A 105170-nucleotide genomic window follows, 5' to 3' on the forward strand; every position below is an offset into this window, starting at 1 on the left:
TAAGGCCCACTGCGCCGATGGTACTGCACTCGTGAGGGTGTGGGAGAGTAGGTCACCGCCGGACTTAACTTGAGTAGATGGTTTGAGGCCCTGGTACCGTTTGGTGCCGGGGCCTCACCTGTTTAACGAGAAGGGAGGGGGAATTGGGCAGCTGGTGCTGCCTGGTTCCTCCTCCCTCCTGCTTTAACCTCGATAGCTGCTGAGCGACTAAGGCAACCACAAACACTTGACTTAGGCATCATTGTTCAAGGGGCCACTCGAAATGGGCATAGTGTGGGTTATGAGCGAGGCTGCGACTGACTCATCGACGGTGACTCGACTCGTCTTCCAATTGCGAAAGAGGGAAACCGAACGTGAGAACTTATGTCGTTACTGGCGCTGCTTCCGGTATTGGCGCGGCCACTGCAGAATTGATTCGAGAACGTGGGCACAAGGTCATTGGAGTTGATCTACGCGATGCTGAGGTCACTGCTGACCTATCGACGCAGGCGGGCCGGCTAAGCGCCATCAGCCAGACCCTAGAGCATTCCGAAGGCAAGATTGACGCGGTCATCGCGGCCGCAGGCATCTCGGCTCCTAATGCGATTACCGTCTCGGTAAACTACTTCGGCGTAACCAGGTATCTGGAAGGCCTGCTGCCTGCATTGGGACTCTCGCAGTCACCACGCGTGGCCGTGGTTTCCTCGATGGCCTCGATCCAGCAGAATTCCGCTGAACTCGTTGATGCGTTGCTTGCAGGCGACGAGGAAGCAGCCCTGGCCATTGGTGCAGCCTTGGAAGCCGCTGGCCCGCGATCCGGTTACCTGAATTACCCGTCCTCCAAGCGTGCGCTGAGCCGCTGGGTTCGCCGCGAGTGCATCTCGGAGAAGTGGGCCGGCGCAGGGATCCCATTGAACGCTGTGGCTCCTGGCACCGTGATCACCAACATGACCCGGGACCTATTGGCGACAGAAGAAGGCAAATCGATGGTTGACCAGAATGTGCCGATGCCATTGAACTACCATTCTGAAGCCGTGGTAATTGCCAAGCTACTGCTGTGGCTAACGAGTGCAGAAAATACTCACGTCACCGGGCAAACGATTTACTGCGATGGCGGTGCCGAGGCTACGCTCCGCGGGGATGATATCTGGAGCTAGCCCAGTTAGCCGGGTATGGCGAAGGACACTATTGGTAACGCGTTCTGAAGTGGCGCATCCACTGCGTGCTTGATATAGTTATGGAGTTGTCGCAATCGCGAATGACACCGTAGTTTTCCCATGGCTAGCCATGAGGTATAGAGTTGCGGCGATCATAGCGTGGGGGAAACGCCCAGATCCATACCGAACCTGGAAGCTAAGACCCACAGCGCCGATGGTACTGCACTCGGGAGGGTGTGGGAGAGTAGGTCATCGCCGGGCATAATTTGCCGAAGGCCCCGAACTTTTGTTCGGGGCCTTCGATGTTTAACCAGACTCTCGCGCAGCGGACTTAAAGCCAATGGCGGCTTGGAGTTCAATTTCCAAGCCGCCATTGGCGCTAGCCAGTATTAGGCGTTGTCCAAGCGCAGACCGCTTTCCGTATCAAACAGGTGCGCGTGCTGCAGATTTGGTGCAATATTGATGCGCTGTCCACGTGCGGGCGGCGTACGGCCGTCAACGCGAACCACGACTATCTGAGTTTCGCCGCCTAGCTCTGCCGAACCGTAGATGTAGGCATCTGCGCCGAGCTCTTCAACAACGTCGACAACAATCTCCACGCCTTCGCCGGCACCGACAATCTCGATGTCCTCTGGACGGAAGCCCAAGGTGACTCCACCCTGTGCTCCAGGCGCATCGATAACAGCTGAACCGAAAGCAACCTGTCCATTGGCAGACTGCAACTGCACCAGGTTCATGGCAGGGGACCCGATGAAGCCTGCGACGAAGACATTGCGTGGGCGATCGTAGAGCTCACGAGGAGTGCCTACCTGCTGCAACTCGCCGTCCTTGAGTACGGCAACGCGGTCACCCATAGTCAAGGCTTCCACCTGGTCGTGGGTCACGTACACGGTCGTGACACCGAGTCGGCGGGTCAGCGACGCAATCTGGGTACGGGTCTGCACGCGCAGCTTTGCATCGAGGTTGGACAGCGGTTCGTCCATCAAGAACACCTGGGGCGAACGAACGATGGCGCGACCCATGGCCACACGCTGACGCTGGCCGCCAGACAAGGCCTTGGGCTTGCGGTCCAAGTACTTCTCCAGATCGAGAAGCTTGGCTGCTTCCAGCACGCGCTTCTTGCGTTCCTCCTTGTCGACGCCGGCGATCTTCAAGGCAAAGCCCATATTCTCGGCAACGGTCATGTGGGGGTACAGCGCGTAGTTCTGGAAGACCATGGCGATGTCGCGGTCCTTAGGCGGAACGTTGGTCACATCCTTATCGCCAATGAGAATACGACCGGAGTTTACTTCTTCCAAACCCGCGAGCATGCGCAGGGTGGTGGACTTGCCGCAACCCGAGGGGCCGACCAGGACAAGGAATTCTCCATCTTGGATTTCCAAGTCGATAGCGTCGACGGAAGGCACAAGTGCGCCCGGGTAAATGCGGGTGGCCTTTTCAAAGGTCACAGTTGCCATGATGACAATCCTTTCACGGGCAGGTACGTGCCCGACGATCCGTAGTGAAAGTGAGTTGGGACACTTCAGTGTCGCATGGAAATCAGACTTTTCAAAAGGTGTGGTAATTCACTTGGCGAAAGGATATTATGCGCGGCCGCAGTTGGTCCAGATCCCACCTTGATGCCCAGATCCGCTGCGCCAAGCACCTTGAATCCGTTCTCGTCGGTCACGTCATCACCGACAAAAAGGACCGCTTGGACGTCGAGGACTTCACGCAACCACTGCAGGCTCTGGCCCTTATCGCCGTGATGCACGGTGGCCTCTAGCACCGCTTTGCCTTCAAGCAGTTTGATGCCGTCCAAATCACCTAGCGCCTGCCGCGCCTGTGCCAGGGCCTTGGCGGCAACATCAGGTGTTGCCTGGCGGACGTGCAGGACCGTGGCCGACGGTTTGTACTCCACGCCGGCGTTCGCGTGCATCGCAGCAACTCGTTCCAGGCGCTGGGTAATTTGCCCGAGCAGCTCGGACTGCCTAGCGGTCAGCGGCTCATCGTGCCAGATCGCGCCCAGCTGTGGCGGAACCAAGCGCTCGGCACCGTGCGAACCAATGCGAATCTCTGGACGAGGCTCAGGATAGACCTCGCTCAAGGACTGCAGGTTACGCCCCGACACCACCGCGGTGTATACCCCGGGACTGGAAGCCAGCTGCTCGAAGGCAGCAGCAGACTCTTCCAGCGGCCGGGCCTCTTGCGGCCGGTCAACCAGCGGGGACATCGTTCCATCAAAGTCCAAAGCAACTAGTACCCGCTGATGGGCAGCAAATTCAGCCAGCGCGGCCTGCAGGGCAGGGTCAAGGTCAGGCAATGGTATTCCTCATCGGAGATCAGGATTCCCGTCGGAATCTTCTAGCGAACGATTTCGTGCACGGAGGTGGCCGCGTTGATCTCGGCCAGCTCGGCCAGGAAGTCCTCGGACCACTTCGAGACGTCGTTGAGCGCCAAGTGGCGGTTCATGCGTTTCATCCGGCGTTCCTGCTCTGCCTCATTCATCTGAACCGCTTCAACGATCTTGGCCTTCATTCCGTCGATGTCGTGCGGGTTGACCAGGACCGCCTGGGTCAGCTGATCTGCAGCGCCGGTGTACTCCGAGAGCACCAGTACGCCGCGACCATCCTGGTGCGCAGCGACGAACTCCTTGGCCACCAGATTCATCCCATCGCGCAGGGCCGTGACCAGCAGGACATCGGCTGCCAGATACATGGCGATCATTTCGCGTAGCGGATAGGACTGGTGAAGGTAGCGCAGGGTGGTGTGGCTCAGGGTGTCATGCTGGCCGGTGATCTGCCCGACCATGAGCTCGACCTGGTCACGCAGCTCGATGTAGCTGTCCACGTTTTCCCGGCTGGGGCTGGCTACCTGGATCAGGCAGACATCACCGGCGCGCAGAGTCTGGTCGGAGAGCAGCTCGCCATAGGCCTTCAGGCGGTGGCGAATGCCCTTGGTGTAGTCCAAGCGGTCCACGCCCAGCATGATGGTTTTCGGATTGCCCAGCTCATGGCGGATCTGGGCGGCACGGGCAATGATTTGCGGATCGCGTGCGAGCTTGGCGATTTGCTCGGTATCGATGGAAATCGGATGCGCATTGGCACGGCAGAGATTCTGCATGTCGTTACCGGCTGGGGGCGAAGCCACATCGCCCTTGGTGGAGTAGTCGGTGAACCGGCGCAAGCAGCGCAGGAAATTGCTCGCATCGGTTTCGCGCTGGAACCCGACCAAGTCCGCGCCGACCAGTCCCTGCAAGATCTGGGTGCGCCAGGGCAGCTGCGAAAACAGGCTGGCCGCCGGGAACGGTATGTGCAGGAAGAAGCCGATTTTCAGATCGGGTCGCGCCAGCCGCAGCATCTGCGGAACCAGCTGCAGCTGGTAGTCGTGGACCCACACGGTAGCGTTCGGGGCCGCGATTTCCAGTACGGCATCGGCGAATCGCTGGTTGATCCGCTTGTAGCGGTCCCACCAGGTGCGGTGGTACTCCGGTGGCACGATGACGTCGTGGTAGAGCGGCCAAAGCGTCGAGTTGGAGAAGCCCTCGTAGTAGAGGGTCAGGTCATCCTCATCCAGGGGGACCGGAACCAGATGGATGTCATCCTTGTCGAAGCTCTCCAGCTTCTCGCCAATACCGCCATGCCAGCCTACCCAGGCACCTTCGGACGCAGCCATGACCGGTTCCAAGGCGGTAACCAAACCACCGGGCGAACGCTGGAATCCTTGCGATCCGTCAGGGTTGGTGATGCGGTCCACCGGAAGGCGGTTGGCTACAACCACAAAATCGTAGGAATTTTCGGTCTTTGTACTCGGCGCTGGGGTACCCACTGCAAACCTCCTGGTTTGTTCAATCTGGTTCACCGGCGTGGTGCAGATTCGTCGGTTCTGAGTGAATGACTTCTCGTCAAATTTCCTCGCTCTTGCTATTTAGCCTAGTGAAAACTGACTGCTAAGGGAACGAAGGGGCGGATTTCTCCGTCATATGGGCTACTTCTGCGCATGTGCCGCGTGGTCAGCAAAGAACCGGCAGCAAAGAAACGATATCCGCCGATGACTTGGTTTAACGCTCAACTTAAGGTTTTCGAAGCACTTTGGGTGCTGTATGCGAAAGATATGTGAGTCCTGTGAAGGTGGGGAATCTTGAGTTTTCAAGGATATTGGCGCTCGGAGTTGGCTAAGCTTGACTCCAGATGATAGTTGTCCGCTGACCAAGGAACCGCCAAATTTATGTCTACAAATAATCCGCGCCCATCGAAGGCAGAGCGAACCGCGAGTGCCCGAGAGAAGGCGGCGCAGATGCGTGCCGCTCAAGATGCCGCTCAGAAGCGCAAGTCGCTTTTCGTGAAGCTGGGCGTATTGGCCGCAGTCATTGTGGTCATCGCACTGGTAGTTACCTTGATCGTGCAGAACAACAACGCAAAGGTGGCAGACTCCGGCGCCGTGCCGCAGGGCGCTACCGCAGCCGGTGGCATCATGGTCACCTCGCCGGACACTGTCGCAGAGAAGTCCATCGAGAATGTGGATATCAAGACGCTCGAAGCACCTGCCGAGGCGCCATCGCCTGCTACCCCACGCGACCTGACGGTGGCTGAAAAGGGCGAACCGATCAACATCGCCATGTACGTTGACGCCAACTGCGTTCACTGTGCAGACTTCGAGGCTACCTACGGGGACCAGATCGAGGAATGGCTGGCCAACGGCGACGTCACCGTTGAATACCGCAACGTCGGCTACCTTGACCGTGGTTCAGCAACCAACTTCTCCTCGCGCGGCGCCAACGCATTGGCTTGCGTCGCCGACGAAAGCCCAGAAGCCTACATGGGCTTCGTCAAGGCGCTGTGGGGCCACTACCCAGAGGGCGAGATGAAGAACGCCGAGCTGGCCGATCTGGCGATCCAGAATGGCGCTGCGCAGTCCGTTGAAAGCTGCATCGCAGATGACAAGTTCCGTCCATTCGTCCAGTACACCACTACTGCCGGCCAGTACGATGGCGTGGCTGGCACCCCATCGATCTTCGTCCAGGGCGAGGTAGTCGATCTGGCAAAGGAAGACTTCCCAACCGCAGTGAAGGAAGCAATCGCTGCCAACAAGTAAGTCGAACCGGTAGCCTCTGGACAATTGTTCGGGATCCGGTAGTATCCTTATTGATCTCGCACCCCGACCGATGGGAAGGAAGCCAATGCTGGCTTCCTTCCCATCGGCATTTAACTCGGAGCATCGCCAATTCGCAGTGCCGCAGGGTTTTCGGATATTCTTATTCGGTACGCCCCCTTAGCTCAGCTGGCCAGAGCGTCTGTCTTGTAAACTGAAGGTCACCGGTTCGAATCCGGTAGGGGGCTCTGACCTGGTCCTGGACCAGCAACGGGAACCGTGTCCATGAATCTTCATGGCGCGGTTTCTTTTTTTTAGCCCCAGATCATGCCCGAGCCAGCGTCGCGCCTATGGCAGGCTCAAAGATCCCGCCGGTAGAATTTTGCGCAGAACCTATATTTGAGGAGCCGACCATGGCCGGAGGCCTTGCAGCACTATTGGACGACGTGGCGGCGCTGGTGAAAGTCACCGCGGCATCCCTTGACGACATCGCGCTGGGCGCTGGCAAGGCCAGCACCAAATCGCTAGGCGTCGTCATCGACGATGCGGCAGTCACCCCGCAGTACGTGGCCGGGCTCTCGCCCAAGCGCGAGCTTCCAATCATCTGGAAGATCGCCGTTGGGTCTATCCGGAACAAGATGCTGTTCATCCTTCCGGTGGCGCTGGTCCTATCGCAGTTCGCTCCATGGGCGCTGACCCCGATCCTGATGATTGGTGGCGCCTATCTGGTTTTCGAAGGCGCCGAGAAGCTGCTTGAGGCGATGGGCGCGATCAAGCACCACACTCCGGGCGGCAAGGAGGGAGTGCGCGACGAGAAAGCGATTATCGGATCGGCAGTGCGCACAGACCTCGTGCTTTCCGCGGAGATCATGGTCATCTCGCTGAACGAGGTGTCCCACGAGCCGTTCTTGAATCGCGCACTGATCCTGATTGTGATCGCCATCCTGATGACCGTCGTGGTCTATGGCGCCGTGGGCTTGATCGTCAAAATGGACGACATCGGCCTGCACATGGCCGCCAAGCCGCGCCAGCTCACGCAGAAGATCGGGCGCGGCCTGGTCAAGGCGATGCCCATCGTGATGTCCATCCTGAGCAAGGTCGGCGTGATCGCGATGCTCTGGGTCGGCGGGCACCTGCTGCTGGTCGGCATGGATGAACTGGGCTGGCACGCACCGTACGGCTTCGTGCACCACGTGGAACTGCTGGTCCACGACGCGACCGGCCAGGCTGGCGCCGTGCTGGGCTGGCTGGTGAACACCGCCTTCTCCTGCCTTGCCGGTTTCATCATGGGTACCGTGATTACCGTCATCATCCGGGGCATCCAGAAGCTGCGCCACAAGGGCAAAGCCGAAGCAGCCCACTAGGAACAGGAACCAGCCAGATGCCCGCGCACGTAGAATAGAGAAGTTGCCGCCCGGACTCGGTCTACCGGTCCAGCCGAACTGTCTGGCCTACGTGGAAAGATCGATGCGTGTTGAGTAGAGAATTGACAGATCAGGCCACCGCCCGCCATGCGCGCGGAGCCTACTTCACCCCGGAACCCGTTGCCAGCTTCATGGCGCAGTGGGCGCTGGGAAAGCAAGGATCCAAGGTCCTGGAACCCTCCTGCGGTGAAGCGCAATTCCTTGCCGCTGCCCATCCGGTGCTTGCAGATGGCCGAGAGCGGGTCGAGCTGGTGGGCCTGGAACTGCACGAACCATCGGTTCAGGCCGCCCGCGAGCGGATGAGCGCCGCCGGGATCGACGCGCGCATCGAGCACGCCAACTTCTTCGAGGTCACCGGCAACGCCGAGTACGACGCTGTCATCGGCAACCCTCCCTACGTGCGCTACCAGCTGCACCGCGGAGCTGACCGGCAGCTCTCGCGCGCCGCGGCCAAAGCCTCGGGCGTGGAACTGAATGAACTTGCCAGCATCTGGGCCGCTTTCGTCGTGCACGCCACCAGCTTCCTTGCCGTCGGCGGGCGCCTGGCCCTGGTGCTTCCGGCAGAGCTGATGTTCGTGAACTATGCCGGACCTGTCCGCCAGATGCTGCTTGAGCGCTTCGCCAGCGTGCACCTGGCCGTCTTCGAAGAGCGCTTGTTCGCCGACGCGCAGGAAGAAGTGGTGCTGCTGCTGGCCGAGGGCTACCGCGAAGGGGCTAGCGGTTCCTTCAACCTGCACCAATTCCGCAATGCCCTGGATCTGCAAGCCCTGGGCGAAGGCACCCGCCACACCCCGGTGCGCATGAACGAGCGCTGGACCGGTTCCCTGGTCGGCCTTGAAGCCCAGGGGATCTTGTCGGCGGCACTGGCCGCCGGCCGGATGGCGCCGCTGCAGTCCTGGGGCGAAACCTCGCTGGGCGCGGTCACCGGCAATAATAAGTGGTTCACCCTCTCGGCCCAGCAGATCCAGGACCTGGGGCTGGCCCGCGAGGACCTGATCCGGATCTCGCCTCCGGGCTCGCGCCACCTGCGCGGGCTGGAATTGAGCGAGGACGGCTGGGAAAAGCTCGCCGAGCACGGGGCAGCTGCCTACATGTTCCGCCCCGGCGCGGAACCCAGCGGCGCCGGTGCGCGCTTCGTGGCCAGCGGTGAACTGCAGAACGTCGACCAGGCCTACAAGTGCAAGGTGCGCTCCCCGTGGTGGCGGGTGCCGGTGCTCTCGGTGCCGGACCTGTTCATGACCTACATGAACGCCGACACCCCGCGGTTGACCGCCAACGAGGCCGCGGTGCACCACATCAACTCGATCCATGGGGTGTACCTCGGCGCCGATGCGCGCGAGCTGGGCCGCGAGCTGCTCCCGGTGGCATCGCTCAATACCCTGACCATGCTCGGAGCCGAAATGGTGGGCCGCTCCTACGGCGGCGGCATCCTGAAGCTGGAACCGCGTGAAGCCGACCAGCTGCCGGTCCCGGCGATCGGCATGGTGCAGCGCTATGCCCGGCAATTGCGTGCCATCAAGCCGGCGGTGCGTGAACTGCTGGTGCAGGGGCGCAAGCAAGAGGCCACCGACCTGGTGGACGGCGTGGTGCTCGAGCAGCTGCTCGGCTTGGAGCCGGATGCGCTGGAGGCGGTCCGCACTGCACGAATGAATATGCTCGAACGCCGCAAGGCCAGAAGCAAAGCCGTGAGGGGATGAACGTGGCCAATCCTGCGATCGAAAAGACCTTGGCCTTTGCCGAATTCGATACCACCTTGATGTCAGCGGCGAAGGATTCGCCCTGGCTGGGCAAAGGCGCGGTAACCGAGGAATTCAACCCGTCCTTCCCGGTGCTCGAACGCCTGCTGAGCATCCCGGTCCGCAACAAGGCGGTCACCCGATCGGGCCGCTTTGCCCAGGGCGTGGACGCATGGCTGGCCCATGAATTGCGCCGTGCCGGATTCGATGCGGATCTGGTGTGGCCGCGTCCCGAGGCGCCCCGGGTCCTGTCCAGCGACATCCTGGAACTGCTGCGCAAGCTGCCGGAGCGGCTGGCCGACGAGGTGCACGAGTCCATCATGGCGGGCAAGGCGGGCAGCATCGACGCTCGCATCCTGGGCCGCGCCTACATGAAGCAAACCGACGTGGTGATGACCCATTGGTCCACCGGTCCCGAACTGCTGCTCAGCACCAAGGCGATGACCTCATCCTTCGGCAAGAACCTGGCCAACCGCTATGAAGAGGCCTATGGAGATGCGGCTAACCTGCGGGCCCGCTACCCGCTGGCAGCCGTCGGGTTCTTCTTCGTGCAGCGTGCCACGATCCTGGAATCCGAGCCGGCCGCCTTCCGCCGCACCGTGGATATGATCCGCAAGCTGCGCGACTTCGGCGACGGCTTCGGGTACACCGCTACCGGCCTGCTGCTGGTGGATTGGGATGAGAGCGCAGAGGATCCCGAAGTGAAATGCGTCCACGCTCCGGTGCCAGCGGATATTGCCGCGCCGCAGTTCCTCAACGCCATGGTCGATGCGGTCCTGAAGGTCACCCCGATTGACCTGCACGAGGCCGCTCGCGCTCGCCGGGCCGGAGAAGTTGCCCCGCTGCCGGGCCACGGCTCCGTGGACGAACAGCAGGACGCCCTGTTCTAGGCGGTCACATCACCGGCACGGCGGAGGCCGAATCATCGGATCCGAACTGCGCGGCGAATCCCTGGACCGGGGCCGGGCCGGCCATGAGGCTCGGGGCTGGCATCGCAATTTCGGGAAGGTGGATGGCCACGTGGTCCTCGGAGGCCTGCGGCAATTGCGCGGCCCACTGCCATGCGGCCACGGTGGCCCGGTAGATGAACTTCAGCTGCCCATCGTGCTCGAAGCTGCGCTCGCGCTGCCACAGTTCCGAGCGCTCGTAGAAGGCCCAGGATGCCGGGTTCTGCGAATCGATGACGCTGATCGGGGTTTTGCCCGAACGCAGCGCGTGGGCAAGGCGCAGCGACGTCGCATGCTGGCGGATGCCCAGGCGGCGGTAGTCCGGGCGCACGGCCATGCAACCGAGCTCCACGGCGTTCATCGAAGAAGTCGGGGCAATGATGGAATCATGCACGAGGCCTGCGGCAACCAAGGTGCCCTGGTCGCGCACGGTCACAAGCAGCGAGAGCCGGTCGAACTTCTGGTTCCAACGCTGGTCGACCAGGGGGTAAAGGGTCGCTAATTCGGCGCGCTGGGCCGGCTGAACGCATAGGGATGACAAGGAAAAGTTCAGGTTTTCAAACACTGGGTACGGTCCTAAATTCTAAGAACGAACGAAAGATGAGGCTTTTGCGCGGTGGAAAAATCCACTGCGCGGTTTCGTTGGCCTTGAGGGGACCGATGCCGGCGGCTTCCGGCAACTTCCTTGTAGGGTCCAGTTTGAGCTCGATGAGCTAGAAAAATTATGGAGTCTAAAGTCCCTTTTTGACAAGTGGAAATGGGTACTTTTAGGTGAATCGCAAATAAACTATTCGGCGCTGTTTTTCTGCTCTACTCATTGCCTGAACCGCGACTGTTCGAACCTGCGCTGGAAGCGGCATTTCGGCGTGTTCCGGGGACGGATTCCGGGCGCTGGAACCGGTGGCCGATTTGGAGTGAGGTCCACGGCCCGGTAGGATTGTTTATGCGCTTGGCTTGCAAGTCAGGGCGCAGATGGATCTTTAGCTCAGTTGGTTAGAGCGTTCGCCTCACACGCGAAAGGTCGCTGGTTCGAGTCCAGTAAGATCCACCAAGAACGAAAGCCACCGCAATGCGGTGGCTTTCGCTGTTTCCGGGACAGCCAGGATCCTAGGCGCCAAGCAGCTGGTGCACCATGGGCTTGACCTCTTCTCCGAGCAACTTGATGCTGTTCATCATCGCCTCGTGCGGCAAGGAACCGGCAGAGTACTTGATGTCAACGCGGGACAAGCCCAGCTGCTGGGCCACCTTGGCCATCTTCCGTGCCACAGTTTCCGGGCTGCCGGCCATCATGGCTCCCTCGGGCCCCATGGAAGCCTGCAAGCGCATCTTGCTGGCCGGCGGCCAGCCTCGTTCGGCGCCCAGCCGATTCATGGTGCGCTGGTAATGCGGCCAGAGGGTTTCCAGGGCCTCCTGGTCGGTGGAAGCCACCAAGCCATGGAAGTGCGCCGAGACCGGCAATTCTCCATGGCCGAACTCCTTCAGCGCACGGCGGTAGAGGGTTGCCAAGCCTTCGAAGGCCGAGGGCTGGCCGCCGATAATGGCCAAGCACAACGGCAAGCCATGCCGGGCCGCGCGGGTGACCGACTGCGGGCTGCCACCCACACCCACCCAGGTGGTCAAGGGCTGGTCTTCCAGCAGCGGGTAGATCTGCTGGTTGCGCAAGGCGGCGCGGTGCTTGCCCTGCCAGGAAACCGGCGTGCCGTGGCGGAGCTTGGCCAGCAGATGCAGCTTCTCTTCGAACAGGTCCTCGTAGTCTTCAAGATCCAGGCCGAAGAGCGGGAAGGATTCGATGAAGGAGCCGCGGCCTGCGATGATCTCCACTCGCCCGTTGGAGATCGCGTCCAAGGTGGCAAAGCGTTCGTAGACGCGCACCGGGTCGTCGCTGGAGAGCACGGTCACCGCGGTGCCGAGCTTGATGCGCTGGGTAGTGCTGGCCAGGGCGGCCAGAACCATTTCGGGGGAGGAGATGGCATAGTCATCGCGGTGGTGCTCGCCGACACCGAAGAAATCAAGACCCGAGGCTTCGGCCTGCTGCCCCTCGGCGATGACATTGCGGATCACCTGGGCATGGCTCAGCGGGTTGCCCTGGGCATCCTCGGTGATGTCGCCGAAGGTCTCGGCTCCGATTTCTGGCAATGGGAACTGCGTATTCATTGGATCCTCCGGATTATATGCAAACACATCTAACTTCTGCATGGTGCAACCAACTGCCGAGCGCCGGTATTCCAGTGGCCGAAAATACCCTTAAATGTGTTCGGCGATACCTCCCGAATTCGCCACGTTCCCGACAACTTTTCATGCACGGGTTGTATGGTGAATCCCATGGGAAAAACTTTGGATGAGGGGGCTTGATTCGTGGCGCATCGATCTAGCGAGGAACAGGCCGCCTCGTCGAATGCCGTAGGCGAGGATCCGGCTCCGCTAGCTGGCGTCTTGCCCCGCATTGCCACTAGTGAGATCAACATGGGCTTCCATCCGGCAGAGCCCGCCGAAGAGCCGGCAACGGCATCTGAACTACCGCTCAATACGGCGGTCAGCGCCAACGTGGCGGCTGCCGATGTCTCGGATATCGAGTGGCGCACCGGCCAGGTCCACACCACCGATGAGGGCATTACCCTCATGCCTACCCGCGCCAACCCGGTGGCCCGTCGGCTGCTGGCGAAAATGTGGATCTCGGATACCCCTCCCACCGAGGCGCTGAACATCGTTGAGCGCCTGCAGGGCACCCCCTACGCCAACCCCAAGGTCAATGTGGACCAGGACGCGTCCAACCGGCGCACCATGGAGTTCGCGCTGGATTTGGGCGAGACCTTGATCCGCTACGGCGCAGGCGCCTTGGAAGTGGAAACCAGCGTGATCGCGGTGACCGCGGCACTGGGCTTGAGCCACTTGGATGTGGACATCACCAACCAGTCCCTGCATTTGAACTACAGCCCGCCGGACGCCGAAAGCTACTCGGTGCTGCGTGTGGTCCGCTCCTACACCTCGAACTACGCCGGCATGGTGCTGGTGCACGAACTCGTCTCGGATATCATTGCCGGCGGCGTATCGCGATCCGTTTCAGCGAAGCGGCTGAAGGACATCACGCGGCAGCCCAAGCCGTTCCCGCGCTGGATCGTCGCCTGCGGCCGGGCCGTGTTCGCGGCCGCGTTCGTGCTCTTCATTGGCGGCTCGTGGGCTGGTGCGCTGGTGGCGATGCTGTCCTCGAGCCTCGTGACGCAGATCGGCCGATACGGCTCGCGCTGGAGAGTGCCCGAGTTCTTCACTATCGCGGCCTCGACATTGGTGGTCACCGGCATTGCCTTGCTGGGGCATCAATTCCACGCTCCGCTGGATCCGGCGCTGGTGGTCTCTGGCGGCATCTTGCTGCTGCTTCCGTCGGGCAGATTCGTTTCGGCATTGCAGGATGCCATCAACGGCTTCCCGGTGACAGCGGTAGGCCGGTTGTTCTCGGCCAGCCTGATCTACGGGGCGATCCTCTGCGGAATTGCTACGGCTCTGGTGATCTCTGATCTGCTCGGGGGAGAGAAGGTCGACGTTCACCAGATCGTCCAAACCGACTATCCGGCCTGGCTGCTGGTGGTCTTGGTGGGCGTGGCCATTGTCGCCGGTGCGGTCACCGAGCAGAGCGCGCTGCGCCTGCTGCTGCCTACCGCCGGCATTGCGGTCGGCGGCTACCTGGTGCAGCTGCTGGCCGAAAGCATAGGACTCGGAGACCGGGCTACCCCGGCGCTGGTCGCCACGGTGATCGGTTTCGCCGCGCGGCTGGCGGCCGACAAACTCGGCTCCCCGCAGCTGGTGCTAGCGGCTCCTGCGGTCATGTTCCTGCTTCCGGGCCTGATGATCTTCCGCGCGATGTACGGCATCGTCATCAACGTCAATGACACCGCCACGGGACTGGTGGAGATGTTCAACGCCATGGCGATCATGCTCTCCATCGCTGGCGGCGTCGTCTTCGGCGATACGCTGTGCCGTCCATTGACCTCCAGCGCCCGGCGTGAGCGCCGGCGGATCCGCCGGCGCTAAGCTTTCGGCAACGACCAGTCAATCGGCTTCTGTCCGCGGTCGGACAGGAGCCGATTGATGCTTGAGAAGGGCTTGGAGCCGAAGAACCCGCGCGAGGCTGAGAGCGGCGAGGGATGGGCGCTTTGCAGCTGCACGGCGTTGGACAGGGACTCGGAGAGTTTCTGCGCATGCTTGCCCCAGAGCAAAGCCGCCGGAGGCCGCGGACGGTCATTGAGCGCAGTGAGGATGGCATGCAGAATTGGCGCCCAACCCAGCTTCTGATGCGAGCCGGCATTTCCAGCGGCTACGGAGAGCACCTGGTTCAACAGCAAGACGCCTTCTGAGAGCCATGGACTGAGATCCGGATGCGCAACCGGCTCCAGCCCCAGATCGGACTGCAATTCCTTGTAGATATTGGCCAAGGAGCGCGGCAGCGGACGCACCTGCTTGTTGGCCGCGAAGGCCAAACCATTTGCGTGGCCGGGTGTCGGATATGGGTCTTGGCCAATAATTAGGACCTTGACTTCGGACAATGGCAGGCTCAGTGCGCGGAACATCACCTCCGGTGCCGGCAGGATCTGTTCACCTGCCGCCGAACGGGCCGCCAAATCGGTGGCCAGGGAACGCAGCAACGAGTCCTGCTCGCTAAGTGCCGGTACCCAGTCTCCAGCGATAAACCCGTGGTCGGCCATGGATTGGGCGCCATGGTAAAACGGGAAATCCGCCGCTTCGTACACTGGTGTCCGAGCTGGCTGGGGTGCATCGAAAAGTGCTGGCTGCAAATCGTCCATAGGGGTAATTGTGCCGTTTTTCTGGCGTGCCTGTGCTCGGCCACACGGTGTTAGGCAAGCAGATTGGTTAGAATATCGGTGGTATGTCTACCGATGGTGGATTACATGCATAACCGAAACCCGAGAAAACTGGTCCAAGGACAGAGGTGAGAACGTATGGCTGAGAATGAATTGCTGGTGGATTTCGTCATGAACCCGGATTCGGAATTGGACGAGCGTTCGCAACAGATCCTCAACCTGGAAAAGTTGTGGTGGAAGTATGCCGGGGCCAAGGAACAAGCCATTACCAAGCAGTTTTCGATGTCGCCGACGAATTACTACCAGCTGCTGAACCAGCTGATTGAAACCGACGCGGCACTGGCCTACGACCCGATGTTGGTCAAGCGCCTGCGCAGAGCACGTTCCACAAAACGTCGCGTGGGCGGTAAGGTCGGCACGGGACGATAACCCTGCCTGCCGTGACCAATCAGACCTCGAGCAAGGACAAGAATGACCAACTACCCGCGTGACGAATTTGATCGCGTTCCGGAGTTCAGCACCCGTGTGGGTTCGCACCACGCCCACGGATGGGCGCAGTCCGCCGCGTCGAAGTCAACCGGTGGGAAATTGCGCTGGGTAGTGCTGACCGCTGTACTCGTGCTGGTGATCGGTGCCTTGTCCTTCATCTTCGGCCCTCAGCTCAAGGAGACCCTCGCGACTTCCACGGGAAGCGACACCTCGCAAACCCAGGAAGTCACCGCTGAGCCTTCCGTGGAACCCACACCTAGTGAATCCGCATCGCCAACGAGCACCATCGATGACGAAGACGTGCTCTACGGCCAGCTGATTGGCGTGTACAACGCGGCAAGTGTTGCCGGTCTGGCTAATGAAGGCGAAGACGCCATGGCCGAAGCCGGGTTCACCAGCATTGTGGCCGACAACTGGACCAGGCCCGCAGAAGTCTCCACGGTTTATTACATGTCCGAGTCCTACCGGACTACCGCTGAAAAAGCTGCAGAAATCCTGAATATCGACGAAGTTCTGCAGACCAGCAACATTCCGAACCGGGTCACCGTGGTTCTGGGCTCCGATGACACCCTGGGGCTAAACGAATAATTCGTTCATAATTCCATTCGCTCAGAGCCGATCGGCTTGCACTCGCCATGCGAGAGTGCCAATATTTGTATTAGCACTCATGCGTTGCGACTGCTAACGCCGGTCGGCTTTTGCGTTCTCCAAGAACTTCATGAAGCACCGGACAGCGGACGCAGGGCGTGGGCGTGGAAAATACCTCAGATAGCGAGAGCTGAAACGGTTGCTGGCCCGATGCCGCACCGGTCCACTCGTCCGTCGCGGGCGCTGTCTGTCGGTTGCATTTTCGCAAAATCGTCCCGAAAGGACCGTACGCCACAATGGCTAAGATGATTGCATTTGACGAGGAAGCACGCCGCGGACTTGAGCGCGGCCTGAACACCCTTGCTGACGCGGTGAAGGTCACCCTGGGCCCACGCGGCCGCAACGTTGTTCTGGAAAAGAAGTGGGGCGCTCCTACTATCACCAACGACGGCGTGTCCATCGCTAAGGAAATCGACCTCGAAGAGCCTTACGAGAAGATCGGCGCAGAGCTGGTCAAGGAAGTTGCCAAGAAGACCGACGACGTCGCTGGCGACGGTACCACCACCGCAACCGTGCTGGCACAGGCACTGGTCAAGGAAGGCCTGCGCAACGTTGCAGCAGGTGCTGACCCAATCGCACTGCGCCGCGGTATCGACAAGGCCGTAGAAGCTGTTACCGCTGAACTGTTCGCCGCTGCGAAGAAGGTCGAATCCAAGGAGCAGATCGCTGCTACCGCTTCGATCTCTGCTGGCGATCCGGAAATCGGCGCACTGATCGCTGAAGCTCTCGACAAGGTCGGCGAGCAGGGCGTTATCACCGTTGAAGAATCCAACACCTTCGGCCTGGAGCTGGAGCTGGCAGAGGGCATGCGCTTCGATAAGGGCTACATCTCCGCTTACTTCGTCACCGACGCTGAGCGCCAGGAAACCGTTCTCGAGGACCCTTACGTCCTCATCGTGAACTCGAAGATCTCCTCGGTCAAGGACATGGTGACCTTGCTGGAGAAGGTCATGCAGTCGAACAAGTCGCTGCTGATCATCGCCGAAGATGTCGAGGGTGAAGCCCTGGCTACCCTGATCCTGAACAAGATCCGCGGCCTGTTCAAGTCCGTTGCTGTCAAGGCTCCGGGCTTCGGCGACCGTCGCAAGGCCATGCTGACCGACATCGCTATCCTCACCGGCGGCCAGGTTGTTTCCGAGGAAATCGGCCTGTCCCTGGATAACGTAGGCCTGGAAGTCCTCGGTACCGCCCGCAAGGTCGTTATCACCAAGGACGAGACCACCATCGTTGAAGGTGGCGGCGAAGCCGACGCCATCGAGGGACGCAAGGCGCAGATCGCTGCCGAGATCAAGAACACCGACTCGGACTACGACCGCGAGAAGCTGCAGGAGCGCCACGCAAAGCTCTCCGGCGGTGTCGCTGTGCTGAAGGCCGGCGCTGCTACCGAGGTAGAGCTCAAGGAGCGCAAGCACCGCATCGAAGATGCCGTGCGCAACGCCAAGGCAGCTGTTGAAGAAGGCATCGTCGCCGGTGGTGGCGTTGCACTGATCCAGGCTGGCGCTGCAGCATTCGAGAAGCTGGTTCTGGAAGGCGACGAAGCTACCGGTGCGAACATCGTTCGCGTTGGCATCGAAGCCCCGCTGAAGCAGATTGCCCTGAACGCTGGCATGGAGCCAGGCGTTGTCGCTGACAAGGTCAAGGGCCTGCCAGCAGGCCACGGCCTGAACGCAGCAACCGGCGAATACGTGAACCTGCTTGAAGCTGGTGTCAACGACCCAGTGAAGGTGACCCGTTCGGCACTGCAGAACGCGGCATCGATCGCTGGCCTGTTCCTGACCACCGAAGCTGTTGTCGCAGATAAGCCAGCTCCTGCTGGCGCTGCCCCAGCCGGTGGCGATGACATGGGTGGCATGGGCGGAATGGGCGGCTTCTAAGCTTCCCGCACGCACTAAGCACGCAGTAATCGCGCCGATGGCCCGGATCCTTTCGAGGGATCCGGGCCATCGGCCGTTTAACTTAGGACAAGCGTTGCACTATAGCCAGCTGTGCAACAGCTCCAGCTCGGTGCCCAAATTGTTCCGCGCGCGCTGCTCCCAGCGCCGGGATCCGGCTTGGGTGCCGTAGATCAGTTCTTTCTCCAACAAGCCGCTGAGGATCTTGCTGCGCCCGGAAGCAAGCACATGGCGGGGAAGATGCCCGTACTCCTTGTAGATGGCCTCGGCGTAGCGCTGGTATGCCGGAGCGGGGCGGGCCAGGACCTCCAGATCGGCATCGCAGAGGATATGGCCCAGGCGATCGGTCTCTGCCGGGGCATGCTTGGCGGTGAGCATGACCAACCCGCTGACCTTCGAGACGGCACCAGGGGAGAGGACTCCCCGCAGCCGTTCACGGGCCAAGGTGGCCGATTTGAACTCGTCCTCGCTGGTTCCAGCGTAGACGGCGTCGTGGAACCACGCAGCGAGTTGGAGCAGCATGAGCTCTTCGGGATCGGCCTGGCCTTCAGCCAGCCAGTCGATGGCTTCGAGCACCGAGAGCAGATGCACCCGGTCGTGGTAGTGGCGATGGCTCTCGGACCAATAGCCCAATAGCTCGGTTCCGAGCTGAGGCTCGGTGGGCAAGGTGCGGGACCAACGCCGGGTAAGGACGGTTCCCAGCTTCTCCGGACGGTATTTGGCTGGTATCCGAATCCCGGACTTGACCAGTGCGCGGACCAGCTCGGATCCGGAGACTTCAAGGGCGCCAGCTGCCACGAGCCGATCGTAGCGTTCGCGAGGCACATCGTAGTGATCCCGGTCGAAAGCTCGGCGGGAGATTTCTTGCTGCCCGGCGAACTCATGGAGTTCAGCCAATGAAGTATCCGACACCAAGTGGGCAAAGAGCGTGCCGTGGGCAGGCCAGCGCGGCGGGTCGATCAGAATGCTCATAAGGCTAAGCCTACTGATCAACCGGCCGTCGCGCCTGCGCTTTTCAGTAACGGAACAGCGAGGTGTTGACCTGCTCGACCTCTTCGTACTGCATGGAGGCATGGTTCAGGGCCGTGGCAATGCTGCTCAGCGCCTCTTCGATCTGCACATGGGTTGACCGCCACTCGGCCACGATCGACTGGAAGGAGGCCGCGGCGGAACCCTGCCAGGTGCTTTGCAACTGGTCCAGGTTCATCTGCATGGTCGAGACCTCATTGCGTAGCCGGTCAATGGTGTTCATGACGGCCTGGGATTTAACCTGCATCTCGCCGGTGTTGGTGGAGAACGTACTCACTGGAATCGTCCTTTCTGGAATGAGCGGTTTGATCACTGATGCACTCACCTTAGAAACACCACACCCCGTGCCGGTCAAAACCGGCACGGGGTGTGGAGAAAGCCAATGGCGCTAGTCTTCCGTATCGTCGACTTCCGGTGCTTTCGGTTCGCGCAGCGGCACGTAGGGCATGGAGATGGACATCGTGGCGCCGCCGCCAGGGGTATCTGCCAACGCCACCGAACCTCCGTGCTGCTGGACGATGGCCGCAACAATGGCCAAGCCCAGGCCGGAACCGCCGGTCTCGCGTTGGCGCGAGCTATCGGAGCGGTAGAAGCGTTCAAAAATGCGCTTGGAATCCTCGGCCGGGATGCCCGGGCCGTGGTCGCGGATTTCAACGACCGCGTCCAGCGTTCCAGCTACCAATGAGCGCACGCCGACAGCAATTTCCAAGGGGGAACCTTCCGGGGTATAGCGCAGCGCGTTGGTGAGCAGGTTGGCGATGATCTGCCGGATGCGGGCATCATCACCGACGGTGCTCGCTGGGCTGGGGCGTTCGGACACGAGCCCCACAAGTTTGACGGTACGGTCCGGTGCACGGACCTTGGTGTCTTCCACCGCGTCCTGGCCCAGGACCAGCAAATCCACTGGCTGCTTTTCCATGGGGCGCTGCTCGTCCAGGCGGGCGAGCATCAAGAGGTCCTCAACCAGACGGGCCATGCGCTTGGATTCGCTTTCGATGCGGCCCATCGCCGAGTCCATGGCCTCCGGATCCGCCAGCCCGCCGTAGCGGTAGAACTCCGAATAGCCCTGGATGGTGACCAGCGGGGTACGCAGCTCATGCGAGGCGTCCTGGATAAAGCGGCGCATCTTCTGCTCGGAAGCCTCGCGGTCGTTGAACGCCTTTTCAATTTGGGCCAGCATGGCGTTGAGCGAGCGCGAGAGCCTGCCCACTTCGGTCTCCGCGGGATAGTCCTTCACGCGCTGGGACAGATCGCCATCGGCGATCATCGACGCGGTGCGCTCCACATTGATCAGCGGCTTGAGCGAACGCCCAGTGAGCCCGTAGGCGATCATCGACATCAGCAGGGCCGCAAGCGTGCCGGTGGAGAGCACCAGCACCGCAGTTTGGTTGACGGTACGGTTCACATTATCCAGCGGCATGGACAGGAACAGGTTCAGCTCGCTGCTCTTCAACGGGATCATCACCGTACGCCAACCAGCGGAAGTGGGGAAGGCACCGGGGACCGTGGCAGGGGAGTTCGGGTGGGCTGCCAGCTGCTGGATCTGCTCCATATTAAGCAGCGGCAGGTCCGTGCCGTTGGAAGGGCCGACCCGCGAACGCGGCATCACGTAGACGATCTCGCCGTCCTGGTCGCGAATGTCAGCGTAGGCGCTGCTGAGCCCGAGCAGCGTGGCATCGACATCCAAGGCGTCATGGCTGCCGTTGTCCTCGTTCAAGGAGTAGAGGTAGGCCTTGTTCAGCCCGTAGGCCATCGTCGACTTGGACACGTTCAGCTGCTTGTCGATCTGGCTGGTCATCGCGATCCTCAGCGTATGCGCCGAACCGATAGCGGTAGCGAAGATCGCGACGATCATCAGTCCAAACATGACCGCGACCAGTTTGGTCCGCAACGAGGTGCGACGCCACTGGGCTCGAAATGACTTCATATGCTGACTTTACAAGGCCTTCAATTATTGGCGCGGACCGTTACGTGTGCCGTTAGCGGCGGTCTGGGGTGCGCATCAGGTAGCCCACGCCGCGCTTGGTCTGGATCAGTGCAGGCCATTCCGGGCGGTCCACCTTGCGACGCAGGTAGGAAATGTAGGATTCCACGATCGAGGCATCGCCGTTGAAGTCGTATTCCCAGACATGGTCCAAGATCTGCGACTTGGACAGTACGCGGTTCGGGTTCATCATCAGGTAGCGCAGCAGCTTGAACTCGGTGGGGGACAGGTCAATGATCTCCCCGGCACGGCGCACCTCGTGGGCATCGTCGTCCAGCTCAAGGTCGGCCACGATGATGGTCGCGTTCTCGTCCTCGCCATTGGCGGTACGACGCAGGACGGCGCGGATGCGGGCTACGACTTCATCCAGGCTGAATGGCTTGGTGACATAGTCGTCGCCGCCGACGGTCAAGCCGGTGACCTTGTCGCTGGTGTCGTCGCGCGCGGTCAGGAACAGCACCGGGAAGTGGCGGCCAGCGGCGCGCAATTTCCGGGTAATGGTGAAACCGTCCATGTCCGGAAGCATGACGTCCAGGACGGCCAGGTCCGGCTCTTCGGCTTCAACGGCTGCGAGGGCTTCGCGTCCGTTGGCAGCAGCGACAACTTCGAAGCCTGCAAAGCGCAGGGAAGTGGAGAGCAGTTCGCGGATATTCGGCTCGTCATCGACAACGAGAAGTTTTGCCTCAGCAGTTTTTGGACTCATGAATTACAGTGTGCCGAAGAAGTCTGGGAGTCCGCTGAGTGAATGCTGAAGCGAGTGGCTAGCTTTTTCGGCGCCTGGCGACGTTTCCGAAGACCACGATGGCGGCCAGGATGAATGCCGTTGGCAAGCCCAAGCGCGCAAAGAGCATCAGCAGCGGCGGGATGGCGATCTCCTGGAAGTAGAAGACGAGGGTTCCGACCAGCGCCAAGGCGGAAAGGATGGCGATGATGATCGCCAATCGGGAAAGTGCAGTCATGGTTTTGGATGAATCGCTCACGATACCAAGTTTAGCCCCGGAGCCATGGGCGACAGGCGGAATGCGAAGATTGCCGGGCAAAGATGAATTCACCGCACGAGAGATGACATAATCTTAGATAAAGGACTTGAAGCGATCCAGCAGATTGAGCACCCGGCAAGAAGCAGAGAAGAATTCCGGCAGTGGCTCCGCTGGATCGCACATATGAATATGCATGGCGCTGAGCAGGCCTCGGCCATGCAGCTTAGCTACAAGAACGAACGAGGTAAATGATCATGCCTAGCGGCAAGGTTAAGTGGTACGAAAAGGCCAAGGGCTTCGGCTTCATCACCGCCGAAGATGGCAAAGAGATCTACGTCAATGCCGCGGCATTGCCCGAAGGCGTGCATGACCTGCGCCCCGGAACCCGCCTGGAATTCGGCGTTGCCGAAGGCCGCCGCGGTCCACAGGCACTGAGCCTGCGCTTGCTCGAAGCCGCCCCATCGGTCGCACGTGCCAAGCGCAAGAAGCCCGAAGACGAGGCAGTGCTGATCGAAGATCTTATTAAGCTGCTCGACAACGTTTCCAATAGCTTGCGCAATGGGCGTTATCCTGAACAGGCATATGGCAAGAAGGTTGCTACCGTACTTCGTGCGGTAGCCGACGATCTGGACGCATAAATAATGGCCCGTAAACCCAAGTTGGACACCATCCTCGCCGAGGCAGTGGATACTGCTCGCGACGCGCTCGCAGAAATTGCCGGTGCGTCAGAAGTCGGCGAACACCTAGGCGTCACGGCGGAAGGTGAGCGACTTGTCACCCATCGTTTTGTCTCCCATAAGTCGGGATATCAAGGATGGACCTGGTTCGCCACGCTTGCGCGGGTCTCACGGGCAAAATCCAAGGACCTGACGGTTTGCGAAGTAGGCATTATTGCAGGGGAGCAGTCATTGCTCGCTCCGGCATGGGTGCCATGGGCCGACCGCCTGGCAAAGGAAGAGATTGAAGCGGCCAAGGCCGCCGAAGCAGCAGAGGACTTGGCCGGAACCGGCGGGGAAGCCGACGGTCCTGAAGCCACGGAGCCAGCGAAGGAGCCGGATCCATCGGATCCAGGCGCCGAGGCCCAGGATCAGCAGACCGAAGCCGAAGCGGACGGCGCCGAAAATGACGATGACGCTGTGCAGCAGCATAAGTCGCCGGCACGTCGCCAGGTACGCCGCCGTCGCACGGCGCAGCGCACCGCAGCCCGTCGCCGGGCAGCGCAGCGTAATCGCACGCGCAAGGAAAACTAGGCAATAGCGGCAAAGACCTTCGCACAACGATTCTGAATCGTCGTGCGAAGGTCTTTGGCTTTAATCGTGGGTTCTTAGAGCTGCTCGATCACGTAGTCGATGCACTTGAGCAGTGCTTCGACGTCGCTTGGCTCGATCGCAACGAAGGTGGCGATCCGCAGCTGGTTGCGGCCCAGCTTGCGGTATGGTTCCACGTCGACAACGCCGTTAGCGCGCAGTGCCTTGGCAATTGCCGAGGCATCGACCGAGTCATCGAAGTCAATGGTGGAGATGACGTTCGAGCGGTGCGCTGGGTCGGCCACATAAGGGGAAGCGATTTCGGAAGCCTCGGCCCAAGCCCGGATCATCCCAGCGGACTGTGCCGTGCGCGCTGCCGCCCACTTCAGGCCGCCGTTGGCATTGATCCACTTGATCTGCGCATCCAGGCCCACAAGAGTGGTCAGCGATGGCGTGTTGTAGGTCTGGTTCTTCAAGGAGTTATCCAGCGCGGTCGCCAGGTTCAAGAAGTCGGGGATCCAGCGGTCGGTTGCTGCGATTTCCTCGATGCGGGCAATCGCGGCGGGAGAAACGAAAGCCAGCCACAGGCCGCCGTCGGAAGCGAAGTTCTTCTGCGGAGCGAAGTAGTACACGTCGGTCTCGGACAGATCAACGTCCAGGCCTCCGGCGGCGCTGGTGGCGTCAATGACTACCAGTGCATCGTCGTTGGCGCCAGCAACGCGCTTGATCGGCGCCGCGGCACCGGTTGAGGTCTCATTGTGCGGCCACGCGTAGAGGTCTACGTCGGCTTCGGCTACGGGTTCAGGTACGGTGCCCGGCTCGCCGACAATGATGGAGGAAGGTTCCAGGAATGGAGCCTTGTCGGTGGCTTTGGCGAACTTCGAGCCGAATTCGCCGAAGGACAGGTGCTGCGCCTTGGAACGGACCAGGCTGAATGCAGCGGCATCCCAAAACGCGGTGGATCCACCCACGCCGAGAAGAACTTCGTAGCCCTCTGGCGCGCTGAACATTTCCTTCAGGCCGTCCTGAACCGAAGCTACGAGGTTCTTGACCGGAGCCTGGCGGTGGGAGGTGCCCAGCAGTTCGGCGCCGGCATCGACGATGGCTTGGATCTGTTCTGCGCGAACCTTGGAAGGTCCTGCACCGAATCGACCATCGGCGGGCAGAAGGTTTTCTGGAATGTTGATATCCGTGCTCATCGCGCTCCTCTTGTAGCGATAGATTGAAGTGCCATAACGGCCACCATTACCCATGGTTTGGAATATTGACAGATAGCCTTGGCGTTTCAATAGATATCTTCGCAAATAGCGGGGTGTCGTGAGAAAAGCGCGTCGGTCGGTTACGCCGAGGGCTTGGCGGGTTACAGGGCTTTCTGCAGCTCCGACCAAGTAGAGTGGGATATCGACGCCACGTAAATTTCGAGCGAACTTAATTGTTGTGACTTCCAGGAGCGACTGCCGTGTCTGATCTTATCGATACAACCGAGATGTATCTGCGTACCATTCTTGAGCTTCAAGAAGAGGAAATCGTGGCACTGCGCGCCCGAATTGCAGAGCGTCTTGGCCACTCGGGCCCAACCGTGTCGCAGACGGTTGCTCGCATGGAACGAGACGGCCTGGTTATCGTATCGACCGATCGCCACCTTGCTTTGACCGAGAAAGGTCACGAGCTGGCTACGGGCGTGATGCGCAAGCACCGCTTGGCGGAGCGCCTGTTGTCGGACATCATCGGGTTGGACTGGGAGTACGTGCACGATGAAGCGTGCCGCTGGGAACACGTGATGAGCGAACGCGTCGAGCGTCGGCTCTTTGATCTTCTGGGCAAGCCAACAGTGTCGCCCTACGGCAACCCAATTCCGGGCCTGGAAGTCCTCGGTGGCCCCAATGTGGGCGAAATCTCACATGAAGTAGAGAACTTGGATGATGCCCTGCTGTCCGGAAACATCGGCCCAGTGGCAATTGAGCGCCTGGCCGAACCGATCCAAACGGACCCAATCCTGCTCGGACAACTGAACGAAGGTGGAATCCGCCCAGGTGCGATTGTCACCTTGGAGCGCGCCGACGACTACGTTGTAGTGCGCGTGGACGGCATCGAAGGCGCCCTGGAGCTGCCGGTCGAGGTCAGCGCACACGTATTTGTAAAGTCTCAGAAAAGATAACGAAATTGTAACTTTCGGCGTTGACAGGTAGCGTTAAGCCTTGGAGCTAGCGATCTAGTTAGCTCTATCCATTTTTGGTGCGACCGCCTAGTGTTGCCCTGCGCCAGAAACGGTCACCAAATCTTGAGGGCAATAACGGGGGACCCACTTTCCGGCGTGCAAACGCCTTGGGGTGAAGTTCTGCGACAAGCAGGCCGGCTGATTCTCAATAGCCGAACCCGACAGCTAACTTCGTAGGCGCAACAGTGAGAGGAATGTTTTGGTAGAAACCAAGACTGCGGGACGTCGCCGCGCTGCCGGCGTCGAAGTAGATGTGATTGCAGAAGTCACCGCTTCGACTGCTGAGCGTAACGGCGGGCGCCGAGCAGCACGTGCTGCTGCCACCGTCCCGATGATTGCACCGGTCAAGCCGGTACATGAAGATTTCGTTGGTCGACGATTCGACTCCATGCAGCGCTACGGTGTTGCTCCTAACCAGACCCTGCTGGCCGGCAAGGATACCGCGAGCAACGTCGTTGCATTGCCAGGAGCTGTTCAAGCCCCTGCCAGCAAGCCTGCCCCGATCGAAGCAGCAGGCAATGTCGAGTTCATTTCGAGCCTCAAGTCCAAGGTTCAGAAATCCACCCACCGTGGATTCGCCCACAAGGTGGCAGCCGTAGCCGCCGTTTCGGGTTTGGCGCTTGCCGCCGTAACTCCACAGCTCTCCGGCAGCGCGGAGGAGAACAAGGCCGTTGAGGTCGCAGCTCAGCGCACCGCCACTTCCGCAGTTGTAGATGTAACTGCACCAACCGGCAATGCGGAACTGTCCGTGGAGCGCGCAGCTTTGACCTCCGAGCTGAACACCGAAGTTGCCAAGGAAGAGAAGTTCGCCGAGATCATGACCGCTTCGGGCGGTAGCGTCACGGCCATCAAGGACACCTCGGGATTGCTCGGCGCCCCGGTCACCACGAAGCGCATCACTTCCACGTTCGGGCACCGCAAGAATCCAACCGGTCCAGGCTTCATGATCCACAGCGGCACCGACTACGGTGTGCCAAGCGGTACCAAGGTCTACGCGGCAGCTGACGGTGTTGTGACTGTCTCGGGTTGGGCTGGGCACTCCGGCAACCGCATCACCCTTGACCACGGCAACGGCCTGGAGACCGGTTACAGCCACAACAGCCAGCTGGTTGTGAAGGTTGGCCAAAAAGTTAAGCGCGGTGACGTTGTTGCGTTGGCCGGCAGTACTGGCAACTCAACCGGTCCTCACGTGCACTTCGAAGTGATCGTTGACGGTCAGTTCAAAGACCCAGCAGGTTGGTTATAACGACGTTCGTCACCATTCCGTGATCAAAACGTGACATTTCAAAAAACTTCCTATAGTCTTATATGCGTGCCATGGGGATCCCTGGGCATCATTGCGTGAGAACCGAGCACTGCCAACACGCAATGAGTAGTTATACACAACTCGTACGGCAGTGGCGGGGGAACCAATATCGGGTCGTTAGTTTTGGCTAACAACCCTAGGGGTGAAGTGGATAGAGAAGGCAACTTCGAATCCACCGAGGTAACTCCACTTCGAACCCGACAGCTTACCTCGTAGGTATCAAGGAGAGGCAATATTTTGACCAAGAGTCATGCACGCGGACGTCGCCGCGCCGACGTTCCACGCACCAACTCGCTACAGGCGATTTCACAGGCCGTAGCATCCAACGCTGGCTCGGTAGGCCGCCAGGCCGCCGTTGTCGCTGCAGCATCCGGCTTGATCGTCACTTTGGGCGTGCCTGGCCAGGCAACTGCACCACGTGACGTTTCTGCATCGCCTGTTGACACCATCAATCCAGAGCGTGTTGCAGTCAAGGCAGTAAAGGTAGCTGCTGACAAGAAGGCTGATGTCGCAATCGAGCGCGCCAGCTTCACCGCTGAAGAGAAGCCAGAGCCTGTTGTCATTGCAGTTTCGAATGACATCACCCCAACTACCCGCAGCAGCAACTCGGGTAACTCTGATTCGATGGCCCCGATGACTCGTCAGAGCCGTTCGGGTGGACAGGAATCGGCTCCGCAGCAGAAGGCTCAGCCAAAGGCTGAAACTCCTGTTCAGACCTCCAACCTTTCCGGCATCGCAGGCACCGCTGCCAAGTACGTGGGCGTTCCATACGTATGGGGTGGCAACGGTCCAAGCGGCTGGGATTGCTCCGGCTTCGTCAAGTACGTCTACGCGCAGCACGGCATCAACATTGCTCGCGGCACCTCGGCCATCCTCGGATCCGGCCAGTTCGTCCGCACCAGCAACCCTAAGCCAGGCGACTTGGTATTCCAGAACGGTGGCGGCCACGTCGGCATCTACCTGGGCGGCGGCCAGATGATCGGCGCGCAGAACCCAACCGTGGACACCATGATCCACTCGGTTTCGCGCAACCCGCTGTACGGCTACTACACCCTAGCTGGCTAAGCTTCAAAGCTTTTCATAGGCCATCGGATGAGAAAGACATCCGATGGCCTATGTTCGTTTAACCAGTTGAACTCTGGGCATCAGAACGATGAAAAGAAGACAATTTCTTGGTTAGGTACCCACCAATAATCCGAAGCATCGCATAGGCTAGCGCTTAGAGACACTCCGAGCAGAACGCGAGCTCCATCAATGCCAGATGGTGGCCATCGGTTCATGAAGGTAGTACGAGCAATGCGAACTTTGGTATTAAACGCAGGATACGAACCACTAGCAGTTGTGACGTTCCGTCGAGCACTAGTGCTAGTCATGACCGAAAAAGCGAGCATCGTTCTCCAAGATGATCTCGCCCCCATCCGCAGTTCTCATGGAGATCTACCTCGGCCAACTGTCATCGTTCTGAAACGCTATGTACGACGCCCCTACAGGGACATGCAACATGTCACCCGTAGGGGCGTTCTGCGTAGAGACGCCTTTACCTGCGCGTATTGCGGCAAAGCTGCCAATACGATTGACCACGTCATTCCCCGCAGCAGGGGAGGCCAGAACACCTGGGAGAACCTCGTGGCCGCTTGCCTGCTTTGCAATAGCCGCAAAGCGGACAAGATGCTCTCGCAACTGGGCTGGCAACTGCGTATTACACCCCATCGTCCACGCGTTGCTGGCCATCTGGTTTCGGGACTGCAGCACGTTGATGCGGCATGGGACGAATACTTGCACGCAAGCTAGCCGCTGGCGCGGTGCTGCTGAGATGGACCCAGCGGCGCTTATTTCTTGCTGCGTTCAATGGCTAGCGGCAGGACGCGGTCGCGAAGCAACGGAGCTAGATCGTCGCGTTCCAGGGCCACCTGCGGGTCGATCCACAGCAGTTCCTCCAATTCCGCTAACGGGGCGAGTTCGCCATCGAAGGCTGCGCTGTATAAAGAGGCTCGGATCATCGTGTCCGCCTCGTTGGCAGCCGGTCCGATCCATTCGCCGTCGTATTGCAGCTCGTCAGCGGTGAAGCTGAGGCCCAATTCTTCACGAATTTCTCGAATGATAGTTTGTAACGCTGTTTCCCCGGCTTCGGGTTTGCCGCCAGGTTGCATGAACTTCGTCGTTCCACGCTTGCGAACCAGGAGGATTTCTCCTTGGTTGTTGATTAAACACGCCGCTGAGATCGTCAAATTTTTCTTCACTAAAACACAATATCGCGTGTTTATAGGAGTTAGAGATGGTAACGTGCTTAATTGGATCTCCAACGGTTTTAGTTCTAGTTCATCATGGTTACTTTACTCGCAGTATCTAACCGAAGTATTGATGACTACCGAAAACGTTGGAATTGAAAGATCGATCCATCAACTTTACAGATCTATGGAGCAATAAATGCGACGGGGTACAAATCTAGGACGCTTGGGAGACTTCAACCAAGCCGTAATTCTTGAGTCAATTCGACGGGCACCAGAAGGAATTAGCCGCGTTGAACTGGCCGGTTCGACTGGTCTGTCGCCACAGACCATTTCCAATGTTGTCCGCCGTTTGCTGGATGACGGAATCGTTCGAGAAGACCGCACGATCGTCTCCGGACCAGGCAAGCCTCGCACCGTTCTGGAGCTCGAAGGCAACCGACTTGTTTCCATTGGCATCCACCTAGACCCCAGCGTGCTGACCTTCGTCGCAATGAACCTGCGCGGCGAGGTTCTGCGCGAACGCCGCATCGAAGTTCCCAACCTCGAAGTAGCTACCGAAACTGTCCAGCTCATGGCAACTACGGTCAAGGAACTCATTGCCGAGATCCGCGTGCCGAAGAAGCACATCGTGGGTGTCGGCATTGCTGTTCCGGGTCCAGTAAACGTCGAAGAAGGAGTGGTGCTGAATCCGCCACTGCTCGATGGCTGGGCAGACGTTGAACTGGTGAACCCACTGCGCAAGCTCTTGCGCCTGCAGGTCATCATCGAAAAGGACACCATCGCTTCAGCAGTTGGCGAACTGTGGCAGTCCAAGGAAGAGAAGAACAACGACTTCGTCTTCATTTACTGCGGTCACGGCTTCGGCGCTGGTCTGGTATTCAACGGCGATGTCCACCACGGTGCAAGCAACAACGCTGGCGAAATCGGCCACTACTCAACCGGTTACAAATCTGTGGGCTGCGAACAATGCGGTGCGGAGGATTGCCTCGCTTCCGGCACCTCCTACGAATTCATCGCTGCGCAGGCCAAGGAACGCGGGCTGGAACTGCCAAGCTACGAAATCGTTGGCCCGGAACAGCGGGCTGCCGGAATGAACCGCCTCTACGAGCTGGCTCACGAAGGAAACAAGGTCGCCAAGGAACTGGTCACCGAAGCCATGATCAAGGTTGGCGAAGTTGCCGGCCAGCTTGCCAACTCGCTGGACGTTCGCGAAGTCGTCTTCGGCGGTCCACAGTGGGAAAAGGTATCCGAACTGGTCGACGACCAAGTCCGAGACGCCATTGGCCGCCGCTTCGCCCTGCGCGGAGTGCATGAAATCGAAACCCGCACCTCCGAGCTCGGCTCCAACGTCGGCGCCATCGGTGGCGCTTGCGTGGTCATGGACGCTTCGCTGTCGCCAAAGGCGACCGCATTGCTGCTGCGTTAAGCCAGACTCATGCTAAGCACTGCGGGTACGTTCCGGATGGAACGTACCCGCAGTGCTTAACGCCGTAGTAACGACAAGAGCCTTGTTTCCCGTCCGAGGACTGGAAACAAGGCTCTAGTTGTGCCCCTGGCCGGAATCGAACCGACGGCCTACCCTTTAGGAGAGGGTCGCTCTATCCTACTGAGCTACAGGGGCATGGGCGTGAAAACACCAACAACACTATCTTACTAGGATGTCCCGGGTGTAATTCCCACGCACTGGCTTAGGCCGTACCCTCGCGAATTGCGAGCATCTTTGCCTTGAGCGCACGATTGGCACGGATAGCGCCAAGACCCACAACAAGACCCGCAGTGATGATCAGCAGTGCCCAGCGGATGGTCGTGAGGATCGATGCCAAAACGACAGCTCCTTCACTGAGGTCTCCAGTGAACAGGGCATCAATTGCGAAGTTCTCCCAAATATCGATTGCTGCGAAGCCCAGAGGGGCAACCCAAGCCAGCCAACGCGTCTGGCGGTGAGGAATCCAGCGGATGAACAACAGCATGGAGAAGACCGCCGTAAACATCGGGAAGAGGAAACCAGCGGTCTTGTGCAAGTAGTTGAGCTGGCCAACAGCATCTTCATCCATGGCGCCACGCAATGCTTCTATGTCGCTTACGGTGTAGCCGAAAATACGCTGATCGGGCATCGCCAGGGAATCGCTGAGGTCCTGCATCTGCACCATCGTGAGCAGATGGTAGTACGCGAATAGCGCAGCGCATATGATCAAGCCCACCGAGATCAGCAGCATCGGGTTCGAACTGTTCTCGTGGGAGGTGCTTTGCACCTTGCCTGGCCCCATGTTCATGCCACGCGGCGCGTTCGGCGCCTGGGCGAACTGCTGGGGCTTGCGGTATTCCTTGGTTTTCCTGACCTTCTTTGCCATATCTCCTATTATGCCCGGCCAATAGCGTGGGCTTTCCCGCTCACACTGAAAGTGTCCGGCGCTCCACGTAGACTGGCTACATCATGGATTTCCTTTTTGACGATTTCGCCCCGGATACCGCACAGCAGGTCATGCCCACTGCTGAGGAGCTTTTGGTCGGCATGAACCCGCAGCAGGAAGAAGCAGTTCGTTATGCTGGGGGCCCGTTGCTGATCGTGGCCGGCGCTGGTTCAGGAAAGACCCGTGTGCTCACGCACCGCATTGCCTACCTCCTGGCGACCGGACGTGCTCGGCCGCACGAAATCCTGGCGATCACCTTCACCAACAAGGCCGCTGCCGAAATGCGTGAACGAGCCGCTGAGCTTATTGGCGACGAGCAAGCGAAGAAGATGTGGATCTCTACTTTCCACTCCTCATGCGTGCGTATTTTGCGTCGCGAGGCGGCCACCATTGGAATGAAATCCAACTTCTCAATCTATGACTCCACGGATTCCTTGCGCCTGATCACCTTAGTCGCCAAGTCTTTGGAGATCGACCCGAAGCGTTTCACGCCCAAGGCGATTGCCCACAAGATCTCCTCGTTGAAAAATGAGCTGATAGATGATGATGACTACGCGGCGACGATCAATACCAATGATCCGTTCTCGCGAGCCGTTTCCGAGGTCTACCGCGGTTACACCCGCCGCCTGCGCGCTGCCAACGCCATGGACTTCGACGACCTGATTGGACAGGTCGTCTACATGTTCCGTGCGTTCCCGCGAGTGGCCGATAACTACCGCCGCCGGTTCCGCCATGTGCTCATTGACGAATACCAGGATACTAACCACGCCCAGTACTCGCTGGTGCGTGAACTCACCGGTGCCGAAGGTGATACCGTCCCCGGCGAACTGACCGTTGTCGGCGACTCAGACCAGTCGATTTACGCTTTCCGCGGTGCCGATATCCGCAATATCGTCGACTTCGAAAAGGACTATCCGAACGCGGCAACCATCAAGCTGGAACAGAACTATCGTTCCACCCAGACGATTCTGTCCGCGGCCAACGAGGTCATCAAGCGAAACCCCGACCGCAATGACAAGAAGCTGTGGACTGCCAGCGGCGACGGCGAGAAGATCACCGGTTATGTTGGTGAATCAGAATCCGACGAAGCACGCTGGATTGCCGAAGAAATACTGCGCTTGAACGATGACGAGGATGTCCGCCCGGGCGACGTGGCGATCTTCTACCGCACTAACGCCCAGTCGCGTGCACTGGAAGAACAGCTGATGCGCGTGGACCTGAAATACCGCGTAGTCGGCGGCACCCGGTTCTACGACCGCAAGGAAATCAAGGACGCACTGGCCTACCTGCGTGCCTTGGTAAACCCGGATGATGACATCAACGTCCGCCGTATCCTCAACGAGCCCAAGCGCGGCATCGGCGACCGTGCCGAAGGCGCCGTGGCAGCGTTGGCTGAACGGGATCGCGTTTCCTTCATGGACGCATTGCGCCGTTCGGATGAAGCACCAGGCTTGGGAACCCGCGGAATCAAGATGACTGCTGCGTTTGTCTCCATGATGGATGACTTGAAGACCGTGGCGGAAGGCTCAGGGCCGGCAGAGGCCCTTGAAGCAGTGCTGGAGCAGACCGGATACCTGGAGACCCTTCGGCTCTCCTCGGATCCGCAGGATGAGTCGCGGGTGGAGAACCTCGCCGAATTGGTCGCCGTGGTCCGGGACTACGTGAACGAAGAACCGGGAGGCGGTCTCGAAGGGTTCCTGGAGCGCGTGGCGCTCGTAGCCGATGCCGACCAGATTCCAGAGGCTCCCAGCGATGATGAGGGCGCAGCAATGGCCGTGCAGGAAGGTGTGGTCACCTTGATGACCCTGCATACTGCCAAGGGCTTGGAATTCCCGGTGGTCTTCCTGACGGGCATGGAGCACGGTGTCTTCCCGCACCAGCGTTCCATGACCGACGAGAAGGAACTCGCCGAAGAACGTCGCCTGGCCTATGTCGGACTGACCCGTGCCCGTGAACGCCTGTACCTGACCCGTGCCGAACAGCGCAGCCTCTGGGGGCAGGCCCAGTACAACCCTGCGAGCCAGTTCCTGGAAGAGGTTCCGGGCGAGCTGATCGACTGGAAGAGCGAGGGCTCTGGCGGTGGAATGGGCTTCGGTTTCGGTAACGCAGCGGTGAATTTCGCCACGAGCAGATATGAACGTGGCAGCCACTGGGGTGCAGGTTCGGCATCGGCGCAACCGGTGCGAGGGCACAACGCCGCCCCTATTTCCAAGACGCGAGTTGTGCAGAATAAGGACATTACAATCCCTGAAGTCGGGCAGAATGTTAAGCATTCTTCGTTTGGCTTGGGCACTGTTATTGCTTTAGAAGGCGCAGGCGACAAGACGGTGGCCAAGGTGCAGTTCCCGGACTCCGAGAAGAGGCTATTGCTGCGCTATGCACCGCTAGAAATCGTGGAGTAGCCGACCGACCCTCCGTGTTTCCTGCGTCACATTCGGCTGCTTTGCTGCAGGACCCGCGAGTTTCTCTACGTGTTGTAAAAGTGGGAAGTTTGCGAAAGTCGGGATAGTCTGAGAGGTGCGCACGGGCTACGGCGCCTAACGACGTCCCGGTAGTTGCGGTGCGCTCTCTTTGGCATGGCATGGATTTCGGTCTGTGGCCGTGCCGCGAGTCAGCATGAACTTCGAACGAAGGACACAAACCCGTGGACCTGTATGAGTACCAGGCGCGCGATCTATTCGAGGCACACGGCGTTCCCGTGCTTGCCGGTATCGTCGCTTACACCCCGGAAGAAGCAAAAGCCGCAGCTGAGAAGATCGGCGGCGTTGTTGTAGTAAAGGCACAGGTCAAGGTTGGTGGCCGTGGCAAGGCTGGCGGCGTCAAGGTCGCTAAGACCGCCGACGAAGCTTTCGAGCACGCTTCCAACATCCTCGGTATGGACATCAAGGGCCACACCGTAAACAAGGTCATGATCGCTCAGGGCGCCGACATTGCTGAGGAATTCTACTTCTCCGTACTGCTGGACCGTGCAAACCGCAACTACCTGGCCATGTGCTCGGTAGAAGGTGGCATGGAGATCGAGGTGCTCGCAGTTGAGCGCCCGGATGCTCTGGCGAAGGTTGCCGTTGACCCAATCGTCGGCATTGATGCCGCGAAGGCCGCTGAAATCGTTGAGGCAGCTAACTTCCCTGAAGAGCTGCGCGCAAAGGTTGCAGACACCATCCAGAAGCTCTGGGTTGTATTCAAGGAAGAAGACGCCACCCTCGTAGAGGTAAACCCACTGGTGAAGACCGGTGCCGGTGACATCGTTGCACTGGATGGCAAGGTTTCCCTGGACGACAACGCATCTGAGGTTCGCCACCCGGCTCACGAAGAGCTCGAGGACAAGGGCGCAGCCGATCCGCTGGAAGCCAAGGCAAAGGCCGCTGGCCTGAACTACGTCAAGCTGGACGGCGAAGTAGGCATCATCGGCAACGGTGCTGGCCTGGTCATGTCGACCCTGGACGTTGTTGCCTACGCTGGCGAGAACCACGGTTCGGTCAAGCCTGCTAACTTCCTTGACATTGGCGGTGGCGCATCGGCTGAGGTCATGGCTAACGGCCTTGACGTCATCCTGAATGACCCACAGGTCAAGTCGGTCTTCGTCAACGTCTTCGGTGGCATCACCGCATGTGACGCTGTCGCAAACGGCATCGTTGGCGCGCTGAACACCCTGGGTGACGCAGCGAACAAGCCACTGGTTGTCCGCCTGGACGGCAACAACGTTGAAGAGGGTCGCGCCATCTTGGCCGAGGCCAACCACCCGTTGGTCACCCTGGCAGCAACCATGGATGAGGGCGCCGACAAGGCTGCCGAGCTCGCCAACGCAGCGAAGTAAGAGGGATAAGCGAACAATGAGCATTTACCTGAACAAGGACTCCAAGGTCATCGTCCAGGGCATCACCGGCGGCGAAGGCACCAAGCACACCGCCCTGATGCTCAAGGCTGGCACCAACATTGTTGGCGGCGTTAACGCCCGCAAGGCCGGCACCACCGTGACCCACGGTGACCAGGACATCAAGGTGTACGGCACCGTGGCTGAGGCCAAGGCCGAGACCGGCGCAGACGTATCGATCGTCTTCGTCCCACCTAAGTTCACCAAGGACGCAGTCGTTGAGGCTATCGAGGCCGAAGTTGGCCTCGTTGTAGTCATCACCGAAGGTGTTCCAGTACAGGACTCCGCTGAGTTCTGGGCTCTGGCACAGTCGAAGGTTGACGCCGACGGCAACCAGATCACCCGCATCATCGGCCCTAACTGCCCAGGCATCATCACCCCAGGTGAAGCACTGGTTGGCATCACCCCGAACAACATCACCGGCAAGGGCCCAATCGGCTTGGTTTCCAAGTCAGGTACCCTGACCTACCAGATGATGTACGAACTGCGCGACTTGGGCTTCTCGACCGCAATCGGCATCGGCGGCGACCCAGTCATCGGCACCACCCACATCGATGCCCTGGCTGCTTTCGAAGCTGATCCAGAGACCAAGGCCATCGTCATGATCGGTGAAATCGGTGGCGACGCTGAAGAGCGCGCTGCTGATTACATCAAGGCCAACGTCACCAAGCCAGTTGTTGGCTACGTGGCTGGCTTCACCGCTCCTGAGGGCAAGACCATGGGCCACGCAGGCGCCATCGTTTCCGGTTCGGCTGGCACCGCCCAGGCGAAGAAGGAAGCACTGGAAGCTGCAGGCGTCAAGGTCGGCAAGACTCCTTCGGAGACTGCTGTGCTGCTGCGCGAAGTTTACGCAGCTCTCTAAGCTGACGCTGAACCAGGGCTGACGCCCTGGAGCATACGCCGGAAACGAACGGTCGCCGCTTCTCCTGAATCTTCAGGAGAAGCGGCGACCGTTTCGCATTTAATTGAAATCTTCTAGTCAAACCGCTGATGCACTCATAAGCTGATTAGAATATATGGTTCCAGGGTCTTAAAAAGGATTGCCGATGATGCGGAGAAGCTACTGGGCAACACTAGCGTGCTTATCCCTGGCATTGGCATCATGCACGAGCCCGGAGGCCGGCGAAAGTGCGGGGCCGTTGCCTTTGAGCCCCGAAACGGCAAGTTCCTGCGATCGACCGTACATTGCCAGCGGCGGTCAGTTGCGTGGTGTAGCGCAGCTGATCCGGGTCGACCGGTTCCATGATCAGCAGATGCGCCAAACTCTGATCGACGCACCTATCGGCTCGACTATCAGCTTCAGCCCTCGTCCCCAGTGGGACAACGTCAATGAAGTGCTCATGGCAGCCAGCGCCGTCTCCGAAACCACTGTCGCCGAAGAGCCCTACGATGCCAGTGACGGGCTGGAATCGTTGATCAGAAGCTCCGACCAGTCTGCGGGGCTTCTGGGCTACTGGGCAGCGCGTCCCGTGACCTACACGTATAGCGTTCAATGCCTCAACGAGCAGCAGAGCCGCTACACGCTGGTCTTCGATACCTGGTCCGACTCCGAATTCGGAATCCTTGACTGCAAGCTGAGGCTGGATGCGATGGCTCAATGGGCTGCGCAAGCAGCCTATGAATCCTACTGCCAATCCTCCTAGCCGTTGAGCCGGATACAACAATGGCGGGGCTAGTTCCGCTTGGAACCGGCTCCGCCATCGCTTAACGCTATTGCGAGGCTATCTAGCCTGGGACTGCTCCGCCTCGGCGTCTGCAATCTCCTGCTGGTAGTTCATTTCCAATTCAGGAACCTGCTCGAAGAGCGCTTCGACATCGAGGTCAGGGTTCTCGTCCTGGGTTTCAACTAGCTCAATGGCTTCCGCTTCCGACGCGACCGAAGGCAGCGAGCCGGGCAATGGCTTGCGAGCGGATTCGCGCAGGTAGCAGACCGCAATGAAACCCGCGACCGAGGTGCCCATAACCCAGAAGGCCGGAGCCAGGGAGGATTTGGTCAGGGTCACCAAGGCCTGCATGATGAACGGCGCGAAGCCACCAAAGATGGCTACGGCGAAGTTGTACGAGATGCCCATGCCACCGTAACGCGAGGCGGTGGGGAACAGCGCTGGCAACGACGAAGCCAGATTGGCAACGTAGAAGACTACCGGGACAGCCAGCAGCGCAAGGCCAAGCAGGGTGGACCAGATCTGGCCATGCATCATGAACAGGAAGGCAGGGATAGCCAGGACGATGGCCGAAACCGAACCAATGAACAGGACCTTGCGACGGCCCACGCTATCGGAAAGCTTGCCCGCCAACGGGATGCACAAGGACATGCCCACCAGGATCGGCAGGGTCAGCAGATTGCCGTGCACCGGATCGTATTCCAGCGTCTCGGTGAGGTACGTAGGCATGTAGCTGGTCAGTGCGTAACCGGCGGTGTTGGCAGCCGATACCAGTACGAAGCCGGTGAGCAATTCGCGCCAGTAGGCCTTCACCAGGTCGATGACGCCCTTCGGGGCATCGGCAGCGCTCCGTGCGTCCTCGCTCGCGCGGTTAGCGGCTTCCTGGGCTTCCTTGAAGGCTGGAGTGTCTTCGATCTTGGCGCGGAACCACAGTGCGATAACACCCAGTGGAAGGGCCACCAGGAATGGAATGCGCCATGCGAAGCCTTCCATGACATCGTCGCTCAGGGTCAGCTGGAGGATGGAGACGAAGGCGGCACCCAGGGCGAAGCCCATGTAGGAACCTAGATCCAGCAGCGAGGCGAAGAATCCACGCCGCTTGTCCGGGGCGTATTCGGTAATGAACGTAGTAGCACCGGCGTACTCGCCGCCAGTGGAGAAGCCCTGGGCAAGCTTCAACACGACCAGGAGAATTGGTGCTGCTACACCCCATACCGAGTAATCCGGGAGGATTCCGATGCCAAACGTGGCCGCTGCCATCATGAGCAGGGTGAAGACCAGAATCTTCTGGCGTCCTACTCGGTCACCCAGCTGGCCCAAAATCACGCCACCAAGCGGGCGCGCGACGAAGGTGACAGCGAATACGCCTAGGCTGAACAGGGTTTGGATTGCAGGCTCGACGGTGTCGGGCATGAAGAGCTTGCCGATAATTACTGCAAGATAGCCGTAGACACCTACGTCGTACCATTCCATCAAATTGCCAACGACGGTACCGCCGATGGCTTTCTTGAGCATCGAATTATCGACGACGTTGACGTCTTCTACCTTCAGGCGGCGTTTCCTCAGGAATCGCTGCTTCCGTATGTTTTTTGCTTCCATAGTTTCACTCCTCATATCTTTCTTGATCTTGTCCCGGTGCCGGCGACCATATTCATCCACAAGAATGAGGAGCGAAATAGCTGCTCCTTGAGCTGGTTGCGGTCGCCGTGTGACTCGTCGAAATCGATAGATTTCTACTCAAAAATCCGGCGAAAAACCGGCATTGAGCGATGAAACGCTTAAGCGGACAATCATTAAGTTTACCAAAAATTGGATTAATTCCCTGATCGAGGGGCTCTCCAGGGGCGTATGCGCGCCCATGGGAGCAGTCGAATCCTGCGTGGACCTACCGCCGAATACCCACGGAAGCATGGGGCAAACGAGCCATTGGCCAAGTTGTGGATCGAGGTGCGCAAAAAGCTGAAATTGTGTCGAAGGACTCGGAGCGCCAGGGGTTGGGAAACAGCGAAGCAACGCGAAAATGGTGCCCTTGAAGGTCCTGGATCCGGTGGCAAATGAGGGCCCCCGACGGTAAAAAACGCACGCTGTTCAGCAGCGGGTGGCGCTCAGTCCACAGGGCACAAAAATGCCCCAAGATTGCTGGTGGGCAGCTTGGGGCATGTAGTCGAAGCAGGCTAGCCGCGGAGGCCGGCAGCAGCTTCAGTATCAACTCTCAGGAATGAAGAGCCGATGGCGGCGAACGCGCCCGGAATCAGGAGCATTCGGTGCTTCGGGTTATAGAAAATCTCTTCGAGCGGAGACGCCAGAACTCTGCGAATCTTTTCCAGGAGCCGGTCGTTTTCCAGGGACAGGCGTTCCTGTTCGGTTTCAATCACCACACGATCGTTGTTGATACTCACCGATGCACTCATCCAGTCATCATCGGGGGTACTGAGAGTCTCCGATTTAATCAGGGACACGGTTATTACCGCCTTTGTCGTTCGTATCGCCCGGACGAGGATCCGTCTGGGCACTTGCCCGATGAACGCACTATGTGTGGCGTAGCGCACATCATCGGTCACTTCGAATATACAGGGTTTTACTGAGCGCCGCCTGCTAATACGGCGGATTTAATCAACCTGTTACTCAAGCAGTCCTCGGATATCTTGAGCGGTCAGGGCCTTGGAGAATCCATCGGCTTCATCCATCACTGTCGAGATCAGCTTGCGTTTGCTTTCCTGCAGCGCCACAACCTTCTCTTCGATGGTGCCTTGCGAAATCATTCGGTACACCATCACCTGTCGCGTCTGGCCGATGCGGTGCGTACGGTCGATAGCCTGGGCTTCCACGGCTGGGTTCCACCATGGATCCAGCAAGAAGCAGTAGTCCGCTTCGGTCAGGTTCAGGCCGAATCCGCCGGCCTTCAAGGAGATCAAGAACAGCGGAGCTTCGCCTTCCTTGAACTGCTCGATGACCTTGGCGCGGTTGCGGGTATTGCCGTCCAGGTAAACGAACTTCACGCCACGTTCGGTCAGCTTGTCGGCAAGCACCTTCAGATACGAGGTGAACTGGCTGAAGATCAGCGCACGGTGGCCTTCGCCCACCACATCATCGAGCTGGTCGAAGAGTGCTTCCAGCTTTGAACCGGGTACGTCCGACAGCGCTGGATCCACTAGTGAAGGCTCCAGGGCCAGCATGCGCAGATGGGTCAGCGACTGGAAAATGGTGAAGCGGTTGCGATCCAGATCTTCAACCAGGTGCAAGATTTTCTGACGTTCGCGGTTCAGGTGGGTGTCGTAGACATGCTGGTGTTCTTCGGAAAGGCGCACCAGAAGCTGTTGCTCCTGCTTGGCCGGAAGATCCAGCACCACGGATTCCTTGGTGCGGCGCAGCATGAATGGCTTGATGCGACGCTGCAGCAATGCAAGGGTGTCCTTGTCGCCCAGCACTTCGATGGGGCGGGCGAATTGGCGATTAAAGCGTGTTGTGTTCAGGAACAATGCCGGAGCAACCAGCGACAGCAAAGCACCGAGCTCGGAAAGGTTGTTTTCCATCGGGGTACCAGTGACGGCCAATTTGAAATTGGTCTGCAGGTTCACCGCGGTGCGGTGGGCCTTGGTGGATTTGTTCTTCACGAACTGCGCCTCATCGAGGATCAAGCCGGCAAAGCGCTGCGCCTCGTATATCTCGTCGTTCAGACGCAACAGGGTATAGGTCGTGAGAATGACATCGTAATTCTCGGACAGTTCCTTCAGCTGCCGTGGCGAAGGCAAGGTGCCCTCGACGCTGACTACCCGCAAGGATGGGGCGAACTTGTTGATTTCCATTTCCCAGTTGGAAACCACCGAGCTCGGGGCGACGACCAAGAACGGCAGACGGGTGCGCTGGGTTGCGGGCAGCTGAGCACATGCCTGCGGATCGGCCCAGAGCTTGTGGGCATGGAGAATCAGGGCAATCGTTTGCAAGGTCTTGCCCAAGCCCATGTCATCGGCGAGGATTCCGCCGAATCCGCCTTCGTACAGGCGAGAGAGCCAGTGGAACCCTTCAACCTGGTAAGGGCGCAATTGGGCGTTCAGCGTGTTCGGCACCTGCGCGTGGTGAGCTTCAGCGACCTTGAGCAGTGAACGCATGCGTGCGATAAACAAGTCCGCGCCGTCAATGCCTTCAGCCATCTCATCAAGTTCCTCGAACAATGAGATTTGGAAGACCGTAAGCTTCAGGTCTCCCTCCTTCGGCTTGTCATTCATTGCCTGCGCCTCGTCAACGAGCGCCTTGAGCTTGGCGAACATGGGGTGGTTCAACGAGAACCACGTGTTATCCGGCAGGCGCAGCTTCATCTGGCCATTGCTCATGGCCTCGACGATCTGCGAGAAAGGAACCTCGTGGTTGCCCACGGTGATGAGCAAGCCAAGGTCCAGCCAGTCGGTCCGTTCATGATTCACGGCATTGATCTTCAGCTGAGGAAGTTCACGCAGCTGACGGAATTTCGGCCGGGTACCCTTCTCAACCAGCTTGACTTCAGGAATGCGTTCCAGCGCGGGGAGGATCTCGGTGACGAAATCGATGGTGTCATCGCGGGCGTAGAACTTCGGCGACAAGTTGGGATTGCCGCTTTCTTCATGAACCAGGAAAACTTCATGCACTGCGGCCTGAAGCAGTTCCTCAGCCTCAAGGTCATACACTTCCTGGTCGCCAGGGATCCCCGGGTAGAGGATCTGGAAGTCCAGCGCGGCGGTGTCGTTCGGTTCGTTATTCTCGTTGAATTCGCGCTTGTAGACCACGGTCGCCTGCACATAGGGCGGTTTCAAAGCAGGCAATTCCAGCTCGTCGCTAACGCTACGCAGCTCGAAACGGCGGGCCAAGCGCGGGTAGGAGGATTCAAAGAAATCGTTGATCTCCGGCCGAGGCACGGTGACCGGACGGCGGTCAACATACCAGCGGCGGTGCGCGTCAGGAATCGGCTCAACACTTGGCGCGAGCCAAATCTCATCAGGCTGAGCCAACTGGGCATAGAAACCATGCTCGGCGATGACACCGCTTGGTGCCTCCGGATCGAGAATGAGATCCTGGTTTGCAATGTGCAGGACACCGTCCAATTGCAGCCGTTGCTCATCCAGGGAGGCCTGCATGCTGAAGCTTGCTGGAGCAACGATGCGCACGCGCTGCTCGGATCGGGTCGTGATCAGCGGAATTCCCAGCTCATCAGCTTGGTCAAGCAGCGGCCAGAGCAGCTCGGAAGCGTACTCGTCCAGGAACAGCCAGTCTTCATCCACCTTGAACTGCAGCTGGCTGTCGCTGCGCGCCATGGAGGCAAAGCGGGTAAACCAGTGGTGCTGCGCGCGCAGCAGGTTCCAGCCGTAGGTCTTGAAGCCCAGGGTGGTCCAGCGAAGCTGGCCACGAACCCAACGGCCTTCGGTGTTGCGAACCATTGGGCGCACTCCCAAGCGGAAGCGCTTATTGCGGGTCGGGTGCGGGATGGTTCCGGTCGGCATCCACTGTTGCTGCTGGGTAGCGTCCTTCGAATCGAAGAGCAGGAACTGAAGCGCCATCGGCACTACCGGATCGTGCTGCGAACCAAGCAGGCCATCGGCCGGGCCCGGTTCGGACTCTTCAAACCATGAATCGATTTGCTGCGACCAAACTGTGTTCGGCTTCTCTTCCCGGGCAGGCACGGCGCGCGGCTGGGAAGCGATCTTGTTGGAGACAATAGCCAGTGCCGCGATGTGCGAGCAGATGCCCGGTGCGTCGCAGGTGCACTCGCACGATTCGATCTTCCACTCTCCACCGTCCATGAGGACCTGGATCATCGGAGAATATTCTTCGCCAGAATCGGTGACGGTGCCTTCGATCTGGTGGGTGCTCTCGTCGAATTCCACGTCAACCACGGAATTTGCTTCTGCAGCCAGGTTCTTTCCATAGAAGAAAGGAACGTTGCCCAGAAAAGCCAATAAGTGGCGGGCATCAATGGTTGGTGGAACAGATTCAATCATCCTCTCATCGTTTCACGTTCCGGGCCTTCGCGAAAGTTGAAGGGCCTTTCTGTGAATAATCACTATCTATGACGTAGCGTTGACGCATGTCCCAAGTGTGGCCCTACCTTCCAGCACGCGCAGTGAACATAACGACGCTCGTTGAATTCGACCGTCTCGCAGCTGAAGCGCTGGCTTCCCACCGCGCACGCGGAAAAGGCTGGCGAGTGCACCGTGTTGATCTGCGCGAACGGGATACCGTGCTGGAATCCTTGGATCTTTCCGAAGCGCTATTCATCGATTGCCAGTATTCCGCGCAAGGAGCGCAGATCGTGCAAGCCACTGGCGGGCTGTGCATGAGCTCGGGGGAGGAGCTTCCCTTCGAGACGGTGGCTCGCGGCTTGTATTCGCCGCATGAGTTGTACTCGGGGATCCGGACGCAGACCTACGAGCATGTGCCTGATGCGAAGATCTACGCGTACTCCCAGCAGCATGCAGCGGTGAATTCCGACAGCGATAGCAATGCGCTGGCAAAAACCCTGCATGATCACCACATTGGCCAGGCGCTGGTCTCGGCGGTGTACGAGGGCACGTTCAAGGAAACCCCGATTATCGGGGTGATGGGCGGGCATGCGATGAGCCGGGGCACTGCGCAGTATGCGCAAGCCTTGGAGCTTGGGCGCATGATTACCCGGGCCGGCTACGCGGTTGCCACCGGTGGAGGCCCCGGCGCAATGGAAGCCGCCAACGCCGGTGCGTGGCTGGCCGATTACGGGCCAGAAGATGTCGCTACGGCATTGCAGATGCTGGCCGAAGCGCCAGATGCGATCCATCAGCGCACCGGCTGGGCGAGAACTGCGCTGATGGTCAAGGAGCGTTTCCCGAGCCAGCGGCAGTCCCTGGGCGTGCCAACCTGGTTCTACGGCCACGAGCCGCCGAATCTGTTTGCCACCCAGATTGCCAAGTTCTTCACCAATTCCATTCGTGAAGCGATTCTGCTGGAGCAGTCCAACGGCGGGCTGGTAGTTCTGCCCGGGGCCGCTGGCACGGTGCAGGAAATCTTCCAGGATGCCTGCGAAAACTACTACGCTACCGGTGCTCGCGTGGTGCCGATGGTGCTGATCGGCAAGGACTATTGGACGAGGGATCTGCCTGCTTGGCCGCTGCTTCAGGCCCTGGCCAAGGAACGTGTCATGGAACAGAAGATTGCTCTGGTGGAAACCGCCGAAGAAGCGATGGAGTTCATCCAGAGCATGCAAACCCTGCGCCGGCGTACCCGGCGGCCGGAGAACAGCTAGGGCACGGCATGGAAAATGCCGGTACAGCCAAAGCTGTACCGGCATTCGATTCGCAGCAGGCTGCTATCCGATGCTGACGTCGAAGATCAGGCCCAAGCAGTAGGTGATGGCCGCTGCGCCCCAGCCGATGGCTAGCTGGCGCAGGCCGCGCTTGAGCGGGGAGGCCCCGGAAAGCAGTCCCACGATCCCTCCGGTGATCATCAGGGCCACGCCCACCAGGACTACCGAGACGAGGATCGCGGTCATGCCGGAGAGCCCAAGGATATAAGGCAGGATCGGCACGACCGCGCCGGAAGCGAAAAGGATGAACGAGGTGGCCGCCGCGCCGGTGGCCGACCCCAGTTCCTGGTGCTCCTTCTCAAGTTCTTCGCCGCGGCCTTCCGGGTTCAGCGAGAAGTCGGGGTTGCAATCGCAGGTGAACAGGCCCATGCGTTCTGCGGCCCGGTGCGCTGCATCTTCATCGCTCATGCCGCGGGCCTTGTAGATCAGCACCAGCTCGTTGGCGTCCAGATCGAGGTTCGGGGCGGCGGTCAGCGTGACCTGGGTTGGTCGCGAGGCGGTCAGCAGCTCGCGCTGGGAACGCACCGAGACGTATTCGCCAGCGGCCATGGACAGTGCGCCGGCCAGCAAACCGGCAACACCGGAGAACAGCACGAAGGTCGCTGAAACACCGGTCGCACCGATACCCATGATCAACGCCAGGTTGGAAACCAGCCCGTCGTTGGCGCCGAAGACCGCAGCGCGGAAGTTGCCCGAAAGACGCGCACGGCCTGCTGTAGCCAGCGCCCGGACGACCTCTTCGTGGACCTGTTCGTCGGCCGCCATCTGCGCGGTGGCGTCCTTGTCGTCGCGGTAGGGCGAACTGCTTTCGGAGCGCTGGGCCATGGCCAGCACGAAGACCGAACCGAAATGCAATGCCAGGAAACGCAGCATGGTGCGTCGCAGCGACGGGCGGACTTCCTTGAAATGCTCGCCGAGCAGGACGCGCCAGTGGGATTCGTGGCGGGCTTCCGCCTCTGCAAGGCCCAGCAGGATTTGCCGTTCCTGCCCGGTTTTCTTTTCCGCGAGGGCCCTGTAGATGGAGCCTTCGGCGACTTCATCAGCGAGATACTTGCGCCATCGCTGGATCTGCGCTTTGGTAGGTTCGGTTTCTGGGTGCTGTGGCATCGCGACGATGACTCTCCTGGAACATGGATTTTCCAATGAAACCCGTGGATCGGATCAACCACCCAGTTTAGTCAGGGCTCCTGCACTTGGGAATTTGGCAAGGCTAAAAGCAATTCGCTTGCCCGCTGGATCTCCGGCTACCGGCAGCACCAGCTGCAATTCAGAAGTGGCCGGATCATAGGTCGGCCTGCGGGCGCAACGGGCAATGAGCCGTTCAAGCCTGAGCGGATCTGCAACGTAGCGGGTGCGCCAGCGCCCTTCGGCCTTGAACTGCACTTGGCCGGTCTGGCGGTCGATGACGGGCAGAATCGGATATGCCATGGAGGTCAACTCTCTTGCGAGCTCTTGCCCGTGCACCTGTTGATGCGCGGACCGCTTCCTCATCCGAACCACCCATGAACTTGGGGTTGGTGCGCGGCCAGTCGGAGCTTGGCGCCGCGTCTCGTGAAGCAACATTTCTGATGGTACCGCCGGCGGCAGGGCCCGGTGAAGTCCGAATGCGTAATATGACTGCGGCTCAGCTGTCCGGGGCAAAGGCATTGGCCAGTTGCTGCAGCTTCTCGCGTTGTTCGGCCCATTGCCCGGCGGTGTAGCCGGGCAGCAGATCCAGTTGCGCGGTCCAGCCAGCACGGCCATCGAGCTGCTCGCGAATGATATCCAGATGCCCTGCATGCCGGGAGGTCTCGGCGAGCGCATGGATGAGCAGGTGATCCAAGGTGGTTTTGCCAGCTGGCCCCCACCACGGTACCTCTACGGGGCAGTCCAGGGGCAGGTCGCTGATGGCTTCATCGGCGAAGGCGATGGCTTTCCGATACAGGCCGATCAGCTGTTGCGCATCCATATCTGCTGGCGGAAGGAAATCCGCGTCGGGATCATGCGGTGCAATGAATTCGCGAACGTAGCGGTCATCGGCCCTGCGCTTGAGGCAGGTGCCGAAATATTCGTATTCATTGATCGCCAAATGGTGCAGTACTCCCAGGATATGGGTGCCCGTGGGGGTGAGCGGAGTGCGTGCCAGGTGCTCGGCGAGGCCTTCTGCCTTGTAGATCGCATTCTCGCGCGCGTCGTTCAGGTACCCGCAGAGCTTGTCCTTGGTGCTGTCCATGGACAGAGTCTAGTGAGCGCTGCAGCCTCGCGGTAGAGGGCGCCGTGTGTTTACCATTGGTAAACTTGCCCCGCAGGCCTTGAAGCCAAAGTGGTTGCGGTTGTTGCTGCAGAAAACGTCGAGGAGCCAAACGATGAAAACCTTGCCAGTTGAACCAACCGGTGCTGCGATCAATATCGGTGCGAGGCTGCGCGGGGTGCGCCAGACCCAGCGTATGACCATTGACCAGGTCGCCGAGCTATCCGGACTGACCAAGGGTTTCCTCTCGCGTGTGGAGCGCGACCTGACCAGCCCTTCGGTTTCGACTCTTTTGCGGTTGTGCGAAGTGCTGGGCATGGAGGTCGGTGCCCTCTTCGAGGTTCCTGAAACGAAACTGGTCCGTCTGGAGCAGGCGCCCCGTGTTTCCCTGGGCGGTGACGGCATCACGGAGCAGCTGGTCACGCCGCGCAGCGAGAAGCGGGTGCAGATGATTCGAGCCGAGATTGCGCCCAAGGGCACCGGTGAAGCGGAACTGTATTCGGTGGATTGCGAGCTGGAAGTGCTGCACGTGATCGCTGGAAAATTCATCCTGGTATTGCCTGATCAGCGCGTAGAACTCGAAGCAGGCGATACGATCACCTTCCCCGGGCGTGAACCGCATAGCTGGGAAAACGATTCTGATGAGGTTGCCGTGGTTACCTGGACGCTGATCCTCTCATGACGCCAAGCCACGGCACTTGCTGCCATGGCACGGCATGCGCAGTGCGGCTGCGCGTTCGTCTGCGGGGAGACGAACCGCGTATTCTAGGAACGATGCGTTGTTCCGGGCGCTCGGGACAATCAGTGATGGGAGAGGCGTGAGGACAGGCGAACCAACCGCTGCGCAAGATCAACTGCGCAGTATCAGCTGGTGGGCTTCGATACTTTTCGGCGTTCTTATTGGCACCACCTTGACCTGGATCCGCACCCAACGCAATTTCTTCTTCATTGGCGCCGCGATTCTGGCCGTCGTCATTGTCACCATTGGCGTGCGGACAATTCGCCGACGGGCACGCTTCCCGGTGATGGCGCAGGCGCGCACCTCGTGGGCGTATGTGCTGTGGACCGGTGTCCTGCTGGTCCTGGCCGGACCGATCCAGCTGGTGTACGTAGCCGATGACCTTTCCGAACTGACTATCAAATCGCTGGTCATGTCCGCAGGCTTCTGCCTGGGCATTCATGAGGTCGACCGCGCGCTGGTGAAAGCCAGCAAGAAGCGCTCCGGCGAGGCCTAGCGTCCCAATTTGGGCAAAATAGCCTGAAATGTAGTCAAAACATCCGGGGACAAGCACTTCCTGGTCCCGTGTGATGAGGTGGCGCGGGAACTTCGGTGGATGCCCAATTCCCCAGAGGCATCTTCCCAATGGCCGCAATGGCGAAGGTAGGAAGTGACCGCCGAGAGCAGATCGGCGCGCGTACGCTGCGAGAGCCTTGACCCAAGTTTCTGCGCTGTCATCGAAGCCCGGGGTGCCGCAGTCATGGTCCCGAACGGGACAGTGTCCAGCGCTTGGCGCAGGGCAGGCGGGGGAATCGAATCGCTCGCACCCCATCGGGCTCGTTGCGGCTGCAGCCTGCGGTGCCGATGCCTCGTCATTGTCGCAACGGTCCTCGGGTTCGCGAAGAATCGACTTATGTTCGGCGCCGTCCTCGTAGTGAAGCTGGGACTCGCGTACCGCTGCCACGACGTCGGCGCTGCTGCGCGATGCATTAGAGGTGCTTGCCCAGCAGATTCGCAGCTTCGCCAGCTGAGCGCCCTGCTGCAGTTTCGGCCCATGCCGCAGCCCGTTCGCGGGTTGTGGCATGGGCTATTTCTGCCTGGATTCCCGGGCTGTGCGATAACTGAATCTTGACGTGACCCAGCAGACAAAATAGCATAATGGGAAACTGAAGTTTCATATTAGACAACTTGAACTTTCGTTCTTGGATGTCTGGGGGAGGAAGTTGCGATGAAGGAAATCCGCATCGAGGAAAACGGGCATCTGGGACCCATTAATGCCGCGGTGATTCCACGCTATGCAGGTGGCGGCACCTATGCCCGGCTGCCGCGACTGGATCAGGTGGAGAAGGCCGACATCAAGATCGTTGGCGTGCCTTTCGACACCGGTGTTTCCTACCGGCCCGGCGCGCGCTTTGGCGCCAACCACGTGCGCGAATCCTCGCGCTTGATCCGCCCCTACAACCCCGCCACCGACACCTCGCCGTTTGCGCAGAGCCAGGTGGCTGACGCGGGGGACATGGCGGTCAACCCGTTCAACATCAACGAGGCTATCGAGACCATCGAGCACAACGCACTGGAGCTGACCAGCGACGGCTCCACCCTGGTTACCGTGGGCGGAGACCATACCATCGCGCTGCCATTGCTGCGTGCCGCTTCGCAACGAGCCGGTGCTCCGGTAGCGATGCTGCACTTCGACGCGCACCTGGACACCTGGGACACCTACTTCGGTGCTGAATACACCCACGGCACCCCGTTCCGCCGTGCGGTCGAGGAGGGAATCCTGGATACCGAGGCGATCTGCCACGTCGGCACCCGCGGTCCGCTCTATGGCAAGAAGGACCTGGAAGACGACCAGCGCTTCGGCTTCGGCATCGTCACCAGCTCGGATGTCTACTACCAGGGCGTCCGCGAAATCGTGCACAAGCTGCGCGACCGCATCGGCAACCGCCCGCTGTACATCTCGGTGGACATCGACGTGCTGGACCCAGCCCACGCCCCGGGTACCGGAACCCCGGAGGCCGGGGGCATCACCAGCCGTGAACTGCTTGAAATCCTGCGCGGTTTGCGCGAGTTGAACATCATCGGCGCGGATATCGTCGAAGTCGCCCCCGCCTACGACCATGCGGAGCTGACCGGCGTGGCCGCCTCGCATGTCACCTATGATTTGATCAGCCTGATCAGCGACTTCCGCGCCAGCAAGGGGATGAATAGCTAATGAACGAGCAACCGCAACGCAATGGCGGCGATCTGGTCATCGAGACCCTCACCGCGCTCGGTGCCAAGACCGTGTTCGGGATCCCCGGGCAGCACGCCCTGGGACTCTTCGACGCGCTCTCGCGCTCGAGCTTGGAGTTCATCTCCTCACGCGTGGAGAACAATTCCGCCTTCGCCGCCGATGGCTACTCCCGCGCTACCGGGGAAGTGGGCGTGCTGTTCCTCTCCACCGGCCCGGGCGCGCTGACCTCGCTAGCGGGTCTGCAGGAGGCCTACGCCACCGGCGTGCCCATGGTTGTGGTGGCCAGCCAGATTCCGCTGGACGGCCTGGGAGCCCGCCGCAAGGGCATGCTGCATCAGCTCGATGACCAGAAGGCCTCGGCCGCCAACGTCACCAAGTTCCAGCAGACCGTGCATCATGCATCGGGCATCCCCTCGGCGATCCAGGATGCGTGGGCCCGGGCCATTACCGTGCCCATGGGGCCGGTGTGGGTTGAGGTGCCGCAGGATGTCCTGCTCGCCCCGGTGATGGTGCCACCGGTACAGGATGCCCTGGCCGAAGCCTACGAGCATCCCCCGCGCGAAGAGCTGATACGCGAAGCCATGCGCTGGCTGGCCGAAGCCAAGCGCCCGGCCATCATCGCCGGCGGCGGTGTGCGCCGGGCCGTAGCGCAGGCTGAATTGCTGGCCGTGGCCGAAAAACTGCAGGCCCCGGTGCTGTGCAGCCCCGGCGGCAACGGAGCCTTTGGCTGGAACCATGAGCTGTCCTTGCAGTCGTGGGCGGAAGACCGCTATGTCTCGGACGTCATGGAAGATGCCGACGTGCTGGTGGTGATCGGTTCGGCCCTGGGCGAGGTCACCAGTAACTACTTCACGCTCGAACCCCGCGGCAAGATGATCCAGATTGATGCCGAGCCGCGCGTGCTCGAGTCCAACACCCCGGCCCTGGGTATCCGCGCCGATGCTCGTGAAGCCTTGAAATTCCTGGACGAAGAAATGCGCGAGACAGGCTTCAAGGCCCAGGCATCATGGCACGGAAGCACCCCGCAACAGGTGGTGGCCCTGACCCTGGCAAAGGTGCAGGCGCGCCTGGATGCCCAGGACCTTGGCAAGGAACGGAAGTTCATGGCGGATATCCGCGCCGCCGTCCCGGCAGGCATGCAGACCTTCTGGGATATGACCATCGCTGCCTACTGGGGCTGGAGCTGCTGGGACGCCAAGGATGGCGAATTCCATTCCGCGCAGGGTGCAGGCGGCCTCGGCTTCGGCTTCCCCGCCGCGATCGGTGGCGCCATCGGCTCCAAGCAGCGCGTGCTGGCAGTCAGCGGCGACGGTTCATCGATGTACTCCATTGCCGAACTGGCCACCGCCAAGCAGCACCATGCACCGGTCACCTGGTTGATCGTCGACGACGGGGGATATGGCATCCTGCGCGAGTACATGGAGGGAGCCTTCGGAAAAGCCACCGCCACCGAACTGGCCCGGCCGGACTTCGTGGCCCTGGCGCATTCCTTTGGCATCCCCGCCCAAGCGGTCGATCCGGAAGGCATCGGTTCGGCGCTCGCCGACGCCTTGGAAGCAGATGGCCCCAATGTCATTGTGGTCCGCACCCTGCTGAAGATGTTCGCGCCTACCCACCTGTAAAGCACCCGAACGCACGGACGGCCTCGGACCTGTTGCTCCCACGAGCGATGGATCCGGGGCCGTTGCGATTAATGGATGAGGAAAAGTGCGGGTCAGTGGGTGAAATGGAACACCACACCGAAAAGCACTGTCGAGATGCCCAGGCTAATGCCGATGAGCAGTGGCTCCCAATCCAGGGATTGAGCTGCCAACATCACTGCGAAGGAAGCGAAAAGCAGAATTGCTCCGATTCCTCCCAGGATCACACCTCCGCCTCCATGGTGCCGCGCGGCGGAGTGCGCGGTCCGTTGAAATCGTGGTTCCATGCCGCCATGGTACGTCCGAAAGCGGCCAAAGCCGAGGGGCAGGGCCAACTACTTCGATATTGTCAGATTTGTTGGCTCAGCGGCCCGTACGCAGCTGATGGATCCGCTCGGCAGCGGTTGCCAAGGAAGGATAATCGGCGCCGGGCCCCTGCGCGATGAAGCCGGGGCAGTAGTGGTCGGCGAGTCCTGCCTGTCCGTAGGACAAGCCGCGGAACGTGCCCTGGGCCATGCGCACCAGATGCGCTCCGGCAGCCACATCCCACACCTTGGTATCGAACCCGATGGTGGCGTCGCACCAGCCTGCGGCAACATGGGCCAAGGCCAGCGCCGCGCAGACCTTGCGGCGTACCGTGGCGAAGTCCTGGATCCACTGGCCAAAGAGTTCCAAGGACAGATCCCCGTCCTTGAGCATGGATTCTGCTCCCGGGTAATCCGTCATCAGGTTGGCGCGGGACTGCTCGGGACGGGCACCGGGCTCAAGGACCTGCCCGTTGAGGAACGCGGCAGTCGAATTGGCGCTGAATTCATCACCAGAAACCGGATCGAGGATTGCGGCGGCCACCAGTTCTCCATCGATGGCTGCGGCAATCGAGATGCAGAAGAATGCCACGCCATGGACGAAGTTGCTGGTGCCGTCAATTGGATCGACAATCCACTGCACCTTCCCGGCGGCCTGCCGTCCTTGATCGCCGGAGACCTGCTCTTCGCCGAGAACCCAGGAATCCGGGTGGGCCGATAGCAGCGAGGCAGTGATGAGCCGCTGGCTCTGCCGGTCGATGTCGGTGACCAGGTCATGGGTGTTGGTTTTATGCTCGGCTACCACGTTGCCGCGGAAGGAAGCGCGCAGCAGCTCGGCGGATTGGCGAGCTGCCTTCAGCGCGGAAAGTCGTAATTCTTCGGCGTATTGCGTGCTGGCTTGGACTCGCTGATCATTCACAAAACCAGCTTACCGCCGTGGCAACAGGCAAAAACGTTGACTGGAGCAACGAATCGAACTTACTGTGGGGGAAACACAATAGATAGGCAGCCGATAGATCGTGGACAAGTCTCCAGATAGCCCTTCGGATTCTGAACTCAAAATCCTGCTCGACGAGTTGGCCCGCAGTTACAGGATCCTTCGCGTGTTTTCGCATATGGATCAGACTGACCCCGAGGTATCCAACGCCTCCCATCACGTGCTCAAGACGTTGAAAACCCGTGAACCCACGCATGCTGCCGACCTTGCGCAGTCCTTGGGGATCGGCACCGCGGCGATGAGCCGGCATTTGGCGGAACTGGAGCAAATGGGCCTGGTAGCCAGGCAGCCCAGCAGGATCGACGCCCGCCGCCACGTGATCTGGGTGACCGAGGCGGGTTCCGAGCGGCTTGAATTCCGCGACCGCTTGCGCCTGGAGCGAATGCGGGATGTCCTCCCGGACTGGGATGCCGAGCGCTTGGCCAGCGTCGCGCACGCGCTGAGCGAATTGAACGCGACGATGATCCGCGGCATCCAAACCCAACGGACCGAGCAGTTCGGCAATGCGGAGAATTCTGACCTTGGATAAGAGCATGCCGGAAAAGGAACGTCCCACTGACCTCACCGAGGCAGCGGCAGACCAGCCGCAGATGAATCAACGCGAGGTGCTCAAATCCATCGCTGGCGTCCTGGCATCCTTCTTCGCTGCCATGCTGGCGGCGACCATTGTGTCTATTGCGCTGCCGACCATCATGGATGTCCTGGGCGGCTCGCAAACCGACTTCAACTGGGTTCTGAGCACCACGCTGCTGGCTAATGCCGCCACCACTCCCATCTGGGGGAAAATGGCGGATCTCTTCGACAAGAAGAAGCTGCTGCAAGCCGGAATTCTGGTGTTCGTGCTCGGCTCGTTGCTGGCCGGGCTCGCCTGGTCCATACCCGTGCTGCTGTTCGCCCGGGTCATCCAGGGCATCGGCATGGGCGGGCTGACCGCCATGGGCATGGCAGTCATCGGCACGGTCATCCCGCCACGGGAACGTGGACGCTATTCGGGATATTTCGGTGCCGTCATGGCTGTATCTACCGCAGCAGGACCGCTGCTCGGCGGATTCATCGTGGACTCGCCCCTGGGCTGGCGCTGGTGCTTCTTCTTCGGCATCCCGATCAGCTTGCTCTCCATGCTCTTGATCCACCGGACCCTGCACCTGAAGCACCTCAAGCGTCCGGTGCATATCGATTGGGTCGGCGCGGTCCTGTTGACCACCGCCGTCTCGATCCTGCTGATCTGGGTCTCCTATGTAGGCAAAGCCGACTATTTCGGCTGGAATTCGTGGCAGACCTACACGATGGTCTCGATGTTCCTTTTGCTGGTTGCCGCGTTGCTGCTTGTTGAATCACGGGTTCGTGAACCGATCATTCCGCTGAAGATCATTTGCACCCGAACAACGTCGCTGGCGATTCTCGCCTCGATCTCGATTGGCGTGGGGATGTTCGGCACCGGCGCATTCATCGGCCAGTACTTCCAGATCGCCCGCGAAGCGACACCGACCATGGCCGGCCTCATGACCTTGCCAATGATCGCGGGCAACTACTTCGGGTCGGTTTTCTCGGGACAGATGATTACCCGCTTCGGCCGTTGGAAGATCTACCTGCTCATCGGTTCGGTCCTGAATATCGCTGGCCTCGGCCTGCTTGGGCTGATGCGCCAGGATACCGAATACTGGCTCTTGGCCTGCGGCATGTTCCTCAACGGCGTGGGCATGGGATTCATGCTGCAGAACTTGGTGCTCTCGGTGCAGAACACGGTGAAAGTCACCGATATCGGGGCGGCAAGTTCTTCGGTGGCGTTTTTCCGATCCGTAGGCGGCTCAGCAGGTGTGGCGGTGCTCGGCGCGTTGCTTTCGCGCAATGTGGCAGATCTTATTACCGAATCGTTGGCGGCCAAGGGGCAGCTGTCCTCGGCCCCGGCCACCGGGGATTCCTTGAATCTTTCCGGGATGCCAGATGCGCTACGGCAGGTGGTGGAATCGGCGTATGGCGAGGCGACAGGGATCGTCTTCATCGTTTCGGCGGCCGTAGCCGTAGTTGCCTTCTTCTGCGTATTGCTCATCAAGGAAGTGCCATTGCGCAAGACGATCTAGTACCTGGCCTTGCCGCCGGGTCGAATCAGGATAAGCTTCAGACCATGAGTAGCATGCAACCGATTAAGCCGAAGGTATCTCTTACCGAGCAGGTGACCACGATGATCCGTGCCGCCATCGTTGCCGGAGAGATGGCTCCGGGGGAGCACTACTCGGCCATTGGCATCTCGGAAAAGCTCGGCGTCTCGCGAACTCCGGTGCGCGAGGCCTTGCAGCTGCTGGAAAAAGAGGGAATCGTTACCGTGGCGAAAAACCGCGGGGTGCGCGTCAACCAGATTTCATTGGAAGACATTGTCGAAGTCTTCCAGCTGCGTTTGGCTATCGAGCCGCCAGCTGCCGCACGTGGCGTGCGGAACGCGACCCAGGCCGATATCAACCAGCTGACGTCGTTGCACCAGCGAATGCTCGCAATCGGCGAAACCGGTGATGGCCGGGCGACGCTGGAAGCGGACAAGGAATTCCACCTGTGCCTTCTGGGGCTGGCCGGAAATGCGAAACTCGACAGCGTGGTGGGGGAGCTGCGCAACCTCGTCCTGGCCCACGGGCAGACCACCGTGCCCTTCGCCCGCTCCAGCCAGGATCTGGCCGGGGATCGCGAGGAGATCATGGAGGCGATTCTGGCTAAAGACCCCGACGCCGCCGCGCTGGCCGTTCGGGGCCACGTCATGCGCACCGCGCAGATGCTGATCCGTTCGGTGTGTTCGCGGACCCCGGGACTGGACGCAGAACCGTTCCTGGAGCGGCTGGACGCCTTGATTTCCTAGGGCGTTCCGCGCCCCCTGCAGACCCGAGCAGCGAAACATCCTGAAAATCCTTGCCAAGGGTGATCCGGGCAACATAGAGTTGCATGCAACATGTAACTAAGCAATTCTGTGCGGATTGAAGGTGTGGAAGCAAATGAGCCAACCGCTTGAAGGGGTCAAGGTCATCGACCTCTCGCGCATCTTGGCCGGGCCGCTGTGCTCCATGACCCTGGCCGACTTCGGAGCCGAAGTTCTCAAGGTGGAGAACGCTGCTGGAGATGAGACCCGCAGCTGGAAGCCTCCGTTCAATGCCCAAGGCATCAGCACCTACTACTGGTCGGTGAACCGCAACAAGCAGGCAGTAGTCGCCGACTTCGCGGACGCGACCCAGTTGCAGGCCCTGCGCGGATTGATCCGCGACGCTGACGTGCTGGTGGAGAATTTCCGCCCCGGCGTCCTGGCCAAATTCGGGCTGGACTACGAGAGCCTGCGCGAGCTGAACCCGGCACTGGTCTATTGCTCCATCTCGGGCTTCGGCGAAAAGCAGGGTGCAACCTTGCCCGGCTTCGACCTGCTGGTGCAGGCAGTGGGCGGGCTGATGAGCATCACTGGAGAACCAGACGGGCCTCCGAGCAAGGCCGGTGTTGCCCTGGTGGACGTATTGGCGGCGCAGAATGCGGTTGCCGGCATCCTGCTGGCCATGCGCGAACGCGATGCCAGCGGTATCGGCCAGCGGGTGACCGTCAACTTGCTCGGCTCGCTGCTGGCCGGACTGACCAACCAGTCCAGCAGCACGCTGGCTACCGGAAATTCCCCGGAACGCATGGGCAACGCGCACCCGAGCATTGCCCCCTATGAAACCTTCGCGGCCAACGGCGGCGTCGTGGCCATCGCCGTGGGCAATGACCGCCAGTTCGCTGCCTTGGCCAAGCACCTTGGCCAGCCGGACCTAGCCCAGGATCCGCGCTTCAGCAGCAATAGCGCACGGGTGGCCCACCGCGAAGAACTCAAGGCAATCATCGAAGCGGCCACCGCCTCGGCCACTGCCGCGCACTGGGCGAATGCGCTGATGTCCGCGGGAGTGCCCGCCGGAAAGGTCAACTCCATTGCCGAGGCCATCGACTTCGCCAAGGAACTTGGCCTGGATCCCGTCGCGCTGATCACCGATCCGGACACCGGGGAAGCGACCGAGCAGATCGCCAGCCCCATCGGGCTCTCGCGCACCGGCGCCCAATACCGCACCATCCCGCCGGCCCACGGGGAGCACCAAGCGCTTCTGGGCACCCTGGCAAATAGCTAATCGAAAGAACTTTCAAGGAGACTTAATATGAGCACCGCAGAACGCCTTCTGGATCCGGCCGACCTGATCAATTTCGATTCGCTGCTCTCGGCGGAGGAACTGGCCCTGCGCGATACCGTGCGCGGTTTCGTCAACGAGAACATCAAGCCGAATATCGCCAAGTGGTACAACGACGCAGTCTTCCCGCTGGAGATCGTTCCGGAGATGGCCAAGCTGGGCCTGCTGGGCATGCACCTGGAAGGCTACGGCTGCGCCGGCCGCTCGGCAGTGGAATACGGCATCGCCGGCGCCGAGCTGGAAGCCGGCGATTCGGGGCTGCGCACCTTCGTTTCGGTCCAGGGATCGTTGGCCATGAGCGCCATCTACAAGCACGGCTCCGAGGAGCAGAAGCAGCAATGGCTGCCCAAGATGGCCGCCGGCGAAGCCATTGGCTGCTTTGGCCTGACCGAACCAACGGCAGGTTCCGACCCGTCGAGCATGAAGACCTTCGCCCGCCGCGACGGCGATGACTGGGTGATCAACGGTTCCAAGCGCTGGATCGGGCTGGCCAATGTGGCGCAAGTGGCGGTGATCTGGGCACAGACCGATGAGGGCATCCGCGGCTTCGTCGTGCCAACCAGCACCCCGGGCTTCACCGCCACCCCGATCGAGCAGAAGCTGTCCATGCGCGCCTCCATCCAGTGCGAAATCGATCTGGTCGATGTGCGCCTGCCTGGTTCGGCGGTATTGCCGAATGCCAAGGGCCTGAAGGGGCCGTTCTCCTGCCTGAACGAAGCCCGCTACGGCATCTTGTGGGGGTCCATGGGGGCCGCCCGCGATTCATTCGAGGTGGCATTGGCCTACTCGCAGGAACGCCTGCAGTTCGACAAGCCGCTGGCCGGATACCAGATGACCCAGCAGAAGCTGGTGGACATGGCCCTGGAAATCAACAAGGGCTTCCTGCTGGCCCTGCACATCGGCCGGTTGAAGGATGCCGGGAATTTGGACCTGCATATGATCTCGGTAGGGAAGCTGAACAACTGCCGTGAAGCCATCGCGATCTGCCGCGAAGCACGCACCATCCTGGGAGGCAACGGCATCACGCTGGATTACTCGCCATTGCGCCACGCCAACAACCTGGAATCGGTGCGCACCTACGAGGGCACCGACGAGGTGCACACGCTGATCCTGGGCAACAAGCTCACCGGCGTGCCGGCCTTCCGCTAAGCCGCGAAGCCAAGGAAGACGGGAGAACCAAGCAAATGAACCTTTCCACAACACTTGCCACCCTGGAGCACTGCATCAATGGCGCATGGGTGCCTGGCGAAGGCCGCCGCATCGATTCGAAGGCGGCCGCCGACGAATCCATCGTGCTCGCGGAGGGCACCGCGGCCAGCGTGGACCAGGTGGACGCCGCTTTCGGCGCCGCCCACCGGGCCAAGAAATCCTGGGCGTCCACTCCGATGGCCGCCCGCGGGGCGATTCTGGCCAAGGCCGCCGGATACCTGAAGGAGCATGCGGAGGACTTCGGAGCGGAACTGGCCGCCGAAGAGGGCAAGACCAGAGCCGAGGGAATCGGCGAGGTGCTGCGGGCCGCACAGATCCTGGTCTACTATTCCGGCGAAGCGGAGCGCGCTGCCGGCACCGTTTTCCAATCCCCGCGTGCCGGGGAACAGATTCTGGTTACCCACAAGCCGCTGGGGGTGATCGGGGTGATCACCCCGTTCAACTTCCCGATCGGGATTCCGGCTTGGAAGATCGCCCCGGCGCTGGTTTTCGGCAATACGGTGGTGTTCAAGCCGGCCAGCCTGGTGCCGTTGCTGGCCATGCGCTTTGTGCAGGCCCTGGAGCACGGAGGGCTGCCCGCTGGTGTACTGAACCTGGTCATCGGCCCGGGCGCGTTGGGTGATGCCTTCATCGCCAATGAGCATTTGGACGGGCTGACTTTCACCGGTTCCACCGGAGTCGGGCGCAAACTCTGCGCGGCAGGTGCGGCCCGGGGGATTCCGGTGCAGGCGGAAATGGGCGGCAAGAATGCTTCGGTAGTGCTGGCCGACGCAGACCTGGACCTGGCCAGCGAGCAGGTGCTTTTCGGGGCCTTCCGCTCCACCGGCCAGAAGTGCACGGCCACCAGCCGGCTGATCCTCGATGAGTCCATCGCCGACGCATTCTTGGCCAAGCTCACCGAAAGGCTGGAGCAGTGGGTGACCGGGGACCCGCTGGACCCGTCAGTGCATATGGGACCGCTGGTGGATGCCAAAGCGGCGAACTCGGCGGCACAGGGGATCGACCGGTCGCTGGCACAGGGCGCAACACTGCGCTATCGCGGGCTGGCCCCGGGAACCGGCAGCTTCCTGGCACCAACCATTCTGGAACTTCCGGAGGGGGAAGCAGGGCGAGCCAACTGCGCCTGGCAGGAAGAATTCTTCGCGCCCATCGTGTCCGTCCGCCGAGTCAACGGGTGGAAGGAAGCCTTCGAGGCTGCAGAAGACTCGGAATACGGTTTGAGCCTGGCCTTGTTCACTTCGAATCTTGCGCTGGCCCTGGAGGCGCAACAAACTCTCGCCGTGGGTATTCTGCATGTAAATTCGGAGTCAGCCGGAGCTGACCCGCACGTGCCTTTTGGCGGTGCGAAAGCTTCGGGCTACGGACCGAAGGAACAGGGGGCAGCAGCTCGCGAGTTCTACACGCACACCACGACGACCTACCTGCGCGGCTAAAAGGCGCAGGCCAGGACTGCAAAGAAAGAATGGTCAATGAGGATTGAACGTATTTTGGTGATCGGTGCCGGCACCATGGGCCGGCAGATCGCGATGAGCTGCGCGCTGGGCGGCTACGCCACCGTGCTGCAGGATATCTCTGCCGACGCGTTGGGCGCAGCACGCACCGAGCTGGAGTCCTGGGCTGCCGGCCGCGTGGCCAAAGGCAAACTCGACCAGCCCACGGCAGCTGCGGCGCTGGGGCGCTTGAGCCAGAACACCGACTTGAACCAGGCTGCTTCCGCAGCCGACTTGGTGATCGAGGCTGCTGTGGAGCGCCTGGACATCAAGGAGCAGATCTTCGCCCAACTGGGCGAGCATGCACCGGCCCACGCCATCTTGGCGACGAATTCCTCGACGCTGCCCTCCTCGAAGCTGGCCCAGGCCAGCGGCCGTCCAGCGCAGGTGTGCAATATGCACTTCTTCAACCCCGCATTGGTCATGAAGTGCGTTGAAATAGTCCGCCATGGGCAGACCAACGATGCCACGATCCAGGCTGTCACCGAGGTAGCCAACCAGCTGGGGAAGAACCCGGTGCTGGTGAACAAGGAGATTCCGGGTTTCATTGCCAACCGCATGATGGGTGCGATCAACGCCGAGGCGCTGAACCTGGCTCACCAGGGAATCGCCAGCATCGAGGATATCGATACCACCGCGAAGACCGCTTTGGGCCACCCCATGGGTCCGTTCGAGCTTATGGACATGGTGGGCCTTGATGTGATCGATTTCATCGCCCAGGCGACCTACGCCGAGACCGGTGACGAGGCCGATCAGCCGCACCCGATGATCACCGAAAAGGTGGCTGCGGGCAAGCTCGGACGCAAGAGCGGAGAAGGGTTCTACCCTTATTCCCAGGCATCGGCTTAAAGCTGGAAACGCCGCTGCCAGCCCGATGGCCATTGGGCGGGAGGCGGCGTTTGCCGTGCAGATCGGAGAGAACTATTCAGCGACCTCTGGTTGCTCGCCGAGCTCGAAGTGGCGCCCGGAGATCGAATCAATGTTGACCCGAATCCAGAAATCCTTCTGGGTGGGGATCCAGGGAGTGACGCCGCTTTCGCGGGCCTCCTTGATATCGGCCTCATGCTCCAATACTTCGGCGCTGCCGTGCACGACAACGGACCAAGCTTCATCGGAAAGGATGCCGTCGACCTCGAAAGCGATCTTTTCATTGATCGCCATGGCCGCAAGCTTATTACCGGGCGAGGTGCGCAAGAACAGCTTCCCGTTGTGCACCGCGTAGTTCACCGGAACAATATCGATCAACCCTGCAACCGAAGTTGCTACGCGTCCGTGGGAACTGTGCGAGAGCAGCTGCCACGATTGGTCCTCATCCAATACCAGGACCGGACTATTGAGCTCGTGTTCGAATTTCATAGCACCAGCTTTCTACTCTTTGTAGAAAAAGGCAAGGGCTCAAGACACAAGTTGTCGTTTTCCCGTGCTTGGCGGTCGACATGAAAGACTGGGGCTATGAGTCATATTTCGGCTGATGGCGATGCCCGGCATGTAGCTTCGCGAATGGAAGACGGAGTGCATCGTTGGCGTGCACGGCGCGCCCTGGCCAACGGCCACCAAGCGGTAATCCTTCCCTATGTGGGATATGGCTCTACCGGACCGAGCGGCGGCTGGATTCGCGTCTTCGCCCGCGTTGTGCTGGCCAAGCCCGGCGCCTTTGAAGACGGGCAGCACCAAGCCCAGGTCATTGCCGATGGCATTCGCGGTTTCCGCAATTTCATTTCCCCGATCCTTCCCGGCGGCAAGGTCAGCATTGACGTTGGCGACCAGCGCTTCGAGGTCCAGGCTGACCGTGGCGGCGTGATTGATGTGAAGCTGGTAGTCGACCTGCCCGCGGGCTGGAATGAGATCCGGCTTCATGCCCACAACGGCGATGCCGCGCAGGCGAAGATTCTCGTTATCGACCAGGCGCAGAAGTTCGGGGTGATCAGCGACGTGGATGACACCGTCGTGGTCACCGCACTGCCGCGCCCCATGCTGGCGGCGTGGAACTCCTTTGTGCTCTCCGAGCATGCCCGCGTGGCGACCCCAGGGATGGCGGTGATGCTCCAGAAGGTGCTGCTCGAGCATCCGGGAGCTCCGACCATCTACCTTTCCACCGGCGCATGGAATGTCGCGCAGACCCTGCAGCGCTTCATCTCGCGCAACCTGTACCCGAAGGGGCCGTTGCTGCTCACCGACTGGGGGCCAACAGACCGTTCCTGGTTCCGCAGCGGAATGCAGCACAAGGTTGACCAGCTGCGCCGCCTGGCCGAAGAATTCCCGCACATTTCGTGGGTGCTCATCGGCGATGACGGCCAGCATGATCCGGCCATTTATGCCGAGTTCGCGCGCCGCTATCCCGAATTGGTCCGGGCTATTGTGATCCGCCAGCTGACCCCTTCGGAAGCGGTGCTAGCCGGCGGACGTTCGCATGAGCTGCGCCGAACCACCCCCGGGGTGCGTTGGGTCTACGAGCCGGACGGAGCCCGGGTCCTTCGGGAGCTGGCCAAGTTGGGGATCGTGGGCAATGACGGCGCAAACCTGCTGAAGGAAGATTAGCCATGGAAGAAAGCATTCTGCGGGTGCAGGTCCCTATGCGCTGGGGCGACATGGATGCTTACGGCCATGTCAATAATGTCAATCTGATCCGGTTAATGGAAGAAGCGCGAATCGCCGGCTTTGGCGTGCCCGGTGGCACCGGCGCGCCAGGCTCGCAGCCGCAGGCCGATATCTTCTCTGCAGTGCCTGCCGGAACCCAGATCCTCGTTGTCGAGCATCGGGTGCGGTATTCCCGCCCGTTGGAATACCGCAACGTGCCGGTCAATGTCGATCTCTGGGTTGCCAATGTCAAGCCTGCCAGCTTTGATATCTGCTACGAGTTCCGTGACCCGGTGGAGGACTATTTGTGCGTCAAGGCCTCCACTACGTTGGCTTATTTCGACCCGGTGTCCTCGCGGGTGCAGCGTTTGAGCCCCGGAGAACGCGCGGCGCTCAGTGCATATGAAGGTCCTCCGACCTTCCCGAAGTAACCACTTGCGCTCCCGTCAATTAGGATTGATCTATCTACCCTTATTAAGACAGGAAGTGATTTTGTGTCCCAGCCGGCTGGTGATCGCCCGCAAACTGGAGGCCGACCTGCGCGCCCCCAGGTCCTCCTGCAGGTCCTCAAGCGCGAGAATATCGCACCTCATCTGGTGCGGCTCACCCTTGGCGGTCCAGGCATCTGCGATTTCGCAGACAAGCCGGTGACCGACCGCTACGTGAAATTCCTGTTCGCGAAGCCGGAACTGGGCCTTGAATTGCCTTATGACATGGAAGCGCTGCGTGAGCGGCTGGCTCCCGAGGATCTGCCGGTTCGCCGTACCTATACCGTGCGCCGCAGCGATATGCAGGCGGGAACCATCGAGGTCGATTTCGTGGTCCATGGCGATGAGGGCCTAGCAGGTCCTTGGGCGCGTGACGCGCAGATCGGCTCATCGATCTGCTTCTCGGGCCCGGGCGGAATGTTTGTCCCCAAGGATGAATTCGATTTCCACTTCTTCGCCGGAGATGAAACTGCCATTCCCGCCATTGCGGCCTCCTTGGAGTCCATGGCCCCGCAGATGCGGGGCCTGGTGGTCATCGAAGTTGCCGACGAGGCTGACGAAATGCAATTGCAGGCGCCGGCTGGCGTGGAAATTCGCTGGATTCACCGCGGTGCCGAATTCTCCCCTGAAACCACGATCCTGGAGTCCGTGGTCCGGGGGATTCCATGGCCCGAGGGCCGGGTGCAGGTCTTTGCCCACGGTGAGCGCGAAGTCATGAAGAAGCTGCGCGCATACTTCTATGACGAGCATGGCGTGGACCGCCGCGACATGTCGCTATCTGCCTACTGGGCCTTTGGCCGTGCAGAAGATGCATTCCAGGCCGAGAAGCGTACGGAAGTTGGCAAGATCTTCGCCGACTAGTCTTTTGGCGCGGACAAAATCGAGCAAGTTAGAGCGACCTAAGAAATAAATCGAAAAATTACGCAAACAGGGCTTGACGTTATTACTGGTTCTTAGGATATGCTTATTCCAGAGCTTCTCCCGTGTGTGGTCGGGAGAAGCGTCAAGCTTGACCGATATTTATCGGCTAGTTCGCTGCTTGCCGGGGCTGCTCACCTCGAAGCAGCGAGCGGCGTAGCCGGCTTGAATAAGGGGAATGGAGAATCGGCTGACTTGCTCAGTCGGCCGATTCGTCGAAAAGGGAGCTTATCAGGATTGCACACCTTGATAAGCTCCCTTTCTCGTTGCTACAGCTTGGCGGCGTCGAAGGACCACAGCAGTAACGTGGCCAGGTAGCCCGCAGCCTTCGGTGGAGGCGCCACAGCGACACCGCGATCATGAAGCTTGCTCATGGCTCGGCGAACTACTAGATCCGACTCCAGGAAGATCTCCGGATCCCGAAAACCCCGCAGGGCCATGTAATTGCGCGTCCATGGACCCACCCCGCGCAGCCCTTGGAGCTGCTCCAGGAATGCCGGCACGTCTCCGAGCAGGAACTTTCCACTGTCCTCGAACCATTCGGCTACCGCGTGCAGCGCCGTTGCCCGCGACAGCGGGCAGTGAATGATCTCGCGCAATTCCCCAGGCGTGCAGGCGGCCGTTGAGGCCGCTGTGGGGAAAGCCCGAAGGCCCGAGCCATGCTGCTGGCCCAATGCGCCGACGTAGCGCCCGCCGAGGGTCCGTGCCGCCGCCAAGGACACCTGCTGTCCAATGATCGTGGTGGCCAGGGCCTCGAAAATATCCGGGTAGCTGATGAGCCGCAAGGAGGGGTAAGCCATCGCGAGCGGCTGGTAGCAAGGAAGGGCCTGGAGCGCTTCATAAGCAGCTGTGGTATCTTGCTGCAGTCCAAGCCAATGGTTGATGATCTCCGTGAGGCGCGCAATGGATTCAGTCGGGGCGTCGTGGGTGAGCGATACGCCTGCAGGATCCAGGCTCAATGAAACTTCAACCAGGTTCCCGTCCAGCTGCAGGACGCGGTGCAGCTGGGCCGCAGCGGCATCCAGCCGCTCCTGGGCAGGCAGCGAATGCAATTCCAGGACTGCCAGTGCGTGGCCGACGTCCAGAATTCCCGTTGCCGGTAGGCGCAGTTCCATGACCTCAGGCCCAAATGCCGGAAGTGCCGCGGCGGTGCGATCCGACCAGATGGGTATCGACCATGCCGATGGCTTCCATCAACGCGTACATGGTGGTCGGGCCCACGAACTTGAAACCCCGCTTCTTCAGCGCCTTGGCCAGTTCCTTGGACTCGGGGCTTTGCGTGGGTACTTCAGTGAAATTACGCGGAGCCGGGGTCTGTTCCGGCTTGAAGGACCACACGAAATCCGAGAGGCCGCCCTCTTCGCGCAGCATCAGGGTCGCTTCTGCGTTGGCGATCGTTGCGCGGATCTTGAGCCTATTGCGCACGATCCCGGCGTCTTCCATCAGGCGATTGAAATCGTCCTCGGTAAATAATGCGACCTTCTCGGGATTGAAGTGCTCGAAAGCGCGGCGGAACGACTCGCGCTTGGAAAGGATGATGGCCCAGGACAGGCCTGACTGGAAGCACTCAAGGCTCAGCCGCTCGAAAAGTCCCTCTTCGGAGGTGATCGGCATGCCCCATTCGGCGTCGTAGTACGTGCGGAGCATGTCATTCGAGGCGGCCCAGCGAGGGCGCGCCAATCCGTCTTCGCCAACGATGAGATCTTCAGTCATATTTTCATCTTGCCATCCATCGCGATGCGCAGTTGGCCATGCAACGTTCCGTTTCGCGGCAAAGTCACCTATCATCGTTATATGGCGATAATAGAGTCAGATATCGATGCATCGGAAATCCGCAGCGGCAAGCTGCAGTTCGCTGCGCTCTTCCACGCGCTCGCTGACCCGGCACGGCTGCTGATCCTGGACCATCTGCGCACCGGGGAGCATAAGGTCAGGGAACTGACCGAGCATTTGGGGCTTGCCCAAAGCACGGTCAGCGCGCATCTGTCCTGCCTGAAGGACACCGGCCTGGTGCACGTCCGAAGCCAGGGCCGGGCCAGCATCTACTCGCTGGGCCAGGGTGAAGCACTTGACGCGTTGACCGCTGCCGCCTCGGCGCTTCTGCCGCAAGAGGCATCCCATCACCATTGGGAAGAAGCGCACAGCATGGATCCGAAGAAAGGCTGAACTTGGGACACGATCACTCTCACGGGCACTCCCATGATCATTCCGGAGCAAACCGAACCCGCCTGGCCTGGGCCTTCGCCATCACCGCTACAATCCTCGTCGCCGAGGTTGTTGGCGCTATCGTCACCAACTCGCTGGCCTTGCTGGTCGACGCAGCGCATATGCTGACCGATACCCTGGGGCTATTGCTGGCTCTGACCGCTGCCAACCTGATCATGCGCAAGCCAACGACCAAGCGCACCTGGGGATTCCGCCGCGCAGAAGTCCTCTCCGCCACCTTCCAATCGGCATTGCTGCTGGCTGTGGGCATCTATGCGGCCATCGACGCCGTGCGGCGGCTCTTCACCCCTGCAGAGGTCCAACCGGAGGGACTGCTGGCCTTCGGCATCATCGGCCTATTGGGCAACGTCATCTCCATGTGGATCATTTCCGCGGGACGCAATAGCAACCTGAATATGCGTGCGGCTTTCCTGGAAGTAGTCAACGACGCGTTGGGCTCGGTTGCCGTTATCATCGCCGCGCTGGTTATCACCTACACCGGATGGATGCGCGCCGACTCCGTGGCAGCCCTGGTGATCAGCGCCCTGATCGTTCCCCGGGCCATGAAATTGCTGGGGGAAACCACCCACATCCTTCTCGAATCCACGCCTAGGGGCCTGGACCTGCTCGGGGTCAAAGCGCATTTGGAGGCATTGCCCGGGGTGATCGCGGTGCACGATCTGCACGCCAGCCAGATTGCCTCCAACCTTCCGGTGCTCACCGCCCATGTGGTGGTCGAGGACTCGATGTTCTCCGCTGGGGTAGCCGGTGGGCTGCTGCGGGATTTGCAGCAGTGCGTGGCAGATCATTTCACCGTGAGCGTTGAGCACTCGACCTTCCAGATTGAGCCGGCATCGCACCAGGAAACCGAACGCGAACATGGCTGCTAATCGGTAACCTGCGGGGGCAGAGCGTCCACGAATTTGCTCATACCTTGGTATGACGCACCCCCGGGAAACTAGGTCCTGATGGTGGATGCGGGTTTGGCTAGGCGCTTTGTAGTATTTCTAATATGACTTCTGAGACTCTGCCAAAAACCGAAAATGCGGTCGCTGCCCGCGGCTTGACCAAGACCTACGGGCATGACAGCACTCGTGTTGAGGCCCTTCGCGACGTAAACGTTTCCTTCGAACGTTCCCGATTCACCGCCATCATGGGCCCATCGGGCTCCGGAAAATCCACGCTGATGCACTGCCTGGCTGGACTTGATACCGCCGACTCCGGCGAAATCATCATCGGCGGCAAGAACCTGCTGGAGCTGAGCGATGACCAGCTGACCGAGATGCGCCGCGAGCAGATCGGCTTTGTCTTCCAGTCTTTCAACCTCGTGCCAACCATCACCGCCAAGGACAACATCCTGCTGCCATTGTCGCTGGCCGGCAAGAAGCACGATCGCGACTGGTTCAACACCGTCATCCAGGCGCTCGGCCTGGGCGACCGCCTGAACCACAAGCCGCATGAACTTTCCGGCGGCCAGCAGCAACGTGTCGCGGTAGCCCGAGCACTGCTCACCCGGCCGGAAGTGGTCTTCGGCGATGAGCCAACCGGCAACCTCGATTCGCGTACCGGCGCCGAAGTGCTGTCCTTGATGCGCACGTCCACCCGTGAAATGGGCCAGACCATCATCATGGTCACCCACGACCCGGTGGCCGCGTCCTATGCAGACAATGTCTTGCTGATGAAGGACGGCACAATTGTCGGATCCATCCAGGAGCCAACCGTGGCTACCGTAACCGAGGCCCTGGCCTCCTTGGCGGAGTAAGCAATGCTGCACGTAGCACTTTCGAATATCAAGACCTATGCACGTCGATATATCGCCGTCATCCTGGCTGTGGCCATCGGCACCGCCTTTCTTGCCGCAACGCTTTCGGTGAACTCATCCACCCAGGCGACACTGAAGAACTCGCTCGGAGACGCCTACAAGAACGCCGATCTGGTGGCCTACCCCGATTGGGACCTGGTTCCCGGCGCCGAGGAGTTGACCGAGCTGGGCCTCAAGGACATCGCAGATGTCCGGAACCTGCCTGAAGTTTCCACCGCCTATGGCCTGGCCTACGCCGATGGCCTGCTGCGCACGGCGGACAACAGCTACGGCGTGTCCGCACAGCCAGTAGATCCCGACCAGGGGCTGGGCGGCATGGAATTGATTGAGGGCCGGGCGCCCCAAGGTTCCAACGAAATCATTATCGATGCTTCCCACGCCAAGGAAATGGGCGTGTCCATCGGGGACGTCGTGGCTCTGGAAAATGGCGCGATCTCGCCGGCGAACTACAACATCGTGGGCATCCAGCGCTCGACCACCAACCCGCGGACCTCGGCCTACGCCTTGGCCGGCATGAGCGAGAAAGCGTGGCAGCACTTTTCCGGCGGCCAAGCGCTGATCACCGAAATCGTGGTCAATGGCGACGGCTCCGACGAGTCATTGAAGGCAGAGCTGGAGAAGCTGTTTGCCGGCAAGAAGATGGCTGACATGGCGGTGGTGACCGCCGATGAGAAGGTCTTGAACGAAGTCGCCCAGTTCACCGGAGGCACCGACCAACTCAGCGTGATCCTGCTGGTCTTCGCACTGATTGCACTGGTGGTCACCGGTCTGGTTGTGGTCAATACCTTTGCCGTAGTCATTGCCCAGCGCACCCGCGAACTGGCACTGCTGCGCATCCTGGGCGCCAAGCGCAAGCAGATTCGTAGCTCGGTGCTCATCGAAGCACTGCTCATTGGCATTCTTGCCTCGATTCTCGGTGTCTTGCTCGCCGTCGCACTGATGGCGGGCCTGATCCAGCTGCTGCACGTGATGGTGCCGGAGATGTCCTATGCGGCGTTGGCCCTGACCCCGCAGGGATTGGCCATCCCAATTCTCGTCGGCGTACTGATGACTGTGGTCGCAGCGAGCCTGCCGGCTCGACGGGCGATGAAACTCGCACCGCTGGCGGCCTTGCGCCCCTTCGACGCTGCCAGCGTGAAGAACCGTGCCGGCAAAGCCCGGATCATCTTCGGATCGCTGTTCGTGGTGGCCGGCGCCAGCTTGCTGGCCTACGGCGCGATCCAGGGGGATCTGGTAGTCGCCTTCCTGGGCGGCCTGGTTTCCTTCCCGGGGATCCTGATGCTGGCTTCGCTGTTCGTGCCGAGCAGCGTTTCCGGGATCGGCAAGGCCGTGGCTGGCAAATCGACGGCGGGAAAGCTCGCGGCCCTGAACGCCGTGCGCAACCCGGGCCGAACCACCGCGACGGCAACGGCACTGCTGATCGGCGTGACCTTGGTGTCCATGATCATGGTCGGCGGCCAGACCGCCAAGGCCAGCTTGAACAACGCTGTGGCCGCAGAATTCCCGGTCGACATGATGGTCTCCTTCTATGACCGCCAAGTTTCAGGCGCCGAGACCAAGAACATGCTTGAGCAAATCAATGGCGTGGACGGGATTACCGCCAGCTCCAGCTTCACCTCCGGATATGCGGATGTGGACATGGGGACCGATGAAATGTTCAACGCCGAGATCATGTCCATTGATCCCACGAGCTTCGCTGACGTTGCACTGGACCCGAATATCGTGCCGGCAGATGGCGAAATCGTCTATGTGCTGGGTAGTCCCGAAAATCCGACGATGGAAGTTGGCGGGCAAACGCTGGCAGTGAAGAATTCCGAGGCCATGCTCTCAGGAAATATCGTCACCGAGCAGACTTTCAGCAAGCTGGAAATCGATGAAGCCAATCAGTACTCGGGGATCCTGATCAAGGTGGATTCCGACGTCAACGCAGCGGGCGTCAACGAACTGGTCACCAAGGTTTCTGCCATCACCGGCGTTGAATCATCAATGATCAATGGCGGTGTGGTGATGAAGTCGATGTTCTCCCAGATCATTGACGTGCTGCTGATGATTGTCTCTGCCTTGCTGGCAGTCGCCGTGCTGATCGCCCTGATCGGCGTAGCCAACACGCTCAGCCTCTCGATCCTGGAACGCACCCGGGAGAATTCCCTGCTTCGTGCCCTGGGCCTGAAGAAGAAGCAGCTGCGCGGCATGCTGGCAACCGAAGCGGTACTGATTGGCGGCGTCGCAGCCCTGCTCGGCTTGGTGCTGGGCGTGGCCTATGGCCTGCTTGGAGCCCGCTCGGCACTCGCGTCCATGGGAACGATGACCTACGAGATCCCATGGTGGCAGCTCGCACTGGTCCTGCTGATCAGCATCGTGGCAGCGCTCTTGGCATCGGTGACTCCGGGCCGCCGCGCCGCAAAGTTGTCGCCGGTTGAAGGATTGGCCGTCGAATAGCCGGTAGCCAGCCAAAGACGGTGGTCCTGAAAGCCAAGGCTTTCAGGACCACTGTCTTTTCCGCAGGTGCGGCTCAAGCCCATAGGCTGTAGACATGAAAATTGAACTCACTCGATTCCGAGTTCTGCCAGGCAAATCAGCGCTAGCCAATGAATGGCTGGAATTCCTGAACAGCAATATGCCCGCGGTGCTTGAAACCCTGGAAGGCGAAAAGATGTACGTGGAGACGATCTTCAGCGAAACCCTGGATGGCGTCGACTACCTCTACTGGTACAGCATCCAAGGCGAGGGCGGTGCCGCGGTGCAGGACTCTGCACATGAAATCGACAAGGTGCATCTCAGGTATTGGAAGCAGTGCATCGATCCAGGCTTCGCACCCCAAGAGCTGTCCCCGCGGGTGGTCATGATCCCTGAACGCGTGCAGCGCAGCATGGTCTAGAGGCGAAGCACCAAGGCACGAGGTCCAGAACTCGCTATGGCGACTTCTGGACCTCGTGCCTTGTACTGGATGTTCAGCTGCGCAGGGTAATCGTTGTGGCCATGGCCGGGGAACGGCCGGTGGTCACGAAGCCTGAGATATTGGAGCCAGGGTGCTTGATGATATCCGTGATGGATCCCAGATGGCGGCTCAAATCGATCTTGTCCTCGGGGGCCGCGAGCACCAGATGGAAACCGAACTCCTGCAACGCGCGTATGCCTGCCGCTGCATATTCGGAGTTGGCTTGAATGAACGCCTCGTCGATCATCACAGTGCCGTAGGAAGTGAACCCGGCTGAAGCGAAGCCCAGCTGGTAAGCCAGGGCAGCACCCATGATGAAGGATGTGAAGCGCTGGCCTTCGCCGCCGGAGAGCGTCCCGGGTTCCAAGCCGGTCTCAATCTCCCCATTGGGCTTGTGCTCATTGCAGCTGATCATCACATGCTGGCGGACATCGAGCACGGTCGAACGCCATGAAGCCATCGCCGGGTCGCTGAGTGCGGTAACCAGTGCCTCCAGCGCTTGGTAGGAGCTGGCCAAGGTGGATTCGTCCTTGGTGGTGTAAGCCTCCTGCAATGCGTCCTTCAGGTCCTTGCGGAAGGTACCGGCCTCAACTGGAATCGCATTTACTGCTTCCAGGCGAAGGACCGACCCATGCTCGAAAGTCACCTCTGCCAGAATCTGGTTCAGCGGCTTGATGCGTTCGGAGATCATCCGGCGCTCTTCATCCAGCAACTGCAAGAGGTCGCTGAAGCGTTCATAGGAACGGTTCGCGAAGTATTCGCGGAACTGCGCCTCATGGTGCGGCAGGCCATCGGCCACGATCTGGTCGTGCAGCTGCGCGTAGTGCTCAGCTGCTTCAGCGGTGGTGCCATGGGTCTGCGCGTGCGAGGTGCCGAATTCACGGGCAAAACGACGGAAGGTTTCGCTCAGCGCGCCACCGATTTCCTGTCGCTGCGACTGCAAGGAATTGACCTGGCTGCCCAGCTGGAGCTTGACCTCGGCAAAGGCTTCGCTGATTTGTTCACTGGCAGGGCAGTTCCCTGCAATCACTTGCTGGAGAACCGGGCCAAGCAGCTGATGCTGGCGCAGCGCGGACGGGATGCTCTGCTCCCATCCGGTCCCCAAATCATCGCTGGTGGACAGGATCTGCTGTGCACGCTGCACCTGCAAGCCAAGATCTGCAATGCGTGAACGAACCAGTGCGAGGTCCCCGACCAGGGTTTCTGCCTCGGCCTTCGCCGTTTCGATTTGCTGGCGAACCCGGGAGGAATCCCCGGACAATGCCAAGGCATCGCCGAGCTTCTGCTCGCTGCGGCGCAAGGCTTCCAGTGCCTCGGACGCGTCGAACTGGCCAAAAGTCCGCTCATCGGCAATGAGGGCCTGCAAGAGCTGGGTTTTGGCCACGATCTTGTTCTTCGCCGCACTGCGTTCATCGGCAGCCTGGTGGGCCTGGACGATTCTCTCATCCAGCCGTGCCGCCTTGGACTGCAACTCGGCGATCTTCGACTCGTTGGTGAAGCCCAGCAGGTACTCGGAAGCAGGCAACGTGCGGGTATCGCGCTCGAAGCTTCCGGTTCCGGATTTGATGGTGCCGGCCGGGGTTATCGCCTTGGGGTGCACATGCATGGCTGCATCGTTCTCAACACAGGCCAATGGGTAGTCGGCGGTGATCTTCGCCTTCAGCCAGGTTCCGGCTTCGCCGGGCGCGAAGTCCAGCTTGGCCACCAGGTCTGCCGGGCCGGCTTCAGCGGTGCGCGGCGGCTGTGAAATGTCGCTCCACCGCACGCGGCCCAAGCCGTCGAGTTGATCAATGGCGTGGGTGACTTGGGTGAGCAGCTCCCCGGGAACCAGCAGCGTGCGGGCCAAGGAGTGCAAGGCCTTTTCAGCGGCCAAACGCCAGGTACCGGCATCGGCCGAGACATCCATGAGCTCGCCAGCGAAGGGAAGCTGTTCTTCCTTGAGCGAGCAGGCCGAAGCGATGGCACGGCGGGCGGCTATCGAACGGTCATCGATATTGCTGGCCCGGCGCTGGTAGGAGCGGATCTGGTCAGCCAACGTTTCTGCGCGCTTGCGCAGGTTGACCAAGGTGGCCATGGCCTCGTACTCAACGGTCTGGGCATCATGCGTAATCGAGCTGAGCTGCTGCAAGGTACGTGCCGCGTTGGCCCGCAGCTCATCCAGGCCGGTGGCCGAGAATTCGAAGGCCAAGCCAGCATCCGAGGCCTGCTGCTGCAGGGTCCGGATGACGTACTCCTTCTCGCTCAATGCCTTGCGAGCCACATCGGCCTCGCGCTCCAGCAGCATCAGGGAAGCAGAGCCCGCAGAGTCGTGGGCAGCCTCCAGCGACGCCAGCTGGTCATCGAGCTTTTCCTTGCGCTTACGCAGCTCGGCCTCTTCGGCCTTGAGCTTGGCTAGCTCCGTTTCGTGGGAGTTCAGGTCATTGCGCAGCACCAGCTGGCGGACCTGGGTTTCCAGGGTGTGCACGTCGCTTTCCAGCAATTGCCGGGCGGTGGCGATCTGTCCAGCCAAGGAACGGTAGGCCTGATCCTGCTCCGGCACCTGCGCGAGCACGTCACGCTGGGCGCGGGCGGTATCCAGCTGGCGGTAGATGCCACGCAAATGGGCAAAGTCTTCCACTGCTGCGGACGCGGCCTTCAACGTGGCTGGTTCTTCCAGCACTTCGTGGCGGAAGAACTGGTTGACGCCCTTGGCCAGGCCCTTGCCATTTTGCAACGTGCGCAACAGGGCAAAGGCCTTGTCGCTTTCGACGCCTAAACGGCGGCGCAATCGCTCAATGAAAGCCTTGTGGGTATCGAATGCCTCGCTCGGTGCCAGGGCCTTGGACAGCGAGGACACGGTAAAGCGGCGTGGGCCGTGGTTTTCCAGCTCCGCAATATTGACCTTGCCCTCGCACAACAGATAGTGCTTGGAGACCTGTCCTTCCAGACCGGCATCGGGCAGATCGAAGACCGCGCCGGCTGTAACGGTGTTGCCCATGCCATCGTCGTAGCTGAGCACAATGGCGCTCCACGTCGCGCCGGGGCGCTGGTAGACAGTGCCGGCGCTGGTTTTGAACTTGCGCCCGCGCATGTAGGAGAACGTGGTGCGGCGGTCCTCGCGGGTGGCCGCGTCATTGGCCGATTCGTTCAGGCGGGGCGTTGCAAAGAAGACGTGGCCCATCGCATCGAACAAGGTGGATTTGCCCACGCCCGGATGGCCGGTGACCAAGGTGCCGGCGCGGTCCACGGCCAGATCATGCAAGCCGTGGAAGGTTCCCCAGTTAACTATTTGTACCCGGCTCAGCCGATGCTGGCCTGGGTTGAGTGCCCCGCCCAGCGGGAGAGTCATTTCAATGCTCATCGGTTACTCCTGCACCAACTCGGGGGTCTGCTCTGCGAGGTCATCAGCTTCTTCGGCTCCCAGGCTGAAAGCTGGATCATTAGCGTCGATTGCCGCGATGTAGCGTGGTATGTCCTGGATATTGGTGATCGGCAGCGCCATCGCCAGGGCCGGGGAAATGCGGAACTCGTTCTCCAGCTCGGTGCCGGTCAGCAGGCGCAGAGCCTGCAGGCGGGTTACCGCAGCATCGCAGGACTCGGCAAAGCGCTTGTCATCGCGGTCTGAGGTCTGGCGGTGCTCGGCCAGGATCTCGTGCATGCCCGCACGCGAAATCACGGCATCGCTGCCGCTGCCTGAATGCTGTTCGAGCAACAGCCGCAGCCGCAGGGCGAGCAGGGTTTCATCACGCTTCAGCGGACGGCGCGGAGCGATAGGGGAGGTGTGGACCTGTTCAATCTGGACGGGGGCAAGCATGGCGATCTTGCGGTCCATGTCCAGCTGCAGTGCCAAGAAGATCTCGGAGAAGTAATCGCTGATGCTCTGCTGCTGGTCCAGCAGCAGTTGCCAAGCCGAGGCATCGATGGACCCATCAAGGTACGGGCCGCGCAACAACCGGACCAGCAGCTGGCGCAGCGGCAGCGGGAACTTCCCGGTATCGCCCTCGAACAATGGTTCGGTGATCGGTGCGGCGTATGAATCGCTCTTGGTCATAGCGGCTCCTTCGTAAAGCTTAACGCGGGCAGGATTGCGGTTCGCATCGAACCATCGAGTTGCTGGAAATGGATGCTGAGCAGATCGCTCTCGTTCAGCGATTCGCCATTGGTGCGCCCGATTTCCACGAGGGCACGAATGGAGTTCAAGTGCCGCTGCCCGGCATCCAAGGATTCGAAGACTTCATCCAACCGGATCGAACCGGAACTGGACTGGCCCAGATGCCGGGTGATCGATGCACGCAGCAGTGGCATGTCCGCCTGGGGCGTCGAGGGATTACGCACAATGTCGGCTTCGCTGAATTCTGGCGCTTGAGCCAGCGGAGGCGGAGCCACATGCTCGGATGGGTCGTAGATTCCAAGACCGGAAAGGGTGACGAACTGCGGAGCGAAGAGCTCCATCGGGGCCAAGCCGCTGCGGGGCTTCAGGCTCGTGGACTTGCTGATCGCCAGTTCAGCTTCTCGGACCGCTTGGCGCAATAGCTCGGCCTGCTTGTAGTCCTCGGACTGCACGAATGCGTGCAGGGATTCAGAGAGCTTGCCATAGGAGGCATGGACTTCAGCTGCCTGGCGGCGCAATTCACGCAACAGGTTAGTAAGGATCTGGCGTTCGGGCGTTTCCAGGTCATCTACGAAGTCGCGGTCCAGGACTTCGGCCAATGCGGCGCGGAAACGCTGCTGCGCTTCCGGGGAGTTCAGGAATTCAGTGAATCCGCTGAAGGTTTCGCCTTCGGCAGTGGAACGCAACTGACGGTCAGCTTCAAGAACCTGGCCCACAGCTACGCCCTTGGCTGTGGAGGCATCCAGAATGCCTTCACGCAATGAATGGAGCATATCCTGGACGCCGTCGCGCATGCGTCGGAAATCTGCTGGCAAACTCGATGCCAGATCGAGTACGGAACGTGTTGCCGACAAGGCGGTCGTGCGAGAAAGCACCGCCGGGTCATCCCCGCTGCGCAGCTGGTCGATTTGGGCTTGGCGCAGCGCGATCTGGGATTCGAGGGCACGGATACGTGCTTCGGGATCCGGATCGGTTTCGTGGGCCAGCGATTCCAGGGAAGAAAGCAACGTGTTCAGGCGAGACGAGTTCAAATGCGAATCGTCGGTGGAAAAATCCGCCAGGTAGCGCAGGGTGCGCAGGGTCTGCGCACTGGGTTCATACACGAAGCGCCCATCAATCAGCGGACGAGCCAGAATTCCCTGCTTGACCCATGTTTCGGCGAAATCCTGGGCCGAATACGAGGCGGGAATCTGGTCATCGCTTTTGCGCGCTTGCTTCAGGAAGGAATCCAAGGAGGCATGGAAAAGTTCCAATGCGATCCGTGAACGGTCTGCGGTGAACTCTGCGCGGATGAAGGCCACAGCCCACGGCTGGGCGGTCAGAAGCCGATACGCTGCCGAGCTTTTGAACTGCTGGGACTGAAGCCACAAACTATTCGCGCGGTGCGAGGGCTGCATGTACTTCCTTGATCTTTGGGACGCCTAACCAATCAATTCTAAATCATTGGACTCCTTCCAAAATGTGAGCTCCCTAAAAGCTGAATGTTAGACATCGCTCAAGTTCGGTAATTCATCCTGAAAGGGTGTTGCCTCCAGCGCTACCTGTGTAGGGTCGAAATAACCAGATGACAACTCGTTTTCTTCCGGCCTGGCGGGCACGGTGGAGGTCACGGAGGTCGAAGCCATTGAAGAACCCACGATTGGTGATTTCGCTCGGGTTGGCGCTGGGGCTTGCCGGGTGCAGTGCTACACAGGAGCCGCCAACGCCGGCCCCGGACCCTGCTGCCGTTGAAAAGGCTGAGCAGGAAGAAGCACGAGTGGACGGCGTGAGAGCCGAGATCAACCGGCTAGCTGACGGATACGACTATGACGCGGCGATTAAACTCGCCAAGAAAGACAGCGCCGAACAACTGAACCAGATGGCCAGCGGCCTAGAGGAAGAGAAAGGGCAGGTTTCAGCTTGGGAAGAGCCGAACAACATACCTCACCTGTTCTTCCACTCGCTGATTGTCGATCCCGGCAGGGCCTTTGACGAAGGCAGCAGTTCGCAGGGGTACGCCGACTACATGGTGACCCAGAAGGAATTTGCAGCCATCCTCGACGAGCTGTATGCGCGTGATTATGTCCTGGTCAACCCGGAAGATTTCGCCTCGCTCGACGGCCAGGGGCAGATGGAGTATCGGGATATCATGCTGCCCCAGGGCAAGAAGCCAGTGGTGCTGTCCATCGATGACCTGAGCTATTACGAATACATGGAAGGTGATGGCTTCGCCAGCAAGCTGGTGCTGGATAAGGACGGCAAGGTCCGCAACGAATACGTCGATGCGGAGGGCAAAACGCAGGTTGGCGCTTTTGACGTCACCACGATGGTCGATGACTTTGTAGCGGAACATCCCGATTTCACGTATCGGGACGCTCGCGGCCTGATCGCCATGACCGGATACAACGGCGCATTCGGCTACCGCACCTCTGCCAGCCAGTATCCCCAGAGCAAGACTCTGGAAGCTGACCAGAAGAAGGCGGCGGAGATCGCAGAAGCGATGAAGAACAGCGGTTGGGTTTTCGCGTCCCATTCATGGGGGCACATTGCCACCGGGACAGTCAGCATGGATCGGCTCAAGCGGGACACCAAACTGTGGAAAGCCGAAGTCGAACCGATCGTGGGAAAAACCGGGCACTACATCTATCCTTTTGGATCGGATATTGCCCGGACCCAGCGTTACGCGGGGGACCGGTACCAGTTCTTCAAGGACCAGGGGTTCGATTACTTCTACGGCGTTGACGGTACGACTCGCACATGGATGCAGCAGGGCGATGAGTACCAGCGGCAGATGCGCATCAATGTGGATGGGTTGCAGTTCGCCAAGGAACTGCGCGGTGACCGGCCAGTCCTGGGAAGTTTCTTCAAAGTCGAGGATGTGATTGACCCGGCGCGCGAATGACCGGGCCAATCCATCATCAAGCTACAAAGCCATGAAGGCACCGAGCTGCGAGAGCGCCGATGGGTTGGAAGGCAGATAATCGGTGAGCCTTTCGCTGCGCACGATGATGGCCTTCCATTGGCCGCGGGAAATCGCAACGTTGATGCGATTGCGGTTAAGCAGGAATTCGATGCCACGCGATGCATCGGTGGCGCTGGAACATGCCATGGTCATCAGCACAACTGGTGCTTCCTGTCCCTGGAACTTGTCAACCGTTCCCACCTTGACCGCCGATAGCCCTTCAGCTTCGAGGACATCGCGCACCAGATTTACCTGGGCATTGTAGGCAGCAACTACCAGGATGTCAGCGGCACCCAATGGACGGGCAGGCATGCCTGCCCCCGGACTCCACATCATTCCCAGATGCTCGCGGACCAATCGGACAATGGCCCCGGCTTCTTCGGCGCTGCTGACCGTGTTGCCTCGATGTTCAACGAACACCGTCTCGACCCCGGCCGGTGTGCCTTCGAGTTGCCGCAACCCGGCGGCGTCTGCCGAGAACAGCTGGTGGTCATAGCTCAATGCCGAAACCTTGGCGCAAAGCGCTGGATGCATTCGCCATGAAGCTGCCAGGAAGTACCCCAATTCGGCTGGCAGCACTGGTTCGCCGCCGGAAAGCCAGCCGAGCGCCGATTCGTCCACCGGCTGAGGATGAGTGCCCTGGGTGACCTGGGGCAACTGCTGGGGATCACCGAGCAGCAGCAAATTGCGGGCTGCTCGTGAAACCGCCAAGGTATTGGCCAGTGAGAACTGCCCGGCCTCATCGATCACCAGCAAATCCAGGCTATCCGCGGGGACTTTCGAACCGGTCAGCGTCCAGGCAGTACCTCCAATGAGCCCGCCGCCCGATGCGTGGAGAACTTCAGTCAAGGAATCCTTGGACGTGCCGGCCCAGGGGACCGGATCATCGTGCTTGACTTCCTTGGCTACTGCCTCGGGATCGACCCCGGCCTGCACCGCTTTCCGCAGGACGTTTTCAACTACTGCATGGGACTGGGCAACCACGCCAATCTTCCATCCGTAATCAACGAGTTCACGGATCACATGCGAAGCGACGAAGGTCTTGCCGGTCCCCGGAGGGCCTTGTACCGCAAGATAGGAATTATCAAGATCCTTCAACGTCTCGACCACGGCAGGATAGATCTGCGCCTGTCCATCAACCAGGGCTGGATCCACCGGTGCCGCAAGGGTTTTCAGGCGTGGCGGAATCCGCCGCAGGATGTCGATGCCCGGCCGTTCCGGAAGCACCGGTACGGTGGAGCCCACCCGCTGGGCGATCTCCTTGAGCGCTGCATCGATGCTCATCGTCGCCAACGGCTTATCCGGAGCCAATGCGCATGGATGGGCACCGTAGGCAGGGATCTTGCCGCTGGTTTTCTCCACAATGGTAATCCAGCCCGGACCGAGCTCGACTACGGTGGCGTTGAATGCGCCGCCGCGCACGGAGTCGTCAACGGCCATGCCTTCAGGCAACGGAGCATCAAACATGGCGAACACTGATGAGCCGGGGGAGAGCAGGGATCCTTCCGCCAAGGTTCCCTGCAATCTCGTCACGCGCGTAGAGGTGCGCGCCCGAGGGGTGGCCTTATGCCAATCCTCGAGTACTTCCGCAGCGTCCACAATGAACACTCCCCGGGCGTCGCTCCAATCATCCATTGGCGCGGACAAGCGGTCGAAGTGTTCCCACCAGAACTGCTTCTTTTCACGCCGGTTGTAACCGGTCGCAGCGGCGACCATCGCGATCGCGCGGTCATCGTTGCTCAGCGCGTGGGCGTGGGGAAGCTGCGCAAGGTAGTTTTGCAGCCGAAGCTCTTCGGCGGTGGGCTCGTATTCGTCTGCGGCCGGGCCTGGCTCAGGCATATCCGGCAGAGTGCCAGGCGCCTCATCGCTGAGCGAAAGCAGCCAATCCCGCAAGCGCAAAGTGGAAAGGCAGTCGTACTCGTTGTAATCGGCAATCGACTCGAGGATCGCTTCAGCGGCCCCGTCGTTCTTCGAATCCCGCGCCAGCATGTACTGGGCGTAAGCGACCACCGATGCTCCGGCATCGGTGACATCCCCGGAGCGAAGGTGCTCTCCCATGTACAACGGTTCAAGCTTCTTGATGGAGTATGAGCGGGTGGAAACTACCAGGGCGTTACGCACGGTCTCGTAGAGATCGACAAGCAGGTTCTCACGCAGCCACTGGTCGACTTCGTCCTCACCGGCAATGTGCACCTGCGAGAGCTTGCGCAGGGCAGTTTTCTCATAGGGCGCATAGTGGTAGACCTTCATGCGCGGGAACCGCTGGCGGCGTTCTTCGACATAGGCAATGAAGTCCAGGAAGGCTTGGCGTTCTTCGGCGCGGCTATGGGCCCAGAAGGGTTTGAACACCGGCACCCCGGTGTCATATTCGATGACGCCGAAGAGGTATTCCAGGCCCCAGGAGCCGTCGGAAGGTTCCTGGTAGAGCGGGTCGCCCTCGAAATCGAAGAAGATGTCGCCTTGATCAGGTCGCGGCAGCGAAGAGATCGGGCCTTCGTTCTTCACCCGGTAGGAGACGCCGTGGACCATGCCATCGCTCTGGGCCAGCCCCAGCTGCATTCTGGCCTGCTCCGCGGCACGATGCAGCGAGGTGCCTGGTTCAGCCTCTAGCTCGGCGAGCTGGTCAATGGTGGAAATGCCGCGGGCGCGAAGTTTTTCTCGCTGCACCATGGACATGCCAGCGACCAATAGCAGGTCGCGGGTTTCCTGGGCCTGCTCTTCGCAATAATCGCAACGGCCGCATAAGCGCAGTTCATCGGAGTTCCACCGAACTGGCTGGTTGGCCGCACGGTGTTCCTGCACCATCGTCACGAATCGTTCACGCTGGGCCCGGAAGACTGGCAGCACTTCGTCAACCCGATGCACCGAATGCGTCCCGTCGCCGAGGACCAGCGTTGCCGAGGTGGACACGGGGAGCCCTTCTGCCAGCATCTGATCCGCGTAGGCTGCGATCTGGAGCAGGGCGCTGACCCTTGCATGGCGGGCGAGCTTGGTATCCCATACGGCCCAGGTGCCGTCTTCCTGGCGGACCAGGAAGTCGGCAAAGCCGATGAAAGCCCCATCGAAGAAGGTGGCCTGGAAAATGACATCGGCGCCGTTGCGAAGCACGTGCATGGTCGCTTCGTGGGCTGCCCGAAGACCGGCCGCGGACATCTGTGGGCGATCAGTGAATTGCTTGATGCCGGTTCCCGTCGCCGGGTCGTATTCGCCATAGGCAGCTATCAGGTCTTTGAGGACGTTCTGCTCATGGGCGTCGCCGAGCACCGCTGTTCGTTCCAGCATCTCGTCTCGTGCCTTGTCAGGCTTGGGACGCAGGCCGAGTTTCACGTCCAGCAGGTACAGGGACTGGTAATTGCAGTCAACGGAGACTGACAGGTCACTCGCTGAGAAGATGAACTGATCATCTAGAAAGAACACGGGGCCTGGGCCTTTCGTTGACTTGTTTCCTACCTAGTCAACGTAGCACCAGACCCCGACAGATTCGCTGATGCCGCTTAGGACAGCTCGTCTTTGTTCTCCTTGGGGCCGCCAAGAACGAGCGAGAGAATGGCAACGCCGGCAGTCACCGAGTTCACCGCTGGCCACGCACCGATTTTCTTGGCCAGCGGATGCGAAGCGCCGAAGCCTCCGAGATAGGCGCTGATCAAGGCAATGGCTTTAGCGGTTCCAGCATCTTTCTTCCAAAGCAGGAAGGCGCCGGCACCTGCAGCACCGAGCACAACGGCAGCCAGCGGGCGCTTCTTGGTGGCACGACCGGTAGCGTAACCGCCCACTAAACCGGTGGTGGCCAAGGCGGTTGAAACGATGCGAGACATGAGACTCCTCCAGATATACGGCACAGTGTTCCGCTTTGCAGACTATGCCCGTCACCTGTGATGTTTCCCAGAAAGTCGGGAAATGCACTCGCCGGTCACTTTGTGGCCGGTGGGGCTTGCAAGAATGAGTAATACCGAACGCCGATGAGGAGCAGGAATGAATCTAGATATTGCCCAGGCCTGGGAGCGGCTCTCGCAGCCGGTGAACGTGGCCCTGAACCAGTGGCAGTGGCTGATCGTTGCGTCCTTGATCCTGCTATTGGTGGTCCCTCGTCCGGTCTGGCGGATCACCGGCTTGTACTCCACGCTGATTCATGAGCTCGGCCATATCATCGCGGCCTTATTCACGGGCAGATACGTGGCTGGCTTGCGGCTGGGCTGGGATCATTCCGGAGAAGTGCGGAGCATTGGACGGGGCAAGATTTCTGTCATCATCTCCGGGATTTTCGGGTACCCCGCACCGATATGGGTTTCAGCTTTGATGCTGTGGGGCATATCCACGGGCTATTCCGGGCGGGCGCTCGGCATCTACGCGTTGCTGTTCCTGCTGGCGCTGATCTTTGTCCGAAATTGGCCGGCCTTTATTGTGTGCACTATTAGTGCACTCGTGGCATTGGCAGTAGTCTTCTTTGCGCCGGTCGAAGCGTACCTGTACCTGGCTTTGCTTATCGCCGGGTTCTTGCTGCTGGCTGGCCTAAAAGACTTCGTCAAGCTTCTTTCGGTACATGTTTGGAGACGCCACGATATCGCCCAGTCCGATGCGTACCTGATCGCCGAGGCTACCCGGACCTTCGCCTCATTGTGGGTTGTGGTGATTCTTGTTCTGGGTTCCGGCGGCCTGTGGTGGGCACTGCAGAGCTTATCGGGACTATTCTGAGCCCCTGCGCAGATCGCGTTTGGTTTTCATGCGGCTAGCGGTCCAGGCCGCCACGGCAACCAGCCCCATGGGGAGCAGCTTCGTCTTGCGCTTAGGCTTCGTGGATGGATCCCTCTCCATATCTTGCAGCGGGTCGCCACCGTGCTTGATACGGATTTCCTGGGCCTGGACGAGGTCCTTGTATGTTGCCAATTCCTGCTTGGCTACTAACGTGTCATCACGCAGTGGAAGAAGTACGTCATCTATGGCAGGCATGCCCGTGCGAAGCTGGCGGAGGCGGATGAATTCGATATCCACCAAGGCTCCGAGGAGCAAAGCGATGTTGCTGATCCAGCAAGCAAGAATCAAGATGATCACCCCGCCAATGGTTCCGTAGGTGGCGGAGTAGCTGGCGAACTGCGAAACATAAATACTGAAACCGAATACCGACAGTCCCAGGATCACCAGAGCTGTCAGTGTGCCGGGCGAGAACCAGCGGAATTTCGTTGGCTTGACGTTGGGGGTGAAGTAGTAAAGCAAGGCTAGAACCAGGAGCAGCATAATGAGCATCAATGGCGGCTTGGCGATATTCAGCACGAGCACAAAGCTGTCGCCCATGCCAATAATATTGCCGATTCCGCGGGCGACGGAGCCAGAAGCGAGCAGCAGCACCAGGGTCACGACGGCAACCAGCATGATCAGCACGGTAATCAGGAACATCTGAGGACGGCGCTTCCACTGGGGGCGGCCTTCCGGCGCCCCGTACAGCCGGTTCAACGCGCGGCTGAATGCCGTGACATATCCAGAAGTACTCCACAGCGCGCCGAGTGAACCGGCCAGGATTGCCCAGAACGTTCCGCTAGCTTGGGATGCCAAGCCAGCGAGCAGCTGTTCGGCCGTGTCGAGCAATTGCTGGGAGTCGCTACTTGCAGATTGTCCGTTCGGGGCGAGGCTCTGCTCTAGCAGCTCCATAATCCATTTGGTGCCGCTTTCGCTGGCACCGGCCAAAGACAGGAGCGAGATCAATGCCAGTAATCCGGGGAACATGGCAAGAACCATGAAATAGGATAGGGAAGCTGCAACGTCTAGTCCATCGTTGCGAAAGAATTCCCGCAGGGCCCGGGGGTAGCAGGTCAAGGATTCCATGAATCGGTCTTTGCTTGTGCTGCCTCGTACTGGCATTGAGTTCCCCTGTCTGACTGATGAAATCAAACCTACAGCGCTGGCTTCTTGAAACAAATTACCTCAGGGCAATTCAGCTGTCCTGTTGCTTGAACGTCGCGGTGTGTCCATCGCCCGGGAGGTCTTGCAAGTGGCAGCGAGGAAAAGGCCGTCTGCCGGAGAAAAATTGCCCCTTCGGGTTGCCCGACGCCGGGGTTTTTGGACGCAGCTATTCCAGCTTTGGCGAAGGCGGCATGCAACCTTGAAGGGAGCTGGGCACGGCCCACAAATGAATTGCAAGCTATATCACAGCGAGCTGGATAATCTCCACTTTTGGAAAGTAACATTTTCGTTGCTTGATATGGGGATCATGGTGATTTTCCGACCCGATTCAAAATTTTTTTCTGGCCAATTGACCTGTATTTACGGGGTTTCTGACCGTTTCCTGAGTTGCGAGGGTGGTGGGTTGGTGCGTTATGGTCATTCATAACGTTTCGATAACACTCGCAGTGTTATGGGGAAACAGGTACTGCCGGGACTTCCAAACCGCTCACCAGGGCAGTATTTAATCAAAGTCGAAATGCGACGCTGAGTGGTGCACGAGGATGGTCTAGGAAGACCTGAGCGCGGGAAGAGCAACTGGAGAATCATGATCCAGCAGAAGACCAAGAACTTGATCCGCCGCGGTGGAGCCTCGCTGGCCGCCGTTGCAGTTGCCGGCACCGCAATCGTTGCAGCTTCCGCACCAGCTAATGCCGCAGGCACCTGGGACAAGCTGGCTCAGTGCGAGTCCGGTGGCAACTGGTCCATCAACACCGGCAATGGCTACTACGGTGGCCTGCAGTTCTCGCTGTCCACTTGGAAGGCGTTTGGCGGTTCGGGCATGCCTCACCAGGCTTCGAAGGCCGAGCAGATTCGCGTTGCAACCAAGGTCCAGGCATCCCAGGGTTGGGGCGCATGGCCAGCATGTACCGCAAAGCTGGGCATTAGCGGTTCCCCTTCGGGTTCCGCGACTCCGCAGAAGCAGGCTCCTCAGCAGCAGGCAGCACCAAAGCAGCAGGCAGCACCAAAGCAGCAGGCAGCACCAAAGCAGCAGGCAGCACCAAAGCAGCAGGCAGCCCCTAAGCAGCAGGCAGCTCCGGTTCAGAAGCAGGCTCCTAAGCAGCAGGCAGCTCCAAAGCACGCTGCTCCAGCTCCAAAGGCACCAGTGTTCAACATTGACGTGACCGATTCGGGCAAGGACTACACCGTCAAGTCCGGCGATACCTTGGCTAAGGTTGCCGACCAGCTTGGCGTCAAGGACTGGCGTGGCCTGTTCGTCTTGAATGACGACCAGCTGAGCAACCCAGACCTGATCATGGTCGGGCAGACCCTGAACGTTCCAGCGAACTAATTCCGCAGAGCTTCAGATAACCCGCGTCGTGTATTTTTACGCGACGCGGGTTTTCCGTTTACCGACTGCCTGGATCGAAGTGGTGATTTTCCGCGTATAGGCTGAGGTTCATGCTGCATTCCGAAGATGAGCGCGTGGCCGAGGGCCATATCCTGGGTTCGGGGTTTACCGCGCACAGATTGCTCGAGACGGCAGGTGATTGCCCTGTTACTGGGCCCGCGGTTTGGTGGGCTGGTCCTTTGAACGCGGAGAAGCTCGCAGCTCTATCCGTTGGCTTGGTATGTTCCGCCCTTAATGATCTTGCCGCTGCCTCACCATGGCTCGCCACGGCGACGCCGGATATCGCAGCTGCCTTCGCGTCCTCTGCCCACTTGCGCATCGCGGGGCAGAAACCACAAGGTTTTGCTCGATATTCGGGATTCTACCGAACGGCCGACGGCTGGATCAGAACCCACGCGAATTACCCTCACCATGAACGCGCGCTCCACTCTGCATTGGGAACATCTTCGGGGATTGACATCGCCGACGCAGTGGCAAGCCTTTGTGCCCACGATGCCCAAGAACGCATCGTCGCCGCTGGTGGAATAGCCGCGCAGGTGCGATCCCGTCAACAGTGGCTCAGCTCGGCAGAGGGCCAAGCGGCCGGCAGCGGGCACTGGGCTCAATTCCGCATGCGCCCAACAGGTTCGGCTCCGGTCTGGAAATTTGACCCGCGTGCAGCAATGCCCCTTCGAAGGTTGAAGGTTCTGGATCTCACACGGGTTATCGCTGGCCCCACCGCAACCAGGACGCTGGCAGCCCTTGGCGCACAGGTCTTGCGCGTGGATGGGCCGCTGCTCCCCGAATTGCCTTGGCAATATGTTGATACCGGATTCGGCAAGCGCAGCACGCTGCTGGATTTGAAAAACGCAGCAGGGCAGGCGCGGATCCACGAACTGCTGCAGGATGCTGATGCCGTCCTCTTGGGCTATCGCCCCGGGGCTTTGGCCAAGGCAGGGCTTGGCGGGGATGAATTAGCCCAGCGGTACCCGCAGCTCGTTGTTGCTGAATTAGGTGCGTGGGGCTTCGAAGGACCCTGGGCCCAACGGCGCGGGTTCGACAGTATCGTGCAAGCTGCCACCGGCATCTCGGAGGCTTACCGTGGTAACGGGCAATCACCGGGCGCATTGCCGGTGCAGGCTTTGGACCACGCCACTGGCTACGGGCTCGCTGCTGCCGTCATCGCTTTGGTTCGGGCGCGCAGTGTCCAAGGGCGTACCGGGTCGGTGCGATTCTCCTTGGCTCGGACCGCTCATGCGCTGTTCGCCTTCGACGCCCCGCAACGCCCCGCTCAATTCGACGGTGGCGTGCGGCTGAAGCGGGTGGAAAGTACTTTCGGCACCCTTGAGTACCACGCTGCCATCCCAATCTCGGTGGCAAGGGACCTACCGTCGGCGTTCCTATTTGCTTCCATTGTCCTGGCGAGGTGGCTCCGAGCTGGACGGGTGCAGTGTGTCTTTATCCTCCTGGACTACCAGGAACCCTTGTTCATCCAGTGGGCTTTTCACTACTTGATCCCTTGTAGCTGCATCTCATGGGAGGAGACATGCCATCACGGTGTTGGCCAGGTGATTTTCCGGTAGTACTTCCCCAGGTGTCCAAAATTTTTTGTCCAACCCGCAACGGGGGCTTGCACTCACCGTCTATACAATCCTGATTCTACGCTTGCAGATGGAAATCATTGTCTGACAGAGCACTTATGCAAAGAGAATGTTCTGAAGTGAATCATCTGTACATCTACTGGGTCCTTTGTGGCCGATTATGAAGAGAAGCAGCACAAATCAAAATTTCACACTCTGGTTATTTGCTTCCACCATTTGAAATTTAATGTTGTGATGGTGGAGACCCCTACTAGGGGCATCATCAAACTTCATTCCAGGAGACTCACACTATGGCACTAAAGCTGCCTGCGGGGCATACCCCTAGATACGAAAATTTTGAAATCGCCGGAGTTTCGGATGAAACGATCCGTGAGGGCCTTGAACGAGCCCTCTTCGGCGCAACTGATGAGCGAAAACTACAGCTCGTCGAAGCCTTGTCGGATGCTGGTATCCGCGACATCGACATGGGCTCAGGCATCCAGGAACCAAAGTTCCTGCTGCGTTGCCTAGACGCACAGCAGTACTTTGGCCGCATCCATCCGGACACGAAATTTGTTTTCAACCTGACACTGAAGTCTTGGGAACCAATTTCTCACATTCTGGCCAAGCTTCCCACGGATTACCTCTCGCAGATCCAAGTTTCATTGGGAATGGTCGAGTTCCACGAAGAAGAAGACCTCCTCACCAAAGTCCACGGCCGCTTGAGCGAAATCGGAGTAGGATCATTCCGATCGAGCATTTTGAACGCCTTCTCGACTCACATCGAAGAAGAACGGTACGAGTTCATCAGCCGCCAAATCCGACGAGTCAGCGAACTCGGTATTGATCTCGTCCGTGTGAATGATTCCATCGGTTCCTTGATTCCCGACGCAACCGCCATTCTGGCAGCAAATCTGACCCGTGATTTCCCTGCCACCAACTTCTACCTTCACTCTCATGATGATCGCGGTCTGGGGCTAGCAAATTCTCTGGCATCAATTTTCAACGGTTTCCAGATTGTCGAAGGCGGTGTCGCAGGCTTCGGTAACCGTGCTGGACTGGCAAACCTCGAAGTTTTGAGCAAGATCTTCGAAGAACGCGGCATCACAGTCAAGGGAACTCCCCTCGATACCCAGAAACTAATTAAGGTCGCTTCCCTGGCAGAAGAAACTTTCTTGGTTGCGCCATCGGTTTACCGCCCTGTGAGCGGCATTTTGACTGAGGAAGAAAACGCGGGAATTGTCAATGTGCCCGACTTCTTGGACATCGAACGCTCGGTTCGTTACTTCCTCAATCCAGTCGGTCTATTCCCCGACACGATCGAACAGATCCTCATTAATGCCGGGTTCCCACAGGAACAACTTACTGATCCTGGATTCGTTCAAGCCATCATTGATCGCCTGAACGATAAACTGCAGAACCACCTCTACCCCCAGAAAGAGGCGCAGTACGCGAAGGTCATGCAGGCTATCCATGACCTACATAGCGATGTTGTCCGCCTCGACGAGGTCCAGAGCGTGGCAATGGAACTGCTTCAGGAACGAGTTGAGGTCAAAGCATGAAGATCGGTGTTGTAGGAGCCGGGGGCGTCGGAGCATACTTTGCAGCAGTGCTGACGCGCGCCGGGCATGAGGTACATATTGTCGCCACTGAACGCCACATCGAACCTGTTCGTCTCAAGGGTTTGCAGGTAACGACAGGGGACGGCATTTCGGGGTTTACTGTGCAACCAGCAAGCATCACCACAGACGCTGCTCAGATTGGTGAATGCGATGCTGTGATCATGGCTAGCAAAGCGGGGCAAGTAAAAGATGTCTTGAGCACAGCATCGGCACTTATCGGTCAAGACACTGCTGTATTGCCCCTTCAGAATGGTGTGACTGCCTCCCAGCAAATCACGGAGGCACTAGGTGAAGGTCATGCTTTGGGCGGTGTTTGCATGATTATCTCGTACCTAGTCGAGCCAGGTATCGTGCACCATGTCGGAGGTCAACCAGCGATTACTCTCGGAGAATTGGACGGCAGCGTAACCAACCGAGTGCGCGACCTTGAAATTGCCCTGATCGAAGCACACGTTCAAGCCATAATTTCGACGGATATCGTGACAGACATGTGGCGAAAATTCATGCTGATCACATCATATGGCGGCGTTGGCGCGCTGTCACGTGAACCAGTCGGCCGCACCCGAACCAACGAGCTTAGCCGAAGCCTTGTCCAGGATGCGATGAGGGAGGTCGCCCGGCTTTCAACTGTTGCCGGCGCCACACTTGACGAATCAGATGTAGCCAAGATGATGGATCAGTACGATGCTTTCAAGCCGGATAGCACTGCCTCGATGCAGCGTGACTTGGCCGCGGGCCGACCTTCAGAAATCGAAGAGCAAAGCGGCGCTGTAGTCCGTATCGCAGCTGCGCACGCAGTAGAGGTGCCAATACACAACACCATCTATCGTGCATTGAAACTACTTGATGGAGCTAACGAACTCATCTCATGCTAGTTAATGTTCTTCTCAGTGTTCTGCCGCTGTTCCTTATTATGCTCATTGGCTTCTTCGCTAGTCGTTCAGCAAAGTTCGGGACAGGGGCAGAACCTGCCATCAGCGCCTTTGTTTTCTATATCGCGCTTCCTGCACTACTTTTCAAAGTCGTCGCTGAAGCACCACTGGACGATGGCATCCCACCGGCATTTCCAATAATTGTCATTGTTTCCTGCACGATATTCGCTGTCTTCAACATCTCGATCAGCAGGTTATTACTACGGCAAAACAAGACCAAAGCGCTTCAGTATGCCCTGAGCTCCGGGTACGGAAACGTCGCCTACCTAGGTGTGCCAGTTGTTATAGGACTCGTGGGATCACAAGCGGGACTGGCCGCCGGAATCGGCCAATTGACCCACAACCTATACTTCATGCTGCTCTACCCGGTGCTGTTCCCACTGCTAGCCGGGGGACAATCCCACGGATCCAATGGCGCAAAAATAAAAGCAGCAGTCGATAAAGCGATTCTCAAGAATCCTGTGGTTTGGGGAATTGCTGCTGGCCTACTAGTAGCTTTGGTGAAAATCGAACTTCCAGCTCCGGTTGTGCAGACAACTGACTTACTCGCCGTGGCAGCAGCGCCAGGTGCACTCTTTGCCATCGGTCTCACGCTGAGTCGAACTGTTAAATCGTTGAATGAAGGACGAATTTCAGTCCTACCGCTGATCACGGGCACGGCCAGTAAACTGTTAGCACTTCCGCTCATCACGGTCGCTATCGCAGCGCTTCTTCCCCCAATGCCAGGAGATTGGTATCAGGCTCTGATTTTGATGGCCGCCATGCCGACCTCCGCCACCGCCTTCATATTGGCGCAAGCAGAGGATGAGAACTCGGAAGCTACGGCCACGACTATAGTTCTTACTTCAGGATTAGCGATCATTTCTATCCCGGTGATTTCAATGCTTTTCTTGGCGTAGTTCGAACGGTAGCTGCTGGTAGATGATGACCACCTATGCAGGCAAGTTTCGGTGTTATGGAAGCACCACAAGTTGTTGTTCAGGCTGTATCAATATGTGGTGTCCGTTATTTGCCGCCTGATGGGGACATACCGTGTGCTGTGCCTGAAGCCGGCCGGTAGCTGCTGCGTGCTGTTTGGGTTTCTGGCCGGATAAAAATCAGGGGTGCGGAAGTTGTCACGTGCGTCTATCTGGCCAAGGCTGATAACGGTTGATCTGTTTTTATATATTTCATGGTCGAGGATTGCCTAGCGTTGAACATACTATGGCGTTTACAAGTTCCTTAGATGCGAGCGCTGATGGGCCGTAGGCTGGACTCAAGGCACCTTGCACGTACTCTCACGAGCATTAACGAAAGGGGTAATCACCTTGTCTACCAGGAGCCATCAGATCCTTGCCCCGGTTCATCGCACTGGGTATGACCCGGGCTTCCTGGGAACTCGTGTAGCGTTGCCGCTCTTGGACACTGAGGCTTCACAAGACGCGGTGCTGTGGGACGGGTCAAACGTCATTCCTTATACCCACTTTTCCCTGTCGCTGGGCAAGTCCCGCCGGTTGGCGCGCTGGGTTGCCTGGAACATCGACGGTGCTTCAACCAAGCGGTTGAGTCGTTCGGGCATTGATTTCGCCAAGGGCCCTAGGCTGCCTGAAGGGTTTCAATCAGGTAATGAGCTGTATCAAGGCAATCGGCTGGATCGTGGGCATATTGCTCGTCGTGCGGATCTGGTGTGGGGTCAGGTTGCAGAAGCGCGGCAAGCCAATGAGGATTCCTTTTTTTACACGAACATTGCGCCGCAGATGGATGACTTCAACCAGAGCGGCCAAGAGGGGATTTGGGGCCAGCTGGAGAATGCGCTCTACGAGCAAGTTGATGTTGAAGACCTCAAGGTGAGTGTCTTTGGCGGGCCGGTCTTCCAGCCTGGCGACCAGGTGTATCGCGGCGTTGGTTTGCCTTCGGAGTACTGGAAACTCATTGCTTTCAAGGAGGGCGGCGTGCTGAAAGCTCGTGCTTTTCTCTTGACCCAGGATCTCGATCAGCTGCGGGTAGCGCTGGCGTTGGATGAATTCAGGGTGTACCAGGTCTCGGTGGGGGAGTTGGAACAGCGGACGCAATTGGAATTCGCAGAGACGCTGCATCTTGCCGATGATCTGGTATCTGTCCGCACCACGGCCAGAGGTCCGCTGGACTCGACCGTCAATATTACTTGGTGATGGTAATTCTGAAGATTGGTGAGAGGTTCAGGTTGACTACCTAAATCTACATAGGTAGCATGGAGTTATGGAACGTTTGACGAGGCACACCCCTGCAACAGCTGCTGTTGTTGGTGCGCTCATGGAATCACCTGAGGCGATCTGGGGTCTCCAGATTGTGAAGATGACCGGGTTGAAGACGGGAACGGTTTACCCGATTCTGGAACGCTTGGAGGATGCTGGCTGGATTACGAGCGAGTGGGATACGGACCTGTCTCGCAAGGGGCCCCGCCGGCGGTACTTTAAGTTGGCAGCGGAGGCTGTCAAGTATGCCCAGGAGTACGTCTCTACCCAGAGGCCGAAGCCCGCTATGGGTGCTGGTTTTCAATCCAGGAAACTCGCATGAGTCAGACGTTGCTAGTACGAGCGCTTTTTCGACTATCGCTTTTCGTGACCCCGGCGCATCTGCGGCAGGCACGTTCTGAGCAATGGAGGGCGGATCTTCGGGATTGCAGCGAGTTGGATATCCCGTCGGCTGACGTCGTCACCGGAGCTCTTGTGGCCGGCACTCGTTTGAGAATTGCGCATGGATTCACTTCACTGTCCGACCCCACCCCACTCAAAGAGGAAAAAGCAATGAAAATTCTGTTACCCACTGCCCTTATTGCTGCCGTACTGGTACTCGGAGGAGTTGCGGGAGCTTCAGCAATCTCGAATCACGAGGTTACGCAGATCACTGTCCCCGCCGGAATGATTCAAGAGAATGCTCGAACCACCCCATCTGATCCGATGATTATTGATGGCGTAGAGGTTTTAGGAGGGGGCGAAGTAGCGCCTACGTACCAGGGCGAATAATTGACTTGGCAACAACTTGCCTCACACCTTAAATCTACATAGCATGAGATCGACGTATGTTGTATGCGTTGATCTCTCGCTATTTTTAAGGAACTTTCATGAAACGAGCCACATTGGCTGCGAAGGCTGGCATAGTCGCCTTGGCCTTCTCCCTTATCCCGGGAATCGCCTCAGCAGCTGAAGCTGAAACTCCGCAATGGGCAATTGATGAAGGCGTCACCATTGTTGAAGTCGATCCAACCGAGGGAACTCCGATTTCAGACCAGGAACTGGTTGATATCGAAGCGTTGGAAGAAACTCAAATGCCCGCAACCGATAGCCCGCTCTACCTGAGCGATGCCCCAATTTTCCAACCATTTATCAACATCGTGACCTGCGGTAATCGCATTGATTGGTACCGCTGGCGTGGCCAGGACGGAAAAAACGTGCTTTGCTTCGCCAACAAGGGAGAAGCCAACATAAGTAAGTACAACAATGTTCGCTACCTCTGCCCTGGCGCAAATCGTGGTCAGACCCGGTACTACTACGGGAACCAGCACTACTGGAGCACCTTGCGCGGACCGGTGTCGAACCACAATACTTGCTACTCATTTGGCGATTATGCTGTTGCGGCCAAGGGTGTAAGAATTAGTTAATTTCTGTGCCGCATTCCTTTTGAAGGGCGGGATTAATGTACGGGATATGAAATTGGTCCCGAAAATTGGACTAGCTAAATCATGGTCCCGCATTAGGCCGTAAGGGCATGGCATCGATATTCCATCGGCGCCATGCCCTTCAGTCGTTCCTGACGCCGTTTTTGACAAAACTTCCGCTACTCCCGAATGGAAACCCCTAGGAAATCTAGGTAGAAATCTATATAGTTTTTCATATGACTACTTTGAGTATCACCGAAGCATCACGTGCGGGACTCTCTGCGCTTGTCGCCGCCGCCGAAGAGGGCCGGGATACCCCTTTGTCGCGCCATGGCAAGGTCGTGGCCGAAGTCGTTTCCGCGAAGGAAATCGCTCAGCTGCGCCATGACCGGGATACTCTTCGCGATGCTGCGTTGGTGATGGCACGCTTTGCCACTGATAGCGGCGTGCGCACGACGCTCGACCATGCGATGGAATTCTTTAATTTGAACCGCGCAGAACTTGAGGCGGAAAACGCCGAAGAAGCCCAGTCTGATAATTCGTGAATCAGCCTCAAGACCGCCTGTGCATCGTCCGGCTAACTGAAGACGCAGTATCTGACCTGCATCGTCTTCACAAAAAGGATCCACAGATCGTGCGATCCGTGTTCAAGAAGATGCTGCTACTCGAAAAATCTCCTGAGGCTGGCGAGCCCTTGCTCGTTGCGCTAGTCGGTTTCCGCAAGTTGGTCGTTGGCGATCGCGACTGGAGAATCGTATGGCGCATTACCGAAGACGCGTCCGGCCGCCCAATTCTTGATATTTCTGAGGTCTGGGCTGTTGGAGCTCGTTCGGATGGCGAGGTTTACGATGAGCTCACCTCACGGGTCGCACGCATGGGCGATGACCCGAAGATTCAATCGCTCAAAGACGTCATTGTCCAGATGGGACGGCTCTACGAATCCGTTGAAGCTCAACCTGAACCCGCACGGGGATCTGTCTTGCCCGAGTGGATGGAAGCTGCGCTCGTAGAACAACTTCATCTGTCCACACAAGAGATTTCAGGATTGAGCGAACAGCAAGCCCAGCAAAGACTCATGCAGCATTGGTCCCGCAGCGCTGACAGCTAAACCTTCCGCCGGCACCGCCGAGCTCAGCGGCAACCGCACGGATCCGAACGTCTGAAGATTTCCGGTGATACTCTCCCACCGGCAATGAAATATCGTTGCCCGCACTACTCGAATTCCAGGCTGCCTCAGCCGCAAGCCCACACTGTTCACTGTGTTGTAGCCTGGAGCCATGGTTAGCTGGAAAGTATCCAGGCATCCTGAATGGGACCAAATGCATCTTGCCAGTCTGACTGCCCGCGAGATCACTGACCTGTGCCATCGTGGTGCAGCAACTATCCACTACCACCTGCAGCGGCGTGAGCACTATGAACCCGGTTTTCGTGGAAAACATGAAGCAGCACTGGCAGTCAGGGGACCGGACCGTCCGACGGTCAGATGGCGCAAGAAACTTGCCGAAGTCCTGGAATTCCAGAAAACCCACGGCCGGCTCCCGCACCACGACGGGGAAGAAGCAGAGTCACGGATGCACCGGTGGGTGCTCGAGCAGCGACGAGCCCACCGCAACAACTCAATTGTCTATCCCTAAGAGCGTTTTGTTAGAGGACCTCACAGGCTGGAATATCGATGTGCACCAGCAGGAGCTGGATGAGGCCTGGCGGGCACGGCTGACCTCGCTAATCGAATTCGCGGCTACCTATCATCGGACGCCGAGGTATCAGAACTATTCCTCGGAGGCCGAGCGGATCCTCGGAGTCCGGCTTCATGTCCAGCACCAAAGGCGAGCCGAGGGCACGATGCTGCCGTGGCGTCTGGAGATGATGGATACTGCGTTCCTTCATTGGCAGAGCCGGATGTGACTACAACGTGTGTGATCAAATAAAAGTAGGCCACTTCAGCACAAAAGTAGGGTGGTTTGTAAAAAGTAAATAGCCGACGGTAGCGCGATTCGCCGCCAGAAATAGAACTTTCTCTGACCTCTGACCCGTTCCATTCACAGCAAACATCCGACGTACGTAGGCGCGGGGTATTGCAATGGTTAAAAGCCATTACATCGGTTCGCATGTGGCAACTGGCAAGGATTCTCACCCGAAGACTTCGGGTCTTGCGGAAGCTTCGCCATTGTTTTGCAAACGGTATTTACAGGACGTCGAGATCCCTCGCATCGTATATTCGACGGATTCGGAAACCACCCCTTACGATTGGGGTGTTTTCGGTCCCGCGAAATGAACCTATCTAACCAAAACGTTCGGCTGGAGCCTTCCAGCCGAACGTTTTGTACGATTTGCTGATAATGCTCAAACACTTATGTCTGTGGGAAGACCCAAAATCTATGAGGGGTTGATTAGTAGCTTTTGGGTATTTCTAGCCTTACACCTTTGCCTTTCGGGATTGTCGTAAGGCTACGACGGCCCAAATTAGTGCTAAAGCAACAAGCGCGACACCTTGCCAAAACGCATTGGTACTAATCTGCCAGATTCCGATGAGAAGACAGAGCGCAGAAACTACCCAAGCAATAAGGGGTGAAATGGACCTTTTGTTCATTGAATATTCTCCTAGCCGCAACTCCAGAGAGTTACTGAAACTCCTAGTATTGTAATCCCTAGAGGACCGCCGGCAATAGCTCCGAGCCAAGTCACACCTAGCCCTGCAGCGCACTTACGCGCTTGGGACATTTGAGCAGCAGTGGGCTTAAACCCTGTGTATACGTAATTTTTGCCCTTGTAGGTAAAGCAGGCTGTAGATGATGAGCAATAGCCTTTGTATTCCTTATAAATAGCCTTACCACATCCGCTACCAACGGTGCAGATCTTTGATTTTGGGACGGAAACGCACTTTTTAGGAGAGCAGACTCGTGTGAGTTTGTTGCCTCCCACGATTACGCCACGTGCAGTTGATCCCACCTCTACTTCGCTTAATACCCGCATGCTGGTTTCCGGCTTGTCCGTGGAAGATGCCTGGGCGTCCACAGCAGTGAGAAATGACAGCAACAGGAACATTACGGTGAAAGCGGAAAATAGAGATAAAAGTTTTCTTAGCGCACCAGACTGCCTTCCAAAACTAGAATCGCGGATGCGCGGGGAGCGATCTTGACTAATTTGCATTTTCCCTCATTCAGTTCGACGAAGATCAAGTTCTCATTTACCGACTAGAGGTTATGCTCCTTCAGCATGGCAGGCCAGGGGCTGGACTACCCTGGTCCGCCTGCTCCGTATGGAGAAGATGAACCAGTCTGGAACTACGAAGCCAGAAGCGAGCGTGCGAAGAGCAAGGCCGATTCCTGGAATGCGGTGGACAGTGCCAAGAAACGTTCCCTGCTCTCATCGCCAGGCCAGTGGGCGGGCAGCATGAACTCCGGCAAGCCGGGGTCAAGGTAGGGCAGAGCACGCCATGAATCGACCATCGTGACATACCCCCGATAAGCACTGGGCGGAGCAATGTCGCTGGAATCCAGGGAAGCGGTGCTCTCCAGGAACGCTCGATGCAGCGTGCCCAGGCGCTCAAGATCCCACCACTGCCCGGCAGCCTGCTGCGGTGTTCCGGGGAAGTATGGTTGCTGGGCGGTAAAAAGCGTCGCGTGTTCCCTGGCTCCCAGGGCATTGAGCACCGCCGATACTTCCTCTCGCAGGTACTCGGGGAAAATCCATAATCCGGAGCCGAGCGTGCCGCCGCCAAGCTGCAAGAAATGCTTGCGTACCTGGTGGCGCAAGGAGCGCAAGGTCTCCGGCAGCGAGTAGGCCACCAGGCACCAGGGATCACTGCCTGACATTTGGCGCGGGGTGAATATTCTTCTGGTGCCACGCTCGAACATTTGTTGCGCCGCGCTCGAAACGCGCAAGGTGGAAGATTGCGCTGCTTCCAGCACTTCCCGGTCAATCAGTCGGGAGATGGCGGTTTGCGCCGCAGGGACCGAAACTCCGGCAGCATGTGCCAGTTCCACTATTCGGGTGCGCGCCACCGGAGTTTTCTCATGCCGTATATAGAGGCCGGTAATTGTGCGGATAATCGAGGTGGCGCTTCCGCATCTCGCCTCGAAGTCATCGAGGCTCAGAGCCGTGAGGGAGGTGCTACTTGCCAATTTCGGTACGCACCGCGAACAGCTCTGGGAAAAAGGTCAGGTCCAGGGCGCGCTTGAGGAAGTCAACGCCCGAGGAGCCACCGGTGCCGCGCTTGAATCCGATGGTGCGCTGGACAACGCGCATATGGCGGAAGCGCCATGCCTGGAAGTTGTCCTCGACGTCTACCAGGTCCTCGCAGGCTTGGTAGAAGCCCCAGCGGGTGTCCTCGGACTCGTAGATATCCTTGAATATTGGCACCAGTGCCTCCTGGAATGCCCAAGGCTTGGTGAAGTCCCGTGAAAGCACGTCTTCGGGAATGTCGTAACCGTGGCGGGACAGGGCGGCCAGGAACACATCGTAGAGACCTGGCTCGTGAAGCAGTTTGGACAGTAGCTCGTGGGCCTTTGGATCTGCCTCGTGGACCTTGAGCATGCCTTCATGCTTGTTGCCCAGAATGAACTCCACGGCGCGGTACTGGAAGGACTGGAAGCCGGAGGAAGAGCCGAGGAAGTCGCGGAACTGTGCATATTCGCGCGGTGTCAAGGTCGCCAGGACCGACCACTGTTCGGTCAGGGTCTTCTGGATGTGCTTTACCCGGGCAAGGCATTTCAGGGCTTTGCCGAAGTCATCGAGGCCCAGCAGGCGGCGTGCTTCGAGGAGTTCATGGAGCATGAGCTTGAGCCACAGTTCGCTGGTCTGGTGCTGGATGATGAAGAGCATTTCATCGTGGTGCTCGGGAACGCTGACCGGATGCTGCGCTGACAGGATGCGTTCCAGATCAAGGTAGCCGCCGTAGGACATCGTGTTTTTGAAGTCAGTGCGGACGCCATCTTCAATTGCGCGCTGATTCTCGGTCTGTGGCTTCGGAGTGCTCATATGCAGATATTATCAATAAGATTGCGACCGTCACAATAGTGAAAAACCGAATTGAGCTGACGAGGCGAAAAGAACTGCCGATGCCGGGAATACGTCCGGCGACCCCGCCGTTGATACATGCATACGCATATAAATAGTGAAAGGCAAGAACAGTGAGCAAGTCAGTAGTCGTCATCAGCGGTGGGCTGGGAACCCCATCGAGCTCCTCGCTGCTGGGCCAGCAAATCGGAGAGAATATTGCCGCGCAGCTAGCTGCCGCCGGCGTGCAAGCCGACGTGAGCAATATCGAACTGCGTGAGCATGCTGGTGAAATCACTAATAATATGCTGACCGGTTTCGCCGCCCCGGGCCTGCAAAAAGTTATCGACGCAGTGGTGAATGCGGACGTGCTCGTTGCCGTCACCCCGGTCTTCACGGCCTCGGTCTCAGGCCTCTTCAAGTCCTTCCTCGATATCCTGGACCCTAAATCGCTCAACGGAAAACCGGTCGTGCTCGCTGCCACCGCGGGAACCCAGCGGCACCAGCTCGCGGTTGACTACGCCATGCGTCCGATCTTCTCCTACCTCAGGGCGCAGATCATGCCGACAACGGTTTTCGCGGCTTCGGAAGACTTCGGGGGTCAGGGGCTGACTGGCACGCTGGCAGATCGCGCTCGCCGGGTTGCGCGAGAAGTCGTCCTGGCGCTGTCCCTGAACGAAGGGGAATTCTCCGCTGATGCGGATTTGGGGGATACCCGTTCCATCGCTCCCTCGGTCAGCGAATTCGCCGACCCCGATGATGAACTCTCCTCACTGCCCTTCGAGGCGTTGCTGGCAAACCTCAAATCCGGATCCTGAGTCGGCCGTTCCGCCAGGTTGGGCCCACGGCCATGTACCCGCACCGGGGCGCATGGCGGTGGGCCAAATCTTTTGCGAAAAGGAGCCCGAAGGACCACGAAAAGTCGAGCAGAATGTTAGTACGATGTGCCTTCAATCTCGAACCTCGGTACGATCAAGAACCGTGAGCTAAGTCATCTCTTCGAGATGGCGGCAGCCCCAAGAGGTTTGAACAGTAGTGAAAGGTGTAGCCGTCGATGCTATCCGAGGAAACAATCACGGCCATTGCCGATGAGCTGGTCCAGGCCGGCGAGACACGGACTCCCGTGCCGCGTCTGACCGCACGCTATCCAGAAATGACGGTAGAAGATTCCTACCGGGTCCAGAACCTGTGGCGCCAGCGCTCCGAAGCCGCTGGCCGCGTGCTGGTCGGCCGCAAGATCGGGCTGACCTCCCGCGCCATGCAGATGGCTACCGGAATCACCGAGCCTGACTACGGAATCATCTTCGATGACATGGTCTACGATTCCGGTGCGAAGCTGAAGTGGGAAGACTTCACCGGTGCCCGCGTGGAGATGGAGCTGGCCTTCAAGCTCAAGAAGGACATCGAAGGCCCGCGGGCGAACATTTTCGATGTGCTCGAAGCTACCGAATACGTCATCCCCGCTTTGGAAATCCTCGATGCCCGCGTGGAGATGGAAGGCCGCACCATTGTGGATACCATCAGCGACAACGCCGCCATGGGTGCCATGGTGATCGGCGGCAACCCGGTCAAGCCGGAGAACATCGATTTGCGTTGGGTCTCCGGGATCTTGTTCAAGAACCAGACCGTCGAAGAAACCGGCGTCGCAGCCGGTGTGCTGAACCACCCTGCCGCTGGCGTGTACTGGCTGGCCAACAAGATTGCCCCGCACGGCGACAAGCTCAAGGCCGGGGAAATCATCCTGGCCGGATCCTTCACCCGCCCGATGTGGGTCAATGCAGGGGATACCGTCTTTGCCGATTACGGACCGCTAGGAACTGTGACATGTCATTTCGAGTAGAAGCGGATCCGTCGCTGAAAGACGCGCTCAAGGACGCCGACCACTCGTTGGCAGGCATCTGGGTCTGTTCGGCCTCCCCGCTGATCGCTGAGATCTGCGCAGGCGCAGGGTTCGATTGGTTGTTCATCGATGGCGAGCATTCGCCCAACGACCTGCAGAACATCTTGGCCCAGCTGCAGGCCGTGCGCAGCTACCCGGTCGTTCCGGTGGTCCGCCCTGCGGTCAACGATCCGGTGGTGATCAAGCAGTTCCTGGACCTGGGCGTGCAGTCGCTGATCATCCCGATGGTCAATGATGCCCAGCAAGCCGCCGCTGCCGTCGCCTCCTGCCAGTACCCGCCCAAGGGCGTACGCGGCGTCGGTTCCGCCCTGGCCCGCTCGGCTCGCTGGAACCGCATCCCCGAGTACCTGACCCGCGCTGATGAGACCATCACCATCATGGTTCAAATCGAAGCGGATGAAGCGGTGCGGAACGTCGAGGAAATCGTTGCCACCGAAGGTGTTGACGGGATTTTCATCGGTCCATCGGACTTGGCCGCCTCCATGGGCGTCATCGGCCAGCAGAGCCACCCGGACGTGGTCGCTGCGGTGATCAAGTCCATCAATGCCGCCAAGGCCGCAGGCAAGTATGCCGGGGTCAACGCCTTCGACCAGAAGAGCGCCCGCGAATACATGGCCGCCGGCGCGGACTATGTAGGCGTGGGTGCCGACGTGGCACTGCTGGCGCGTGCCACCGAAGCACTGGCTGCAAGCTTCAATTCCGAGGCCCAAAGCGCTGCACCGGATAGCTATTAGCCCAGTGTTCTAGGCAACCCTTCAGGCCATCATTGCGCGTCGATCGAGGCCGGTCGGCGCCAATGATGGCAACATTGAAGATGATGAGCCGCGAAAAGAAACCCATGAAGGCAGTGATGTTGCGCCTGCGCAACGGCTGGCCAATGCCCCTGGCGTTGCAAGGGGTCTTCGAGATACTGCAATCCGTGGTCTTTTGCCTTGCCCTGATCACGCTGCCGCTGGTCGCCGTCTATTTCAGTGGAGGCTTCCTCGAAGACTCGTTTGAGGCCATCTTGCAGTTCGGCGGCCTCATTTGGCTGCTCATCCACGGCGTGCCAGTGGAGATCCTGAATCTCGGCCCCGAAGGTGACCCCAGTTCAGTGACCGGATGGGTCACGCTGATCCCGTTGGGGCTATCGCTATTGCCGTTCTTGTTCTGCTTGCGTGCAGGACGGCGCATCGCTCGCGCTTCCTACACCGACCAGCTCTGGCAAGGGCTGCTCGGCGCCTTCGTGGCCTACGGGGCCATCGGTACCGGTATCGGGTTCCTCGCCAATAACGCGCATGCGCGGGTCAATATCATCGCGGCGACCTTCATTCCGCTGATCATCGCGCTGGTGGGCCTGATCATTGGCGCGCGCCGCGAAGCAGGCTCCTGGGCTCGCCTTTTCGGTGTCGATACGGCCGCCTATATCCAGCGGATCTCACCGCATCGCCGCTGGGCCGGATCCTACGTATGGCATGTGATCGTGGCCGGGTTCCTCGGCTATGTCGCTGCCGTGGGAATCTCCGGATTGCTGCTGGCCATCAACCTGGGCGTGCACTGGACCGACGTCGCCAACGTGTCGCAGGAGCTGCGCCCCGGCCCGATCGGTTCGGCCGCGCTGACCACGGTGCAGCTGTCCTTCATCCCGAACGCAGTGTTCTGGGTCTTGTCCTGGATCAGCGGCGGCGGTTTCAGCATCGGTACCGGCAGCACCCTGTCCACCTTGGAAACCACGGTGGGTCCGCTGCCGTCGATTCCGATGCTGGCTTCCCTTCCTTCAGGCGAGATGGCCCATCAATGGCTGTTCCTGCTGATTCCCGTGGCCGCGGGCATCGTGGCCGGCTGGTACTTCCTGCGCGTAGGCGAGAACCACCTCGAAGACTGGTTTGCCCGTCGCATTCCGTTCAATGCCCTGTCGCTGGCGGCATCGACCGCGTCCTTGGCGGTCTTCACCGGCATTGTCTGCGGGCTGCTGAGCCTGATCGGTTCCTGGCTGTCATCCGGCTCCCTGGCCATTGGGCGACTGGTAGAGATCGGCCCGAACATGTGGGCGACCGCAGGTGCCCTGGCACTGCAAATCGGCGTGGGCACCGCGATCGGCTACCTGATTGCCCCGCTGTTCGAGACCGACCCGGTACTCGAAGGCTAGAGTCTTGCCGCTGTTGGCTTAGGTCAGGCTGGCCAGGACCAGCGGATCGCCATCGGGGCGGCTGATGGTGATCGTCCCCAGCGCACTGGCAGTCGACTCCTCCATCACCAGCAGCACCGAATCATTCTCGGCAACTACCTGGATATCCTCGGCTTCAAGTTCGGGATGCTCGGCGCGAAGCTCGGAGATGGAGTTCTCCACCGTCACGTCGCTGATGCCAGCCGGCATCAGGTAGGTGACGGTCTTGAAGCTGTTTTCACCGCCATCGACCTTGAGCGGAATACCGTTCTGGACCACATAATCCATCGTCGGGCAGGTGGTCCCGGCAATCTCGTAATCGCCATCTTCTTCCACAGGCTTGGGAACGGCGATCATGCACAGCTGGCCTTCGCTGCCTACGGCAACGTAGTGCCTGCCGAAGTCCGAGGTGGCCAGCAGGTGACGGGTTTCTGCGTCGTAGGACTCGGTATCCTCAAAGCCTTCGGGAAGCTTGTCATCATCATCCTGCGTTTGCACCAGAAGCGGCATGTATTCTTCAGCCGATGGGACTGGAACAGCGGATTCACCGGTCTGCGGAATCCCGGCAGAACACGCGGTCAAGGACAGCAGCCCGGTGAAAGCCAGTGCAGAAATTTTCCCGAAATATGCCTTGGGCATGACTGCCTGGCTCCTTATGTAGAACTGTTTTCGCGCGTACGCCAAGAAGTCTAGCCAAAGGGCAGTGCACCTGCCATTTGGCCCCTTCGTTTGTGTCGGGCGCGGCTAGCTGGTCTGCGGAGCCAGATCCCACAGATGATGCATGACGTCATGCCAGGCATACTGATTCAGCGTTTCAATGGTAAACGCGGCACCGTTCGAGCGCAGGCCGCGGCGGGAATACTGCGCCGGGTCGATGCTCGACAGCTTCGCGGCGTAGCGGGCGGCGCTTTCGCGCAACAGCTCGGCGACCTGCCCTGCAGGCAGCGAATTGTAGTTTCTCTCGTCGGCGGCCCGGTCCTGGTCCCAGTTGGGGAACGTCGGGTCATCGTGCTCAAGCATCAGGTCCAGGCGCCCGGTCATCACCTGCAGCATTTCGGCGACGTGGGCCACGTACTCCTGGTCGCTCCAGCGGGCAGGGTTCGTGCGGGTCTGGGCATCGGGGCGCGCGAGCACCTCGATGTAGCGGTCCACGCACACCGGAAGCTGGGTCATGGCATCGCCGGGCGAGATGCCGCGCACATCGACGGCGCACTGCGCGCACACCGCCTCCAGGACAACGGTCCAGTCCTTGCCGTCGGGAACTATCTGGCTCATCAACTTCTCCACTTCGAATGGCGCTCTTACGGCCAGTCTAGGGCCGGCGCGGCAACGGTGCCGGGAAAAGGCCTGCGGATCGAAACGCCATGCAACATTGCGTCCGGGATGAAGCGCCGGACCCGGCGAACCGTAGAATTGAATTCATGCGCATTGTGGTTTTGGTTTCAGGTACCGGTTCTAATCTCCAGGCAGTCATCGACGCAGTGGCCGACGGCCAGCTGGACAATGTCGAGATTGCGGCCGTGGGAGCGGATAAGCACGGCACCTACGGCGTGCAGCGTTCGGCTGAAGCCGGAATCGAAACGTTCGTCGTGAACTTCAAGGACTACGCGGATCGCGGCGAATGGAACCATGCGCTCACCGGAAAGTGCTTGTCCTACGCCCCGGACTATGTTGTCTCCTCCGGTTTCATGCGCATCGTCGGCGAGGAATTCATCAACGCCTTCGACGGCACCTACATCAACACCCACCCTGCGCTGCTGCCGTCCTTCCCCGGCGCCCACGGCGTGCGCGATGCGCTGGCCTACGGCGTGAAGGTCACCGGCTGCACCGTGCACATTGCCGATGCCGGGGTTGATACCGGTCCGATCCTGCGCCAGGAAGCCGTGCCGATTGAAGAGCACGACACCGAGGAATCGCTGCATGAGCGCATCAAGCTCGTCGAGCGCCGCCTGCTCATTGCCACGCTCGCCGATCTCGCCAAGGGAAAATAGGGCGCTGCCCACCGCGTAAAATTGGTGGGGAGATGACTGAACCTACGCCGCTGCCTTTGCAGGCACCAGAAACCGAACTGTTTACCGAAGCAGAACTATCCGCCGCTTTGAAGGTCCTGTCGGTGGTGCACCAGCTGGATCCCGAGGATGAACGGCACATTGCCGTGCGCAGGGCCACCAGCAACATGTTCAAGGCGGCCAAGCGCTACCGCAAGTCCCAAAAGCGTGCCGAGATCAGTGCCGCGGACAGGGCCGTGATCGAGCGCACCGCCACCGGCTCGCCGCAACGGCTGGATGACGAAACCCTCGGCCTGGACCTGAGCAGTTCAACCGGAAGCGCAAGCGCCGGGGAATTCCGCAAGCCGCGCGGCTGCTACATCTGCAAGCAGCGCTACACCACCGTGGATGCCTTCCACCATTATCTCTGCCCTGACTGCGCCGCACAGGGACGCGAACGCAGGGACGCGCGCGCGGACCTGAGCGGCAAGCGCGCCTTGCTGACCGGCGGGCGAGCCAAAATCGGCATGCACATCGCGCTGCGGCTGCTGCGCGATGGAGCCCACACCACCATCACCACGCGTTTTCCCAAGGACGCCGCACGACGCTTCGCGGCACTGGAGGACAGCGCCGAATGGATGCACCGGCTGCGCATTGCCGGCATCGACTTGCGCGACCCGGCACAGGTCATCTCCCTGGCCGACCGCGTCGCTGCCGAAGGACCGCTCGATATCCTGATCAACAACGCCGCCCAGACCGTGCGGCGCACGGCCAACTCCTACCAGCATCTGGTCGAATCCGAGCAGCAGCCCCTGGCCGCGCAGTTGCTGCCTGGCAACGGGGGACCGGAGCTGTGGGGCGAAGCGAACCCGCCCTCCGAGCATCCCAAGGCCCTGGCCAGTGCCTTCCGCCTGGAAGAATCAGCACTCCTGGCCCCTGCGGCATCGGAAAGCTACGATGCGCAGCAACTGGCAGATCTGGCCATGCGGGCCGGCTCCGCATCGCTGGAACGAATCGCAGCGGGAACCGCAATCGATGCCGGGGGCTTGATCCCGGACGTGGTGACGGAGAATTCCTGGACGCAGATCCTGGGTGATGTTGATGCCCTGGAAATGCTCGAAGTGCAGTTGTGCAATGTCACCGCCCCGTTCCTGCTCGCTTCACGGCTGCGCCCGGCCTTGGCCGCCAGCGGGGCCCGGCGCAAGTACATCGTGAACGTCTCGGCGATGGAAGGCCAGTTCTCCCGCCGCTACAAGGGTGCCGGGCACCCGCACACCAATATGGCCAAGGCCTCACTGAACATGCTCACCCGCACCAGCGCGGAAGAGATGCTGAAGACCGACCGGATCCTCATGAGCGCGGTGGACACCGGGTGGATCACCGATGAGCGCCCGCATGATGCGAAGGTCCGGAAAGTCGCCGACGGATGGCACGCCCCCTTGGACCTGATTGATGGCGCGGCCCGGGTGTACCAGCCGATCGTTGACGGGGAACGCGGCATTGACCTGTATGGCTGCTTCCTCAAGGACTATGAGCCATCACCATGGTAGGGATCGGCGGAAATCCTCCCCGTCTAGGACGCCAAGCCCGGTGATACCAACGGCCAGGGCGTAGGCGGGGTCTGGTATGCGGTTGCTCCGGACGGGAGACTGATCCAGTGATTCCCGCAAGCCAGAACCGTGGATTGCAGCGGGGCTGGACCTTCGCACGCCATGGCGTGCGAAGGTCCAGCC

General features: G+C 59.7%; 95 protein-coding genes, 3 tRNA genes, 1 rRNA gene, 2 pseudogenes and 3 riboswitches. Of the genes and pseudogenes, 64 read left to right on the top strand and 37 right to left on the bottom strand.

Annotation, left to right across the window (positions count from 1 at the left end; translation table 11 throughout):
• Positions 1–353: 353 nt before the first annotated feature.
• Together AAZQ98_RS15695 and rrf are read left to right on the top strand one after the other, a co-directional pair.
• Positions 354–1136 carry an SDR family oxidoreductase gene (locus AAZQ98_RS15695; protein ID WP_434693587.1) on the top strand — a complete coding sequence of 261 codons (783 nt, stop codon included), beginning with the start codon at positions 354–356 and terminating at the stop codon, positions 1134–1136.
• Positions 1137–1280: 144 nt separating this feature from the next.
• Positions 1281–1397 (top strand): 5S ribosomal RNA (rrf, locus tag AAZQ98_RS15700).
• Positions 1398–1525: 128 nt separating this feature from the next.
• On the opposite strand, the gene AAZQ98_RS15705 is transcribed toward rrf, so the two are convergent.
• The 3 genes from AAZQ98_RS15705 to AAZQ98_RS15715 all read right to left on the bottom strand — a co-directional run bounded on the left by AAZQ98_RS15705 (position 1526) and on the right by AAZQ98_RS15715 (position 4943).
• The gene (locus AAZQ98_RS15705; protein ID WP_105659109.1) at positions 1526–2593 is read right to left on the bottom strand and encodes an ABC transporter ATP-binding protein; all 1068 of its coding nucleotides are present in this window, start codon (positions 2591–2593) and stop codon (positions 1526–1528) included.
• A gap of 65 nt (positions 2594–2658) precedes the next feature.
• Positions 2659–3438, bottom strand: a complete 780-nt coding sequence (otsB, locus tag AAZQ98_RS15710) for a trehalose-phosphatase (protein ID WP_434693590.1) — start codon at positions 3436–3438, stop codon at positions 2659–2661.
• 41 nt (positions 3439–3479) lie between these two features.
• Positions 3480–4943, bottom strand: a complete 1464-nt coding sequence (locus AAZQ98_RS15715; protein WP_388024933.1) for an alpha,alpha-trehalose-phosphate synthase (UDP-forming) — start codon at positions 4941–4943, stop codon at positions 3480–3482.
• Between the two features lie 399 nt (positions 4944–5342).
• Here AAZQ98_RS15715 and AAZQ98_RS15720 point away from each other — a divergent pair, with 399 nt between their 5' ends.
• The 5 genes from AAZQ98_RS15720 to AAZQ98_RS15740 all read left to right on the top strand — a co-directional run bounded on the left by AAZQ98_RS15720 (position 5343) and on the right by AAZQ98_RS15740 (position 10256).
• The gene (locus tag AAZQ98_RS15720) at positions 5343–6209 is read left to right on the top strand and encodes a DsbA family protein (RefSeq protein ID WP_332487742.1); all 867 of its coding nucleotides are present in this window, start codon (positions 5343–5345) and stop codon (positions 6207–6209) included.
• A gap of 171 nt (positions 6210–6380) precedes the next feature.
• A tRNA-Thr gene (locus tag AAZQ98_RS15725) sits at positions 6381–6454 on the top strand.
• 165 nt (positions 6455–6619) lie between these two features.
• Entirely contained in the window at positions 6620–7570 is a 951-nt protein-coding gene (locus tag AAZQ98_RS15730) for a DUF808 domain-containing protein (protein WP_434693593.1), read from the top strand.
• A gap of 107 nt (positions 7571–7677) precedes the next feature.
• The gene (locus tag AAZQ98_RS15735) at positions 7678–9327 is read left to right on the top strand and encodes an HsdM family class I SAM-dependent methyltransferase (RefSeq protein ID WP_434693594.1); all 1650 of its coding nucleotides are present in this window, start codon (positions 7678–7680) and stop codon (positions 9325–9327) included.
• Entirely contained in the window at positions 9324–10256 is a 933-nt protein-coding gene (locus AAZQ98_RS15740; protein WP_434693597.1) for a hypothetical protein, read from the top strand. The genes AAZQ98_RS15735 and AAZQ98_RS15740 overlap by 4 nt, the downstream gene beginning before the upstream one ends.
• 4 nt (positions 10257–10260) lie before the next feature.
• On the opposite strand, the gene AAZQ98_RS15745 is transcribed toward AAZQ98_RS15740, so the two are convergent.
• Positions 10261–10878: a GNAT family N-acetyltransferase gene (locus AAZQ98_RS15745; protein ID WP_434693599.1), complete on the bottom strand. Its 618-nt coding sequence runs from the start codon at positions 10876–10878 to the stop codon at positions 10261–10263.
• A 409-nt stretch (positions 10879–11287) separates the two neighbouring features.
• On the opposite strand from AAZQ98_RS15745, the gene AAZQ98_RS15750 reads away from it, so the two are divergent.
• Positions 11288–11364, top strand: a tRNA-Val gene (locus tag AAZQ98_RS15750).
• Positions 11365–11420: 56 nt separating this feature from the next.
• Here the strand turns inward: AAZQ98_RS15750 and AAZQ98_RS15755 are convergent.
• A complete protein-coding gene (locus AAZQ98_RS15755; protein WP_105661591.1) occupies positions 11421–12467 on the bottom strand; it encodes an LLM class flavin-dependent oxidoreductase in 1047 nt (348 codons plus the stop codon).
• A 201-nt stretch (positions 12468–12668) separates the two neighbouring features.
• Between AAZQ98_RS15755 and AAZQ98_RS15760 the strand changes: the two genes are divergently transcribed.
• Positions 12669–14339 (top strand): threonine/serine ThrE exporter family protein, encoded by a 1671-nt coding sequence (locus tag AAZQ98_RS15760; protein WP_434693601.1) that lies wholly within the window; start codon positions 12669–12671, stop codon positions 14337–14339.
• On the opposite strand, the gene AAZQ98_RS15765 is transcribed toward AAZQ98_RS15760, so the two are convergent.
• Positions 14336–15109, bottom strand: coding sequence for a uracil-DNA glycosylase (locus AAZQ98_RS15765; RefSeq protein ID WP_434693604.1), 774 nt, complete (start codon positions 15107–15109; stop codon positions 14336–14338). The two genes, AAZQ98_RS15760 and AAZQ98_RS15765, sit on opposite strands and share 4 nt — an antisense overlap.
• A gap of 156 nt (positions 15110–15265) precedes the next feature.
• On the opposite strand from AAZQ98_RS15765, the gene AAZQ98_RS15770 reads away from it, so the two are divergent.
• The 3 genes from AAZQ98_RS15770 to groL all read left to right on the top strand — a co-directional run bounded on the left by AAZQ98_RS15770 (position 15266) and on the right by groL (position 18138).
• Positions 15266–15556: a DUF3263 domain-containing protein gene (locus tag AAZQ98_RS15770; protein ID WP_105659120.1), complete on the top strand. Its 291-nt coding sequence runs from the start codon at positions 15266–15268 to the stop codon at positions 15554–15556.
• Positions 15557–15598: 42 nt separating this feature from the next.
• Positions 15599–16204 (top strand): LytR C-terminal domain-containing protein, encoded by a 606-nt coding sequence (locus AAZQ98_RS15775; RefSeq protein ID WP_105659121.1) that lies wholly within the window; start codon positions 15599–15601, stop codon positions 16202–16204.
• A gap of 296 nt (positions 16205–16500) precedes the next feature.
• The gene (groL, locus tag AAZQ98_RS15780) at positions 16501–18138 is read left to right on the top strand and encodes a chaperonin GroEL (RefSeq protein WP_105659122.1); all 1638 of its coding nucleotides are present in this window, start codon (positions 16501–16503) and stop codon (positions 18136–18138) included.
• A gap of 99 nt (positions 18139–18237) precedes the next feature.
• Here groL and AAZQ98_RS15785 read toward each other — a convergent pair whose 3' ends face one another.
• The 5 genes from AAZQ98_RS15785 to AAZQ98_RS15805 all read right to left on the bottom strand — a co-directional run bounded on the left by AAZQ98_RS15785 (position 18238) and on the right by AAZQ98_RS15805 (position 22149).
• Positions 18238–19128 (bottom strand): DUF4031 domain-containing protein, encoded by an 891-nt coding sequence (locus tag AAZQ98_RS15785; protein ID WP_434693606.1) that lies wholly within the window; start codon positions 19126–19128, stop codon positions 18238–18240.
• 43 nt (positions 19129–19171) lie between these two features.
• Positions 19172–19462, bottom strand: a complete 291-nt coding sequence (locus tag AAZQ98_RS15790) for a WXG100 family type VII secretion target (protein ID WP_038990044.1) — start codon at positions 19460–19462, stop codon at positions 19172–19174.
• 111 nt (positions 19463–19573) lie between these two features.
• Complete coding sequence (locus tag AAZQ98_RS15795; protein ID WP_332498331.1) at positions 19574–21112, bottom strand: sensor histidine kinase; 1539 nt, start codon at positions 21110–21112, stop codon at positions 19574–19576.
• Positions 21113–21164: 52 nt separating this feature from the next.
• Complete coding sequence (locus tag AAZQ98_RS15800; RefSeq protein WP_105659125.1) at positions 21165–21872, bottom strand: response regulator transcription factor; 708 nt, start codon at positions 21870–21872, stop codon at positions 21165–21167.
• 58 nt (positions 21873–21930) lie between these two features.
• Complete coding sequence (locus AAZQ98_RS15805; RefSeq protein WP_105659126.1) at positions 21931–22149, bottom strand: hypothetical protein; 219 nt, start codon at positions 22147–22149, stop codon at positions 21931–21933.
• Between the two features lie 254 nt (positions 22150–22403).
• On the opposite strand from AAZQ98_RS15805, the gene AAZQ98_RS15810 reads away from it, so the two are divergent.
• Both AAZQ98_RS15810 and AAZQ98_RS15815 read left to right on the top strand, forming a co-directional pair.
• Positions 22404–22787, top strand: coding sequence for a cold-shock protein (locus tag AAZQ98_RS15810; protein ID WP_038990235.1), 384 nt, complete (start codon positions 22404–22406; stop codon positions 22785–22787).
• Between the two features lie 3 nt (positions 22788–22790).
• Positions 22791–23399, top strand: a complete 609-nt coding sequence (locus AAZQ98_RS15815) for a DUF3027 domain-containing protein (protein WP_434693610.1) — start codon at positions 22791–22793, stop codon at positions 23397–23399.
• Positions 23400–23473: 74 nt separating this feature from the next.
• Here AAZQ98_RS15815 and serC read toward each other — a convergent pair whose 3' ends face one another.
• Complete coding sequence (gene serC, locus AAZQ98_RS15820) at positions 23474–24595, bottom strand: phosphoserine transaminase (RefSeq protein ID WP_133833231.1); 1122 nt, start codon at positions 24593–24595, stop codon at positions 23474–23476.
• A 260-nt stretch (positions 24596–24855) separates the two neighbouring features.
• On the opposite strand from serC, the gene AAZQ98_RS15825 reads away from it, so the two are divergent.
• The 4 genes from AAZQ98_RS15825 (at position 24856) to AAZQ98_RS15840 (ending at position 28711) form a co-directional block, all read left to right on the top strand.
• Positions 24856–25554, top strand: coding sequence for a metal-dependent transcriptional regulator (locus AAZQ98_RS15825; protein ID WP_105659129.1), 699 nt, complete (start codon positions 24856–24858; stop codon positions 25552–25554).
• Between the two features lie 104 nt (positions 25555–25658).
• Positions 25659–25809: riboswitch (cyclic di-AMP (ydaO/yuaA leader) on the top strand.
• 4 nt (positions 25810–25813) lie between these two features.
• A complete protein-coding gene (locus tag AAZQ98_RS15830) occupies positions 25814–26860 on the top strand; it encodes a M23 family metallopeptidase (RefSeq protein WP_105661597.1) in 1047 nt (348 codons plus the stop codon).
• 123 nt (positions 26861–26983) lie between these two features.
• Positions 26984–27154: riboswitch (cyclic di-AMP (ydaO/yuaA leader) on the top strand.
• A 3-nt stretch (positions 27155–27157) separates the two neighbouring features.
• Positions 27158–27985 carry a C40 family peptidase gene (locus tag AAZQ98_RS15835; protein WP_105661598.1) on the top strand — a complete coding sequence of 276 codons (828 nt, stop codon included), beginning with the start codon at positions 27158–27160 and terminating at the stop codon, positions 27983–27985.
• A gap of 231 nt (positions 27986–28216) precedes the next feature.
• A complete protein-coding gene (locus AAZQ98_RS15840) occupies positions 28217–28711 on the top strand; it encodes an HNH endonuclease (protein WP_105659132.1) in 495 nt (164 codons plus the stop codon).
• Between the two features lie 38 nt (positions 28712–28749).
• Here AAZQ98_RS15840 and AAZQ98_RS15845 read toward each other — a convergent pair whose 3' ends face one another.
• Positions 28750–29160 carry an NUDIX hydrolase gene (locus AAZQ98_RS15845; protein ID WP_434693615.1) on the bottom strand — a complete coding sequence of 137 codons (411 nt, stop codon included), beginning with the start codon at positions 29158–29160 and terminating at the stop codon, positions 28750–28752.
• A 187-nt stretch (positions 29161–29347) separates the two neighbouring features.
• Between AAZQ98_RS15845 and AAZQ98_RS15850 the strand changes: the two genes are divergently transcribed.
• Positions 29348–30577, top strand: coding sequence for an ROK family protein (locus AAZQ98_RS15850; RefSeq protein WP_434693616.1), 1230 nt, complete (start codon positions 29348–29350; stop codon positions 30575–30577).
• 121 nt (positions 30578–30698) lie between these two features.
• Here AAZQ98_RS15850 and AAZQ98_RS15855 read toward each other — a convergent pair.
• Both AAZQ98_RS15855 and AAZQ98_RS15860 read right to left on the bottom strand, forming a co-directional pair.
• A tRNA-Arg gene (locus AAZQ98_RS15855) sits at positions 30699–30772 on the bottom strand.
• 67 nt (positions 30773–30839) lie between these two features.
• Complete coding sequence (locus AAZQ98_RS15860; RefSeq protein WP_133833228.1) at positions 30840–31502, bottom strand: hypothetical protein; 663 nt, start codon at positions 31500–31502, stop codon at positions 30840–30842.
• Positions 31503–31585: 83 nt separating this feature from the next.
• Here AAZQ98_RS15860 and pcrA point away from each other — a divergent pair, with 83 nt between their 5' ends.
• The 4 genes from pcrA to AAZQ98_RS15880 all read left to right on the top strand — a co-directional run bounded on the left by pcrA (position 31586) and on the right by AAZQ98_RS15880 (position 37079).
• Positions 31586–33964 carry a DNA helicase PcrA gene (gene pcrA / locus AAZQ98_RS15865; RefSeq protein ID WP_434693618.1) on the top strand — a complete coding sequence of 793 codons (2379 nt, stop codon included), beginning with the start codon at positions 31586–31588 and terminating at the stop codon, positions 33962–33964.
• A gap of 242 nt (positions 33965–34206) precedes the next feature.
• Positions 34207–35379, top strand: coding sequence for an ADP-forming succinate--CoA ligase subunit beta (sucC, locus tag AAZQ98_RS15870; RefSeq protein WP_105659137.1), 1173 nt, complete (start codon positions 34207–34209; stop codon positions 35377–35379).
• A 16-nt stretch (positions 35380–35395) separates the two neighbouring features.
• Entirely contained in the window at positions 35396–36298 is a 903-nt protein-coding gene (gene sucD, locus AAZQ98_RS15875) for a succinate--CoA ligase subunit alpha (protein ID WP_105659138.1), read from the top strand.
• A gap of 391 nt (positions 36299–36689) precedes the next feature.
• Positions 36690–37079, top strand: a complete 390-nt coding sequence (locus AAZQ98_RS15880) for a hypothetical protein (protein WP_434693620.1) — start codon at positions 36690–36692, stop codon at positions 37077–37079.
• A gap of 78 nt (positions 37080–37157) precedes the next feature.
• On the opposite strand, the gene AAZQ98_RS15885 is transcribed toward AAZQ98_RS15880, so the two are convergent.
• From AAZQ98_RS15885 to AAZQ98_RS15895, 3 genes are all read right to left on the bottom strand, one after another.
• Complete coding sequence (locus AAZQ98_RS15885; protein WP_434693622.1) at positions 37158–38699, bottom strand: MFS transporter; 1542 nt, start codon at positions 38697–38699, stop codon at positions 37158–37160.
• A gap of 575 nt (positions 38700–39274) precedes the next feature.
• Positions 39275–39511 carry a hypothetical protein gene (locus AAZQ98_RS15890; protein ID WP_105657313.1) on the bottom strand — a complete coding sequence of 79 codons (237 nt, stop codon included), beginning with the start codon at positions 39509–39511 and terminating at the stop codon, positions 39275–39277.
• A gap of 210 nt (positions 39512–39721) precedes the next feature.
• Positions 39722–43069: an SNF2-related protein gene (locus AAZQ98_RS15895; protein WP_434693625.1), complete on the bottom strand. Its 3348-nt coding sequence runs from the start codon at positions 43067–43069 to the stop codon at positions 39722–39724.
• A gap of 86 nt (positions 43070–43155) precedes the next feature.
• Here AAZQ98_RS15895 and AAZQ98_RS15900 point away from each other — a divergent pair, with 86 nt between their 5' ends.
• On the top strand, positions 43156–44346 hold the full coding sequence (locus AAZQ98_RS15900) for an LOG family protein (RefSeq protein ID WP_434693626.1): 1191 nt from the start codon (positions 43156–43158) through the stop codon (positions 44344–44346).
• Between the two features lie 63 nt (positions 44347–44409).
• On the opposite strand, the gene AAZQ98_RS15905 is transcribed toward AAZQ98_RS15900, so the two are convergent.
• The 3 genes from AAZQ98_RS15905 to AAZQ98_RS15915 form a co-directional block, all read right to left on the bottom strand.
• Entirely contained in the window at positions 44410–45513 is a 1104-nt protein-coding gene (locus AAZQ98_RS15905; protein ID WP_105657316.1) for a VIT1/CCC1 transporter family protein, read from the bottom strand.
• A gap of 54 nt (positions 45514–45567) precedes the next feature.
• Positions 45568–45834 carry a hypothetical protein gene (locus AAZQ98_RS15910; RefSeq protein WP_434693628.1) on the bottom strand — a complete coding sequence of 89 codons (267 nt, stop codon included), beginning with the start codon at positions 45832–45834 and terminating at the stop codon, positions 45568–45570.
• A 15-nt stretch (positions 45835–45849) separates the two neighbouring features.
• Positions 45850–45963: riboswitch (SAM riboswitch) on the bottom strand.
• 67 nt (positions 45964–46030) lie between these two features.
• Complete coding sequence (locus tag AAZQ98_RS15915) at positions 46031–46618, bottom strand: DinB family protein (RefSeq protein ID WP_434693630.1); 588 nt, start codon at positions 46616–46618, stop codon at positions 46031–46033.
• 133 nt (positions 46619–46751) lie between these two features.
• Between AAZQ98_RS15915 and AAZQ98_RS15920 the strand changes: the two genes are divergently transcribed.
• The 4 genes from AAZQ98_RS15920 (at position 46752) to AAZQ98_RS15935 (ending at position 51212) form a co-directional block, all read left to right on the top strand.
• Complete coding sequence (locus tag AAZQ98_RS15920; protein ID WP_434693632.1) at positions 46752–47318, top strand: helix-turn-helix domain-containing protein; 567 nt, start codon at positions 46752–46754, stop codon at positions 47316–47318.
• 136 nt (positions 47319–47454) lie between these two features.
• Positions 47455–47871, top strand: a complete 417-nt coding sequence (locus AAZQ98_RS15925) for a hypothetical protein (protein ID WP_133833221.1) — start codon at positions 47455–47457, stop codon at positions 47869–47871.
• Positions 47872–48582: 711 nt separating this feature from the next.
• On the top strand, positions 48583–49569 hold the full coding sequence (gene speB / locus AAZQ98_RS15930; RefSeq protein ID WP_434693633.1) for an agmatinase: 987 nt from the start codon (positions 48583–48585) through the stop codon (positions 49567–49569).
• Complete coding sequence (locus AAZQ98_RS15935; RefSeq protein WP_434693635.1) at positions 49569–51212, top strand: thiamine pyrophosphate-binding protein; 1644 nt, start codon at positions 49569–49571, stop codon at positions 51210–51212. Before speB ends, AAZQ98_RS15935 begins: the two co-directional genes overlap by 1 nt.
• Positions 51213–51304: 92 nt before the next feature.
• On the opposite strand, the gene AAZQ98_RS15940 is transcribed toward AAZQ98_RS15935, so the two are convergent.
• Together AAZQ98_RS15940 and AAZQ98_RS15945 are read right to left on the bottom strand one after the other, a co-directional pair.
• On the bottom strand, positions 51305–51517 hold the full coding sequence (locus AAZQ98_RS15940; RefSeq protein WP_133833215.1) for a hypothetical protein: 213 nt from the start codon (positions 51515–51517) through the stop codon (positions 51305–51307).
• 76 nt (positions 51518–51593) lie between these two features.
• Positions 51594–52454: an inositol monophosphatase family protein gene (locus AAZQ98_RS15945; protein ID WP_332594649.1), complete on the bottom strand. Its 861-nt coding sequence runs from the start codon at positions 52452–52454 to the stop codon at positions 51594–51596.
• Between the two features lie 196 nt (positions 52455–52650).
• Between AAZQ98_RS15945 and AAZQ98_RS15950 the strand changes: the two genes are divergently transcribed.
• From AAZQ98_RS15950 to AAZQ98_RS15980, 7 genes are all read left to right on the top strand, one after another.
• Complete coding sequence (locus tag AAZQ98_RS15950) at positions 52651–53061, top strand: MarR family winged helix-turn-helix transcriptional regulator (protein ID WP_434693637.1); 411 nt, start codon at positions 52651–52653, stop codon at positions 53059–53061.
• On the top strand, positions 53054–54613 hold the full coding sequence (locus AAZQ98_RS15955; protein WP_105657327.1) for an MFS transporter: 1560 nt from the start codon (positions 53054–53056) through the stop codon (positions 54611–54613). The genes AAZQ98_RS15950 and AAZQ98_RS15955 overlap by 8 nt, the downstream gene beginning before the upstream one ends.
• A gap of 44 nt (positions 54614–54657) precedes the next feature.
• Complete coding sequence (locus AAZQ98_RS15960; protein WP_434693638.1) at positions 54658–55377, top strand: GntR family transcriptional regulator; 720 nt, start codon at positions 54658–54660, stop codon at positions 55375–55377.
• Positions 55378–55510: 133 nt separating this feature from the next.
• Positions 55511–56656, top strand: a complete 1146-nt coding sequence (locus AAZQ98_RS15965) for a CaiB/BaiF CoA transferase family protein (RefSeq protein ID WP_434693639.1) — start codon at positions 55511–55513, stop codon at positions 56654–56656.
• Positions 56657–56683: 27 nt separating this feature from the next.
• Positions 56684–57862, top strand: coding sequence for an acyl-CoA dehydrogenase family protein (locus tag AAZQ98_RS15970; protein ID WP_105657330.1), 1179 nt, complete (start codon positions 56684–56686; stop codon positions 57860–57862).
• Positions 57863–57897: 35 nt separating this feature from the next.
• Positions 57898–59355 (top strand): aldehyde dehydrogenase family protein, encoded by a 1458-nt coding sequence (locus AAZQ98_RS15975; protein WP_434693641.1) that lies wholly within the window; start codon positions 57898–57900, stop codon positions 59353–59355.
• Positions 59356–59391: 36 nt separating this feature from the next.
• A complete protein-coding gene (locus AAZQ98_RS15980) occupies positions 59392–60261 on the top strand; it encodes a 3-hydroxyacyl-CoA dehydrogenase family protein (protein ID WP_434693643.1) in 870 nt (289 codons plus the stop codon).
• A 72-nt stretch (positions 60262–60333) separates the two neighbouring features.
• Here the strand turns inward: AAZQ98_RS15980 and AAZQ98_RS15985 are convergent, their stop codons facing one another.
• The gene (locus AAZQ98_RS15985) at positions 60334–60768 is read right to left on the bottom strand and encodes a pyridoxamine 5'-phosphate oxidase family protein (protein WP_434693646.1); all 435 of its coding nucleotides are present in this window, start codon (positions 60766–60768) and stop codon (positions 60334–60336) included.
• A 96-nt stretch (positions 60769–60864) separates the two neighbouring features.
• On the opposite strand from AAZQ98_RS15985, the gene AAZQ98_RS15990 reads away from it, so the two are divergent.
• The 3 genes from AAZQ98_RS15990 to AAZQ98_RS16000 all read left to right on the top strand — a co-directional run bounded on the left by AAZQ98_RS15990 (position 60865) and on the right by AAZQ98_RS16000 (position 63338).
• On the top strand, positions 60865–61950 hold the full coding sequence (locus tag AAZQ98_RS15990) for an App1 family protein (RefSeq protein ID WP_434693649.1): 1086 nt from the start codon (positions 60865–60867) through the stop codon (positions 61948–61950).
• 2 nt (positions 61951–61952) lie between these two features.
• Complete coding sequence (locus AAZQ98_RS15995; protein ID WP_105661618.1) at positions 61953–62420, top strand: acyl-CoA thioesterase; 468 nt, start codon at positions 61953–61955, stop codon at positions 62418–62420.
• A gap of 63 nt (positions 62421–62483) precedes the next feature.
• Positions 62484–63338 carry a siderophore-interacting protein gene (locus AAZQ98_RS16000; protein ID WP_105657336.1) on the top strand — a complete coding sequence of 285 codons (855 nt, stop codon included), beginning with the start codon at positions 62484–62486 and terminating at the stop codon, positions 63336–63338.
• Positions 63339–63664: 326 nt separating this feature from the next.
• Here the strand turns inward: AAZQ98_RS16000 and AAZQ98_RS16005 are convergent, their stop codons facing one another.
• The gene (locus AAZQ98_RS16005; protein WP_434693651.1) at positions 63665–64510 is read right to left on the bottom strand and encodes a DNA-3-methyladenine glycosylase family protein; all 846 of its coding nucleotides are present in this window, start codon (positions 64508–64510) and stop codon (positions 63665–63667) included.
• Positions 64511–64514: 4 nt separating this feature from the next.
• Positions 64515–65108 (bottom strand): DNA-3-methyladenine glycosylase I, encoded by a 594-nt coding sequence (locus AAZQ98_RS16010; RefSeq protein WP_105657338.1) that lies wholly within the window; start codon positions 65106–65108, stop codon positions 64515–64517.
• A gap of 81 nt (positions 65109–65189) precedes the next feature.
• On the opposite strand from AAZQ98_RS16010, the gene AAZQ98_RS16015 reads away from it, so the two are divergent.
• The 5 genes from AAZQ98_RS16015 to AAZQ98_RS16035 all read left to right on the top strand — a co-directional run bounded on the left by AAZQ98_RS16015 (position 65190) and on the right by AAZQ98_RS16035 (position 70300).
• The gene (locus AAZQ98_RS16015) at positions 65190–65561 is read left to right on the top strand and encodes an ArsR/SmtB family transcription factor (RefSeq protein WP_105657339.1); all 372 of its coding nucleotides are present in this window, start codon (positions 65190–65192) and stop codon (positions 65559–65561) included.
• Between the two features lie 2 nt (positions 65562–65563).
• Entirely contained in the window at positions 65564–66490 is a 927-nt protein-coding gene (locus AAZQ98_RS16020) for a cation diffusion facilitator family transporter (RefSeq protein WP_105661620.1), read from the top strand.
• 122 nt (positions 66491–66612) lie between these two features.
• A complete protein-coding gene (locus tag AAZQ98_RS16025; protein WP_105657341.1) occupies positions 66613–67362 on the top strand; it encodes an ABC transporter ATP-binding protein in 750 nt (249 codons plus the stop codon).
• 3 nt (positions 67363–67365) lie between these two features.
• The gene (locus AAZQ98_RS16030; protein WP_434693655.1) at positions 67366–69861 is read left to right on the top strand and encodes an ABC transporter permease; all 2496 of its coding nucleotides are present in this window, start codon (positions 67366–67368) and stop codon (positions 69859–69861) included.
• A gap of 94 nt (positions 69862–69955) precedes the next feature.
• Complete coding sequence (locus AAZQ98_RS16035; RefSeq protein ID WP_332728145.1) at positions 69956–70300, top strand: DUF6176 family protein; 345 nt, start codon at positions 69956–69958, stop codon at positions 70298–70300.
• A gap of 73 nt (positions 70301–70373) precedes the next feature.
• Here AAZQ98_RS16035 and AAZQ98_RS16040 read toward each other — a convergent pair whose 3' ends face one another.
• From AAZQ98_RS16040 to AAZQ98_RS16050, 3 genes are read right to left on the bottom strand one after another with little or no spacing between them, the layout of a single operon-like run.
• Entirely contained in the window at positions 70374–73700 is a 3327-nt protein-coding gene (locus AAZQ98_RS16040; protein WP_434693656.1) for an ATP-binding protein, read from the bottom strand.
• Between the two features lie 3 nt (positions 73701–73703).
• Entirely contained in the window at positions 73704–74390 is a 687-nt protein-coding gene (locus tag AAZQ98_RS16045; RefSeq protein WP_105661625.1) for a DUF4194 domain-containing protein, read from the bottom strand.
• The gene (locus tag AAZQ98_RS16050) at positions 74387–75847 is read right to left on the bottom strand and encodes a DUF3375 domain-containing protein (protein WP_434693657.1); all 1461 of its coding nucleotides are present in this window, start codon (positions 75845–75847) and stop codon (positions 74387–74389) included. The genes AAZQ98_RS16045 and AAZQ98_RS16050 overlap by 4 nt, the downstream gene beginning before the upstream one ends.
• Before the next feature lie 227 nt (positions 75848–76074).
• On the opposite strand from AAZQ98_RS16050, the gene AAZQ98_RS16055 reads away from it, so the two are divergent.
• A complete protein-coding gene (locus tag AAZQ98_RS16055; RefSeq protein WP_434693658.1) occupies positions 76075–77331 on the top strand; it encodes a polysaccharide deacetylase family protein in 1257 nt (418 codons plus the stop codon).
• Positions 77332–77352: 21 nt separating this feature from the next.
• On the opposite strand, the gene AAZQ98_RS16060 is transcribed toward AAZQ98_RS16055, so the two are convergent.
• Together AAZQ98_RS16060 and AAZQ98_RS16065 are read right to left on the bottom strand one after the other, a co-directional pair.
• Entirely contained in the window at positions 77353–80808 is a 3456-nt protein-coding gene (locus AAZQ98_RS16060) for a TM0106 family RecB-like putative nuclease (protein ID WP_434693660.1), read from the bottom strand.
• 77 nt (positions 80809–80885) lie between these two features.
• Positions 80886–81206: a hypothetical protein gene (locus AAZQ98_RS16065; RefSeq protein WP_434693662.1), complete on the bottom strand. Its 321-nt coding sequence runs from the start codon at positions 81204–81206 to the stop codon at positions 80886–80888.
• A 157-nt stretch (positions 81207–81363) separates the two neighbouring features.
• Between AAZQ98_RS16065 and AAZQ98_RS16070 the strand changes: the two genes are divergently transcribed.
• Complete coding sequence (locus tag AAZQ98_RS16070) at positions 81364–82083, top strand: M50 family metallopeptidase (protein ID WP_434693663.1); 720 nt, start codon at positions 81364–81366, stop codon at positions 82081–82083.
• On the opposite strand, the gene AAZQ98_RS16075 is transcribed toward AAZQ98_RS16070, so the two are convergent.
• On the bottom strand, positions 82075–83244 hold the full coding sequence (locus tag AAZQ98_RS16075; protein WP_105657351.1) for a YihY/virulence factor BrkB family protein: 1170 nt from the start codon (positions 83242–83244) through the stop codon (positions 82075–82077). The two genes, AAZQ98_RS16070 and AAZQ98_RS16075, sit on opposite strands and share 9 nt — an antisense overlap.
• Before the next feature lie 628 nt (positions 83245–83872).
• On the opposite strand from AAZQ98_RS16075, the gene AAZQ98_RS16080 reads away from it, so the two are divergent.
• The 9 genes from AAZQ98_RS16080 to AAZQ98_RS16120 all read left to right on the top strand — a co-directional run bounded on the left by AAZQ98_RS16080 (position 83873) and on the right by AAZQ98_RS16120 (position 92408).
• On the top strand, positions 83873–84616 hold the full coding sequence (locus AAZQ98_RS16080; protein ID WP_105661631.1) for a transglycosylase family protein: 744 nt from the start codon (positions 83873–83875) through the stop codon (positions 84614–84616).
• Positions 84617–85146: 530 nt separating this feature from the next.
• Positions 85147–86238, top strand: coding sequence for a CoA transferase (locus tag AAZQ98_RS16085; RefSeq protein ID WP_434693665.1), 1092 nt, complete (start codon positions 85147–85149; stop codon positions 86236–86238).
• Between the two features lie 308 nt (positions 86239–86546).
• Positions 86547–87797, top strand: coding sequence for a hypothetical protein (locus AAZQ98_RS16090; protein WP_434693667.1), 1251 nt, complete (start codon positions 86547–86549; stop codon positions 87795–87797).
• Positions 87794–88732: a ketopantoate reductase family protein gene (locus AAZQ98_RS16095; RefSeq protein ID WP_434693669.1), complete on the top strand. Its 939-nt coding sequence runs from the start codon at positions 87794–87796 to the stop codon at positions 88730–88732. The genes AAZQ98_RS16090 and AAZQ98_RS16095 overlap by 4 nt, the downstream gene beginning before the upstream one ends.
• Entirely contained in the window at positions 88726–89688 is a 963-nt protein-coding gene (locus AAZQ98_RS16100) for an AEC family transporter (protein ID WP_434693672.1), read from the top strand. Before AAZQ98_RS16095 ends, AAZQ98_RS16100 begins: the two co-directional genes overlap by 7 nt.
• 498 nt (positions 89689–90186) lie before the next feature.
• Positions 90187–90939, top strand: a complete 753-nt coding sequence (locus AAZQ98_RS16105) for a DNA/RNA non-specific endonuclease (protein WP_434693674.1) — start codon at positions 90187–90189, stop codon at positions 90937–90939.
• Between the two features lie 163 nt (positions 90940–91102).
• Entirely contained in the window at positions 91103–91324 is a 222-nt protein-coding gene (locus tag AAZQ98_RS16110; protein WP_434693696.1) for a PadR family transcriptional regulator, read from the top strand.
• Complete coding sequence (locus AAZQ98_RS16115) at positions 91321–91773, top strand: hypothetical protein (protein ID WP_434693675.1); 453 nt, start codon at positions 91321–91323, stop codon at positions 91771–91773. The genes AAZQ98_RS16110 and AAZQ98_RS16115 overlap by 4 nt, the downstream gene beginning before the upstream one ends.
• A 98-nt stretch (positions 91774–91871) precedes the next feature.
• A complete protein-coding gene (locus AAZQ98_RS16120) occupies positions 91872–92408 on the top strand; it encodes a hypothetical protein (RefSeq protein WP_434693677.1) in 537 nt (178 codons plus the stop codon).
• Positions 92409–92500: 92 nt separating this feature from the next.
• Here AAZQ98_RS16120 and AAZQ98_RS16125 read toward each other — a convergent pair.
• Positions 92501–92572: pseudogene (locus AAZQ98_RS16125) on the bottom strand (IS3 family transposase); the annotation flags it as partial.
• A 69-nt stretch (positions 92573–92641) separates the two neighbouring features.
• On the opposite strand from AAZQ98_RS16125, the gene AAZQ98_RS16130 reads away from it, so the two are divergent.
• The 3 genes from AAZQ98_RS16130 (at position 92642) to AAZQ98_RS16140 (ending at position 94039) form a co-directional block, all read left to right on the top strand.
• Positions 92642–92950, top strand: coding sequence for a type II toxin-antitoxin system Phd/YefM family antitoxin (locus AAZQ98_RS16130; RefSeq protein WP_400291405.1), 309 nt, complete (start codon positions 92642–92644; stop codon positions 92948–92950).
• Entirely contained in the window at positions 92947–93513 is a 567-nt protein-coding gene (locus AAZQ98_RS16135) for a type II toxin-antitoxin system RelE/ParE family toxin (RefSeq protein WP_434693679.1), read from the top strand. Before AAZQ98_RS16130 ends, AAZQ98_RS16135 begins: the two co-directional genes overlap by 4 nt.
• A gap of 211 nt (positions 93514–93724) precedes the next feature.
• Entirely contained in the window at positions 93725–94039 is a 315-nt protein-coding gene (locus tag AAZQ98_RS16140; protein WP_434693681.1) for a hypothetical protein, read from the top strand.
• A 1650-nt stretch (positions 94040–95689) separates the two neighbouring features.
• On the opposite strand, the gene AAZQ98_RS16145 is transcribed toward AAZQ98_RS16140, so the two are convergent.
• Positions 95690–96409, bottom strand: a complete 720-nt coding sequence (locus tag AAZQ98_RS16145) for a PaaX family transcriptional regulator (RefSeq protein ID WP_332489148.1) — start codon at positions 96407–96409, stop codon at positions 95690–95692.
• Positions 96410–96518: 109 nt separating this feature from the next.
• A complete protein-coding gene (gene kynA, locus AAZQ98_RS16150; protein WP_105657355.1) occupies positions 96519–97385 on the bottom strand; it encodes a tryptophan 2,3-dioxygenase in 867 nt (288 codons plus the stop codon).
• 152 nt (positions 97386–97537) lie between these two features.
• On the opposite strand from kynA, the gene AAZQ98_RS16155 reads away from it, so the two are divergent.
• The 4 genes from AAZQ98_RS16155 (at position 97538) to AAZQ98_RS16170 (ending at position 101431) form a co-directional block, all read left to right on the top strand.
• Positions 97538–98221, top strand: a complete 684-nt coding sequence (locus AAZQ98_RS16155) for a CE1759 family FMN reductase (RefSeq protein WP_434693683.1) — start codon at positions 97538–97540, stop codon at positions 98219–98221.
• Positions 98222–98457: 236 nt separating this feature from the next.
• Positions 98458–99243 carry a 2-oxo-hept-4-ene-1,7-dioate hydratase gene (gene hpaH, locus AAZQ98_RS16160; RefSeq protein ID WP_105657357.1) on the top strand — a complete coding sequence of 262 codons (786 nt, stop codon included), beginning with the start codon at positions 98458–98460 and terminating at the stop codon, positions 99241–99243.
• Entirely contained in the window at positions 99228–100037 is an 810-nt protein-coding gene (locus AAZQ98_RS16165; protein WP_105657358.1) for an aldolase/citrate lyase family protein, read from the top strand. The genes hpaH and AAZQ98_RS16165 overlap by 16 nt, the downstream gene beginning before the upstream one ends.
• 62 nt (positions 100038–100099) lie before the next feature.
• On the top strand, positions 100100–101431 hold the full coding sequence (locus tag AAZQ98_RS16170) for a cell division protein PerM (RefSeq protein WP_434693687.1): 1332 nt from the start codon (positions 100100–100102) through the stop codon (positions 101429–101431).
• Between the two features lie 18 nt (positions 101432–101449).
• Here the strand turns inward: AAZQ98_RS16170 and AAZQ98_RS16175 are convergent, their stop codons facing one another.
• Positions 101450–102088, bottom strand: coding sequence for a hypothetical protein (locus AAZQ98_RS16175; protein WP_434693690.1), 639 nt, complete (start codon positions 102086–102088; stop codon positions 101450–101452).
• Positions 102089–102193: 105 nt separating this feature from the next.
• On the bottom strand, positions 102194–102724 hold the full coding sequence (locus AAZQ98_RS16180) for a DinB family protein (protein ID WP_434693692.1): 531 nt from the start codon (positions 102722–102724) through the stop codon (positions 102194–102196).
• Positions 102725–102870: 146 nt separating this feature from the next.
• Between AAZQ98_RS16180 and purN the strand changes: the two genes are divergently transcribed.
• The 3 genes and pseudogenes from purN to AAZQ98_RS16195 all read left to right on the top strand — a co-directional run.
• On the top strand, positions 102871–103440 hold the full coding sequence (gene purN, locus AAZQ98_RS16185; protein ID WP_133833195.1) for a phosphoribosylglycinamide formyltransferase: 570 nt from the start codon (positions 102871–102873) through the stop codon (positions 103438–103440).
• A gap of 32 nt (positions 103441–103472) precedes the next feature.
• The gene (locus tag AAZQ98_RS16190; RefSeq protein ID WP_105657362.1) at positions 103473–104987 is read left to right on the top strand and encodes an SDR family oxidoreductase; all 1515 of its coding nucleotides are present in this window, start codon (positions 103473–103475) and stop codon (positions 104985–104987) included.
• 30 nt (positions 104988–105017) lie between these two features.
• A pseudogene (locus tag AAZQ98_RS16195) lies at positions 105018–105098 on the top strand (hypothetical protein); the annotation flags it as partial.
• Between the last annotated feature and the right edge of the window lie 72 nt (positions 105099–105170).

Origin of the sequence: Glutamicibacter sp. Je.9.36 (genome assembly GCF_051129975.1) — a bacterium.
Classification (GTDB): Bacteria; Actinomycetota; Actinomycetes; order Actinomycetales; family Micrococcaceae; genus Glutamicibacter.

Coding starts and splice junctions, on each gene's coding strand:
- AAZQ98_RS15705 (WP_105659109.1), bottom strand. CDS start 2,593: ATGGCAACTGTGACCTTTGAAAAGGCCACCCGCATTTACCCGGGCGCA.
- AAZQ98_RS15720 (WP_332487742.1), top strand. CDS start 5,343: ATGTCTACAAATAATCCGCGCCCATCGAAGGCAGAGCGAACCGCGAGT.
- AAZQ98_RS15730 (WP_434693593.1), top strand. CDS start 6,620: ATGGCCGGAGGCCTTGCAGCACTATTGGACGACGTGGCGGCGCTGGTG.
- AAZQ98_RS15740 (WP_434693597.1), top strand. CDS start 9,324: ATGAACGTGGCCAATCCTGCGATCGAAAAGACCTTGGCCTTTGCCGAA.
- AAZQ98_RS15755 (WP_105661591.1), bottom strand. CDS start 12,467: ATGAATACGCAGTTCCCATTGCCAGAAATCGGAGCCGAGACCTTCGGC.
- AAZQ98_RS15765 (WP_434693604.1), bottom strand. CDS start 15,109: ATGGACGATTTGCAGCCAGCACTTTTCGATGCACCCCAGCCAGCTCGG.
- AAZQ98_RS15770 (WP_105659120.1), top strand. CDS start 15,266: ATGGCTGAGAATGAATTGCTGGTGGATTTCGTCATGAACCCGGATTCG.
- AAZQ98_RS15775 (WP_105659121.1), top strand. CDS start 15,599: ATGACCAACTACCCGCGTGACGAATTTGATCGCGTTCCGGAGTTCAGC.
- groL (WP_105659122.1), top strand. CDS start 16,501: ATGGCTAAGATGATTGCATTTGACGAGGAAGCACGCCGCGGACTTGAG.
- AAZQ98_RS15785 (WP_434693606.1), bottom strand. CDS start 19,128: ATGAGCATTCTGATCGACCCGCCGCGCTGGCCTGCCCACGGCACGCTC.
- AAZQ98_RS15795 (WP_332498331.1), bottom strand. CDS start 21,112: ATGAAGTCATTTCGAGCCCAGTGGCGTCGCACCTCGTTGCGGACCAAA.
- AAZQ98_RS15800 (WP_105659125.1), bottom strand. CDS start 21,872: ATGAGTCCAAAAACTGCTGAGGCAAAACTTCTCGTTGTCGATGACGAG.
- AAZQ98_RS15810 (WP_038990235.1), top strand. CDS start 22,404: ATGCCTAGCGGCAAGGTTAAGTGGTACGAAAAGGCCAAGGGCTTCGGC.
- AAZQ98_RS15815 (WP_434693610.1), top strand. CDS start 22,791: ATGGCCCGTAAACCCAAGTTGGACACCATCCTCGCCGAGGCAGTGGAT.
- serC (WP_133833231.1), bottom strand. CDS start 24,595: ATGAGCACGGATATCAACATTCCAGAAAACCTTCTGCCCGCCGATGGT.
- AAZQ98_RS15840 (WP_105659132.1), top strand. CDS start 28,217: ATGCGAACTTTGGTATTAAACGCAGGATACGAACCACTAGCAGTTGTG.
- AAZQ98_RS15850 (WP_434693616.1), top strand. CDS start 29,348: ATGCGACGGGGTACAAATCTAGGACGCTTGGGAGACTTCAACCAAGCC.
- AAZQ98_RS15860 (WP_133833228.1), bottom strand. CDS start 31,502: ATGGCAAAGAAGGTCAGGAAAACCAAGGAATACCGCAAGCCCCAGCAG.
- pcrA (WP_434693618.1), top strand. CDS start 31,586: ATGGATTTCCTTTTTGACGATTTCGCCCCGGATACCGCACAGCAGGTC.
- sucD (WP_105659138.1), top strand. CDS start 35,396: ATGAGCATTTACCTGAACAAGGACTCCAAGGTCATCGTCCAGGGCATC.
- AAZQ98_RS15880 (WP_434693620.1), top strand. CDS start 36,690: ATGCGCCAAACTCTGATCGACGCACCTATCGGCTCGACTATCAGCTTC.
- AAZQ98_RS15885 (WP_434693622.1), bottom strand. CDS start 38,699: ATGGAAGCAAAAAACATACGGAAGCAGCGATTCCTGAGGAAACGCCGC.
- AAZQ98_RS15890 (WP_105657313.1), bottom strand. CDS start 39,511: ATGAGTGCATCGGTGAGTATCAACAACGATCGTGTGGTGATTGAAACC.
- AAZQ98_RS15895 (WP_434693625.1), bottom strand. CDS start 43,069: ATGATTGAATCTGTTCCACCAACCATTGATGCCCGCCACTTATTGGCT.
- AAZQ98_RS15900 (WP_434693626.1), top strand. CDS start 43,156: ATGTCCCAAGTGTGGCCCTACCTTCCAGCACGCGCAGTGAACATAACG.
- AAZQ98_RS15905 (WP_105657316.1), bottom strand. CDS start 45,513: ATGCCACAGCACCCAGAAACCGAACCTACCAAAGCGCAGATCCAGCGA.
- AAZQ98_RS15910 (WP_434693628.1), bottom strand. CDS start 45,834: ATGGCATATCCGATTCTGCCCGTCATCGACCGCCAGACCGGCCAAGTG.
- AAZQ98_RS15915 (WP_434693630.1), bottom strand. CDS start 46,618: ATGGACAGCACCAAGGACAAGCTCTGCGGGTACCTGAACGACGCGCGC.
- AAZQ98_RS15920 (WP_434693632.1), top strand. CDS start 46,752: ATGAAAACCTTGCCAGTTGAACCAACCGGTGCTGCGATCAATATCGGT.
- speB (WP_434693633.1), top strand. CDS start 48,583: ATGAAGGAAATCCGCATCGAGGAAAACGGGCATCTGGGACCCATTAAT.
- AAZQ98_RS15935 (WP_434693635.1), top strand. CDS start 49,569: ATGAACGAGCAACCGCAACGCAATGGCGGCGATCTGGTCATCGAGACC.
- AAZQ98_RS15940 (WP_133833215.1), bottom strand. CDS start 51,517: ATGGAACCACGATTTCAACGGACCGCGCACTCCGCCGCGCGGCACCAT.
- AAZQ98_RS15950 (WP_434693637.1), top strand. CDS start 52,651: ATGGATCAGACTGACCCCGAGGTATCCAACGCCTCCCATCACGTGCTC.
- AAZQ98_RS15960 (WP_434693638.1), top strand. CDS start 54,658: ATGAGTAGCATGCAACCGATTAAGCCGAAGGTATCTCTTACCGAGCAG.
- AAZQ98_RS15965 (WP_434693639.1), top strand. CDS start 55,511: ATGAGCCAACCGCTTGAAGGGGTCAAGGTCATCGACCTCTCGCGCATC.
- AAZQ98_RS15970 (WP_105657330.1), top strand. CDS start 56,684: ATGAGCACCGCAGAACGCCTTCTGGATCCGGCCGACCTGATCAATTTC.
- AAZQ98_RS15975 (WP_434693641.1), top strand. CDS start 57,898: ATGAACCTTTCCACAACACTTGCCACCCTGGAGCACTGCATCAATGGC.
- AAZQ98_RS15980 (WP_434693643.1), top strand. CDS start 59,392: ATGAGGATTGAACGTATTTTGGTGATCGGTGCCGGCACCATGGGCCGG.
- AAZQ98_RS15985 (WP_434693646.1), bottom strand. CDS start 60,768: ATGAAATTCGAACACGAGCTCAATAGTCCGGTCCTGGTATTGGATGAG.
- AAZQ98_RS15990 (WP_434693649.1), top strand. CDS start 60,865: ATGAGTCATATTTCGGCTGATGGCGATGCCCGGCATGTAGCTTCGCGA.
- AAZQ98_RS15995 (WP_105661618.1), top strand. CDS start 61,953: ATGGAAGAAAGCATTCTGCGGGTGCAGGTCCCTATGCGCTGGGGCGAC.
- AAZQ98_RS16005 (WP_434693651.1), bottom strand. CDS start 64,510: ATGGAACTGCGCCTACCGGCAACGGGAATTCTGGACGTCGGCCACGCA.
- AAZQ98_RS16010 (WP_105657338.1), bottom strand. CDS start 65,108: ATGACTGAAGATCTCATCGTTGGCGAAGACGGATTGGCGCGCCCTCGC.
- AAZQ98_RS16015 (WP_105657339.1), top strand. CDS start 65,190: ATGGCGATAATAGAGTCAGATATCGATGCATCGGAAATCCGCAGCGGC.
- AAZQ98_RS16025 (WP_105657341.1), top strand. CDS start 66,613: ATGACTTCTGAGACTCTGCCAAAAACCGAAAATGCGGTCGCTGCCCGC.
- AAZQ98_RS16030 (WP_434693655.1), top strand. CDS start 67,366: ATGCTGCACGTAGCACTTTCGAATATCAAGACCTATGCACGTCGATAT.
- AAZQ98_RS16035 (WP_332728145.1), top strand. CDS start 69,956: ATGAAAATTGAACTCACTCGATTCCGAGTTCTGCCAGGCAAATCAGCG.
- AAZQ98_RS16040 (WP_434693656.1), bottom strand. CDS start 73,700: ATGAGCATTGAAATGACTCTCCCGCTGGGCGGGGCACTCAACCCAGGC.
- AAZQ98_RS16045 (WP_105661625.1), bottom strand. CDS start 74,390: ATGACCAAGAGCGATTCATACGCCGCACCGATCACCGAACCATTGTTC.
- AAZQ98_RS16050 (WP_434693657.1), bottom strand. CDS start 75,847: ATGCAGCCCTCGCACCGCGCGAATAGTTTGTGGCTTCAGTCCCAGCAG.
- AAZQ98_RS16065 (WP_434693662.1), bottom strand. CDS start 81,206: ATGTCTCGCATCGTTTCAACCGCCTTGGCCACCACCGGTTTAGTGGGC.
- AAZQ98_RS16070 (WP_434693663.1), top strand. CDS start 81,364: ATGAATCTAGATATTGCCCAGGCCTGGGAGCGGCTCTCGCAGCCGGTG.
- AAZQ98_RS16075 (WP_105657351.1), bottom strand. CDS start 83,244: ATGCCAGTACGAGGCAGCACAAGCAAAGACCGATTCATGGAATCCTTG.
- AAZQ98_RS16080 (WP_105661631.1), top strand. CDS start 83,873: ATGATCCAGCAGAAGACCAAGAACTTGATCCGCCGCGGTGGAGCCTCG.
- AAZQ98_RS16090 (WP_434693667.1), top strand. CDS start 86,547: ATGGCACTAAAGCTGCCTGCGGGGCATACCCCTAGATACGAAAATTTT.
- AAZQ98_RS16095 (WP_434693669.1), top strand. CDS start 87,794: ATGAAGATCGGTGTTGTAGGAGCCGGGGGCGTCGGAGCATACTTTGCA.
- AAZQ98_RS16100 (WP_434693672.1), top strand. CDS start 88,726: ATGCTAGTTAATGTTCTTCTCAGTGTTCTGCCGCTGTTCCTTATTATG.
- AAZQ98_RS16110 (WP_434693696.1), top strand. CDS start 91,103: ATGACCGGGTTGAAGACGGGAACGGTTTACCCGATTCTGGAACGCTTG.
- AAZQ98_RS16115 (WP_434693675.1), top strand. CDS start 91,321: ATGAGTCAGACGTTGCTAGTACGAGCGCTTTTTCGACTATCGCTTTTC.
- AAZQ98_RS16120 (WP_434693677.1), top strand. CDS start 91,872: ATGAAACGAGCCACATTGGCTGCGAAGGCTGGCATAGTCGCCTTGGCC.
- AAZQ98_RS16130 (WP_400291405.1), top strand. CDS start 92,642: ATGACTACTTTGAGTATCACCGAAGCATCACGTGCGGGACTCTCTGCG.
- AAZQ98_RS16140 (WP_434693681.1), top strand. CDS start 93,725: ATGCATCTTGCCAGTCTGACTGCCCGCGAGATCACTGACCTGTGCCAT.
- kynA (WP_105657355.1), bottom strand. CDS start 97,385: ATGAGCACTCCGAAGCCACAGACCGAGAATCAGCGCGCAATTGAAGAT.
- hpaH (WP_105657357.1), top strand. CDS start 98,458: ATGCTATCCGAGGAAACAATCACGGCCATTGCCGATGAGCTGGTCCAG.
- AAZQ98_RS16165 (WP_105657358.1), top strand. CDS start 99,228: ATGTCATTTCGAGTAGAAGCGGATCCGTCGCTGAAAGACGCGCTCAAG.
- AAZQ98_RS16170 (WP_434693687.1), top strand. CDS start 100,100: ATGATGGCAACATTGAAGATGATGAGCCGCGAAAAGAAACCCATGAAG.
- AAZQ98_RS16175 (WP_434693690.1), bottom strand. CDS start 102,088: ATGCCCAAGGCATATTTCGGGAAAATTTCTGCACTGGCTTTCACCGGG.
- AAZQ98_RS16180 (WP_434693692.1), bottom strand. CDS start 102,724: ATGAGCCAGATAGTTCCCGACGGCAAGGACTGGACCGTTGTCCTGGAG.
- purN (WP_133833195.1), top strand. CDS start 102,871: ATGCGCATTGTGGTTTTGGTTTCAGGTACCGGTTCTAATCTCCAGGCA.
- AAZQ98_RS16190 (WP_105657362.1), top strand. CDS start 103,473: ATGACTGAACCTACGCCGCTGCCTTTGCAGGCACCAGAAACCGAACTG.